At 70.4% G+C, this 113,279-nt stretch carries 92 protein-coding genes, 1 tRNA gene and 1 pseudogene; 50 read left to right on the top strand and 44 right to left on the bottom strand.

Features of this window, described 5'->3' with window-relative positions; all coding sequences use genetic code 11:
* The first annotated feature begins 2 nt into the window (after positions 1 to 2).
* Positions 3 to 578 carry a hypothetical protein gene (locus KAK07_RS02100; RefSeq protein ID WP_210852129.1) on the top strand — a complete coding sequence of 192 codons (576 nt, stop codon included), beginning with the start codon at positions 3 to 5 and terminating at the stop codon, positions 576 to 578.
* Here KAK07_RS02100 and KAK07_RS02105 read toward each other — a convergent pair.
* From KAK07_RS02105 to KAK07_RS02140, 8 genes are all read right to left on the bottom strand, one after another.
* Positions 559 to 1,866, bottom strand: a complete 1,308-nt coding sequence (locus KAK07_RS02105) for a CsgG/HfaB family protein (RefSeq protein WP_210852130.1) — start codon at positions 1,864 to 1,866, stop codon at positions 559 to 561. The genes KAK07_RS02100 and KAK07_RS02105 overlap by 20 nt on opposite strands.
* 112 nt (positions 1,867 to 1,978) lie before the next feature.
* Positions 1,979 to 2,626 (bottom strand): urease accessory protein UreG, encoded by a 648-nt coding sequence (ureG, locus tag KAK07_RS02110; RefSeq protein ID WP_210852131.1) that lies wholly within the window; start codon positions 2,624 to 2,626, stop codon positions 1,979 to 1,981.
* Positions 2,627 to 2,639: 13 nt separating this feature from the next.
* Positions 2,640 to 3,350, bottom strand: a complete 711-nt coding sequence (locus tag KAK07_RS02115; protein WP_210852132.1) for an urease accessory protein UreF — start codon at positions 3,348 to 3,350, stop codon at positions 2,640 to 2,642.
* Positions 3,350 to 3,901 (bottom strand): urease accessory protein UreE, encoded by a 552-nt coding sequence (gene ureE, locus KAK07_RS02120; RefSeq protein ID WP_310738480.1) that lies wholly within the window; start codon positions 3,899 to 3,901, stop codon positions 3,350 to 3,352. Before ureE ends, KAK07_RS02115 begins: the two co-directional genes overlap by 1 nt.
* Positions 3,898 to 4,374: a GNAT family N-acetyltransferase gene (locus KAK07_RS02125; RefSeq protein ID WP_210852133.1), complete on the bottom strand. Its 477-nt coding sequence runs from the start codon at positions 4,372 to 4,374 to the stop codon at positions 3,898 to 3,900. The genes ureE and KAK07_RS02125 overlap by 4 nt, the downstream gene beginning before the upstream one ends.
* A 7-nt stretch (positions 4,375 to 4,381) precedes the next feature.
* Entirely contained in the window at positions 4,382 to 6,121 is a 1,740-nt protein-coding gene (gene ureC / locus KAK07_RS02130) for an urease subunit alpha (RefSeq protein ID WP_210852134.1), read from the bottom strand.
* Complete coding sequence (locus KAK07_RS02135) at positions 6,121 to 6,426, bottom strand: urease subunit beta (protein WP_210852135.1); 306 nt, start codon at positions 6,424 to 6,426, stop codon at positions 6,121 to 6,123. The genes ureC and KAK07_RS02135 overlap by 1 nt, the downstream gene beginning before the upstream one ends.
* 31 nt (positions 6,427 to 6,457) lie before the next feature.
* Positions 6,458 to 6,760, bottom strand: a complete 303-nt coding sequence (locus KAK07_RS02140) for an urease subunit gamma (protein WP_210852136.1) — start codon at positions 6,758 to 6,760, stop codon at positions 6,458 to 6,460.
* 105 nt (positions 6,761 to 6,865) lie between these two features.
* On the opposite strand from KAK07_RS02140, the gene KAK07_RS02145 reads away from it, so the two are divergent.
* Positions 6,866 to 10,249: an ATP-binding protein gene (locus tag KAK07_RS02145; RefSeq protein ID WP_210852137.1), complete on the top strand. Its 3,384-nt coding sequence runs from the start codon at positions 6,866 to 6,868 to the stop codon at positions 10,247 to 10,249.
* Entirely contained in the window at positions 10,233 to 11,204 is a 972-nt protein-coding gene (locus KAK07_RS02150; protein WP_210852138.1) for a response regulator transcription factor, read from the top strand. The genes KAK07_RS02145 and KAK07_RS02150 overlap by 17 nt, the downstream gene beginning before the upstream one ends.
* A 63-nt stretch (positions 11,205 to 11,267) precedes the next feature.
* Here the strand turns inward: KAK07_RS02150 and KAK07_RS02155 are convergent, their stop codons facing one another.
* Positions 11,268 to 11,837: a metal-independent carbonic anhydrase family protein gene (locus tag KAK07_RS02155; protein WP_210858748.1), complete on the bottom strand. Its 570-nt coding sequence runs from the start codon at positions 11,835 to 11,837 to the stop codon at positions 11,268 to 11,270.
* A 178-nt stretch (positions 11,838 to 12,015) separates the two neighbouring features.
* On the opposite strand from KAK07_RS02155, the gene KAK07_RS02160 reads away from it, so the two are divergent.
* The 3 genes from KAK07_RS02160 (at position 12,016) to KAK07_RS02170 (ending at position 17,880) form a co-directional block, all read left to right on the top strand.
* On the top strand, positions 12,016 to 13,641 hold the full coding sequence (locus KAK07_RS02160) for a sensor histidine kinase (RefSeq protein WP_210852140.1): 1,626 nt from the start codon (positions 12,016 to 12,018) through the stop codon (positions 13,639 to 13,641).
* Positions 13,638 to 14,354 (top strand): response regulator transcription factor, encoded by a 717-nt coding sequence (locus KAK07_RS02165; RefSeq protein ID WP_210852141.1) that lies wholly within the window; start codon positions 13,638 to 13,640, stop codon positions 14,352 to 14,354. The genes KAK07_RS02160 and KAK07_RS02165 overlap by 4 nt, the downstream gene beginning before the upstream one ends.
* A gap of 274 nt (positions 14,355 to 14,628) precedes the next feature.
* Complete coding sequence (locus tag KAK07_RS02170) at positions 14,629 to 17,880, top strand: ATP-binding protein (RefSeq protein ID WP_210852142.1); 3,252 nt, start codon at positions 14,629 to 14,631, stop codon at positions 17,878 to 17,880.
* Positions 17,881 to 17,899: 19 nt separating this feature from the next.
* Here KAK07_RS02170 and KAK07_RS02175 read toward each other — a convergent pair whose 3' ends face one another.
* Genes KAK07_RS02175 through KAK07_RS02190 form a run of 4 tightly spaced genes read right to left on the bottom strand, consistent with a single transcriptional unit; the run spans position 17,900 to position 22,109 of the window.
* The gene (locus KAK07_RS02175; protein WP_310738481.1) at positions 17,900 to 20,077 is read right to left on the bottom strand and encodes a M3 family metallopeptidase; all 2,178 of its coding nucleotides are present in this window, start codon (positions 20,075 to 20,077) and stop codon (positions 17,900 to 17,902) included.
* Positions 20,074 to 20,760 (bottom strand): SDR family oxidoreductase, encoded by a 687-nt coding sequence (locus KAK07_RS02180; RefSeq protein WP_210852143.1) that lies wholly within the window; start codon positions 20,758 to 20,760, stop codon positions 20,074 to 20,076. The genes KAK07_RS02175 and KAK07_RS02180 overlap by 4 nt, the downstream gene beginning before the upstream one ends.
* Before the next feature lie 7 nt (positions 20,761 to 20,767).
* A complete protein-coding gene (locus KAK07_RS02185; RefSeq protein ID WP_210852144.1) occupies positions 20,768 to 21,112 on the bottom strand; it encodes a hypothetical protein in 345 nt (114 codons plus the stop codon).
* 16 nt (positions 21,113 to 21,128) lie between these two features.
* Entirely contained in the window at positions 21,129 to 22,109 is a 981-nt protein-coding gene (locus KAK07_RS02190) for a MerR family transcriptional regulator (protein ID WP_210852145.1), read from the bottom strand.
* 97 nt (positions 22,110 to 22,206) lie between these two features.
* On the opposite strand from KAK07_RS02190, the gene KAK07_RS02195 reads away from it, so the two are divergent.
* The 5 genes from KAK07_RS02195 to KAK07_RS02215 are packed head-to-tail and all read left to right on the top strand — an operon-like array spanning position 22,207 to position 27,417.
* Complete coding sequence (locus tag KAK07_RS02195) at positions 22,207 to 22,380, top strand: DUF2256 domain-containing protein (RefSeq protein ID WP_210852146.1); 174 nt, start codon at positions 22,207 to 22,209, stop codon at positions 22,378 to 22,380.
* Positions 22,377 to 23,939 carry a cryptochrome/photolyase family protein gene (locus KAK07_RS02200; RefSeq protein WP_210852147.1) on the top strand — a complete coding sequence of 521 codons (1,563 nt, stop codon included), beginning with the start codon at positions 22,377 to 22,379 and terminating at the stop codon, positions 23,937 to 23,939. Before KAK07_RS02195 ends, KAK07_RS02200 begins: the two co-directional genes overlap by 4 nt.
* Positions 23,936 to 25,126, top strand: coding sequence for an FAD-binding domain-containing protein (locus KAK07_RS02205; protein WP_210852148.1), 1,191 nt, complete (start codon positions 23,936 to 23,938; stop codon positions 25,124 to 25,126). Before KAK07_RS02200 ends, KAK07_RS02205 begins: the two co-directional genes overlap by 4 nt.
* Positions 25,123 to 26,730, top strand: a complete 1,608-nt coding sequence (locus tag KAK07_RS02210) for a cryptochrome/deoxyribodipyrimidine photo-lyase family protein (RefSeq protein ID WP_210852149.1) — start codon at positions 25,123 to 25,125, stop codon at positions 26,728 to 26,730. The genes KAK07_RS02205 and KAK07_RS02210 overlap by 4 nt, the downstream gene beginning before the upstream one ends.
* A gap of 33 nt (positions 26,731 to 26,763) precedes the next feature.
* Positions 26,764 to 27,417, top strand: a complete 654-nt coding sequence (locus KAK07_RS02215; RefSeq protein WP_210852150.1) for a trimeric intracellular cation channel family protein — start codon at positions 26,764 to 26,766, stop codon at positions 27,415 to 27,417.
* Positions 27,418 to 27,454: 37 nt separating this feature from the next.
* Here KAK07_RS02215 and KAK07_RS02220 read toward each other — a convergent pair whose 3' ends face one another.
* The 5 genes from KAK07_RS02220 to KAK07_RS02240 form a co-directional block, all read right to left on the bottom strand.
* On the bottom strand, positions 27,455 to 28,186 hold the full coding sequence (locus tag KAK07_RS02220; RefSeq protein ID WP_210852151.1) for an alpha/beta fold hydrolase: 732 nt from the start codon (positions 28,184 to 28,186) through the stop codon (positions 27,455 to 27,457).
* 101 nt (positions 28,187 to 28,287) lie between these two features.
* Positions 28,288 to 29,244 carry a helix-turn-helix domain-containing protein gene (locus KAK07_RS02225; RefSeq protein WP_210852152.1) on the bottom strand — a complete coding sequence of 319 codons (957 nt, stop codon included), beginning with the start codon at positions 29,242 to 29,244 and terminating at the stop codon, positions 28,288 to 28,290.
* A gap of 61 nt (positions 29,245 to 29,305) precedes the next feature.
* Positions 29,306 to 31,489 (bottom strand): GH92 family glycosyl hydrolase, encoded by a 2,184-nt coding sequence (locus tag KAK07_RS02230; RefSeq protein WP_210858750.1) that lies wholly within the window; start codon positions 31,487 to 31,489, stop codon positions 29,306 to 29,308.
* Entirely contained in the window at positions 31,486 to 32,292 is an 807-nt protein-coding gene (locus tag KAK07_RS02235; RefSeq protein ID WP_210852154.1) for a phytanoyl-CoA dioxygenase family protein, read from the bottom strand. The genes KAK07_RS02230 and KAK07_RS02235 overlap by 4 nt, the downstream gene beginning before the upstream one ends.
* A gap of 12 nt (positions 32,293 to 32,304) precedes the next feature.
* The gene (locus tag KAK07_RS02240; RefSeq protein ID WP_210852155.1) at positions 32,305 to 33,993 is read right to left on the bottom strand and encodes an alpha-amylase family glycosyl hydrolase; all 1,689 of its coding nucleotides are present in this window, start codon (positions 33,991 to 33,993) and stop codon (positions 32,305 to 32,307) included.
* Between the two features lie 94 nt (positions 33,994 to 34,087).
* Here KAK07_RS02240 and KAK07_RS02245 point away from each other — a divergent pair, with 94 nt between their 5' ends.
* Positions 34,088 to 34,942: a helix-turn-helix domain-containing protein gene (locus KAK07_RS02245; protein ID WP_210852156.1), complete on the top strand. Its 855-nt coding sequence runs from the start codon at positions 34,088 to 34,090 to the stop codon at positions 34,940 to 34,942.
* A gap of 31 nt (positions 34,943 to 34,973) precedes the next feature.
* On the opposite strand, the gene KAK07_RS02250 is transcribed toward KAK07_RS02245, so the two are convergent.
* The gene (locus KAK07_RS02250) at positions 34,974 to 35,540 is read right to left on the bottom strand and encodes an Lcl C-terminal domain-containing protein (RefSeq protein WP_210852157.1); all 567 of its coding nucleotides are present in this window, start codon (positions 35,538 to 35,540) and stop codon (positions 34,974 to 34,976) included.
* Positions 35,541 to 35,638: 98 nt separating this feature from the next.
* Here KAK07_RS02250 and urtA point away from each other — a divergent pair, with 98 nt between their 5' ends.
* From urtA to urtE, 5 genes are all read left to right on the top strand, one after another.
* Positions 35,639 to 36,904, top strand: coding sequence for an urea ABC transporter substrate-binding protein (gene urtA / locus KAK07_RS02255; protein WP_210852158.1), 1,266 nt, complete (start codon positions 35,639 to 35,641; stop codon positions 36,902 to 36,904).
* 188 nt (positions 36,905 to 37,092) lie between these two features.
* Positions 37,093 to 38,625: an urea ABC transporter permease subunit UrtB gene (urtB, locus tag KAK07_RS02260; RefSeq protein ID WP_247660933.1), complete on the top strand. Its 1,533-nt coding sequence runs from the start codon at positions 37,093 to 37,095 to the stop codon at positions 38,623 to 38,625.
* 1 nt (position 38,626) lies between these two features.
* Positions 38,627 to 39,754: an urea ABC transporter permease subunit UrtC gene (urtC, locus tag KAK07_RS02265; RefSeq protein WP_210852160.1), complete on the top strand. Its 1,128-nt coding sequence runs from the start codon at positions 38,627 to 38,629 to the stop codon at positions 39,752 to 39,754.
* On the top strand, positions 39,751 to 40,632 hold the full coding sequence (urtD, locus tag KAK07_RS02270; protein ID WP_210852161.1) for an urea ABC transporter ATP-binding protein UrtD: 882 nt from the start codon (positions 39,751 to 39,753) through the stop codon (positions 40,630 to 40,632). The genes urtC and urtD overlap by 4 nt, the downstream gene beginning before the upstream one ends.
* A gap of 1 nt (position 40,633) precedes the next feature.
* The gene (urtE, locus tag KAK07_RS02275; protein ID WP_210852272.1) at positions 40,634 to 41,326 is read left to right on the top strand and encodes an urea ABC transporter ATP-binding subunit UrtE; all 693 of its coding nucleotides are present in this window, start codon (positions 40,634 to 40,636) and stop codon (positions 41,324 to 41,326) included.
* Between the two features lie 18 nt (positions 41,327 to 41,344).
* Here urtE and KAK07_RS02280 read toward each other — a convergent pair whose 3' ends face one another.
* Both KAK07_RS02280 and KAK07_RS02285 read right to left on the bottom strand, forming a co-directional pair.
* The gene (locus KAK07_RS02280; protein ID WP_210858752.1) at positions 41,345 to 41,581 is read right to left on the bottom strand and encodes a hypothetical protein; all 237 of its coding nucleotides are present in this window, start codon (positions 41,579 to 41,581) and stop codon (positions 41,345 to 41,347) included.
* A gap of 83 nt (positions 41,582 to 41,664) precedes the next feature.
* Positions 41,665 to 43,035: a tetratricopeptide repeat protein gene (locus KAK07_RS02285; protein WP_210858754.1), complete on the bottom strand. Its 1,371-nt coding sequence runs from the start codon at positions 43,033 to 43,035 to the stop codon at positions 41,665 to 41,667.
* A gap of 157 nt (positions 43,036 to 43,192) precedes the next feature.
* Here KAK07_RS02285 and KAK07_RS02290 point away from each other — a divergent pair, with 157 nt between their 5' ends.
* The 3 genes from KAK07_RS02290 to KAK07_RS02300 are packed head-to-tail and all read left to right on the top strand — an operon-like array spanning position 43,193 to position 46,204.
* Entirely contained in the window at positions 43,193 to 44,182 is a 990-nt protein-coding gene (locus KAK07_RS02290) for a YncE family protein (protein WP_210858756.1), read from the top strand.
* Between the two features lie 38 nt (positions 44,183 to 44,220).
* On the top strand, positions 44,221 to 45,492 hold the full coding sequence (locus tag KAK07_RS02295; RefSeq protein ID WP_210858758.1) for a TIGR03862 family flavoprotein: 1,272 nt from the start codon (positions 44,221 to 44,223) through the stop codon (positions 45,490 to 45,492).
* A 37-nt stretch (positions 45,493 to 45,529) separates the two neighbouring features.
* Positions 45,530 to 46,204: a glutathione S-transferase family protein gene (locus KAK07_RS02300; protein WP_210858760.1), complete on the top strand. Its 675-nt coding sequence runs from the start codon at positions 45,530 to 45,532 to the stop codon at positions 46,202 to 46,204.
* Between the two features lie 15 nt (positions 46,205 to 46,219).
* Here the strand turns inward: KAK07_RS02300 and KAK07_RS25885 are convergent.
* The 6 genes and pseudogenes from KAK07_RS25885 to KAK07_RS02330 all read right to left on the bottom strand — a co-directional run.
* Positions 46,220 to 46,714: pseudogene (locus KAK07_RS25885) on the bottom strand (methyl-accepting chemotaxis protein); the annotation flags it as partial.
* A 1,568-nt stretch (positions 46,715 to 48,282) separates the two neighbouring features.
* Complete coding sequence (locus KAK07_RS02310; protein WP_210852167.1) at positions 48,283 to 49,113, bottom strand: urease accessory protein UreD; 831 nt, start codon at positions 49,111 to 49,113, stop codon at positions 48,283 to 48,285.
* Between the two features lie 28 nt (positions 49,114 to 49,141).
* Positions 49,142 to 50,917: a DUF1631 family protein gene (locus KAK07_RS02315; RefSeq protein WP_210858762.1), complete on the bottom strand. Its 1,776-nt coding sequence runs from the start codon at positions 50,915 to 50,917 to the stop codon at positions 49,142 to 49,144.
* Between the two features lie 22 nt (positions 50,918 to 50,939).
* Positions 50,940 to 51,707 carry an ABC transporter permease gene (locus KAK07_RS02320; RefSeq protein WP_210852169.1) on the bottom strand — a complete coding sequence of 256 codons (768 nt, stop codon included), beginning with the start codon at positions 51,705 to 51,707 and terminating at the stop codon, positions 50,940 to 50,942.
* A complete protein-coding gene (locus KAK07_RS02325; RefSeq protein WP_210858763.1) occupies positions 51,704 to 52,513 on the bottom strand; it encodes an ABC transporter ATP-binding protein in 810 nt (269 codons plus the stop codon). Before KAK07_RS02325 ends, KAK07_RS02320 begins: the two co-directional genes overlap by 4 nt.
* A gap of 4 nt (positions 52,514 to 52,517) precedes the next feature.
* A complete protein-coding gene (locus KAK07_RS02330; protein WP_210852171.1) occupies positions 52,518 to 53,552 on the bottom strand; it encodes an ABC transporter substrate-binding protein in 1,035 nt (344 codons plus the stop codon).
* 195 nt (positions 53,553 to 53,747) lie between these two features.
* On the opposite strand from KAK07_RS02330, the gene xdhA reads away from it, so the two are divergent.
* The 4 genes from xdhA to apbC all read left to right on the top strand — a co-directional run bounded on the left by xdhA (position 53,748) and on the right by apbC (position 59,189).
* Positions 53,748 to 55,226 (top strand): xanthine dehydrogenase small subunit, encoded by a 1,479-nt coding sequence (xdhA, locus tag KAK07_RS02335; RefSeq protein ID WP_210852172.1) that lies wholly within the window; start codon positions 53,748 to 53,750, stop codon positions 55,224 to 55,226.
* Positions 55,223 to 57,577 carry a xanthine dehydrogenase molybdopterin binding subunit gene (gene xdhB / locus KAK07_RS02340; RefSeq protein WP_210858764.1) on the top strand — a complete coding sequence of 785 codons (2,355 nt, stop codon included), beginning with the start codon at positions 55,223 to 55,225 and terminating at the stop codon, positions 57,575 to 57,577. The genes xdhA and xdhB overlap by 4 nt, the downstream gene beginning before the upstream one ends.
* A 109-nt stretch (positions 57,578 to 57,686) precedes the next feature.
* Positions 57,687 to 58,001, top strand: coding sequence for a WYL domain-containing protein (locus tag KAK07_RS02345; protein WP_210852174.1), 315 nt, complete (start codon positions 57,687 to 57,689; stop codon positions 57,999 to 58,001).
* 96 nt (positions 58,002 to 58,097) lie between these two features.
* Positions 58,098 to 59,189 (top strand): iron-sulfur cluster carrier protein ApbC, encoded by a 1,092-nt coding sequence (gene apbC / locus KAK07_RS02350; RefSeq protein ID WP_210852175.1) that lies wholly within the window; start codon positions 58,098 to 58,100, stop codon positions 59,187 to 59,189.
* A gap of 19 nt (positions 59,190 to 59,208) precedes the next feature.
* Here the strand turns inward: apbC and KAK07_RS02355 are convergent, their stop codons facing one another.
* Together KAK07_RS02355 and KAK07_RS02360 are read right to left on the bottom strand one after the other, a co-directional pair.
* The gene (locus KAK07_RS02355) at positions 59,209 to 59,733 is read right to left on the bottom strand and encodes an Mpo1 family 2-hydroxy fatty acid dioxygenase (RefSeq protein WP_210852176.1); all 525 of its coding nucleotides are present in this window, start codon (positions 59,731 to 59,733) and stop codon (positions 59,209 to 59,211) included.
* A gap of 72 nt (positions 59,734 to 59,805) precedes the next feature.
* Entirely contained in the window at positions 59,806 to 60,843 is a 1,038-nt protein-coding gene (locus KAK07_RS02360; protein WP_210858765.1) for a 2-dehydropantoate 2-reductase, read from the bottom strand.
* Positions 60,844 to 60,882: 39 nt separating this feature from the next.
* Between KAK07_RS02360 and KAK07_RS02365 the strand changes: the two genes are divergently transcribed.
* From KAK07_RS02365 to KAK07_RS02380, 4 genes are all read left to right on the top strand, one after another.
* Positions 60,883 to 61,416, top strand: coding sequence for a deoxycytidylate deaminase (locus KAK07_RS02365; RefSeq protein WP_310738483.1), 534 nt, complete (start codon positions 60,883 to 60,885; stop codon positions 61,414 to 61,416).
* Between the two features lie 108 nt (positions 61,417 to 61,524).
* Positions 61,525 to 61,839, top strand: coding sequence for a hypothetical protein (locus KAK07_RS02370; RefSeq protein ID WP_210852179.1), 315 nt, complete (start codon positions 61,525 to 61,527; stop codon positions 61,837 to 61,839).
* 112 nt (positions 61,840 to 61,951) lie between these two features.
* A complete protein-coding gene (gene ypfJ, locus KAK07_RS02375) occupies positions 61,952 to 62,845 on the top strand; it encodes a KPN_02809 family neutral zinc metallopeptidase (RefSeq protein ID WP_210858766.1) in 894 nt (297 codons plus the stop codon).
* Between the two features lie 37 nt (positions 62,846 to 62,882).
* A complete protein-coding gene (locus tag KAK07_RS02380; protein ID WP_210858768.1) occupies positions 62,883 to 63,293 on the top strand; it encodes a DUF1801 domain-containing protein in 411 nt (136 codons plus the stop codon).
* A gap of 34 nt (positions 63,294 to 63,327) precedes the next feature.
* Here the strand turns inward: KAK07_RS02380 and KAK07_RS02385 are convergent, their stop codons facing one another.
* From KAK07_RS02385 to KAK07_RS02400, 4 genes are all read right to left on the bottom strand, one after another.
* Entirely contained in the window at positions 63,328 to 63,615 is a 288-nt protein-coding gene (locus tag KAK07_RS02385) for a hypothetical protein (protein WP_210858770.1), read from the bottom strand.
* 89 nt (positions 63,616 to 63,704) lie between these two features.
* Entirely contained in the window at positions 63,705 to 64,859 is a 1,155-nt protein-coding gene (locus tag KAK07_RS02390; protein ID WP_210858772.1) for an alpha-hydroxy acid oxidase, read from the bottom strand.
* 79 nt (positions 64,860 to 64,938) lie between these two features.
* Positions 64,939 to 65,841 carry a LysR family transcriptional regulator gene (locus KAK07_RS02395; protein WP_210852184.1) on the bottom strand — a complete coding sequence of 301 codons (903 nt, stop codon included), beginning with the start codon at positions 65,839 to 65,841 and terminating at the stop codon, positions 64,939 to 64,941.
* 9 nt (positions 65,842 to 65,850) lie between these two features.
* Positions 65,851 to 66,360, bottom strand: coding sequence for a hemerythrin domain-containing protein (locus KAK07_RS02400; protein WP_210858775.1), 510 nt, complete (start codon positions 66,358 to 66,360; stop codon positions 65,851 to 65,853).
* A gap of 95 nt (positions 66,361 to 66,455) precedes the next feature.
* On the opposite strand from KAK07_RS02400, the gene KAK07_RS02405 reads away from it, so the two are divergent.
* Positions 66,456 to 66,863, top strand: coding sequence for a YbaN family protein (locus tag KAK07_RS02405; RefSeq protein WP_210852186.1), 408 nt, complete (start codon positions 66,456 to 66,458; stop codon positions 66,861 to 66,863).
* A 6-nt stretch (positions 66,864 to 66,869) separates the two neighbouring features.
* A complete protein-coding gene (locus tag KAK07_RS02410) occupies positions 66,870 to 69,593 on the top strand; it encodes a serine/threonine-protein kinase (protein WP_210858777.1) in 2,724 nt (907 codons plus the stop codon).
* A 103-nt stretch (positions 69,594 to 69,696) separates the two neighbouring features.
* Here KAK07_RS02410 and dinB read toward each other — a convergent pair whose 3' ends face one another.
* Complete coding sequence (dinB, locus tag KAK07_RS02415; protein WP_210858781.1) at positions 69,697 to 70,866, bottom strand: DNA polymerase IV; 1,170 nt, start codon at positions 70,864 to 70,866, stop codon at positions 69,697 to 69,699.
* Between the two features lie 56 nt (positions 70,867 to 70,922).
* Entirely contained in the window at positions 70,923 to 72,191 is a 1,269-nt protein-coding gene (locus KAK07_RS02420; protein ID WP_210858782.1) for a glycosyltransferase, read from the bottom strand.
* A gap of 266 nt (positions 72,192 to 72,457) precedes the next feature.
* Between KAK07_RS02420 and KAK07_RS02425 the strand changes: the two genes are divergently transcribed.
* The 3 genes from KAK07_RS02425 (at position 72,458) to KAK07_RS02435 (ending at position 75,882) form a co-directional block, all read left to right on the top strand.
* The gene (locus tag KAK07_RS02425) at positions 72,458 to 73,696 is read left to right on the top strand and encodes a DUF5666 domain-containing protein (RefSeq protein ID WP_210858783.1); all 1,239 of its coding nucleotides are present in this window, start codon (positions 72,458 to 72,460) and stop codon (positions 73,694 to 73,696) included.
* Positions 73,697 to 73,798: 102 nt separating this feature from the next.
* Entirely contained in the window at positions 73,799 to 74,683 is an 885-nt protein-coding gene (locus tag KAK07_RS02430) for a DUF6502 family protein (protein ID WP_210852191.1), read from the top strand.
* A gap of 23 nt (positions 74,684 to 74,706) precedes the next feature.
* Positions 74,707 to 75,882 (top strand): DUF5666 domain-containing protein, encoded by a 1,176-nt coding sequence (locus tag KAK07_RS02435; protein WP_210858784.1) that lies wholly within the window; start codon positions 74,707 to 74,709, stop codon positions 75,880 to 75,882.
* Positions 75,883 to 75,930: 48 nt separating this feature from the next.
* Here KAK07_RS02435 and argH read toward each other — a convergent pair whose 3' ends face one another.
* Complete coding sequence (argH, locus tag KAK07_RS02440; RefSeq protein WP_210858785.1) at positions 75,931 to 77,361, bottom strand: argininosuccinate lyase; 1,431 nt, start codon at positions 77,359 to 77,361, stop codon at positions 75,931 to 75,933.
* A 58-nt stretch (positions 77,362 to 77,419) separates the two neighbouring features.
* Here argH and KAK07_RS02445 point away from each other — a divergent pair, with 58 nt between their 5' ends.
* The 3 genes from KAK07_RS02445 to KAK07_RS02455 are packed head-to-tail and all read left to right on the top strand — an operon-like array spanning position 77,420 to position 80,494.
* Complete coding sequence (locus KAK07_RS02445) at positions 77,420 to 78,484, top strand: sensor histidine kinase (RefSeq protein WP_310738484.1); 1,065 nt, start codon at positions 77,420 to 77,422, stop codon at positions 78,482 to 78,484.
* A gap of 1 nt (position 78,485) precedes the next feature.
* Positions 78,486 to 79,256 carry a LytR/AlgR family response regulator transcription factor gene (locus tag KAK07_RS02450; protein WP_210852194.1) on the top strand — a complete coding sequence of 257 codons (771 nt, stop codon included), beginning with the start codon at positions 78,486 to 78,488 and terminating at the stop codon, positions 79,254 to 79,256.
* Positions 79,253 to 80,494, top strand: a complete 1,242-nt coding sequence (locus KAK07_RS02455) for a hypothetical protein (protein WP_210858788.1) — start codon at positions 79,253 to 79,255, stop codon at positions 80,492 to 80,494. The genes KAK07_RS02450 and KAK07_RS02455 overlap by 4 nt, the downstream gene beginning before the upstream one ends.
* A gap of 42 nt (positions 80,495 to 80,536) precedes the next feature.
* On the opposite strand, the gene ppc is transcribed toward KAK07_RS02455, so the two are convergent.
* On the bottom strand, positions 80,537 to 83,383 hold the full coding sequence (gene ppc, locus KAK07_RS02460) for a phosphoenolpyruvate carboxylase (protein WP_210858790.1): 2,847 nt from the start codon (positions 83,381 to 83,383) through the stop codon (positions 80,537 to 80,539).
* Between the two features lie 79 nt (positions 83,384 to 83,462).
* Here ppc and hemC point away from each other — a divergent pair, with 79 nt between their 5' ends.
* From hemC to KAK07_RS02485, 5 genes are all read left to right on the top strand, one after another.
* The gene (gene hemC, locus KAK07_RS02465; protein ID WP_210858792.1) at positions 83,463 to 84,413 is read left to right on the top strand and encodes a hydroxymethylbilane synthase; all 951 of its coding nucleotides are present in this window, start codon (positions 83,463 to 83,465) and stop codon (positions 84,411 to 84,413) included.
* The gene (locus tag KAK07_RS02470; protein WP_210858796.1) at positions 84,410 to 85,216 is read left to right on the top strand and encodes a uroporphyrinogen-III synthase; all 807 of its coding nucleotides are present in this window, start codon (positions 84,410 to 84,412) and stop codon (positions 85,214 to 85,216) included. The genes hemC and KAK07_RS02470 overlap by 4 nt, the downstream gene beginning before the upstream one ends.
* 106 nt (positions 85,217 to 85,322) lie before the next feature.
* On the top strand, positions 85,323 to 86,363 hold the full coding sequence (locus KAK07_RS02475) for a uroporphyrinogen-III C-methyltransferase (RefSeq protein ID WP_310740687.1): 1,041 nt from the start codon (positions 85,323 to 85,325) through the stop codon (positions 86,361 to 86,363).
* Positions 86,363 to 87,610 (top strand): heme biosynthesis HemY N-terminal domain-containing protein, encoded by a 1,248-nt coding sequence (locus KAK07_RS02480; RefSeq protein ID WP_210858798.1) that lies wholly within the window; start codon positions 86,363 to 86,365, stop codon positions 87,608 to 87,610. The genes KAK07_RS02475 and KAK07_RS02480 overlap by 1 nt, the downstream gene beginning before the upstream one ends.
* Before the next feature lie 107 nt (positions 87,611 to 87,717).
* Positions 87,718 to 87,794, top strand: a tRNA-Arg gene (locus KAK07_RS02485).
* 40 nt (positions 87,795 to 87,834) lie between these two features.
* On the opposite strand, the gene KAK07_RS02490 is transcribed toward KAK07_RS02485, so the two are convergent.
* The 5 genes from KAK07_RS02490 to KAK07_RS02510 form a co-directional block, all read right to left on the bottom strand.
* Positions 87,835 to 88,905, bottom strand: coding sequence for a tyrosine-type recombinase/integrase (locus tag KAK07_RS02490; protein ID WP_210858799.1), 1,071 nt, complete (start codon positions 88,903 to 88,905; stop codon positions 87,835 to 87,837).
* Positions 88,902 to 89,303 carry a hypothetical protein gene (locus KAK07_RS02495; protein WP_210858800.1) on the bottom strand — a complete coding sequence of 134 codons (402 nt, stop codon included), beginning with the start codon at positions 89,301 to 89,303 and terminating at the stop codon, positions 88,902 to 88,904. The genes KAK07_RS02490 and KAK07_RS02495 overlap by 4 nt, the downstream gene beginning before the upstream one ends.
* Positions 89,300 to 90,442, bottom strand: a complete 1,143-nt coding sequence (locus KAK07_RS02500) for a hypothetical protein (protein ID WP_210858802.1) — start codon at positions 90,440 to 90,442, stop codon at positions 89,300 to 89,302. The genes KAK07_RS02495 and KAK07_RS02500 overlap by 4 nt, the downstream gene beginning before the upstream one ends.
* Positions 90,443 to 90,444: 2 nt before the next feature.
* The gene (locus KAK07_RS02505) at positions 90,445 to 91,311 is read right to left on the bottom strand and encodes a phage integrase N-terminal domain-containing protein (protein WP_210858804.1); all 867 of its coding nucleotides are present in this window, start codon (positions 91,309 to 91,311) and stop codon (positions 90,445 to 90,447) included.
* 643 nt (positions 91,312 to 91,954) lie between these two features.
* The gene (locus KAK07_RS02510) at positions 91,955 to 92,152 is read right to left on the bottom strand and encodes a hypothetical protein (protein ID WP_210858807.1); all 198 of its coding nucleotides are present in this window, start codon (positions 92,150 to 92,152) and stop codon (positions 91,955 to 91,957) included.
* Between the two features lie 552 nt (positions 92,153 to 92,704).
* Here KAK07_RS02510 and KAK07_RS02515 point away from each other — a divergent pair.
* From KAK07_RS02515 to KAK07_RS25890, 7 genes are all read left to right on the top strand, one after another.
* Entirely contained in the window at positions 92,705 to 94,258 is a 1,554-nt protein-coding gene (locus KAK07_RS02515) for a class I SAM-dependent DNA methyltransferase (protein WP_210858809.1), read from the top strand.
* Complete coding sequence (locus KAK07_RS02520; RefSeq protein ID WP_210858811.1) at positions 94,248 to 95,567, top strand: restriction endonuclease subunit S; 1,320 nt, start codon at positions 94,248 to 94,250, stop codon at positions 95,565 to 95,567. The genes KAK07_RS02515 and KAK07_RS02520 overlap by 11 nt, the downstream gene beginning before the upstream one ends.
* Entirely contained in the window at positions 95,567 to 97,603 is a 2,037-nt protein-coding gene (locus KAK07_RS02525) for an RNA/DNA-binding domain-containing protein (RefSeq protein WP_210858819.1), read from the top strand. The genes KAK07_RS02520 and KAK07_RS02525 overlap by 1 nt, the downstream gene beginning before the upstream one ends.
* Before the next feature lie 325 nt (positions 97,604 to 97,928).
* A complete protein-coding gene (locus KAK07_RS02530) occupies positions 97,929 to 99,110 on the top strand; it encodes a Fic family protein (protein WP_210858821.1) in 1,182 nt (393 codons plus the stop codon).
* Positions 99,107 to 102,307, top strand: coding sequence for a type I restriction endonuclease subunit R (locus KAK07_RS02535; RefSeq protein WP_210858823.1), 3,201 nt, complete (start codon positions 99,107 to 99,109; stop codon positions 102,305 to 102,307). The genes KAK07_RS02530 and KAK07_RS02535 overlap by 4 nt, the downstream gene beginning before the upstream one ends.
* 649 nt (positions 102,308 to 102,956) lie before the next feature.
* Positions 102,957 to 105,662 (top strand): response regulator, encoded by a 2,706-nt coding sequence (locus tag KAK07_RS02540; protein WP_210858825.1) that lies wholly within the window; start codon positions 102,957 to 102,959, stop codon positions 105,660 to 105,662.
* Positions 105,663 to 105,677: 15 nt separating this feature from the next.
* Positions 105,678 to 105,884, top strand: a complete 207-nt coding sequence (locus KAK07_RS25890; RefSeq protein WP_210858827.1) for an Hpt domain-containing protein — start codon at positions 105,678 to 105,680, stop codon at positions 105,882 to 105,884.
* Positions 105,885 to 106,217: 333 nt separating this feature from the next.
* Here KAK07_RS25890 and KAK07_RS02550 read toward each other — a convergent pair whose 3' ends face one another.
* Both KAK07_RS02550 and KAK07_RS02555 read right to left on the bottom strand, forming a co-directional pair.
* Positions 106,218 to 107,840: a methyl-accepting chemotaxis protein gene (locus KAK07_RS02550; RefSeq protein ID WP_210858829.1), complete on the bottom strand. Its 1,623-nt coding sequence runs from the start codon at positions 107,838 to 107,840 to the stop codon at positions 106,218 to 106,220.
* A gap of 437 nt (positions 107,841 to 108,277) precedes the next feature.
* Positions 108,278 to 109,837 carry a methyl-accepting chemotaxis protein gene (locus KAK07_RS02555; RefSeq protein WP_210858831.1) on the bottom strand — a complete coding sequence of 520 codons (1,560 nt, stop codon included), beginning with the start codon at positions 109,835 to 109,837 and terminating at the stop codon, positions 108,278 to 108,280.
* 562 nt (positions 109,838 to 110,399) lie between these two features.
* Between KAK07_RS02555 and KAK07_RS02560 the strand changes: the two genes are divergently transcribed.
* Both KAK07_RS02560 and KAK07_RS02565 read left to right on the top strand, forming a co-directional pair.
* Positions 110,400 to 112,946, top strand: a complete 2,547-nt coding sequence (locus KAK07_RS02560; protein WP_210858833.1) for a sensor domain-containing diguanylate cyclase — start codon at positions 110,400 to 110,402, stop codon at positions 112,944 to 112,946.
* A 19-nt stretch (positions 112,947 to 112,965) separates the two neighbouring features.
* The gene (locus KAK07_RS02565; protein WP_210858835.1) at positions 112,966 to 113,229 is read left to right on the top strand and encodes a hypothetical protein; all 264 of its coding nucleotides are present in this window, start codon (positions 112,966 to 112,968) and stop codon (positions 113,227 to 113,229) included.
* The last annotated feature ends 50 nt before the right edge of the window (positions 113,230 to 113,279 follow it).

The following is a 113,279-nucleotide window of genomic DNA, read 5'->3' on the forward strand; positions in this document are numbered from 1 at the left end:
GCATGTCCGACCCGATGCGCCACCCAACGCCCCGTGCCATGGACGCCTTCGGCCACGCGCTGATGGTGTTGCAGGCGCGCACGGGGCGGCGCCTGTGGCAGAGCCCCCTGGCGCGTCGGCTGATGAGCGACTACTTCGCTGGTCTGCCCGAGATCGCGGTGCCGGCTGAAGTGGCCGCCTGGGCCACGCGCGAGGCGCTGCGCCAGTCGATCGGCGCCGAGCCGCATCCGCTGACGGTGCTGCGCGGCACGCGCCGGCTGCACTTCATGCTGCACCTGGAGTCCGACACGCCGGACCAGTGGCTGCTGGTGCTGCGCGACGAGGCCGACGATGCGCGGCTGTCCTCCCTGCTGGTGGCCTTCGCCCCGATCGACGTGCGCTCGGCCGAACTGCTGCTGTGGCTGGCCGACGGCGAGCCGGCGCCGGCGATCGCCGAGCGCCTGGGCCTGGACAGCGCGGAGTGGACGCAGGCGCTGCTGCGCCTGTGCGCCTACCTGGGGGTGGACCAGCCGGGCGAGGCCGCGCGCCTGGCGCGCGAGGCCATCGCCGGCAACGCGGTCACTGTCGCTGACCGCTGAACTGGCCGCCCTGCGGCCGACCCGCGTAGTTCCACTGTCCGGTGACCGTGCCGCGGCCCGGGCTGAACACGCCGGTGAACACCGCCGAGCCGGCCTGGCCGCTGGTGCTCATCGTGGCGCGGCCGCTGCCATCGACGCGGCCGCTGACGCTGAACGCGCCGGTGGTGCTGGACTGGCCGCTGCCGCTGATCTGGCCACCCGGTGCCACCTGGACCAGGAAGGTGCCGTTTTCGGCACCGCCGAAGACGCCGCTGTAGGTGCCGGCGAACGCCGCCGTGCCGGCATTGCCGCCACCCGGCGTCAGCGGCAGTGGCGCCGGGGCGGGCGCCGGGACGGCCGCCGCGCCGCTGCCCGGGCCCACCAGCGTGCGCTGCACCCAGCCGCTGAAGTTGGCCGAGTCGACATAGATGAAGCCGTTCTTCACCTCGCCGCTGGCGATCAGCTCGTCGGCCTTGGTCAGCGTGGCCACCACCTTGGCCTCGCGCGAGGGTTGGTCGAAGACCTTGACGTTGGCGATCTTGGCCACCAGCAACTGGCCGGCCGCCTGCGGGCCTTCGGCGCGGGTGCTGGCGGCGGCGTTGGCGTCGCCCGCTGCGCTGGAGGTGCGGATCAGCTGCGGGTTGTCGCGGATCTGGCGCACGATGCGGTTGTAGTTGTCCAGGAAGCCTGCGGCCACCATCTTGCCTTCGGGCGTGCTGGTGTAGCCCCCACCGGCCACCGCGCCGGCCCAGCCGCCCAGGCCGAAATCGGTGCGCGTGGCCTTGCCCTCGGCCGAGGCCACCTGGATGCTGGAGCGCACATCGGCGATCAGCAGGCTGGTCATGGCCTCCTTGAACTTCAGGCCGCCGGCAATGGCGCCCACGGTGCCGCCCAGGCGGCCGAGCAGCGCACCGCCGATGCCGCCGGTGGTGGAGGAGCCGATCTGCACCGCCGGCGTCATGACGAAATCGGCGGCCTGCATCTGGCCCTTGCCGACGTTGGACTCGGCGCGCAGGTCGCCGCCGGCAGCCAGCGCGCGTTCCTGCTGCATGTTCTGCATCGCGATGCCGCGCTCGACCACGTCGAAGCAGCCCGACTGCTGCACCATGCCGCGCAGCAGCGCCGCCGGCGAGCCCAGGCCGTAGGGGCTGAGGTAGCCCCATCCCTGCTGCGGTTCGGCCACGGCCAGCACGCCCAGCTTGCGCGAGCACTGTTCGACCTGCGGTGTGTCCTGCGCCTGGCTCAGGCCGGCCAGCAGCAGCGTGCCCAGGGCCAGCAAGCGGGGCAGGGCGGGTATCGACGGGATCATGCGGGTTCTCCTGGCGGCCCGTGGCATGGGCCTGATCCCGGCATTCTGCCGCCGGGCGGGCCCCTGACCGGGGCCGCGCGGTCCCCCAAGAGAGGGGCTTGCCCTCCGCCGTTCAGCCTGCCAGCAGACCCTTGTCCTCGATGAAGCGGATCACCGTGTCCAGGCCCTCGTGGCTCTTGAGGTTGGTCATCACCCAGGGCCGGGTGGGACGCATGCGGGCGGTGTCGGCGCGCATCACATCCAGGTTGGCGCCCACATAGGGCGCCAGGTCGGTCTTGTTGACCACCAGCAGGTCGCTCTTGGTGATGCCGGGGCCGCCCTTGCGCGGGATCTTCTCGCCGCCGGCCACGTCGATCACGTAAATCGTCAGGTCGCTGAGCTCGGGGCTGAAGGTGGCGGCCAGGTTGTCGCCGCCGGACTCGATGAAGACGATGTCGGCGTCGGGGAACTTCGCCAGCATGCGGTCCACCGCCTCGAGGTTGATCGACGCGTCCTCGCGGATCGCCGTGTGCGGGCAGCCGCCGGTCTCGACGCCGACGATGCGTTCGGGCTCGAGCGCGCCGGCCACGGTCAGCAGGCGCTGGTCTTCCTTGGTGTAGATGTCGTTGGTCACCACCACCAGGTCCCAGCGCTCGCGCATGGTCTTGCACAGCATCTCGACCAGCGTGGTCTTGCCCGATCCCACCGGTCCGCCCACGCCCACGCGCAGCGGCGGGAGCTTCTTGGTGCGGCCGGGGATGGTGTGCAGCGGAGTGTTCATCGGCAAGGGTCCTTCAGGAACGGAACAGCCGCGAGTACTGCGACTCGTGCTGCGCGGAAAGAATCGCCAGCATCGGCGACATGGCCTGGCGGGCGCTGTCGGGCAGCGCCAGCGCCTGGTCCACGGCGGCCGGCAAGGCCTCGGCCAGCGCGCCCAGCAGGCGCTGGCCGGCGCTCTGGCCCAGCGGCACCGCCTTCAGCGCGGCCTGCACCAGGTTTTCGGTCCAGCCGAAGCCGAAGGCCAGCAGCGCCTCGCGCTCGGGCGCGGCGGCGTGGTGGGCGGCCAGCGCGAAGGCGATCGGCCAACTCGGCGAGGGCTTCAGCGCGGCCAGCAGCGCCACCTGCGCGTCGCCCGGGTACTGCGCCTTGAGCCATTCGGTCAGCGAGTAGCCCATCTGCTCGCCCATGCGGCGGAACTCGTGCGATTCGCGCGTCAGGCGCACCCAGTCGGCCAGTTCGTGAAGGCGCGCTGGGTCGTCGCGGCGCCAGGCGCGCAGGGCCTGCGCCAGCACCGGCAGCTCGCTGCGCGCCATCACCAACTGCAACTGGTCCAGCAGCCAGGCGCGGGCGCTGGCTTCGTCGCGCACCCAGCCCGCATCGACCGCCGCCTCCAGGCCCTCGCTGTAGCTGAAGCCGCCGACCGGCAGTGCCGGCGAGGCCAGCCACATCAGGCGCAGCAGCGTGGGGGCCGGCAGCGGCGCGGCAGGGCGGCGGACGCGCGGCATCAGTGGCTGTGCGGGTGGCCGTCGTGGTGGTGCTCGCCGTGGGCGTGGCCACCATGGCTGTGGCTGTGGCCCTCGTGGCCGTGACCATGCTCGCCATAGGCGCCGCCCTCGGGCTCGAAGGGCGCGTCGCAGCGTTCCACCGACAGGCCCAGACCGCCCAGCATCTCGGCCAGCACGCTGTCGGGCTCGAACAGCAGCGCATCGGGCGCCAGCGCCAGCGGCACATGCCGGTTGCCCAGGTGGTAGGCGGCGCGCAGCAGGTCGAAGGGCTGGCCGCCTGCGCGCAGGCGCACCCGCATCACCGGCTGCGGCGCGGCCTCGATGCGCAGCAGCGTGCCGTCCTCGGCCACCAGCACATCGCCACCGCGCAGCACCTGGCCGCGCGGCAGCACCACCAGCACGCGCTCGCCCTGCGCGGTCAGCGCATCGAAACGGCTCTTCTGGCGCATGTCCCAGTCCAGGCTCACCAGGCCGGCGCGCGCCAGCAGGGGCGCCGCCAGGCGCGTTCCATGCGGCAGGCGGCGGCTGTAGATCCGGGGCGCGTCGCTCACAGCAGTCGGTGCATGTAGCGGCTGAACGGGTCCAGCGTGTAGTCGTCGAAGGGGCCGCACTCGACGAAACCCTGGGACAGGTACAGCCCATGCGCGGGTTCGAAGAACGGGCCGGTGCCGGTCTCCAGCAGCAGCTGCTGCAGGCCGATGCCGCGCGCGTAAGCCATCAGGTGCATCAGCATCTGGCGGCCCAGGCCGTGGCCACGCAGGTCGGCGCGCGAGCGCATCGACTTGAGCTCGCCACGCGTCATGTCCAGGCGCCTGAGCGCACCGGTGACCACCAGCTCGTCGCCGCCGGGGGTGTCGTACCAGCCGGTGAAGAAGCTGATCTCGGGGCGGCGCAGCTTGGCCATGTCCAGCGCGTGCACGCTCTCGGGCGGCGAGGTGGCGTGCATGTCGGCCAGGTGCTCGTTCATGAACGCCTCGATGCGCGGATCGCTGAGGTCGTCCTGGCGGATGCGGAGCAGGGGCATGGGCGGATCAGAAGAGGAAGTAGCGCTGCGCCATCGGCAGCTCGGTGGCGGGCTCGCAGGTCAGCAACTGGCCGTCGGCGCGCACCGCATAGGTCTGCGGGTCGATCGCCATGCTGGGCAGGTAGGCGTTGTGCACCATATCGGTCTTCTTGACCGTGCGGCAGCCACGCACCGCTGCCAGTGTGCGGCGCAGGCCCAGTGCGGCGGGGCGGCCTGCCGCCATGGCCGCCTGGCTGACGAAGCTGATCGAGCCGCGCGCCAGCGCCGCGCCGAAGGACCCGAACATCGGCCGCATGTGCACTGGCTGCGGCGTGGGGATGCTGGCGTTGGGGTCACCCATCGCCGCCGCCGCGATGAAGCCGCCCTTGAGGATCAGGCTGGGCTTGACGCCGAAGAAGGCCGGGCGCCAGAACACCAGATCGGCCCACTTGCCCACCTCGACCGAACCCACCTCGTGCGCGATGCCATGCGCCAGCGCCGGGTTGATCGTGTACTTGGCCACGTAGCGCTTGAGGCGGCCGTTGTCGTGGCGCGCGCCGTCGGCCAGGCCGGGCTCGGCCAGCGGGCCGCGCTGGACCTTCATCTTGTGCGCGGTCTGCCAGCAGCGGATGATCACCTCACCCACCCGGCCCATGGCCTGGCTGTCGGAGCTGAACATGCTGATCGCGCCCAGGTCGTGCAGGATGTCCTCGGCGGCGATGGTCTCGCGGCGGATGCGGCTCTCGGCGAAGGCCAGGTCCTCGGCGATGCTGGCGTCCAGGTGGTGGCACACCATCAGCATGTCCAGGTGCTCGTCGATGGTGTTGATGGTGAAGGGCCGCGTGGGGTTGGTGGACGAGGGCAGCACATTGGCCTCGCCCACCACGCGCATGATGTCGGGCGCATGGCCGCCGCCGGCGCCTTCGGTGTGGAAGCTGTGGATCGTGCGGCCCTTGAAGGCGGCGATCGTGTCTTCCACGAAGCCGCTCTCGTTGAGCGTGTCGGTGTGGATGGCCACCTGCGTGTCGGTCTCTTCGGCCACGCTCAGGCAGCAGTCGATCGCGGCGGGCGTGGTGCCCCAGTCCTCGTGCAGCTTCAGGCCGATCGCGCCGGCGGCGATCTGCTGGCGCAGGGCCTCGGGGCGGCTGGCGTTGCCCTTGCCCAGGAAGCCCAGGTTCATCGGGAAGGCCTCGGCCGACAGCAGCATGCGCTCGATGTTCTCGGGGCCGGGCGTGCAGGTGGTGGCGAAGGTGCCGGTGGCCGGGCCGGTGCCGCCGCCGATCATCGTGGTCACACCGCTCATCAGCGCTTCTTCGATCTGCTGCGGGCAGATGAAATGGATGTGGGTGTCGATGCCACCGGCGGTGACGATCATGCCCTCGCCGGCGATGATCTCGGTGCCCGGGCCGATGACGATGTCCACCCCGGGCTGCACGTCGGGGTTGCCGGCCTTGCCGATCGCGGCGATGCGGCTGCCCTTGATGCCGATGTCGGCCTTGACGATGCCCCAGTGGTCGAGGATGACGGCATTGGTGATGACGCAGTCCATGGCCTCGCCAGCCCCGGGGCCGTTGATGCGCTGGCCCTGGCCCATGCCGTCGCGCACGGTCTTGCCGCCGCCGAACTTGACCTCTTCGCCGTAGCCGCCGGCGCGCAGCGTCAGGTCCTGCTCCACCTCCAGCACCAGCGCGGTGTCGGCCAGGCGCAGGCGGTCGCCCACGGTGGGGCCGAAGATCTCGGCATAGGCGCGCTTGTCCATCTTTGCCATCACAGCGCTCCCTGCACCAGGCCGCGAAAGCCCCAGACCGCGCGGTCGCCCGCGTAGTCCACCAGTTCCACCGTGCGCTGCTGGCCCGGCTCGAAGCGCACCGCGGTGCCGCTGGCGATGTTCAGCCGCATGCCGTGGGCCGCCGCGCGGTCGAAACGCAGGGCGCCGTTGGTCTCGGCGAAGTGGTAGTGCGAGCCCACCTGGATCGGGCGGTCGCCGGCGTTCTCGACCACCAGCGTCAGCGTGCGGCGGCCGGGGTTGAGGTCGATCTCGCCGGGATCGGTCAGCAGTTCACCTGGAATCATTCGGGGGCTCCGTGGCACCTTTGTGGTGCGTTCAGGCAATGGGTTGGTGCACCGTCACCAGCTTGGTGCCATCGGGGAAGGTGGCCTCGACCTGGATCTCGGGGATCATCTCGGGCACGCCGTCCATCACCTGGCTGCGGCCGAGCACGGTCTTGCCGGCGCTCATCAGCTCGGCCACGGTACGGCCGTCGCGCGCGCCTTCCAGGATGGCGGCGGTGATCAGCGCCACGGCCTCGGGGTAGTTGAGCTTCAGCCCGCGGGCCAGCCGGCGCTCGGCCAGCAGCGCGGCGGTGAAGATCAGCAGCTTGTCCTTCTCGCGGGGGGTGAGGTCCATGGTGTGAGGCAGCAGGGCAACAGGGCCGATTCCAGCAAGGCCGATGCCATCTGTCCAGCACCTGGGCCAGGCTGGTGCGTTTCTTGATGGCATTCGGGGCTTGCCATGGATGCCGCCTCCCCACCCATCACCCCCCGTCCGCAGCAGGTCATCCCGATCCGCCGCGACTACAACGCCTGGGTGGCCAGCGAGACGCTGGAGGACTACGCGCTGCGCTTCACGCCGCGCTCGTTCCGCAAATGGAGCACCTGGCGGGTGGCCAACACCGCCTTCGGTGCCGCCTCCTTCCTGGTGCTCGAAGCGGTGGGCGCCACGCTGCTGGTGCAGCACGGCTTCGTCAACGCCTTCTGGGCCATCCTGGCCACCGGCCTGGCGATCTTCCTGGCCGGCTGGCCGATCAGCGTCTATGCCGCGCGCCATGGCGTGGACATGGACCTGCTGACGCGCGGCGCCGGCTTCGGCTACCTGGGCTCGACGATCACCTCGCTGATCTACGCCAGCTTCACCTTCATTTTTTTCGCCCTCGAGGCGGCGATCATGGCCTACGCGCTGGAGCTGGTGGCCGACATCCCGCCGGCCTGGGGCTATCTGCTCTGCGCACTGGTGGTGATCCCGCTGGTGGCCTATGGCGTGACGGCGCTGTCACGCCTGCAGGTGTGGACGCAGCCGCTGTGGCTGGCGATGCTGGTGCTGCCCTATGTGGCGGTGTTCCAGGCGCATCCCGACTGGTGGCAGGGCCTGCAGGGCTTCGCCGGCCAGTCCGGCAGCGCGGGCTTCGACCTGCTGGCCTTTGGCGCTGCCACCACGGTGGGCATGGCCCTGATCACGCAGATGGGCGAGCAGGTCGACTACCTGCGCTTCATGCCCGAGCCCCGGCCGGGCCAGCGCGTGCGCTGGTGGCTGGCGGTGGCGGCCGGCGGGCCGGGCTGGGTGATCCCGGGCGTGCTGAAGATGCTGGGCGGCGCGCTGCTGGCCTGGCTGGCGCTGCAGCAGATGGTGCCGCCCGACCGCGCGGTCGATCCCAACCAGATGTACCTGCTGGCCTGGGAGCAGGTGCTGGGTCATTACCACTGGGCGGTGGCGGCCACCGCGGTGTTCGTGGTGGTGTCGCAGCTGAAGATCAATGTGACCAACGCCTATGCCGGCTCGCTGGCCTGGTCCAACTTCTTCTCGCGCGCCACCCACAGCCACCCGGGGCGGGTGGTGTGGATGGTGTTCAACCTGCTGATCGCACTGATGCTGATGGAGCTCAGCGTGTTCCAGGCGCTGGAGCGCGTGCTGGGCCTGTTCGCCAACCTGGCGATCAGCTGGCTGATGGCGGTGGTGGCCGACCTGGTCATCAACAAGCCGCTGGGCTGGAGCCCCAAGGGCATCGAGTTCCGCCGCGCGTACCTGCACGACATCAACCCGGTGGGCGTGGGCGCGATGGGCCTGGCCTCGGTGCTGTCGATGGCGGCGCACCTGGGCGCCTTCGGGCCGATGGCGCAGGCCTTCTCGGCGCTGGTGGCGGCGGTCACCGCCTTCTGCGCGGCACCGGTCATCGCCTGGGCGACGCGCGGGCGCTACTACCTGGCGCGCGACCCGGCCGCCGATGGCGGGCGCTACCTGGGCGCCGCGCTGCACCGCTGCCTGGTCTGCGAGCGCGAGTACGAGGCCGACGACATGGCCGGCTGCCCCGCCTACGGTGGATCGATCTGCTCGCTGTGCTGCACGCTCGATGCACGCTGCCAGGACCGCTGCAAGCCCACGCCGCGCATCAGCGACGCGGTCTGGGGCCGCTGGCGCGGTGCCCTGCGCCGCCTGCTGCCGCGCACCTGGGCCGGCCAGGTCGACACCGGGCTGGGCCAGTACCTGCTGATGATGGCCGTGCTGGTGCCGCTGCTGGGCGGCCTGGCGGCGCTGCTGGTGCGCCTGGCGCGCTCCGGGCAGGACGGCTATTGGCAGGTCTTCGCGACCATGCTGCTGCTGGCCGCGGTGGTGGCCTGGTGGCTGGTGCTGGCGCAGCGCAGCCGCGCCGTGGCCCAGGAGGAGACCGAACGCCAGACCGAGGCCCTGGTGCGCGAGATCGACTCGCACCACCAGACCGACCTGGCCCTGCAGGCCGCCAAGCGCCAGGCCGAGGCCGCCAACCAGGCCAAGACGCGCTACATCACCGCGGTGAGCCATGAACTGCGCACGCCGCTCAACAGCATCCTCGGCTACGCCCAGCTGCTGGGCGACGACCCGACCATCCCGGCGCAGCGCCGCCCCGCGGTGGAGGTGATCCGCCGCGGCGGCGAGCACCTGCTGGGCCTGATCGAGGGCACGCTGGACATTGCCCGCATCGAGAGCGGCAAGCTGGCGCTGGACGTGCGCCCGATGCGCCTGCGCGAGGCCATCCGCGAGCTGGCCACGCTGTTCGAGCAGCAGGCGCAGGCCAAGGGCATCGGCTTTGCCGTCATCGGCGTCGATGCCCTGCCGGAGGCCGTGCGCGCCGACGAGCGCCGGCTGCGCCAGATCCTGATCAACCTGCTGGGCAACGCGGTGAAGTTCACCCGCCGCGGACAGGTCACGCTGCGCGCCGCCTACAGCGGCCAGATGGCCCGCTTCGAAGTGGTGGACACCGGCCCCGGCATGGACAGTGCCGAGGTGGCCCGCGTCTTCGAGCCCTTCGAGCGCGGCAGCGCCGCGGGTGGCAGCGCGGCCGGCGGCACCGGCCTGGGCTTGACGATCAGCCGCATGCTGACCGGCCTGATGGGCGGCGAGCTGACCCTGGACAGCACGCCCGGCCAGGGCAGCACCTTCCGCCTGAAGCTCTTCCTGCCCGAGGTGGCCGGCGCCCACAGCGCACCGGCGGGCCGCATCCGCCATGCCGGCTATGCCGGGCCGCGCCGCACGCTGCTGGTGGTCGACAACGAGGAGGCGGACCGCCAGCTGCTGGCCGACCTGCTGCAGCCGCTGGGCTTCACGATCGAGGCGGCCGGCAGCGGCGAAGAAGCGCTCGCCCGCCTGGCCACGCTGAAGCCCGACGCCATCTTCATGGACCTGGCGATGCCCGGCATCGACGGCTGGGAGACCATCCGCCGCCTGCGCGCCCAGGGCCTGAGCCGGGCGCCGCTGGCGGTGGTGTCGGCCAACGCCTTCGACCGGGCGCTGGACCACGACGTGGACCTGCCGCCCGAGGACTTCCTGGTCAAGCCGGTGCGCCTGGACGACCTGCTGGCCTGGCTGGAGCGGCGCCTGCAGCTGCAATGGATCGATGCGCCGCCGCCGGCCGCCGCACCGGCACCCTTGCCCGAGACACCGCCGCCCGCCGCCGCCCTGCAGCGCCTGAACGAACTGGTCGGCCTGGGCTACCTGCGCGGCATCATGCAGGAGCTTGACCGCCTGGAGGCGGCCCATGCCGACAGTGCCGCATTCATCGCCCGGCTGCGCGCGATGGCGCGTGGCTTCCAGCTCGATGCGCTGGCCGACACCCTGAGGAAAGCCCTGGATGAGCCCGCCGCCTGAGTCGCCCCCCGGGTTCCTGCTCGACGCCGGTGATGCCGACGTCGTGCTGGTGGTCGACGACGTGCCCGACAACCTGGCCGTGTTGCATGACGCGCTGGACGAATCCGGCTACACCGTGCTGGTCGCCACCCATGGCGAGGCGGCGCTGGAGCGGGCGCGCCAGGCCCGGCCGCACCTGGTGCTGCTGGACGCGGTGATGCCCGGCATGGACGGCTTCGAGGTGGCCCGCCGCCTGAAGGCCGACCCCGCCACCGCCGCCATCCCGATCGTCTTCATGACCGGCCTGACCGATGCCGAGCATGTGGTGCAGGCCTTCGCGGCCGGCGGCATCGACTACGTGACCAAGCCGCTGCGCCCGCGCGAGGTGCTGGCGCGCATCGCCGCCCATCTGCGCGCTGCCCGCGCCCAGGCCCAGGCGCGCAACGCGCTGGACGCCTTCGGCCATGCCACCCTGGTGCTGCGCCAGCGCGATGGCCGCCGCCTGTGGCAGACCGCGCTGGCGCGGCAGCTGCTGCGCGAGCATTTCCCCGAGGTGCCTGACGAGCAGTTGCCCGCGCCGCTGCTGGCCTGGGTGCAGGAGGTGGCGCCCGAGGCCGCCAGCGCGGCCCCCACCCGCCAGTTGCAGACGCCGCGCGGCCGCCTGACGCTGGCCCTGCACCCGATGGGCGAGGACGACGGTGCGCCCAGCGCCGATGGCGAGTGGCTGCTGGTGCTGCGCGAGGCCAGCGAGGCGGCGCTGATGCTGGCACTGGCCCAGGCCTTTCCGCAACTCACCGCGCGCGAGCGCGAAGTGCTGTACTGGGTGGTGCAGGGCAAGACCAACCGCGACATCGGCGACATCCTCGGCACCAGCCCGCGCACCGTGCACAAGCACCTGGAGCATGTGTTCGAGAAGCTGGGCGTGGAAACACGCACGGCGGCGGCCGGCGTGGTCATGGCCCGGATGGGGCGCTGAGTCACCGTTGCGGCGGACAGGGCCCGCCGCAGCGGTTTCTCAAGGCCCCTGCGGCAGGTCTGTTCAGGTGCCGGCGTATTCCAGCGACGAGTGATGCACCACGATGCGCAGCCGGCCGGTGTCGTCCTTGACGAACTTCCAGGTCTTGTCGACGGTGGTGACCTGGCCCTTCTTGTTGGTGAGGTGCACCTTGCCCATCGTGGTGGCACTGTCGCCGGCGATGAAGATGCCGGCGTTGGCCACCTCGCAGCGGGTCCAGCCCTTCAGCGCAAAACCGCTGTCCTTGGGGAAGGCGGGGTCGCCGCCGACGAAGTAGGCCAGCGCGCCGGCGCGCGTGGTGCGGAAGGTCTGTGGTGCGGTCGTCAGTGTCGGCTTGAACAGCACCGCGCCCATCTGGTAGCCGTAGGCCGAGTCGATGACCTTTTCGGCCAGGGCTTTGGCCGCGGGCTGACCGCCGCTGTCGTTGGCGGCACTGATGCCGGTCAGCGCCTGGCACCAGGCCTGCTGAGCCGCGATGACCTCCGATTCGGCGATCGCCTGGTTGACGACGCTGACGTTGGCGTGTGCCGCGCCGGACAGGGCCAGGGTGGCGATCAGGGCGGTGGGACGGCAGCGGTGAAAGGAAGTGTGCATGCTTGTTTCCTCGATGTGGTGTGCCGCCACAGCGATGGCTGAACTAGGTGGCGACCCCATGGATTGCAGCAAGCCGACTTGAACCCGTCCTGAAGTGCGCATGAGCAGCGTCTGTCTGGCGCATGAACAGCAGATGAACAAGCCGACGCCGGGCCGTGGCGCGGCCACAATCGGCGCCATGTTTCGTCGACGACTCACGCTGGTCCTGGTGCTGTTCGCCTCGGTAGTGGCCCTGGCGGCGGTTCTGGCCGCCGCATCGCTGGTGGTGACCGAGCGGCAGGTGCTGCGGGGGCGGGTGGCCAGCGACATCGCCACGGGCTTCATCCAGCTCTCGGCACAGAAGCAGCGGCTGAGGACCTGGGTGGCCCAGGTGCAGCAGGGCGCCAACGCCGACCTGGGCATGCGCAGCGAACTGCTGGCCGCCATGCAGGGCACCTTGCAGCGCTTGAAGGTGCTGGCCGCCCAGGCCGCCGATCTGGATGCCGGCCAGGACGCCCCTGCCGAGCACCGGCAGCGCCAGGACACGCTGGCGCTGCTGGACCAGAGCGTGGCCGCGCTCGACCGTGCCGTGCGCGATGTCCAGCCGCTGGCCAAAGGCGTCGACGCCGACCAGGCCTGGCGCGAGCTCTCGCGGGTGTTCGACCTGGTGGAGGGCCATGACATCCGGCGGCTGATCGCCGAGAGCATCGTGCGCGAAGCGGCCGCGGTGCAGCGCGAGCGGGTGGCCGCCGACAGCACGCTGGCCTGGGTTCGCTGGCTCTGGCTGGCCTCGGCCGCCATGCTGGCAGCCGGCGCGGTGAGCGCCGCCATCCACTTCGGCCGGGCCTTGCGCCGGCCCCTGGAGCAGCTCAGCGACGGTGCCCGTGCGCTGCAGCAAGGCCAGCTCAGCCACCGCATTCCCGAGTCGGGCGATGACGAGTTCTCCGAGGTGGCACGCAGCGTGAACGCCCTGGCAGCCGAGCTGGAACAGCACCGCGCACGCGAGTCGGCGGACCGCCAGCGCCTGGAGGAGCTGGTGGCCGCGCGCACGCGCGAGCTGGCCGAGGCGCTGGGCTCCCTGCGCCAGGCCGACAGCCAGCGCCGACGGCTCTTCGCCGACATCAGCCATGAGTTGCGCACACCCACCACGGCCATTCGTGGCGAGGCCGAGATCACGCTGCGGGGCGTGGACAAGCCCCCAGCCGAGTACAAGGATGCGCTGGCGCGGATCGTCGTCACGGCCCGCCAGCTGGGCCATGTGATCGACGATCTGCTGGCCATGGCGCGCAGCGACATCGACTCGCTGTCGCTGGTGCGCGAGCCGGTGGACATGGATGAGCTCGCCCATGAGGCGCTGGCGCAGGCGACGGCCCTGGCCCATGTGCATGACGTGGTCTTGGCCGCACCGCCAGCGCGCACGGGCCGGCACCTCGTCTCTGGTGATCCGATGCGGCTGCGCCAGCTGGTGATGGTGCTGCTGGACAACGCGCTGCGGTATGCGCGTCCCGGAGGGGAGGTCTCGCTGGACCTGCGTCATGCTGCTGGTGGCAAGGATGGGTCGGACAGTCTGGTGCTCACCGTGGCGGACCAGGGCATCGGCATTCCCGCGGACGAGCTGCCGCGGGTCTTCGACCGGCACTTTCGCGGCGCCGAGGCGCGGCGTCGCAGTCCGGACGGCAGCGGGCTCGGTCTGAACATCGCGCGGCAGCTGGCGCAGGCCCATGGCGGCCGGCTCGAGTTGCGAAGCACAGAAGGCGTGGGCACGCGCGCGATCGTGACGCTGCCCCTGCTGGACGCCGCCGATCTGGGGGCGGCCGTGGCATGAACATCCTGGTGATCGAGGACGATCCGCGCATCGCCGATTTCCTCTGCCGCGGCTTGCGCGCCGAAGGTCACCGGGTCAGCGCGTTCAACCAGGGCCCGCAGGGCCTGGAGGCGGCCCGGCAGGCGGGCCGGGACACGCAGGCGCCCGACGGCGCACCGACCCTGTTGGTGCTGGACCTGATGCTGCCAGGCATGAGCGGACTGGAGATCTGCCAGACCCTGCGCGCCGAGGGCATCCGGCTGCCCATCTTGATGCTGTCGGCGCTGGGCTCGGTGGAGGACCGGGTGGCCGGCCTGCGACTCGGTGCCGACGACTACCTGCCCAAACCCTTCGATTTCGAGGAGCTGCTGGCGCGACTGGAATCGCTGGCCCGTCGGAGTCGGGATGTGCAGCGTGCGACGGCGAACCAACTGGTCGTCGATGACCTGGTCTTCGACCGCGAGCGGATGCAGGCCAGCCGCGCCGGCCGCCCGCTGGCGCTGACCGCCAAGGAGCTCGCGCTGCTGGAGCTGATGATGAGCGCGCCGGGCCGGCTCCTCAGCCGTGAACGCATCCTGGCCAATGTGTGGGGCAACAGTGAGGACCCGTTGACCAACATCGTCGATGTCTACATCCGCCGGCTGCGCGCCAAGATCGACGCGGGCGCTGCGCGACCGCTGATCCACACCGTCCGTGGACTCGGTTACCGGATGGAGGTGCCCTCGGAGGGTTGAGGCGGGGTCGCTGGGCGCGCTGCGTCGCGGCGCCACGTCCCACTGCGCAGCACGGGCCTCTTCGGAAAGTCCGATCGGTGTGCAAAGGCGCACGGTCGCAGGCGCCGCGTGCGGTGCGGCCTGGGCGCCGGCCGCGCGTCGATCGGTAACATTTCGGTAACAGGTCGCCGGACAATTGGTAACACTCCGAGCGCGGACAGGGTGTGATGTCGTTACCGCGCGTGTGCCCATGACCGCTCCCGCTGACCCTTCTCCGATCCGACTGCGCCTTGGCGTGCAACCCTCGCTGGTGACCGTCGATGGTCAGGAGCTGGCGCTCTCGCGCAAGGATGCCGCCTTGCTGGCGCTGCTGGCGGTGGAAGGCGCCTGTGCCAAGGACCACGTGGCCGCGATGCTGTGGCCCGACGCCGACAGCCGCCGCTCACGCCTGAGCCTGCGCCAGCGGCGCTTTCGCCTCGCCCGTGCGGCCGGCGTGCCGGTGGTGGTGGGCGAGGACACGCTGCGGCTCAACAGCGCGGTGATCTCGCCGCTGCAGGTCGGGGGTGAACCCGGCGACGAGCCACCCGAGACCGAGCTGCTGGGCAGCCAGCCCTTCGACGACTGCCCTGACTTCCTGCGCTGGCTGCAGGGCGCGCGACCCGCCTGGCGCCGCCGCATCACCGCCCGGCTCGAGCAGCACGCCGACCAGCTCGAGGCCGAGGGCCGCCTGGTCGAGGCGCTGGCCCTGGCGCGCCGCCTGGCCGAAGACGAGCCGCTGTCCGACCGCGCGCACCGCCGCCTGATCTGGCTGCTCTACCTGCAGGGCGACCTGGGCCGCGCACTGGGCGAGTACAAGGCCTTCTGCGACCGCCTGGCCGAAGAACTGGGCGAGTTGCCCGACGACGCCACGGGTGAGCTGGTGGCCCGCATCCGCCTGGGCGAGTTCAGCGACGCGGCAGCCCGCACCACGCCCGGCGATCAGCCCTGGCGACCGCCCTTCGTGGGCCGCGACGCCGAGATGGCCGCGCTGCAGCAGGCCTGGGTCGAGCGCCGGCCGATGCTGGTCGAGGGGATGCCGGGCATTGGCAAGACGCGGCTGATCGGCGAGGCGCTGCGCGCCCAGCCAGCGCTGTGCTGCCTGCATGTGCCGGTGTTCGCCGGCGAGCGCCACCGGCCCCACGCGGTGCTGGCCCGGCTGCTGACCAACCTGTGGCTCGGGCCGCAGGCCCTGCGGCCCGACGGGCACCGCGCGCTGCCCGACTGGGCCCGCCGCGAACTGGCCGCGCTGCTGCCCGAGCTGCATGCGCAGGCGCCCGCCGAGGTCCGCCCGCTGGGCCTGCAGCGCGCGCTGGAATGTGCGCTGGCCCAGGCCGGCCCCGACCTGGTGGTGATCGATGACCTGCAGGAGGCGGATCAGGCCACGCTGGATCTGCTGCCGGCGCTGAGCCGTCCCGGCCTGCCGCCGTGGTGGCTGGTCTGCCGCCAGGGGGAGCGACCGGCCGAGATCGAGACCTGGCTGCAGTCATCGCCGGCGCCGCAGGTGATCGAACTGCTGCCGCTGGACCAGGCTGCCGTGGGCCAGCTGCTCGCGCATGCTTCGCCCGGGACGACCCGCGCAAGCTCGGCCGAGTCCATCCTGCGCTCCTCCGGGGGCGTGACCTTCCTGGTGGTGGAACTGATCAAGGCGATGTCCGAGGGCCGCGCGCCCGAGGACGACGGCACCCCGCAGGGCGCCGCCCACTTCATCCGCTCGCGCGAGGCCTCGCTGGAACCCACCGCGCGGCAGATGGCGCACACAGCCGCCGTGCTGCGCGCGCCCCTCACGGCCGCCGCGGCCGCCGCCATCTGGGACACGGACGTCGCGCCCTGGCAGAGCGCGCTGCGGCAGCTGGAGGCCGTCCACTGGGTGGATGCCCAGGCCCGCATGCACGATCTGGTGGCCAGCGCCCTGTACGACGCCCTGCCACTGGCCGAGCGGCGGGCGCTGCATGCGCGCCTGGCGGCCTGGATGGAGCGCGAGGGCCGACCGCCCGCCGATGCCGCGCAGCACCACGAGGCCGCCGGTCAGAACGCGCAGGCGGCGCCGCTGTTCGAACGCGCCGCCGCCGAGGCTGCGCGCGCCTGCCGCGTGGCCGAGCAGGCCCGCTTCCAGCGCAGCGCGGCCGAGGCCTGGCTGGCCTGCGGCCGCCACGACGAGTCCTTCCGGGCCTTGCGGGCCAGCGTGGATCCGCTGCTGATGGGGCTGGGCGCCGAGGTGGCCCAGCCTGTCGCTGACTTGATGCTGGCCCAGGCCCGTGGCCCGCTGCAGCATGTGCAGGCCCACATCGCGCTGGCCGAACTGGACAACCACCGCGGCCGCTATCTGGAGGCCGAGGCGCGGGTCGTCCAGGTCATGCCGATCGCGCAGTCGCTGCAGGACGCCAACGCCTGCATCCAGCTCGGGGCCCACCGCGCCTATGCGCTGGTGTCGCTGTCGCGGCTGAGCGAGGCCACCGAGATCCTGGCCCAGCTCGAACCTCTGCTGGACCAGGCCACCGCGCTGACCCGCAAGGAGTATGTGGAAGCGCAGGCCGTGGTGTGCTGGCGCTCGGGCCAACTGAGCCGCTGCGCCGACTACACCCAGACCGCGCTCGACCTGCTGCTGGCCGGCGGCCACTGGGGCAGCGCGCTGGTGCAGGCCAGCAACCTGGCCGGCATCCAGGCCCAGCGCGGCCGCTTCCGCCAGGCCGATGAGATGCTCCAAGGCAGCCTGGCCTGGCGCGAGATGCTCGGGCCGCTGGAGGGCCACACCGTGGCCGGCCTGGACACCGTCCGTGCCTGGGTCGACATCGGTCTGGGTCGGGGTGTCGAGGCCTTGGCCGTCATGCGCCGGGCGCTGGGCTTCTACGCCCGTGCCACCGAGCTGGACCGCATCGCTGCGCACGCCACCGAGACGCTGGCGCGCATCCACCTGAGCCTGGGGCAGGTGCTGGAGGCGCGCGCCGTCCATGCCCCGCTGGCCGCCGTGCAGCAGCCGGTGCAGGGCACGCGCAGCTGGCTGGTGGCGGCGGCCATCGCGTCGGCGTCCGGGGGCGATCCGCAGCCCGCGCTGGACCGGGCCGCATCGTGGGCGGCGCAGGCCAGCGACAACCGGCTGCTGTTGTTGCGCGTGGCGGCCGAGCGCCTGTGCTGTGGCGGCACGCACGCCTCGCCGGCCGATCTGGCGCAGGTCGAGCAGCAGGCCCGCGACTGCGAGCAGGACGCCCTGGCCGCCCGCGTGGCCTGGCACCACGTGGGTGTGCTGCTGACGCGGGGCGAGGCCGCGCCCGCCGCCGAGCTGGCGCTCCGGCTGCTGGATGACCCAGGCTGGGCCGAGGACATCCTGCCCTGCCACTGGCAATGGCTGGGGGCACTGGCGCTGCAGGCTGTGGCTGACCCGCAGGCGGCGGTCTGGCAGCAACAGGCGCAGACGGCGCTGGCGCGCAGCCGCGAAGGCCTGCCGCCGGCGCAGCAGCCCGCCCAGGCCTGGCCGCGCTTCGCGCACCTGGCAGGCACGCCACGGGCGTGAGCGGCGCGGGTGGGGCGTCTCAGCGCGGGTCCAGCACCAGCCCGCGCCGCTCCAGCAGCGGCTCGATGTGCGGCTCGTGGCCCACGAGCTGGCGGAACAGGTCCATCGCGTCCTCGCTGCCGCCGCGCGAGAGCAGCCTGGCGCGCAGTGCGTCGCCGTTCTCGCGCGTCAGGCCGCCACGCGCCATCAGCCAGGCCACGGTGTCGGCGTCGAGCACCTCGCTCCAGACATAGGCGTAGTAGCCGGCCGCATAGCCACCCATGATGTGGCTGAAGTACGGCGTGCGGTAGCGCGGCGGCACCACCGGCACATCCAGTCCTTCCTCCTTCAGCACGCGCGCCTCGAAGGCCATCACGTCGGCGGCCGCGGGCACCTCGCCCGCGCGCAACCGGTGCCAGCGCTGGTCCAGCACTGCCGAAGCCAGGTAGGACGTGGTCATGTAGCCCTGGTTGAAGCGCTTGGCGCGCGACACCTTCGCCAGCAACTCGGCCGGCATCGGCTCGCCGCTCTGGTGGTGCCGGGCGTAGTGGGCCAGCACGCTGGGCCAGTAGGCCCAGACCTCGTTGACCTGCGATGGGTACTCGACGAAGTCACGCGGCACGCGGTCCAGGCCGGGGTAGCGGCTGGTGTTGAACATGCCGTGCAGCGCGTGGCCGAACTCATGGAACAGCGTGTTGACCTCGTCCCAGGTCAGCAAGGTGGGTTCGCCCGCAGGCGGCTTGGGCACGTTGAGGTGGTTGGCCACCACCGGCGAGGTGCCTTCCAGTGCGTTGTACCGCACGTAGGCGTTCATCCAGGCGCCGCCGCGCTTGGTGGGCCGGGCGTAGAGGTCGGCGATGAACAACGCCAGCAGCCGGCCATCGTGGTCGAAGACGTCGTAGACCCACACATCCTCGTGGTAGACCGGCAGGTCGGTGCGGCGCCTGAAACGCAGGCCATAGAGCTGCTCGGCGGCGAAGAACACGCCGCGCTCCAGCACCTGGCGGATCTCGAGGTAGGGCCGCAGCTGGTTCTCGTCAAAGCCATAGCGGGCGGCGCGCAGCTTCTCGGCGTAGTAGGACCAGTCCCAGGCCTGCAGCGCGAAGCCCGGCCGCTGCCGCGCGGCCTGCTCCTGGTCGATCAAGGCCTGCAGCGCGGCGGCCTCCTGGCGCGCAGCGGCCACGGCGGCCGGGGTCAGCCGGCGCAGCAGCGCCTGCACGGCCTGCGGGGTGCGGGCGGTCTCGTCCTCCAGCACCTGCGAGGCGTGGTCGGGGTGTCCCAGCAGTGCCGCGCGCTCCTGGCGCAGGCTCATCACACGGGCCAGCAGCGCGGTGGTGTCGTGGGCATTGCCGCGGCTGCCGCGCGCCACCGAGGCGCGGTGCAGCCGCTCGCGCAGCGCGCGGTCATGCAAGGCCGCTTCGGCAGGCTGGATCGTGGTGTTCAACAGCGTGATCAGGTACCGGCCCGGCAGGCCGCGTTGCCGGGCGGCCTCGGCGGCAGCGGCGATCTCGCCAGGGCTCAGCCCCGCCAGCTCCTCGGCGGTGGCGACGACCAGCGCCGAGTCATTCACCTCGGCCAGCACCGCCTGGTTGAAGCGAGCGCTCAGCGTCGCCAGCTCGGCGTTGAGGGCCCGCATCCGGGCTTTCTGGGTGTCGTCCAGCAGCGCGCCGGCCCGCACCATGTCCAGGCGGACACGTTCGACCAGGCGCCGTGCCTCGGCGTTGGGCGCGGCCTCGTCGCGCCGGGCGTAGACAGCGTCGACGCGGGCAAACAGCCGCGGGTTGAGCTGGACGGCGTCACGGTGCGCCGCCAGGCGCGCGGCGTAGTCGCGTTGCAGCTGCTGGCGCGCCGGGTTGGCATCGACCCCCAGCAGGCTGAACAGCAGCGTGGTGGTGCGCGACAGCAGCCGCCCCGACCGCTCCAGCGCCACCAGCGTGTTGTCGAAGCTCGGCGCCGCGGGGTTGTCGACGATCGCCTGGATCTCGGCCAGTTGCTCGGCCATGCCGCGCTCCAGGGCTGGCGCAAAGTGCTCGTCGCGGATGCGGTCGAAGGGCGGGTACTGAAGCGGCAGCGGGCTGATGCTGAACAGCGGGTTGTCCTGCGCGGCCGCGGCGGTCGGCTGCGCCACGGTGTGTCCTGTCAGGCCCATCAGCGCCGCGGCCAGCAGCGGGCCGAGCAGGGCGCCGGCACGGCCGCGGCGGGGGCTCCCGCCGCTCACCGCGTCACCCATCCGCCGCTGACCGGGAACACCTGGCCCACGAAGCAGGCCGCGGCCTCGCTGCACAGGTAGGCGGCGAAGCGCGCGTCCTCCTCGGCGCTGACCAGGCGGCCCAGGGGCACCTCGCGCCGCAGGCGGTCCTGGAAGCGCGGGTTGGCCTGCACCTCGGGGCCGTAGTAGGTCGGGTTGGCGACGAAGTTCTGGGCGATCGCGTTCATCTGGATGCCCAGCGGGGCCAGCTCCAGCGCCACCGACTGCACGTAGGCCAGCTGGGCGCCGCGCGCGGCGCTGTAGCTGCCGGTGCGCTTCTGGCCGCGCAGCGCGGCGGCGCTGCCCATCAGCAGGATGCGTCCGCGTCCGCGCTGCACCATCTGCGGCAGCACCGCGGCCACCAGCCGGGGCATCGGGTCCACCAGGTGGGCAAAGACGTGGCGCCATTCGGCGTCGTCGATCTCGCCGGCCGGCGTGCTGGGCGCGGGCAGCGACAGGTGCAGCAGCAGCACATCGACCTGCCCGGCCTCGCGCACCAGCGCGGCCGGCAGGGCCGGGTCGTCGGCGAGCGGGCGGGGGTCGGCGATCAGCGTGGCGCCGGCGTCGCGGAAGACCTGGCTCAGCGCCGGGCCCATGAAGTCATCGGACTGCGTCAGCAGCACGCGCAGGCCGTCAAGGCGGGTGGACAGCATGGCGGCGTCAGTGCGGCGGGTGATCGGGCCCGTCGGCCGCGCGGCGGTCCATCGGGTAGGGGTCGGCCACGTAGGCCGGCCCCTTCATCACCATCACGATGAATGCGCCGATGGCCACCGTGAGCACGGCGTTCCAGTGCAGGAACAGCAGCGCCAGCACCCAGAAATCCACCTGGTCGGTGAGGTGGCTGGCTGCGCTGGCGTCCTCACCGACCAGACGCACCAGCAGCGACGGCACCAGCAGCAGCAGCGAGCCGTGGAACAGCACCTTGGGCAGCAGGCGCAGGATGCGGCGCTCCAGACCGGGCGGCGTGCGTCGGCCGCCGGGCAGGCGCTGGAAGGCATCGACCATGGGTGTCACCTCGGGGTCAGGGCAGGGGCAGACCCTCGTGGCGCGCCAGGCGCTCCAGGGCTGATTCGAACAGCGCCCGCGACGCGCCGGCCACCTGCTGCAGGTAGGCATGCAGCCGGGCGTCGGCGGTGTCGCGGTGCGCACAGGACGCACTGTAGGCCTCGAAGCTGGAGAGCTGCATCAGCAGTTCCGCCACGTGGCGGGGGCATTCGCAGGCCAGCGTCGGCGACAGGCCGGCGATGCGGGTCAGGGTGGCGTCGTCGTAGCGCCGCGCGGCCGGCGCGCTGGCGGCGGCGTCGGGCGTGGGCCCGGCGGGTTCGGTGTCATTTGCCGGCAGGCTGGCCAGCAGCGCCGCCAGCCAGCGGCCCAGGGCCGGGTCGTCCGCCGGCTCGCGCAGCGTGGCCACGCCGGCGTCGCTCAGGGCCTGCGTGGCGGCCGCGCTGGCGTAGCGGTAGACCACCGCCAGCCGCCGCGCACCGCGGGCCTGACCCAGGGCCGCCACCTCGGGCGGCAGCGTTAGCGGCAACGTGGGGGCGTGCCACAGCAGCAGGGTGGCATCCTGGCTGGCCTGCAGGGCCTGCTGCAGTGACGGGTAAACGGCCAGCGGCGGCACGCTGGGCATCAGTTGCCGGGCCACTGCCGGGCGCTGCAGGCGCGCGGCCAGCGCCGCACCCACCACCGCCAGGTGTGGCGCCGCGGCGCGGCGGCTGCCACCCGGCGCCGGCTGGGCCAGGCGCTGCAGTTCCGGCGACGGCATCGCCGCGATCGCGCTGATCGCATGGCCCTGGCTGGTCAGCTGGCGCAGCAGCAGCACACGCTGCACATCGGCCGGCGAGTACCGCCGGTGCCCCGACGGCGCCGTGGCGGGCTTCACCGCCTGGTGGCGTTGCTCCCAGATGCGCAGCGTGGCCACCGGCATGCCCGCCAGCCGGGCCACGGCGCCACTGCGCAGGCCGGCAGCGGTGTCGTCAGGGGGCGGGGGACGGCGTGGCGCCATGGGCTGGATGAGATGCGAATGAGTTGGAAAAAGCAACTCATCTGCCGCAAATATACCCTCCCATGCGTCATCTGAGTTGGTTCTGTACCATTTCGACATGCCGTCACCCCGGGCCGCCAGATCGCCATCGTTCAAGGGCAACAAGCAGGCCCTGCCCAGCAAGCCCTGCGCGGCCTGCGGCCGCCCGATGAGCTGGCGCAAGCGCTGGGCGGCCTGCTGGGACGAGGTGCGCTACTGCTCCGAGGCCTGCCGCCGGGCGCGCCGACCATGACCCGTCTGCGCCACCTGGTGCTGGTGCTGGGCGATCAGCTGGATCTGGACGCCGCGGCCTTCGATGGTTTCGACCCAGCCCAGGACGCGGTGTGGATGGCCGAGGTGGCCGAGGAGTCCACCCACGTCTGGTCCAGCCAGCCCCGCATCGCGCTGTTCCTGGCGGCGATGCGCCACTTCGCCCAGGCCGTGCGGTCCGCGGGCCGGCCGCTGCACTACCGGCGGCTGGACGATCCGGACAACCGCGGCACGCTGGCGGCCGAACTGGCGGCCGCCTTGCAGACCCTGTCGCCGGCGCGCGTGCTGATGACCGCGCCGGGCGACTGGCGCGTGTGGCAGGCGCTGAAGGAGGTGGTGGCCGAGGCGGGGCTGGAGTTGGAGCTGCGCGAAGACCGGCACTTCTTCTGCACGGTGCGCGAGTTCGCCGCGCATGCCCGCGGGCGCCGCACGCTGCGCCTGGAGTTCTTCTACCGCGAACTGCGCCGGCGCCACGGCGTGCTGATGCAGGGCCCCGGCGCGGACGCACAGCCGATCGGCGGCCAGTGGAACTTCGACGCCGACAACCGCGCGCCGTTCGGGCCCGCAGGGCCCGGCGCGGTGCCGCCGCGCAGCCGCTTCGAGCCCGACGACATCACCCGCGAGGTGCTGGCCCTGGTGGCCCGCCGCTTTGCCGACCATCCGGGTGCGCTGAACCACTTCGCCTGGCCGGTCACGCGCGCCCAGGCCCTGCAGGCGCTGCAGCAGTTCATCGACCAGCGCCTGCCGCATTTCGGCCGCACGCAGGACGCGATGTGGCCTGGCGAGCCCTGGCTGTACCACTCGCACCTGTCGGCGGCGCTGAACCTGAAGCTGCTGTCGGCGCGCGAGGTGGTGCAGGCCGCCGAAGCGGCCTTCCACGCCGGCCACGTGGGCATTGAGAGCGCCGAGGGCTTCATCCGCCAGATCCTGGGCTGGCGCGAGTACGTGCGCGGCATCTACTGGACGCAGATGCCCGGCTATCTGCAGCGCAACGCGCTGCAGGCCGACCAGGACCTGCCGGCCTGGTACTGGAGCGGCCGCACCGACATGGCCTGCCTGCGCGAGGCGATCACGCAGACCCTGGCGCTCGGCTACGCCCACCACATCCAGCGCCTGATGGTCACCGGCCTGTTCGCGCTGCTGCTGGGCGTGCGGCCGCAGCAGGTGCATGCCTGGTACCTGTCGGTCTACGTGGACGCGGTGGAATGGGTCGAGCTGCCCAACACCCTGGGCATGAGCCAGTACGCCGACGGCGGCCTGATGGCCAGCAAACCCTATGTGGCCACCGGGCGCTACATCGAGCGCATGGGCGGCGGCTGCGCCGGTTGCCGCTACGATCCGGCGCAGCGGGTGGGCGAGCGCGCCTGCCCCTTCACCACGCTGTACTGGGACTTCCTGGAGCGCCACCAGGCGCTGCTGGCGCGCAACCCGCGGATGTCCCTGCAGGTGAAGAACCTGGCGCGGCTGACCGCGGCCGAGCGCGACGCCGTGCGCCAGCGCGCCGACGCGATCCGCGCGGGCCAGGTGGGGGTGCCGGCATGAGCCTGGCCGAGTTCCTACCCACACCCGAAGCCGCCCGCGCCCGGCTGGCCGCGGTCCGCCCCGCCGACTACGCGCGCACGCGCAACGCGCTGGATGGCGCCGTGACCCGGCTGTCGCCCTACATCACCCACGGCCTGCTGAGCCCGCCCGAGGTGCTGGCCGCGCTGGCCGCGCGCCACCGTCTGCACCTGGGACACCGCTTCGTGATGGAGCTGGGCTGGCGCGCCTGGTTCCGGCACCTGTGGCAGACCCGCGGTGATGCGATCCTGCGCTCGCTGCATCCCGGGCCGCTGCCCGACAGCGCCTACAGCGACGTGCTGCCCGCCGACATCCGCCAGGCCCGCAGCGGCGTGCCGGTGATTGACCAGGCGGTGCGCACGCTCTACGCCAGCGGCTACCTGCACAACCATGCCCGGATGTGGCTGGCCAGCTACGTGGTCCACCTGCGCAAGGTGCACTGGCGCGCCGGGGCCGACTGGATGCTGGGCCACCTGCTGGACGGCGACCTGGCCAGCAACCACCTCAGCTGGCAGTGGGTGGCCGGCACCGGCAGCCACAAGCCCTACCTGTTCAACGCCGACAACGTGGCCCGCTACGCACCCGCGACCTGGCACAGCGCCGACAGCGTGCTGGACACCAGCTACGAGGCGCTGGACGCCCTGGCGCGTCGCCCGCATGCGGTGCCGATGCGGCCCTCGCTCGAGGGTCTCGACGAGCCCGCCCTGACCGGCCTGCCGCCCGGCGCCACGCCAGCGCGGGCGCAGGACGTGGCCGGGCGTGATGTCTGGCTGGTGCATCCCTGGGCGCTGGGCGACCCGCCGGCCGATCTGCCGCCGGGCCACCTGTGCCTGGGCTGGTGGCCCGCCGATCACCATGCCGCCTGGCCGTGGAGCGCGGCGCGCTGGGCCTTCGTGGGCACCCGGCTGTCGGCGCTGACCTGCCGGCAGTGGCACGCCAGCACCGGGCAGTTGGCCGCCGCGCTGGCCGGCGCGCGCTCGGTGCAGACGCTGGCCGACCCGCATGCCGACCCCTGGCTGCCGCCGCTGGTGCGGCGCCGCGCCGCGCCGGCGCTGTTCCCCGAGCCCGACCGCCCCTGCGCCTCGTTCTCGGCCTGGTGGTCGCGCAGCACCCGCGGCCTGCGGGACCTGTCCGAGTTGCCCGCGCTGCGCGGCGAGCTCATCGCATGAGCGACGCCGCGCCGCAACTCGTGTGGTTCAAGCGCGATCTGCGCGTCGCCGACCACGCCCCCTTGGCGCAGGCCGCGCAGCACGGCCCGGTGGTGGCGCTGTTCGTCTACGAACCCAGCCTGCTGCATTCCGCCGAGTTCGACGCCTGCCACCTGGACTTCATCAACGACGCCCTGGCGGCATTGCGCGAGGCGCTGGCCCGGCGCGGCTGCCCGCTGCTGATCCGGGTGGGCGAGTGCCCGCAGGTGCTGCAGGACCTGCAGGCGTCACTGGGCTTTCGGGCCCTGTGGAGCCACGAGGAAACCGGGCTGGAGGTGACCTACGCACGCGACCGTCGGGTGGCAGCCTGGTGCCGCGCCCAGGGCATCGCCTGGCACGAGATCCCGCAGTGCGGCGTGGTCCGCCGCCTGCGCAACCGCGACGGCTGGGCCGAGCGCTGGGCACAGCGCATGTCGGCGCCGCTGGTGGCCCCGCCGGTGGCGCTGCGCACCGTGGCGGCGCTGCACAACCTGGGCGAGGTCGCGGCGCAGCACCCGATCCGCAGCGCCGCCGAACTGGGCGTGGCGGGCGCATCCCGCCCCGAGGCCCAGCGCGGCGGCGAGCGGCGCGGGCAGGCGGTGCTGCAGTCCTTCCTGCGTGAGCGCGGTGTCGACTACCGGCGTGGCATGTCCTCGCCCACCACCGGCTTTCAGGCCTGCTCGCGCCTGAGTGCGCACCTGGCCTGGGGGTCGCTGTCGCTGCGCCAGGTGCACCAGGCCTGCGAGCAGCGCCGCGCGGCAATCGATGAGGCGCGCGCCGTGGGCGCGGCGGTGGATCCGCGCTGGCCCGCGTCGCTGCAGTCCTTCAGCAGCCGGCTGCGCTGGCACTGCCACTTCATGCAGAAGCTGGAGGACGAGCCGCGCATCGAGTTCGAGAATTTCTCGCACGCCTTTGACGGCCTGCGCGAACCAGGCGCCCACCCCGAGCGCCTGGCCGCCTGGTGCGCCGGCCGCACCGGCTACCCCTTGATCGACGCCTGCATGCGCGCGCTGCACAGCGGCGGCTGGATCAACTTCCGCATGCGGGCGATGCTGGTGTCCTTCGCGGCGCAGCACCTGTGGCTGCACTGGCGCGATTTCGCACCCTTCCTGGCGCGCCAGTTCATCGACTTCGAGCCGGGCATCCACTACAGCCAGGTGCAGATGCAAAGCGGCACCACCGGCATCAATGCGATCCGCATCTACTCGCCCATCAAGCAGGCGCTGGACCAGGACCCCGAGGGCGTGTTCATCCGCCGCCACGTGCCGGAGCTGGCCGCGGTGCCCACCGGCTTCCTGGCCCAGCCCGAGCGCATGCCGACGGCCTTGCAGCAGCGCCTGGGCGTGCGCATCGGCCACGACTACCCGGCGCCGATCGTCGATCACGCCAGCGCCTACCGCGCCGCGCGCGAGCGCATCGGCGCCTTGCGCAAGACCCCGGCTGCGCGCACCGAGGCCGAGCGCGTGCTGGCGCGGCATGGCAGCCGCCGCAGCGGCCTGCCGGCCACCGAGCGGCGCCCGCCCCGGCGCCCCCGCGACAGCGGCGGGCGGGCGCAGCTGTCCCTGTGGGGGGACGAGCCGACCTAAGATCGCGCCCATCACAGCAGGTGGCGAGGCGCGATGGCAGGCAGTGCTCCGTGGGTCTTGAGTCAGGTCCAGGTGGTGGCCGAGGCGGTGGCCACCGTGGCCTTTGCCTTGTCCGGCGTCATCGAGGGCGCGCGCAAGCGGCTCGATGCGGTGGGCATCTGCGTGGTCGCGGGCCTGGCGGCGTTCGGCGGCGGCACGGTGCGCGACGTGGTGCTCGACCGGCGGCCGCTGTTCTGGGTCGAGCACGCCGGCTGGCTGTGGGCGCTGCTGGCGCTGTGCATCGGCGCGATGGCCTTCATGCGGGCGCGCCACCTGGAACCCACCGAGCGGGCCATGCAGTGGCCCGACGCGCTGGGCCTGGGCCTGTTCACGGCCAGCGGCACGCAGATCGCGCTGGACAGCGGCATGCCCGCGATCGTGGCGGTGCTGCTGGGCATGGTGACGGCGGTGTTCGGCGGCGTGCTGCGCGACGTGGTCTGCAACGAGATCCCGCGCGCCTTCCACGACCACCGGCCATACGCCATCTGCGCGTTCACCGGCGGCTGGGTGCTGGTGGCCACGCAGGCCGCCGGCCTGGACGGCGGCCTGGCGCTGACGCTGACGGCCCTGCTCACCACCGGGCTGCGTGCCGCCGCGCTGGTGCGCGACTGGCGGCTGCCGGCCTGGCAGGCGGGACGGCCCGACTGAACGGCTCTCAGCCTCTGGGTCTGACGGCGCCGGCGGCTCAGTCGCGCCCGGCCTGCTCGATCGCCGCGGCGATGGCCGCCGGGTCGGTGAACCACACCTCGTGGCTGCCGCTGCATTCGATGTAGCGGAACAGCCCCAGCCGCTCGGACAGACGCGGGTGCCAGCCCAGGCTCTGCGGCAGCGCGCTGTCCATGCGGCAGTTCACATAGCTCTTGGGCAGCGGGCAGGCGGCCATCGGCTGGCTCAGCGTGATCGGGTCCTGGAAGGTCTTGTACGGGTGCGGATTCAGCCGATCGAAGGCCTGCTGCGCCAGCGCCAGGTCGGCGTCGTTGATGAAGGCCTCGCGCCAGACCGGGAAGGGCAGCATCACCGCGCCGCCGTGGGCCGCGGCCAGGCTGTCGAACAGTGCGGTGTAGTGCGGCGGCACCAGGTCGTTCAGGCACTCGCCCGGCTGCGGCACGAAGGCGTTGACGTAGACCAGACGGGCGATGCGCTGCGGGCACAGGTCGGCGGTGCGCGAGATCACCATGCCGCCATAGCTGTGGCCGACCAGGCGCACCTGCTGCAGCGCATGCTGCTCCAGAAAGTCCACCAGCGAGCGCGCGGCGTCCTCCAGGCCGGTGCCGCCGCGGTCGTCGCCAGGCCGGTTGCCGGCCAGCGTGGGGCAATGCACGGTGTGGCCGCGGGCGCGCAACTGCTGGGCGGTGGCTTCCAGCTCGGCGCCGGTGTGCCAGGCGCCATGCACGAGGACGTAGGTGTCGGTGCTCATCGGGGTCTCCTGTCGGGGTGATCAGGACCCGCAGTGTGGGCGCCAGTGGCATGGGCCACCGGCCGCTGTGTGCCAGGCCGCTGGCCGCTGCGTGCCAGGTGTCAGCGTGGGCGCAGGGCCGACGGCGTCTGGCCCAGGTGGCGCCGGCACAGCCGCGCGAAGTGCGACGGATCGAGCAGTCCGACGCGGCGCCCGATCTCGGCCACCGCCACCTGCCGCAGCGCCCGGCTGCGCAGCATCTGCTCGGCCTGCGCCATGCGCTCGGCCATCAGCAGCGTGGCGAAGGTCTGGCCGCGCGCCGCCAGCGCGCGGTGCAGGCTGCGCACCGAGCGGCCCAGGTCGGTGGCGATCGTGCTGGCGCTGAGGCCCGGCTCGGCCAGACGCTGGCGCAGTGCCGCCCGCACCTGTTCCAGCGTGTCGTCGGGTGGCGGTGCCGCGCGCGCGCCACCGCAGGCCAGCGCCAGCAGGGCGCCGAGCTGATCGGTCAGCAGTTCCGCCGGCAGTGGCGGCGCGCTGGCCAGGTCCGGCCGCCACGGGCGGGCAAAGGCCGACAGCGCCGCCCCCCAGTCGGCGAGGTCGTCATGGCGGAACGGCCGCGCGGTGTGCGCCTGGGGCTCGTCCACCCAGCGCAGCAGCCAGTCCAGCGGCAGGGCCAGCGACACGGTGCTGGGGCCGTCGGCGAAATCGAAGGCATAGGGCCGGCGGGCATCGACCAGCACGAAGTCACCCGGCCGCATCAGGGCCTCGCGGCCGTCCTGGCGCACGCGCCAGGGCGTCTCCTGGTTGCCCAGCAGGTAGGCCCAGCGGCCGTCGCCACGGGCGATGCCGCGCGGCGTGCGCCAGACCTGCTGTGCCGAAGCGCGCACCCAGTTCACCCCCAACGGGCCCAGCGGCGCGGACAGCAGTTCACCCTGGAAGCCCTGCGGGTTGCCGCTGGCGTCCATCGCCAGAAAGCCTTCGGAGATGGCACCCACCCAGTAGTCCAGGCGCTGCGCGGCGGGCACGGCATCGGTGCTCCAGCGGCGCGGCGCGGGGGCGGGCTCGGGGCGGGTGCTCATGGCCGCAGTGTGCGGCGGCGCCGGCCTGTCCGGGGCTGGGGCTTGCCCGGTGCCGGTCCGCTCAGCGCCGGGGTGAAGCTGCCCTGAAGCTCAGGTTTGACGCGCGCTGCAGCGCCTGGTGCGACACCTGCCGCGCGGGCAAGGCCTGCGCGTCCAGCCAGGGCAGCGGCCCCTGGCCACGGAGGCGCAGCCAGGGGCCAACCGGCCGCCACAGCGCTGCGCCGCGCACCATTGGCTGGCCCAGCACATAGCGGCCGCTGAAGGGCTCGGCGGGGTAGAAGCCCAGCACCGCGAAGACCAGCCAGGCGCTCATCTGGCCGACGTCGTCATTGCCGACCAGGCCCGCCGGGCCGGTGCCGTAGAAGCGCCGCACGATCTGCTCGCGCAGGCGCTGGCCCTTCTCGGGCGCATCGGTCCAGGCATACAGCCAGGTGATGTGGTGGCTGGGTTCGTTGCCGTGCGCGTACTGGCCGATCAGCGCCTCCTGGCCCAGGTGCGGGTCGGGCGCCGGCACCGGCAGGCTGAAGAAGCGGTCCAGCCAGGCTTCGAGGCCGGCGGCGCCGCCCAGGCGGGCGCGAAAGCCCTCGGCGTCGTGCAGTGCCGGCGTGGCGGTGTACTGCCAGGCATTGGCCTCGGTGTAGTCGCCCGGGTTCTTCAGCGGCGAGGTGGCCATCACCGGATCGAAGGGCGTGCGCCAGCGGCCGGCGCTGTCCTTGCCGCGCAGCGTGTGCGTCTGATCGTCGAACAACCGCAGCCAACTGCGTGAGCGGGCGCGGAAACGCTCCGCCAGCGCCGGCTGGCCCAGCCGCTCGGCCACCGCGGCCACGGCGGCATCGCCATAGCCCAGCTCGGCGGTCAGGCTGACCGATTCACCGGTCTGCACATCCAGCGGCAGGTAGCCGAAGCGCTCCAGCGTGGCCCAGCTGCGCTGCGCCCAGGCCGGCGCATCCGGGCGCTCACGGGTGCTGGTCTCGACCATGGCCTGCAGCGCAGCGGCCTCGTCGATCGCGCCCCCCGCCCCGAAGCCCTTGAGCAGCGCGTCGGCGATCACCGGCAGCGCCGGGTTGCCGATCATGCAGTAGGTCTCGCGGCCCCAGCTGGTCCACAGCGGCAGCCAGCCCATCTGCCGATGGTGCGCCAGCAGGGTGTTGACCATGCCCGGCACGCGTTCGGGCACCAGCAGCGTGAACAGCGGGTGGGAGGCGCGGAAGGTGTCCCACAGGCTCAGTGTCGAGTAGTAGACGCCGCCCGGGGCGTCGATCACCTCGCCACGCGGGCCGCGCACCCGGCCGTCGGCATCGGCGATGTCGCTGGGGTGCTGCAGCGCGCGGTAGAGCGCCGAGTAGACCAGGCGCCGGGTGCGTGCATCGGCATCGATGCGCAGGCGGCCCAGCAGCGCATTCCAGGCGCGATCAGCGCTGGCGCGCACGCTGTCGAAGTCCTGGCCGTCGGCCGTGGCCAGGTTGCGCTGCGCGCCGTCCTCGTCCACGGTCGACAGGCCGATGCGCGCCTCCAGCGTGCGGCTCTGGCCCAGGTCGAAGCTCAGCAGCCAGCGTGATGCGTGCTCGCCCGGCCGTGGCGGCAGCTGCTGGCGGTGCTGCACCGGGTGGCTGAAGCGCAGCGCGAACGAGACCTGCCGCTCCACCCAGTTGCGGCGCTGCAGCGTGCCCTGCAGGCCATCGACGCGTGGCGTGACCTGGGCTGAGAGCACCGTGGGACCGTCCACGTAGTGCAGGCCGTGCTGCAGGTCCACCAGCACCTGCACGCGGCCCGGGCGGTCGAAGCGGTAGCGCTGCAGCGCCACCTTGGGCGCGGCGCTCAGCTCCACCGAGACGCCATGGCCCGGCAGCCGCACGCGGTACAGGCCCGGGTGCGCCTGCTCGTTACCTTTGACAGCGCTGAAGTCGGTGGTCTGTTCGGTCCAGGCCTGGCCGGCACGCGGCTGCAGCAGCACGTCCCCCAGTTCGGGAATGCCGGCGCCGCTGTGGTGGGTGTTCGAGAAGCCCAGGATGCGCCGGTCCTGGAACTGGTAGCCGGCGCTGTGGCTCCAGCCGCGGTCGGCGGTGTCGGGCGCCGGGAAGACCATGCCGAAGGGCACGGTGGCGCCGGGGGTCACATGGCCGGTGCCCTGGGTGCCGATGAAGGGGTCGACCCAGCGGGTGAAGGACGGCGCCGCGGCGGCGGGCAGGCCGACCGCACCCAGCAGGCCCAGCATCAGGACCCCACGGCGCAACGCTGCGCTCATGCGCGCTGCCAGACCACCGGGTTCTTGCGCGTGGCGATCGGCTCGCCTTCGCGCGCACCGGGACACCACTGGTCGCGGTCATTGGCCTGGATCGCGTTGAGCGCCGGCACCAGGCGCATGCCGGCGTCCATGTAGATGATGGTCATCACCGAGCGCGGCTGCGCGCTGTGGTTGGGACCGGCCTTGTGGAAGGTCCAGCCCAGGTGGAAGCTCACCTCGCCCAGGTCGAAGCCGCCCGAGACGAAGGCGAAGCCGTGGCGCGCCATGTTGGCGCTGATCCGCGCCTCGCTCTCGTCCGAGATGCCCAGGTCGCGGCCGAAGGCCACCGACTGGCTGCCGGCGTAAAAGCCCAGCGGCCCCATCTCGGGCGGCACCGGCTGCAGCGGGATCCAGGCGGTGATCGTGCGGTCGGAGTCCAGCGGCCAGTAGTACTGGTCGGCATGGGCCGGCGTGAGGCCGCCGCCCGGCTCCTTGTAGAGCGACTGGTCGTGGTACAGACGTACGCCGTCCACCTCCAGCAGCTCGGCGGCCAGGCGGCCCAGGCGCCGACCCATCACGAAGCGGCCGACCAGCGGGCTGCGCTCCCACAGGTTCATCACCTGCAGGAAGGCGCGGTCGTAGGTGCTGCGCTCGGCCAGCGGCCGCTGCTCGGTGTTCAGCGCGATCGTCAGCCGCGTGATCTCGCCGCCATAGGCCTCGAGCGTGTCGGCGCTGAGCACCTGCTTGAGCTTGATGAAGCCGTCGCGGCGGAACTGCGCGACCTGCTCGGCGCCGAGGGCGTAGGGAGTGTCGAGGTCGGTCATGGCAGGGCGGGGTCAGGGGGCAGGGAAGAAGGCCGCCGCGCCGGCGGGCAGGGGACGGGCAGGGTCCAGGGGCAGGGCGCTGCACCACAGTGGCGGCTCGCCCGCGCAGGCGAGCGCCGCAGCCGGCCAGGCGGCGGGCTGGCCGCCCAGGTTGAACAGCGCCAGCACCGCGCCCGGGCCGTCGCCGCGGCGCAGCAGCAGCACCTCCCCCTGGGCCCACAGCACGGTGCAGCGCCCCTGGCGCAGCGCTGGATGGGCGCGGCGCAGGGCGATCAGCGCGCGGGTCTGGTTCAGCATCGAGCGGGGATCGGCCTGCTGGCGGTCCACGGCCAGCGCCGCATGCGCCGGGTCGGCCGGCAGCCAGGGCGCTGCGCTGCTGAAGCCGGCCGCGGGCGCTTCGGCCGACCAGGGCATGGGCGTGCGGCAGCCGTCGCGGCCCGGGATCAGCGGCCAGTTCGCCAGGCCGTAGGGGTCCTGCATCTGCTCGGGGGGCACCTCGCTCTGCGGCAGGCCCAGCTCCTCGCCCTGGTAGACGAAGACCGTGCCACGCAGCGCCATCAGCAGCGCCATCCAGGTCAGCGGACCCGCAGCAGCGGCCGCGATGGTGCCCCGGCCGGCGGTGCCTGCACCGAGACTAAAGCCCGTGGCGCCGTCAGCGCCCCAGCGCGAGGCCACGCGTGGCGCGTCGTGGTTGGAGAAGGCCCAGGACGGCCAGCCGGCGTCCTCGGTCCAGGGCTCGAGTTGGCGCGCCACCCCCGCGGCGTCCGGCCGCGCGCCCAGGAAGGCGAACGAGTAGGCCGTGTGCAGCGCATCGCCGCCGCGGGTGTAGGCCCGCATCGTGGCCAGCGCCGCCGGGCCACCGATCTCGCCCACGGTCATGCGGCCGGGGTAGCGGTCCATCAGCGCGCGCAGCCGGCGCAGGAAGTCCAGCGACTGCGGCTGGTCCATCGTGTAGCGGTGCTGCTGCATCAGCACCGGGCTGTCGCCGCGCTGCCCGGGCGGGGCGGGCGGGTTGTCGCGCAGCAGCGGGTCATGGGCGTAGAGGTTGGCGGTGTCCAGACGGAAGCCGTCCACACCGCGGTCCAGCCAGAAGCGGGCCACGTCCAGCACCGCCTGCTGCACCGCCTCGCAGTGGAAGTTCAGGTCGGGCATCTGCGGCAGGAACTGGTGCAGGTGGTACTGCCGCCGGCGCGGCTCCCAGCGCCAGGCCGGACCGCCCATCCAGCTGAGCCAGTTGTTGGGCGGGCTGCCGTCGGGCCGCGGATCGGCCCAGACGTACCAGTCGGCCTTCGGGTTGTCGCGGCTGGCGCGGCTCTCGATGAACCAGGGGTGCTCGGCCGCGGTGTGGCTCCAGACCTGGTCGATCAGCAGCTTCAGGCCCAGCGCATGGGCCTCGCGGACCAGGGTGTCGACATCCGCCAGCGTGCCGAAGCGCGGGTCGATGTCGCAGTGGTCGGCGACGTCGTATCCGAAGTCGCGCATCGGGCTGGGGAAGACCGGGCAGACCCACAGCCCGTCCACGCCCAGCGAGGCGATGTAGGGCAGGCGTGCGGTCAGGCCCGCCAGATCACCCAGGCCGTCGCAGTTGCTGTCCTGGAAGGAGCGCGGGTAGACCTGGTAGAGCACGGCGCCACGCCACCACGGCGCGGTGGGGGCCGGTGCGGGGGCTGTTTCACCCGTGTCGGGTGTCTGCGTGGACATGGCGCCGCAGTATGGGCGCTGACCCCGATGGGCGCCACGCGCGGATCAACCGACAATGACTGTTTTGTTACCTCCATGACCATAGAGGTGTGTCTTGAGAGTCGTTCAGGAGTCAGTTCCGCAGGCCCAGGCGCTGACCATGCGCGTGCTCGACCTGTCGCTGGCGGCCTTCGATGGCCCGGTCCACATGCACCCGATGCTGGAGCTGACCTGCATCGCGCGTGGCAGCGGCCTGCGCTTCGTTGGTGACACGGTGGAGCCCTTCGCCCCGGGCGATGTGGTGCTGGTCGCGCCGCAGGTGGCGCATGCCTGGTGGTCAAGCGCATCGCGGCGGGTGGCCGGCGCGGCGCAGGCCACGGTGATGCAGTTGCATGACACGCCGGCCTTGCAGGGGCTGCCCGAGTGGGCGGCAGGCCCGGGCGTGCTGCTCAGCGAAGCGGCGGCGGGCTGGGCGCTGCAGGGGCCGCTGGCGGCCGAGGTGGCGGCGGCGCTGCCGGCGCTGTCGAGCACCCAGGGCCTGGCTCAGCTGGGTCAGGCGCTGGCGCTGCTGGCGCGCATCGCCGCCCCCGAGGCCCGGCGCTGGCGCCGCCCGCTGGGGCTGCGCCAGCGCCGGCCCGAGGCGACAGCCGCCGCCGGGGCGCGGCGGGTGGACGCCTTGCTGACCTGGGTGCGCGACCACCTGCAGGAGGACCTCAGCGCCGCGGCGGCTGCGCGCCAGCTGCATGTCACGCCGGCCGCCTTCAGCCGCAGCTTCAAGCGCCTGGTCGGGCGCTCCTTCACCGACTATGTCAACGACCTGCGCATCGCCGAGGCCCGGCTGCTGCTGCGCCGCACGGACCGCCCGATCAGCGAGGTGGCGGCCGCCTGCGGCTTTGCGACGCTGTCGAACTTCAACGCCCAGTTCCGGCGGCGGGTGGGGGTGTCACCGCGCGAGGATCGGCGCGGCTGAGGGCCGGTGCGCGTCGCGCGGCCACGGCGCGTCAGCGCGTGCTGCGGACCAGGCGCACGGCCAGCCGCGAGCCCCTGGGCACGTCATCGCGCGCCTGACCGTCGCCCAGGTGCACCGCCCAGCCGTTGACGAAGCTGCTCTCAGGCGGCGCACTGGCGGTCTGGCCGCGCATCACGCTGCCGTAGTTGTAGGGGTTCACCGCCTCGTGCGACAGGCTGGGCGTGCCACTCCAGTGCCAGTCGGCCGGGGCGTCGGGGAAGAGCTGCGGGTCCAGCCCCTGGCCGTTGCGGCGCACCAGGCGCTGCAGTTCGGGCACCCGCGGCAGGCGCCAGGCACGGCCGCTCTGCTGCGCCAGCGCGCGGGCACGGGCCAGGGCTTCGGTGTGGCGCAGCAGCTCAGGCGTTCCGCCGCAGGCCCGGCCAGTCCAGCGCTGGCCCAGCAGACAGCGCGACCAGGCCAGGTGGGTGGCCGGGTCCAGGATCTCCTGGCCATCCTGGGAGGGCGCCAGCGCCGCGGCCGCGGCCGAGGCGGCCAGCAGCAGGGCGGCCGCCAGCGTGGCTGGCAGACCCAGGCCGGCGAGTGCAGGGGGACAGTGCATGCGCCTCACTCTACGCCAGTGTGCGTATGGTCGGTCCGGGCGGCGGCTTCTAACCTGCGGGCACTGATTCACCCCCAACCCCTCCCAGGAGCACCCGCATGCAATTCACCCGCCGTTCCATCACCGCGCTGGCCGCCGCCGCCTGCGCGCTCGGCTTCACCACGCTGGCCCAGGCGGCCGACACCATCAAGGTGGGCGTGCTGCACTCGCTGTCGGGCACGATGGCGATCTCGGAAACCGTGCTGAAGGACACCGTCCTGATGGCCATCGACGAGATCAACGCCAAGGGCGGCCTGCTGGGCAAGAAGCTCGAGCCGGTGGTGGTGGACCCGGCCTCGAACTGGCCGCTGTTCGCCGAGAAGGCCAAGCAACTGATCGACCAGGACAAGGTGGCCGTGGTCTTCGGCTGCTGGACCTCGGTGTCGCGCAAGTCGGTGCTGCCGGTCTTCGAAGAGAAGAACTCGCTGCTGTTCTACCCCGTGCAGTACGAAGGCGAAGAGCTCAGCAAGAACGTCTTCTACACCGGCGCCGCGCCCAACCAGCAGGCGATTCCCGCGGTGGAATACCTGATGAGCAAGGACGGCGGCTCGGCCAAGCGCTTCGTGCTGCTGGGCACCGACTACGTCTACCCGCGCACCACCAACAAGATCCTGCGCGCCTTCCTGAAGAGCAAGGGCGTCGCCGAGGCCGACATCATGGAGGAGTACACCCCCTTCGGCCACTCCGACTACCAGAGCATCATCGCCAAGATCAAGAAGTTCGCCTCTGAAGGCAAGAAGACGGCGGTGGTCTCGACCATCAACGGCGACTCCAACGTGCCCTTCTACAAGGAACTGGGCAACCAGGGCCTGAAGGCGACCGACGTGCCGGTGGTGGCCTTCTCGGTGGGTGAAGAGGAACTGCGTGGCGTCGACACCAAGCCGCTGGTCGGCCACCTGGCCGCCTGGAACTACTTCATGAGCATCAAGAACCCGACCAACGCCGAGTTCGTCAAGAAGTGGAGCGACTACGCCAAGGCCAAGGGCATCGCCGGCCACAAGGACAAGCCGCTGACCAATGACCCGATGGAAGCCACCTACATCGGCATCAACATGTGGGCCCAGGCCGTGACCAAGGCCAAGTCCACCGACACCGACAAGGTGATCGCGGCGATGGCCGGCCAGACCTTCAAGGCCCCGGGCGGCTTCACCAGCACGATGGACAAGGAAAACCACCACCTGCACAAGCCGGTGTTCATCGGTGAGGTCAAGGCCGACGGCCAGTTCAACGTGGTGTGGAAGACCCCGGGTCCGGTCGTGGCCGATCCGTGGAGCGACTACATCGCCGAGAACAAGGGCAAGAAGAACGTCCCCGAGAAGAAATAACCCCCCCTACCGCAGCACAGCTGCGGCCCCCAGGGCGCGAGTTCTGGGGGCGACGCGAGTGGACCGGCGAAGCCGGATCCACCGCGTCTGCCGGAAGGCGCGGGCGGCTGGCGCCGGCCCGCGTTTTCGTTTGTCGAGGGATGGTGATGATTCGTTGGATTCTTGGCCTTGGGCTGTCGTTGGTGGCGATGTGTGCTTCGGCGCTGACGGCGGAGCAGGCGCGGGCGATCGCGGCGGGCGAGACCGATGCGCGGATCGCGGCGCTGGGCGAGGCGGCCAAGGTGCCGGATGCGGCGCTGGCGGGCTTCGTGCAGGCGCTGCTGGATGACGCGGTCAAGCTGACGCCCAAGGCGGTGCTGGTGATCGATGGCACGGCCGTCAAGGATGCGGTCACCGGTGCGGCGGCCACGTTGCCGGACGACGCCGAGGACGTGGTCAACAACAACCGCATGCGCGGTGCGCTGCAGGCGGTGCAAGCGTCGATGAAGCTGCTGTCGCCCGAGCTGGCGGTGCGCCAGGCGGCGGTGGCCGAGCTGGCCAAGGGCGGCGTGGATGAGTCGCAGCTGCCGCTGCTGGACAAGGCGGTCGACGCCGAACCCGATGCGGCGCTGAAGGCCACGCTGGGCCGCCTGCGCGCCAATGTGCTGGTGTCGTCGGCCGACAAGGACAAGCGACTGGCGGCGGTGAAAGAACTGGCCGCCAGTGCGGAGCCCCAGGTCAAGGCGCTGCTGCAGGAGCGCCTGGGCAGCGAAGCCGACGCCGAGGTCAAGGGCGCGCTGATGAGCGCGATCGGCCAGGTCGAGTCGCGCCTGGTCTGGGGCGAGCGCCTGGGCGTGGTCTTCACCGGCGTCAGCCTGGGCAGCATCCTGCTGCTGGTGGCGCTGGGCCTGGCGATCACCTACGGCCTGATGGGCGTGATCAACATGGCGCACGGCGAGCTGATGATGATCGGCGCCTACGCCACCTACGTGGTGCAGAACCTGTTCCGGGCCTATGCGCCCGGCGCGTTCGATTTCTACCTGTGGCTGGCGGTGCCGGCCTCGTTCCTGGCGGCGGCGCTGGTGGGCGCGGTGCTGGAGCGCACGGTGCTGCGCTGGCTCTACGGTCGGCCGCTGGAGACCCTGCTGGCCACCTGGGGCATCTCGCTGGTGCTGATGCAGGGCGTGCGCTCGCTGTTTGGCGCGCAGAACGTGCCGGTGGAGAACCCGGCCTGGCTGTCGGGCGGCATCGCGGTGCTGCCCAATCTGACGCTGCCCTACAACCGCATCGCCATCATCGGTTTCGCCTTCGCGGTGCTGGCCGGCGTGGCGCTGCTGATCGCCCGCACCCGGCTGGGTCTGTTCGTGCGCGGCGTCACGCAGAACCGCCGCATGGCCGCCTGCGTGGGCATCCACACCGCGCGCATCGACACCTATGCGTTCTCGCTGGGCGCCGGCATCGCCGGGCTGGCGGGCTGCGCGCTCAGCCAGGTGGGCAACGTCGGTCCGGACCTGGGCCAGAGCTATATCGTCGACAGCTTCATGGTGGTGGTGCTGGGCGGCGTGGGCCAGCTGGCCGGCACGGTCTACGCCGCGCTGGGTCTGGGTGTGCTGAACAAGTTCCTGGAAGGCTGGGCCGGTGCGGTGCTGGCCAAGATCATGGTGCTGGTGTTCATCGTGGTGTTCATCCAGAAGCGTCCGCAAGGGCTGTTCGCGATGAAGGGCCGAAGCGCCGAGGCATGAGATGACAACGACGACCCTGACCCTTCCCGCGCCGCGCCGCGGCCTGCTGCTCACCCCCGCCGGCTGGTCCGGCGTGCTGCTGGCCACCCTGGTGGTGACCGCGCTGGTGCCGGTGCTGAACCTGCTGGTGCCGGCGGGCAGCGCGTTCCACCTCAGCGACTTCTATGTGCAGCTGGCCGGCAAGATCATGTGCTATGCGATCTGCGCGCTGGCGATGGACCTGATCTGGGGCTACACCGGCATCCTCAGCCTGGGCCATGGCCTCTTCTTCGCGCTGGGCGGCTACGCGATGGGCATGTACCTGATGCGCCAGATCGGCCGCGACGGCAACTACCAGACCGAACTGCCCGACTTCATGGTCTTCCTGGACTGGAAGGCACTGCCCTGGCACTGGGCCTGGAGCGACAGCTTTGTGCTGCAGATGGGGCTGGTGCTGGTGGTGCCGGGCCTGCTGGCCTTCGTGTTCGGTTTCTTCGCCTTCCGCAGCCGCATCAAGGGCGTGTACTTCAGCATCATCACGCAGGCCATGACCTTCGCGGCGATGCTGCTGTTCTTCCGCAACGAGACCGGCTTCGGCGGCAACAACGGCTTCACTGACTTCAAGCGCATCCTGGACATCCCGATCGCCCAGCCGTCCACCCGCATGGTGCTGTTCGTCATCACCGGCCTGACGCTGATCGGCTTCTACCTGATGGCCCGCGCCATCGTGAACAGCAAGTTCGGCCGGGTGCTGCAGGCGATCCGCGATGCCGAGAGCCGCGTGATGTTCACCGGCTACAACCCGCTGGCCTACAAGCTGGCGATCTGGACCTTGAGTGCCGTGATGTGCGGCGTGGCGGGTGCGCTGTATGTGCCGCAGGTGGGCATCATCAACCCGGGCGAGATGAGCGCGGCGGCCTCGATCGAGATCGCCATCTGGGCCGCGGTGGGCGGTCGCGCCACGCTGATCGGGCCGATCGTCGGCGCCTTCTTCGTCAATGGCGCGAAGAGCTGGTTCACGCAGGTGTTCCCCGAGTTCTGGCTGTATTTCCTGGGCGCGCTGTTCATTGCGGTGACGCTGTTCCTGCCGCAGGGATTGGTCGGCCTGGTGGATCGCCTGAAGGGCGCGAAGAAGGAGGAGCGCGCATGACGCCCGACCTGATGGAAGCTGGCGCCAAGGCGCTGGAGGCGCACCGCGCCAAGGTGGAGGCCGAGGTCACCAGCGGCGACCGCGGCGCCAGCTTCGGCCGCGTGCTGCACGGTGCCGAGCCCGACTTCGCGCACGGCGTGGCGCTGTACCTGGACGACATCACGGTCAGCTTCGACGGCTTCCGGGCGCTCAATGCACTGAGCCTGGCGGTGAACGTGGGCGAGCTGCGCTGCATCATCGGCCCCAACGGCGCCGGCAAGACGACGATGATGGACGTCATCACCGGCAAGACCCGGCCCGATGCCGGCACCGCCAGCTTCGGCTCCAACATCGACCTGCTGCGCCTGCGCGAGAACGAGATCGCGCAGATCGGCATCGGCCGCAAGTTCCAGAAGCCCACGGTCTACGAGCAGCTCAGCGTGTTCGAGAACCTGGAGCTGGCCCTCAAGGCCGACCGCCGCGCGCGTGCCAGCCTGTTCTCGCGCCTGTCGGGCGCGCAGCTCGACCGCATCGGCGAGATCCTGCAGCTGATCCACCTGCTGCCCGATGCCCAGCGCACCGCCGGCCTGCTCAGCCACGGCCAGAAGCAGTGGCTGGAGATCGGCATGCTGCTGATGCAGGACCCCAAGCTGCTGCTGCTGGATGAACCGGTGGCCGGCATGACGGACGAAGAGACCGAGCGCACCGCCGAGCTGTTCCTGAGCCTGGAGGGCCAGCACTCGCTGGTGGTGGTGGAGCACGACATGAAGTTCGTCGACCAGCTGACCGAGGGCCGCAAGACGGTGACCGTGTTGCATGAAGGCAGTGTGCTGGCCGAGGGCCTGCTGTCCGAGGTCCAATCGAACGAGAAGGTGGTGGAGGTGTACCTTGGCCGCTGAGATGCTGAAGGTCGACGGCCTGAACCAGTACTACGGCGGCAGCCACATCCTGCGCGGTGTCTCGTTCGAGGCGCGGCTGGGCGAGGTGACGGTGGTGCTGGGCCGCAACGGCGTGGGCAAGACCACGCTGCTCAAGAGCCTGATGGGCGTGGTGCCGGTGAAGACCGGCACGGTGCAGCTGGGCGGACGCGACCTGACCCGCGCCACGCCCTATGAGCGCGTGCGCGCCGGCATGGGCTATGTGCCGCAGGGCCGTGAGATCTTCGGTCGCCTGACGGTGGAGGACAACCTGCGCATGGGCCTGGCCAGCCGGCCGGCGGGCACCAAGATCCCGGATGAGCTGTTCACGCTGTTCCCGGTGCTCAAGCAGATGATTGCGCGTCGCGGCGGTGACCTGTCGGGCGGCCAGCAGCAGCAGCTGGCGATCGCCCGCGCGCTGGCGCCAGGCCCGAAGCTGCTGATCCTGGACGAGCCCACCGAGGGCATCCAGCCCAGCATCATCAAGGACATCGGCCGCGTGATCCGCATGCTGGCCGACCGCGGCGACATGGCCATCGTGCTGGTCGAGCAGTACTACGACTTCGCCGCCGAGCTGGCCGATCAGTACCTGGTGATGGAGCGCGGCGAGATCATCGCCCGCGGCCGCGGCGAGGACATGGCGGCCAATGGCGTGCGCGAGCTGATGTCGATCTGAGGACCCTGCCGGCCCGCCTCACCAGGGCAGGCCGCTGTCCTTGATGATTTTCTCGGTCTCCTGCTGGTCCAGCTTCAGGGCCAGGTCGCGGCGTTTCTCCAGGGCCTGCCTGGTCAGGAACGGCGCCAGCTTGGCCTTGGCTGCCTTGGCCTTGGCGTCCTCGGGGTTCTTCGACAGGATCTTGTTCAGGCCCTCGAGCTCCTTCAACAGGCGGTCGAGGTCCTTGTTGAAGGCGTCGATGTACTTGTGACCCATGGCTGACTCCGGTGGCTGACGGTCGGGCAGATTCTGGGCGGGCGCTTGGCCGAGGGCATCGGGACGACTCCGCATTGGGCGGCTCAGCGTCCCGGCGCGTCCTGCGGCGCGTCCCCCGGCACGGGCAGTCCCGGCGCGGCGTCGCGCCAGGCCCGGGTCAGCGCGGCCCAGGCCGCCTGGTGGTGCAGGGGACGCCAGAACGGGTCGGTGTCGAGCATCAGCAGGTTGGGGTCGCGCTGGCTGATCGCCCGCTGCAGCGCCTGCAGGGCCAGGCCGGACTCGCCCAGACGGGCGTGGGCCAGCGCCAGCACATAGGGCGACAGATGGGTGCTGTGCAGGGCCTGCAGCGCGGCACTGGCGGCGGCACGTTCGGCCGGCACGCCGATCTGGCCGCAGACCGACCAGCGCAGCGCCTGGTAGCCCGGCTCCTGCGGCGCCGCCGCCAGCGCTTCCTCGGCCCAGGGCCGCGCCGCCTCGGGGTCGCCGTCGCTCAGGGCGATCAGGGCGGCCAGCGCCAGTGCCGGCGCGCTGCGTGGCGCGATGTCCAGCACGGCGGCCAGCTCGGCCCGGGCCTGGTCCGGCCGGCCCTGGGCCAGGCGCAGGTTGACCAGGTGCATGCGGCTGGCCAGGTAGTGCGGATCGAGACGGCGAGCCTCGTGCAGTGCGGCCTCGGCGTCGTCCCACAGGCCGCGGTAGGTCAGGTGACAGCCGAAGGCGCTGTGCACGAAGGCCTGCTGCGGCGCCAGCGCCCGGGCGCGTTCGAAGCCGGCGCGCGCCGGCGCCCAGGCCCAGCCGAACTGGTGGTGCGCGGCGGCACGCAGCGTCTGTGCCAGCGCGTCGGTGGGGTCCAGCAGCAGCGCCTGGTCCAGCGCGCGCTGGCATTCGGCGGCGGCCTCGGTGGGGGGCACCGACCAGCTGGTGGCACTGTTGTACCAGGCCCGCCCCAGGCCGGTCCAGGCGGGCGCCCAGGCGGGTGCGGCCCGCACCGCGGCAGCGAAGCGATCGCGCGCCTGGGCCAGCAGGGGCGCGCTGACCGGCCCGCGCAGGAAGTGCTCGCCGCGCTCGACGAGGTCGCGCGCGGCGCGGCTGACCGTGGGCGGGTGCAGCGGCGCCAGCCAGTGCACCTGGTAGCTGCCAGGCCGCAGCGCCAGCCGCCAGGGGTCGGCCATGCCTTCCTCGGCGTAGTAGCGGGCCAGCCGCGCCCGCAGCCGGCGCATCTCGACGCGCACGATGCTGTCCTCGGCCGGATCGAAGCGGTCGGCTGGCCGGCCCAGCACCTGCACCGCGATCAGGGATTCCTTCAGCGAGGCGGTGTCGCCCGCCGCGCAGCGCTCCACCAGGTGGCGCAGCAAGCGACGGTGCCGCAGTGCCCGGGCGAAGGCGCCGCTGGCCTCGATCCGTGCCAGGGCAGCGGCCTGCTCGGGCGGCACGGCGGGAGAAGAAACGGCGCTCATCGCCGTGGCAGTTTAGGGTCTGTTCACACGACCGCAACCCTTCCGGTCGTGCGAACGGGCCCCAGCCAAGGTGTCACCGCCCTGTCACCCCCGCGGACTCGACCCGCGGTGCCGCGCGGCCGCAGACTGGCCGCACCACCACCTCCAAGGAGCTCGCATGCACCTGCATCGCACGACCATGCTGACGGGCCTGCTGGCGGCCACGCTGGCCAGCCCCGCGGCCCGGGCCCAGTACACGCTGTATGTCGGCAACGACCAGTGCCCCACCAACAACTCGGTGACCCAGTTCACCGGCAAGCCCTGGGCCAGCGGCGCCACAGTGCCCGTGGGCCACTGCCCGGCCGGCATCGCCTTCAGCCCGGATGGCGCCACCGCCTGGGTGATGAACGCCGGCGCCAACACCATCACGCCGATCAACACCGCCACCTTCACCCCCGGCCCGGCCTTCAACGCCGGCGTCACCGCGCCGCTGTTTGCCGCGGCCACGCCCGACGGCCAGTGGCTGGCCACCACCGGCGCGGGCTCCAACCAGCTGGCGCTGATCGCCACCGGCAACACCGCGGTGGTGAAGACCGTGGCGGTGGGGGCCTCGCCCACCGGTCTGGCGGTGTTGCCCGACGGCAGCAAGGCCTACACCGCCAACGCCGGAGACAGCACCGTGTCGGTGGTGTCGCTGGGCGCCACGCCCAAGCTGAAGAAGACGCTGTCGCTGCCCGGCTGCAGCCCGTACGGCATGGCGGCCACGCCGGACGGCAGCGCGGTCTATGTGGCCTGCATCACCGGCCCGCTGTGGCGCATCCGCACCGCCAAGGACAAGGCCGATGCCGCGCCGATCACCCTGCCGCAGAGCAGCGGCGGCGCGCAGGTCGTGATCACCCTGGACGGCAAGACCGCCTTTGTGTCCAACACCAACGGCGCGGTCTACCCGGTGACGCTGAAAACCGGTGCGGTCGGCACGCCGATCGCCATCCCAGGCGCCTATGGCCTGGCGCTGAGCCCCGACGGCAAGGTGCTGGCGGTGGGCAATGGTGACTGCTGCTGGCTGGACACGCCGGTGCACTTCGTCAAGGTCAGCACGCAGACGGTGGAGACCACGCTGGGCACCGGCACGAACTACACCCACCGCTGGATCGCCTTCCGGCCCTGATGACCTGGGGGGCCGCAGGCCCTACACTGCGACCCCCCATGAGCTTCACCACCCCCACTGCCGGTCCCCGCGTGGCCGTTGTCGGCGCCGGCCCCGCCGGCCTGATGGCTGCCGAGGTGCTGGCCGCGGCCGGCGCCCAGGTTGACGTCTATGACGCCAGCGCGGTGCCGGCCCGCAAGTTCCTGCTGGCCGGCAAGGGCGGCCTGAACCTGACCCATTCCGAGGAGCTGCCCGCCTTCACCGGCCGCTACGGCGAACGCGCGCCCGAGGTGGCGCGCTGGCTGGAAGCCTTCGGGCCGCAGGCCCTGCGCGACTGGGCCCAGGGCCTGGGCGTGTCCACCTTCGTGGGCAGCTCGGGCCGGGTGTTCCCCGAGTCGATGAAGGCCGCACCGCTGCTGCGCGCCTGGCTGGCGCGGCTGCGGGCGGCCGGCGTGCGCCTGCACCTGCGCCACCGCTGGCAGGCCGGCGTGCTGCAGCACGGCTCCGAGTTGCGCTTCGAGACCCCCGACGGCCCGCGCCAGGTGCATGCCGACGCCGTGGTGCTGGCGCTGGGCGGCGCCAGCTGGGCCCGCCTGGGCTCGGACGGCGCCTGGGTGCAGCCCCTGGGCGATGCCGGGCTGGCGCTGTCGCCGCTGCAGCCCGCCAACTGCGGCTTCGACGTGGGCTGGAGCGAGCACTTCGCCAGCCGCCACGCCGGCGCACCGCTGAAGTCGGTGCTGCTGGACACGCGCGACAGCCGCGGCCGACAGTTCCGCCGCAAGGGCGAGTGCGTGGTCACGTCCACCGGGCTGGAGGGCAGCCTGGTCTACGCCGCCTCGGCGCTGCTGCGTGACGAGATCGCAGCCCACGGGCGGGCGCTGGTGCTGCTGGACCTGCTGCCGGACCGCCCGGTCGAGGCCTTGCAGGCCGCGCTGGCCCGCGGCCGGGGCGCGCGCAGCCTGGCCAATCACCTGAAGGAACAGGCCGGGCTGTCCGGCGCCAAGGCCGGCCTGTTGCGCGAGGGCCTGAGCGCCGAGGAATGGCAGCTGCAGAGCCGCGACGCCGCCTGGCTGGCGCGCCGCATCAAGGCGCTGCCGCTGCAACTGCACGCGGCCCGGCCGATCGACGAGGCGATCAGCACCGCCGGCGGCGTGCGCCTGGAGGCGCTGGACGAGCACCTGATGTGGCCCGAGCGCCCCGGCGTGTTTTTCGCCGGCGAGATGCTGGACTGGGAGGCGCCGACCGGCGGCTACCTGCTCACCGCCTGCTTCGCCAGCGGCGTGGTGGCGGCCCGCGGCCTGCTGGACTGGTGGGCGGCCAAGACCCCGTGACGCCGCGGGTGCCGGCCGCCCCGTAGCATGCCGGCCCATGATCACCGTCCACCACCTGAACAATTCGCGCTCGCAGCGTGTGCTGTGGCTGCTCGAGGAACTGGCGCTGCCCTACGAGATCCGCCACTACCAGCGCGACCCGCAGACCATGCTGGCGCCACCCTCGCTGAAGGCGGTGCATCCGCTGGGCAAATCGCCGGTGCTCAGCGACGGCGACATCACCGTGGCCGAGAGCGGGGCCATCATCGAGTACCTGCTCGACACCCATGGCCAGGGCCGGCTGCGGCCGGCGCCGGGCACGCCCGAGCAGCGGCGCTTCAGCTACTGGCTGCATTTCGCCGAGGGTTCGGCGATGCCGCCGCTGCTGATGAAGCTGGTGTTCGCCCGGGTGCGCTCGGCGCCGATGCCCTTCTTCGTCAAGCCGGTGGCGCGGGCGATCGCCGACAAGGTGCTGACCAGCTTCGTCGAACCCAATCTGCGCGCCCAGCTCGATTTCATGGAAACCGAGCTGTCGGGACGCGACTGGTTCGCGGGCGACACCTTCAGCGCCGCCGACATCCAGATGAGCTTTCCCGTCGAGGCCGCGGCGCAGCGCGCCGGGCTGGATGCCTCGCGGCCGCGGCTGATGGACTGGCTGCGCCGCATCCATGCGCGGCCGGCCTACCGGCGTGCGCTGGAGCGCGGCGGCCCCTACGACTTCGCGCGCGATTGAGGCTCGCCCAGCGACTCAGGTCCTGAGCTGATCGACCAGGCGGTGCAGCTCGTCTGCGCCGTGACGCAGGGTGTTGGCGGCGCTGCTGGTGGCCTCGGCGCTGTGGGCGTTGTGCGCGGTGGTGTCGCCGATCTGGCGCACCGCCTCGGCCACCTGGCCCACGGCCATCGTCTGCTCGCGGGTTGCGGTGGCCAGCTGGCCCATGGCCTCGCCGACGCCACCCACCTGGTCCAGGATGCGGTCGACGCTGTCGCGCGCCTTGTGGATCTCGGCCACGCCGGCCTCCACCTGTTCGGCGGACCCGGTGATCAGCGAGCGGATCTCGCCCGCGGCACTGGCGCTGCGCTGGGCCAGGGCCCGCACCTCACCCGCCACCACCGCGAAGCCGCGACCGGACTCGCCGGCCCGCGCCGCTTCCACCGCGGCATTCAGGGCCAGGATGTTGGTCTGGAAGGCGATGCCGTCGATCACCTGCACGATCTCGCCGACGCGCCGGCTGGTGGCGGCGATGCCCTCGACCGTCTGCACCGCGCCCTGCATGCGCTGGCGGCCATCGGCGCCGGTGTTGCGGATCTGGTGGAACAGCTGATCGACCTGCTCGACATGGCTGGCATTGCTGCGCGCGGTTTGCGAGACCTGCTCGAGCGTGGCGGCCGACTCCTCGACCGTGGCGGCCTGCTGGCTCGCACGGCTGGCCAGGTCGTGGCTTTGCTGCTCCATCTGCTGGCCGGTCTGCGCCACCTGCTGGGCATGGCTGCGGATGCTGCCCACCACGCCTGCCAATCGGCTGCACATCGCATCGAGCTCCTGGGCCATCATGGCGAACTCGTCACGGCCCGGCACGCCCGCACGCACCGACAGGTCGCCCGCGGCGCCGGCATGCGCCACCCGGCTGACCCGCTGCAGCGCATCCATCACGCTGGCATAGAAGCCGGTCATGGCATAGGCCAGGACCAGCACGCCCAGCAGCGAGCCGCCCAGGGCCAGCCACTGGCGCCGCTGCAGGACGTGCTCACGCTCGCTCAGGATCACGGAGAGCCGGCCGGTGATCTGGCGCGAGAACGCGGTGGTCGCCTCGATCGCCGCCGTTCCGGCCTTGAAGAAGGCTTGCGGGTCGCCCTGCGGCTTGCCGTCGGCGAAGCTGCGGGCAGCGAGATCGGCAAAGGCCAGGTTGGCGGCCATCATCGGGGCGAAGCTGGTCGGCTCGGGATCGCCGGCCCGCAGCAGCGCCGCGACCCGCGTCTTCATGCCCTCCACCTGCTCCTGCAGCATCGCCACGCGACCGCTGACCTGGGCCAGCGCGGTGGTGCTGGCTTCGCCGCTGCTGATCAGGCCGGCGCCCTGCCCGCGCAGCAGCCCGGCTGTTTCGGTCAAGGGCAGCGAGCGTTCGACCACCATGTCCATCAGGAAGAAGCTGGCGGCCTCGGGGTCGAAGAGCAGTTCGGAGGTCTCGCCGATGCGCGATGCCAGCGCACGCATGGCCTTGACCTGGGCGGTGTGGGCCGCAAACACCTGGGCGCGGTCACCGTCGCGCCGCCCTTCACCCAGTGTCGCGACGGCTGTGGCGATCGGACTCCAGGCGTCGGTCAGGCCCCAGGCCTGCAGCGCCGCCTGTTCTTCCTTCATCGCCGCGAGGCCCTTGGCCAGCTCGGCCCGTGTGGCCTGCAGCGCCTGCTCGGCCTGGGCATTGCCGCCCATCGCCAGATTGGTCTGGCCGCGGTGCTTCTGCGTGGCCACGGCCACATCCAGCAGCGCGGCCACGACGCGGGCGCCCTGCGCCTCGTTGCGGGCCACCGCCAGCGCGCGGCCGGTGTCCAGCAGCGTGCGGCCGATCAGGATCATCAGCGGCACGGCGATCAGGGCGACGATCAGCGCCATCTTGGCGGGCAGCCGCAGCTGGCGCATCACGGACACGGCCGGACGCAGCAAGGATCCATCGGCGGCAAGGGACATGGCAGAGCACCTCGGGTGACAGGACACGGCGAATGCGTGTTTATCGCCCGACCCTCCCGGACCCGAAGGGCTGAAAAGCCGCGTCTGGGCCCGCTATTGCGGGTTTTCCCGCGGGTGGGCCGGCGTCACATCGCCCACAGCCGTGGCGGGCATTCGGCCAGCGACCACAGGCGGCGGCGCCAGCCGGCGCGCACGGCGCGCGCCAGCGTGAACAGCGCTTCGGTGCGTGGCGCCAGCGCCCGCAGCACCACCACGCCGTCGTCGGCGGCGCTGACCCCGGCCCGGGCGGCCAGCGGCGAGGCCGCGATGCAGGCGCGCGCGTCCTCGAGCAGCTGTTCGCGCAGCCCATCGCTGAAGCCGTCGCCGGCGGCGCACCAGAGCGTGGCCAGGGCCCGCTGGCCGGCCCAGCCCAGCGGCGAGTCCAGCAGCACCCGGTCGTCGGCACGGATGCGTCCCTGCTCCAGCCAGCGGCCGGCGATCGAGACTGTCTGGTGCAGCTCGCCCCGCTCGAAGCCCAGCTCGGCGGCCGGCAGGCCCAGGGCCAGCAGGTCCCAGCCGATCATCTGCGCCCCGGGCGCCAGCTCGAAATGCAGCGCATTGGCGGCGCGGCAGCCGCTGTAGGCAATCGTCTCCAGCGGCAGCCACTCCAGCCGCGCCCCCGCGGCCAGCCGGGCCTGCAGCGTCTGCGTGGCCTGGGCACCGGCACTGCGGTAGAAGCGGGTGGCGCCGGGCGTGGTGATCAGCGCGTGGGTGCCGGGGCCCAGCGTGGCCTCGATCGCCAGCTGGTCACCGCCGACGATGCCGCCGGGCGGATGCACCAGCACGTGGTGGCAGATGGCGTCGCCCTCGGGGTAGAGGCGCTGCAGCACGCGCAGCGGACCCTCGTGGCGATCCAGGGCGGTGGTGCGCTGGTCCTCGAGCCGGTAGTCGAGCCGCAGGTGGCCGCGCCAGCTCAACGCCCACCCCAGCCAGCGGCCATCAGCCTCATGCCGGCTCCTGCGGCAGGCTCTCGACCGCGTCGCGCAGCCACTCGCCGGCCGGGATGGTGGTGATCAGGCCCTCGCCGCGCATGCGCTCGAGCACCCGGCGGCTGGTGCAGAAGGGCGTGCCCTGGCGGCGGCTGAAGGCGAAGAACTGGCCGTTGTCACTGATCCAGTCCAGCCGCACCGCGGTCCAGCGGCCCTGCAGGCAGGCGCGGCACAGGTCGTCCACCGCCAGCCCGGCCAGCCATTGCTGGGCGTCGCGCCAGGCGGGCGAGTCCGGGCTTTCGTCCATCGCCACCGGCACGGTGGCCAGGTCGGCATGGTGGATCCAGGCCGAGGATTGGATGTCGGGCGAGCCGGCCACCTCCGGCGGCGACTCCGGCCCCGGCGCGCTGGCCGCCGCGCGGCGCGGCCAGGCCTTCAGCGCCACGCGCAGCTCATCGACCTGGCGCTGGATGCGGGCCGGGGCCTCGTCGATCGCGCGCAGGCCGTCGTGGACTTCCAGCAGCAGGCAGTCCAGCTCGGCCGGCGTGGGTGGGCGCGGGCGCTCCAGCGCGGCGGCGTCGACCAGGGTGTCGATCACGGCGGTCCAGCGGCGCGGGCCCGGGCCGTCGACGCCGTCGCGGGCGCTGGTGCGGGTGATCACCCGCACCCAGTCGCCCAGCAGGAACTGGCTGGCCTGCGGCAGCAGCTTGGTGCGCTGCAACTGCTCGACCACCTGGGCCTGGACCAGCGGCAGCAGCTCGGCGTGGCGTTCGGCCTGTTGCAGGTGGGCCACCGGACCCGGGTGGACCGGGTCGGGCAGCGAGGCATTGGCCAGGCGCTCCAGGTGCACGCGTGCCTGTTCGTAGTGGCGCGTCAGCAGCGGCTGCGGAGCGCGCTGCAGCGCGTCCATCAGCGGCTGCAGGCGCTGGTGCAGCGCGATCTTGCCGGGGGCCTGGCCGTCCAGGTCCAGCTGCGACAGCGCCACCAGGCGGTCGGTCAGCAGCCACAGCGGGTGCTGGGGGTCCTGCAGCAGCGCCGGCTCGGCGGCGGCGCTGGCCTGGGCCAGCCGAGACAGCCCCTGCAGCAGCTCGCGCATGCCCGGGCCCAGGCGCGCATGGTCCTGCAGGCGCTCGAACAGCGCCGCCACCTGGCCCGGCGGGATGGGCGCCGCCGGCGCCGGCGCGGCGTGCGCGACACGGGCAGACAGGCCGGCGCGGGCGGCCTGCGCCGCGTCGATGGCCCGGGCGCCGGTGCTCTGCAGCCAGGCGCATTGGCGCTCGTAGGAGCGCGTGGCCTCGCGCACCAGCGCGGGACGCAGCTCCTTGAGCAGGTCCAGTCGCCGCGGCGCCGAGGGTACGGCGGCGTGCAGCGCGCGGTCCAGCGTCTCGGCCAGCGTGGCCGCTTCCAGCAGCACCGGGCTGGGGTAGCCCAGCGCGTCGGTCTCGCGGTACCAGCGCAGTGCCAGCGCGCCCAGCTCGCGCAGCACGAACTCGGCCTCATGGTCGATCGCCTGCACGGCGCCGCGCAGCTGGATGGATTCGTTGACCTCGTCGTCGCACAGCAGCGAGACGCCGCTGAGCGTCTCGACCACCACGCCGCCGATCGCGGTGTCCAGGCCGGCGCGGCGAGGTTCTAGAAGGGCTTCGCGCAGCTGGGCCTGCCAGGCGGGGCGCAGGCCGGGCTGGGTGCGCGCGCTGCCGTCGAACAGCACGCGGTCGACCAGGTCCAGCGCCTCGTCCAGGCAGAACTGGCGCCACGCATGCAGGGCGGGATCGGTGTCGCGCAGGCTCATGGGCGCGATTGTGCCCGGCGGGTCAGTGCGATTGCGAACCGCGGTGCGCCCAGGCCGTGGTGTGTTTCTCGATCCAGCTGAAGAACTCGTACATCGCCATGGCCATGGCGCCCACCACCACCAGACCGGCGAAGGCCAGGCCCATCTGCATCGCGCTGCCAGCGCTGACCAGCAGGTAGCCGATGCCCTCGTTCGAGGCCTGCATCTCGGACACCGTGGTGCCCACGAAGGCCAGCGTGATCGCCACCTTCAGGCTGCCGAAGAAGTAGGGCATGGAGCGGGGCAGACCGACCTTGGTCAGCACGTCCCAGCGGCTGGCGCCCAGCACCCGCAGCACGTCCTCCAGCTCGGGCTCGAGCGTGGCCAGGCCGGTGGCGATGTTCACGGTGATCGGGAAGAAGCTGATCAGGAAGGCGGTCAGGATGGCCGGACCGATGCCGATGCCGAACCACACCACCAGCACCGGCACGAAGGCCGCCTTGGGCAGCGCATTGAAGCCGGTCATCAGCGGGTAGAAGGCGGTGTAGGCCATGCGCGAGCTGCCGATCAGGAAGCCCAGCAGCACGCCCACCACGATGGCGATGGCGAAGCCCGCCATCGTCACCCAGAAGGTGCGCCAGGCGTGGCCGGCGATGACGGCCTTGTACTCGAGCAGCTGCTCCCAGATGCGCGCCGGGCTGGGAAAGATGAACTCGCTGACGTTGAAGGCGCTGCAGATGCCCTGCCAGACCAGCAGGATCAGCACCAGCAGCACCCAGGGCGACCAGGCTTCCAGGCTCTTGCGCGTCATTGGGCGATCTCCACGCCTTGCTTGCGCATCGCGCCGATGTGGCCGCGCAGCTCATGCACGATGTCGGTGAAGGCCGGCGTGTAGGTGATCTCCAGGTCGCGCGGGCGCGGCAGGTCGATCTCGCGGCGCACCACCATGCGGCCGGGGCTCTTGCTCATCACGTAGACGGTGTCGGCCAGGAAGACGCTCTCGCGCAGGTCATGGGTGACCAGGATGACGTTGAACTTCTGCGCCGCCTGCAGGTCGCGCAGCGTGCACCACAGCTCTTCGCGGGTGAAGGCATCCAGCGCGCCGAAGGGCTCGTCGAGCAGCAGCATCTTGGGCTCGTGGATCAGCGCGCGGCAGATGCTGGCGCGCTGCTGCATGCCGCCCGAGAGCTGCCAGGGGAACTTGTCCTCGTAGCCGCCCAGGCCCACGCTTTGCAGCAGGGCGCGGGCCTTGGCCTCGTACTCGGCCTTCTTCTGCTTGAAGCTGCTGCGGTAGGGCTCGACGATCTCCAGCGGCAGCATCACGTTGGCCACCGTGGTGCGCCAGGGCAGCAGGCTGGGGGCCTGGAAGGCCATGCCGGTGATCTTCAGCGGCCCGGTCACTTCCTTGCCACCGATGATCACCGTGCCTTTGCTGGGCCGCTTCAGGCCGGTGGCCAGTTTCATGAAGGTGGACTTGCCGCAGCCCGAAGGCCCGACGATGGCGATGAACTCGCCTTCGTCGACCTGCAGGTGGATGTCCTCGACCGCGTAATGGCCCTGGGCCAGCAGCTCGTCGTTGTAGGCGAGCCAGACCCCGTTGAAGTCGACGAAGGCCATCAGCTCACTTCTTGGCGAAGATGTTGCGCTCGGCGGCGGTGGGCAGGAAGCTGCCGTTCCAGACCGCATCCGGGTTGATGCGGCCCTTGGTCTGGAAGGCATCGGCCACCTGGCTGGCCATCAGGGCCAGGCGCGGCTTGCTGACGTCGCCGAAGCCCTCGGCCTTGGCGTCGGTGGTGGCCACCGAGGAGTCGATGGCCAGCTTCAGGCGGCGTTCCTCGAGGTCGGCGTTGATGATGCCGTCGCGCTCCTTGACCACCGCGATCGCGGCCTTCGGGTTGGCGATCACTTCCTTGGCGCCCTTGGTGAAGGCGCGCAGGAAGGCCTTGACCGCTTCCGGGTTCTTCTTGAGGAATTCCTCGCCGGCGATGATCACGTTGCCGTAGAGCTTGACGCCATGGGCCGGGTACATCATCACGTTGACGTCCTCGGCCTTGATGCCGCGGGCCTCCAGGTTCAGCAGGCTGGTGAAGTAGAAGCCGGTGATCGCGTCCACATCGCCCTTGGCCAGCATGGTCTCGCGCAGCGGCGGGTCCATCGAGACCCACTCGACCTTGCCGATGGCGTTGGCCTTCTGGAAGATCGGGAAGGCGCGGCGGCCGGCGTCGAACACCGGAGCGCCCAACTTCTTGCCGGCCAGGTCGGCAGGGGTCTTGATGCCGCTCTTCTTGAGCGCGAAGACGGCGGCCGGCGTGTTGTTGTAGACCATCATCACCGCCACCGGCTTGTTCGGGGCGGTGGGGTTGTTGGCGTGGAATTCCATCAGCGCCGACAGGTCGGCGAATCCCATGTCGTAAGTGCCCGAGGCGACGCGGTTGACCGCGTTGCCCGAACCGTTGCCGGCGTCCACGGTGACGTTGAGCTTCTCGGCCTTGAACTGGCCCTGGGCCACCGGCAGCAGGAAGAAGGCGCTGGGGCCCTCGAAACGCCAGTCGAGCTGGAACTTGACGGCGGTCTCCTGGGCGGTGGCGGGCAGGGTGGTGCCCAGCAGGCCGGCGGCAGCGGCCAGGGCGAGGATCGAGCGGCGGACGAAGGTCATGGCACAGGGCTCCAGAGGGTCATTCTTGAGGCGGGCGGACGGGGGCGGTCCGCGCGCATTGTCATCCAGCAACCGCTTGCAGGATCCGTGCCCGCGTCACGGATCTCTCGGTATTCTCCCGAGGTGTGTCGGCCAGTGGCCGGGTGGCGGTCCGATAATCGCGGGTTGATCCTTGTCCTTCGCCGGAGCCGCTGCATGACGCAGGCCACCAATACCGTCCGGGTCGTCATCGACGGCCGCATCGTCGAGGCCCAGGGCCTGCGACGCACCACCACCGTGCTCGACTTCCTGCGCGAACACCAGCACCGCAGCGGCACCAAGGAAGGCTGCGCCGAGGGCGACTGCGGCGCCTGCACCGTGCTGGTGGGCACCCTCAATGCCGCTGGCGACGCGGTGGACTACATCGCGGTGAACAGCTGCATGCAACTGCTGCCCACGCTGGACGGCAAGAGCCTGAAGACCGTCGAGAGCCTCAAACGCCCCGACGGCAGCCTGCACCCGGTGCAGCAGGCGCTGGTCAGCTGTCACGGCACGCAGTGCGGCTTCTGCACCCCGGGCTTCGCGATGAGCCTGGCCGGCCTGATGCAGGTGCTGCCCACGCCCAGCCGCCAGCAGGTCAACGACGCGCTGCAGGGCAACCTGTGCCGCTGCACCGGCTACCGGCCCATCGTCGATGCCGCGCTGGAGGCCAGCGCAGCCGGTGCTGCCGCGCTGAAGCTGGACGACAGCGCCGACCTGCCGCTGCTGCGCCAGATCCGCCGAGACGCCGCCCCGACCTACTCGCTCGACGGCGAGCTGCTGGTGCAGCCGGTGGTGCGCACCCGCAAGGGCAGCAGCTTCACCTCGCCGGCCAACCTGGCCGAGCTGGACAAGGCGCTGCAGGACGCGCCGGGCGCCACGCTGCTGGCCGGCTCCACCGAGATCGGCCTGAAGGTCAACAAGCAGTTCCACCGCCCCGAGCACATCGTCTACCTGGGCAACGTGGCCGAGCTGCAGCAGGTGCAGACCAGCGCCGGCGCCTGGCGCGTGGGTGCGAGCGTGTCGCTGGAGCGCGTGCTGGACCTGGTCAGGACCGACTGGCCCGACTTTGCCGAGGTGCTGCGCCGCTTCGGCTCGCCGCCGATCCGCTCCACCGCCACGCTGGCCGGCAACATCGCCAATGGATCGCCGATCGGGGACAGCATGCCCTGCCTGATGGCACTGGGCGCGACGCTGGTGCTGCGCCGTGCCGGCCGCACCCGGCGCGTGGCGATGGACGCGTTCTACACCGGCATGAAGACCAGCGTGCTCCAGGCGGACGAACTGATCGAGGCGGTGGAGATCCCGCGCCGGCAGGCCGGCGAGGTCTTCGTCGCGCACAAGGTCAGCAAGCGCTTCGACCAGGACATCTCCGCGATCTGCGCCGCGGCGCGCTACACGCTGCAGGACGGGCGCCTGAGCGGCCTGCGTCTGGCGGTCAATGGCGTCACGCCCTTCCCGCAGCGGGTGCCGGCGCTGGAGTCCCTGCTGCAAGGGCGCGCGCCCGACAGCATCACCGCGGCCGAGGTGGACGCCGTGGTGGCCACCGCCTTCCCGGCGCGCGACGGTCTGCGCGGCACCTGGGCCTATCGCTCGCTGGTGGCCCGCAACCTGGTCCTCCGATTCATCGGCAACGAAGAGGCAGCCCTGGCATGAACGCTCCTGAATCCCTGAAGTCGCTGCTGCCCGCCGCCACCGGCCCCTTCTCCGGCAAGGAGGTGGCGCATGAATCGGCCGTGCTGCATGTCAGCGGCGAGGCCACCTTCACCGACGACATCCCGGAGCTGCGCGGCACGCTGTACGCCGCGCTGGTCACCTCGCCGGTGGCGCATGGCCAGCTGACGGGCCCGCACAACGGTGTCGACAAGGCGGCGCTGCTGGCCGAGCACGGCGTGGTGGCGGTCTTCACCGCCGAGGACATCCCCGGCGAGAACAACTGCGGCCCGATCGTCCACGATGACCCCTTCCTGTGCCCGGGCGAGCTGAACTACCTGGGCCAGCCGGTGGCGGTGGTGGTGGCGCGCGAGATGGTCTATGCCCGTGAAGCCGCACGCAAGGCCAGGCTGTCCTTCGAAGAGCTGCCCGCCATCCTGACGATCGAGCAGGCGCTGGAAGCTCAGAGCTGGGTGATGCCCAGCAAGACCGTGGTGCGCGGTGACGCCGCCGCCGCGCTGGCGGCGGCGCCGCATCGCCTTTCGGGCAGCACCCGCACCGGCCAGCAGGAACAGTTCTACCTGGAAGGCCAGGTCAGCTATGCGGTCCCGCGCGAGGACGGCCAGCTCACCATCTACACCAGCAGCCAGCACCCCGAGGGCAACCAGAAGGAGGCCGCCGCGGCGCTGAACCTGCAGACCAAGGATGTCGAGGTCATCTGCCGGCGCATGGGCGGCGGCTTCGGTGGCAAGGAGGGCAATGCCAGCATCTTCTCGCAGAGTGCGGCACTGGCCGCCTTCCTGCTGAAGAAGCCGGTCAAGCTGCGCGCCTGCCGAGACGATGACATGCTGATCACCGGCAAGCGCCACGACTTCCGCATCGACTACGACGTCGGCTTCGACGACACCGGCCGGGTGCTGGGGCTGGATCTGATGCTGGCCTCGCGCTGCGGCCCGACGATGGACTACTCGGGCCCGGTCAACGACCGCGCGCTGCTGCACATCGACAACACCTACTACCTGCCCAACGTCCATGTGGTGGGCCACCGTTGCCGCACCCACACCCAGAGCAGCACCGCCTTCCGCGGCTTCGGCGGTCCGCAGGGCATGTTCGCGATCGAGACCGTGATGGACGAGATCGCCCGCCACCTCGGCAAGGACCCGCTCGAGGTGCGCCGCGCCAATCTGTACCACGCCAGCCCCGACCCGGCCACGCTGACCACGCAGTACGGCCAGCTGATCGAGGACTGGGTGGGCGACCAGGTGATCGCCGAGGTCGAGGCCAAGGCCGACTACGTGGCGCGTCGCGCCGAGGTGGCGGCCTTCAATGCGGCGCACAAGACCACCAAGCGCGGCCTGGCCTTGACGCCGCTCAAGTTCGGCATCAGCTTCACGGCCACGCTGCTCAACCAGGCGGGCGCGCTGGTCAACATCTTCAACGACGGCTCGGTCGCGGTGAACCACGGTGGCACCGAAATGGGGCAGGGCCTGAACACCAAGATCGCGCAGCTGGCGGCGGATGAGCTGGGCATCAGCGTCAGCCGGGTGCGCGTCACTGCCACCGACACGCTGAAGGTGCCCAACGCCTCGGCCACCGCGGCGTCCAGCGGCTTCGACCTGAACGGCGCCGCCACCCGCCACGCCTGCGAGCAGCTGCGCGAGCGCCTGGCGCCGGTGGCTGCCGAGGCCCTGGGCTGCACGGCCGAGCAGGTGGTGTTCGGCGGCGACGGCGTGAGCAGCCCGACCGGCCAGTTCCTGGACTTCAAGACCCTGGCCAACAAGGCCTGGGCGGCGCGCGTGGGCCTGAGCCAGACCGGCTTCTACCGCACGCCCGAGATCGGCTACGACCCGATGAAGCTGCAGGGCCGGGCCTTCTACTACTACTGCTACGGCGCGGCGGTCAGCGAGGTCGAACTGGACCTGCTGACCGGTGAATGGCGGCTGCTGCGCGCCGACATGGTCCACGACGTGGGCCGCTCGATCAACCCGGCGATCGACCGCGGCCAGATCGAGGGCGGCTTCGTCCAGGGCATGGGCTGGTTGACGATGGAGGAGTGCCTGTGGGACGCCAGGGGCAAGCTGCTCACCCACGGCCCCAGCACCTACAAGATCCCGGTGGCCTCCGACATCCCCGAGCAGTTCCATGTCCACCTGTTCGATGGCCGCAACATCAAGCCCACGCCCTTCAACATCAAGGCCACCGGTGAGCCGCCGCTGATGCTGGGGCTGAGCGTGTTCTTCGCGCTGAAGGATGCGGTGGGCGCGGTCAGGCCTGGGTCGACGCCGGTGCCGCTGGTCAGTCCGGCCACACCGGAGCGGCTGCTGCTGGCCGCCCAGGCGCTGCGCCGCGCCTGACCCCCACGATCGCAGGCGTTCTGGGCGCGCGGTAACGCTAGGATGTCAGGCTGCCGGAGGGGTCTTTGCCGGCCTCCTCCTGCCGACCTGCCTGCCCGGAGCCGCCCTTGTGAGCCTGCCCCCCGATCCCAGCGACGATCCCGATTCGCCGTCCGGCGTGCCGCCCGGCGCACGGGCGCTGCAGGCGCGCTGGCGCATCCACTACGAGACCCAGGACGGCGGCGTCAGCGTCCGCACGGTGCAGATCTCGCACCTGCTGGAGCGTGGTCCGCGCCAGCAGATCCTGGCGCACTGCGAGACCCGCGGCAAGGACCGCGCCTTCCGCATCGACCGCATCCGCCGCGCCTACGACCTGGACCGGGCCTGCCGGGTGGACGATCCGCTGGCCGACTTGCGCCGCGCCTGCGAGCAGGACGATCACTGAGCGCTCAAGCGGCGCCGGAGGGCCCGGCGCGGGGCAGGGTATCGGCCCTGGGCTAGACTGCGCCGCGTCCCACCCCATCCACGCTCCGAATTCCCCATGGCACTGACCGAATCCGCCCTGCTCGCCGCACTGCAGACCGTCGTTGATCCCAACACCCAGCAGGACCTGGTCAGCACCCGGCAGCTGAAGAACCTGCGCATCGACGGCACCGACGTGTCCTTCGATGTGGAACTGGGCTACCCGGCCGCCACCCAGATCCCGCCGCTGCGCCAGGCCCTGATCGCCGCCGCGCGTTCGGTGCCGGGCGTGGGTAATGTCAGCGCCAATCTGGCGTTCAAGATCACCGCCCACTCGGTGCAGCGCGGCGTGCCGCTGCTGCCGGGCGTCAAAAACATCATCGCCATCGCCTCGGGCAAGGGCGGTGTGGGCAAGAGCACCACCACCGTCAACCTGGCGCTGGCGCTGGCCGCCGAAGGCGCCCGCGTGGGCATCCTGGACGCCGACATCTACGGCCCCAGCCAACCGATGATGATGGGCATCGACGGCCGCCCGGAAAGCGTGGACGGCAAGTCGATGGAGCCGATGATCGGCCACGGCGTGCAGGTGATGTCGATCGGCTTCATCGTCGAGGCCGACCAGGCGATGATCTGGCGCGGCCCGATGGCCACCCAGGCCCTGGACCAGCTGCTGCGCCAGACCAACTGGCAGGATCTGGACTACCTGCTGGTCGACATGCCGCCGGGCACCGGCGACATCCAGCTCACGCTCAGCCAGCGCGTGCCGCTGACCGGTGCGGTGATCGTCACCACGCCGCAGGACATCGCGCTGCTGGACGCCCGCAAGGGTGTCAGCATGTTCGAGAAGGTGGGCGTGCCCATCATCGGCGTGGTCGAGAACATGGCGGTCTACTGCTGCCCCAACTGCGGCCACACCGAGCACATCTTCGGCCAGGGCGGCGGCATGAAGATGGCGCAGGATTTCAAGATGCCCTACCTGGGCGCGCTGCCGCTGAACCTGTCGATCCGCGAACAGGCCGACAGCGGCCGCCCCACCGTGGTGGCCGACCCCGACGGCGAGATCGCCGGCATCTACCGCAGCGTGGCGCGCCAGGTGGCGGTGGCGGTGGCCAAGAAGGCCAAGGACTACTCGTCGAAGTTCCCGACGATCACGGTCTCCAAGGGCACCTGAGGCCCTGGCGGGGTGCCGCTCAGGCCGGCACCGTCAGATCGCGCAGCCGGGTGGGCCCGGCGGCGCGCTCGATCTGCTCGCGCAGCGGCCGGCAGCGGCCCAGCGCGAACAGCGCCTCGGCGGCCACGAACAGCGGGCCGACCAGCAGCCGGGTGAGGTCGTCGATCGCGTCGGCGCGCCGGCCCTCGTAGTAGTGGCCGGCCCATTGCGCCGACCAGCCCATCAGCAGCGCGCCGACACCCACCACCAGCCACGAGCCGGTGGCCGCCAGCGGGGTGGCCAGCGCCAGCAGCAGGGCGTTGAGCAGGGTGGCCGCCACGCCCAGGCCCACCTGGCCGCGCGACAGGTACCAGGGCGTGGTCAGGCACCACAGTGCCCAGGCGGGGGTCCAGCCGCTGTCCCAGCGTGGGCGTCCGAGCAGCACCCCCAGCGCGAACACCACCAGGGGCACCCCCACGGCATGGGTCAGGATGTTGCGCCGGTCGCGGTGCAGGCGGGCGTACTGCACCAGCAGGTCGGTGGCGGGTTGGAAGACGGTGCGCATGGGTGTCTCCTCGGCGGCTCGAGGCACGATGCCTGGATCGTAGCGGTTCGGCAGGGGCTTGTGCAGGTCGATTCAGGATACGGGGGCCTGCAACGCCTGGCGCAGACCGTCGGCGCTGGGCCATTCGCCCGGTGGCGGCCAGACCCCCACCAGTGACAGCATGCGCTCGTTCAGCGGCGTGGGCACGCCGTGCTCGCGGCCCAGGCGGACCACGGCGCCGCACAGGTCGTCGATCTCGGTGCGCCGGCCCTGGGCCAGATCGTCGGCCATGCTAGAGCGCGCCTGCGGGTCGATCCGCAGCATGCGCCGCGCCAGCAGGCGAAACAGCCAGTCGGGGGCCTCCAGCAGGGCCGGCAGGCGATGCGGCGGCAGCGGCGTCATGCGCGCCGGGGTGATGCCGGCGGCGGCCAGCGCGGCCAGGGCCTCGCGCTGCAGCGCCGCCAGGATGCGGCGGTAGCCGCGGTTCATCAGCTCCGCGCGCAGCGGCAGGCCGGAGAGGGCATTGACCGGGTTGTTCAGGTTCAGCAGCAGCTTGCCCCATTGCACCGGCCGCATGTCGGCGTGGCGCGCCAGTGGCAGGCCGGCGTGCGCGAACAGCGGTGCCAGGCGCTGCACGACGGGCGCGTCCTGGGCGGCCAGCCGCCCCGTGGTGCCGCGGTGCAGGTGGCCCGGCTCCAGTTCGGCCACATTGAACGGCACCATGCCGGTCAGCCAGTCCAGGCGCGGCGCCAGCGCGCGGGCCTGGCCGGCCTGGTCGATGCCGTTCTGCAGGCACAGCACCGGCGAGCCCGGCGGCAGGCGCTGGGCCAGCGCGCGGGCGGCATCGGCGGTGCCGCTGCACTTGACGGTGAGCAGCGTCAGGTCGGGCAGCAGGCCCGAAGGCACGCGCTCGTGCAGGTGCAGCGATTCGGCCGGCAACTCCACCGGTGCGGCCTCGATGTCGGTGGCGCGCAGGCCGTGGCTGCGCAGGGCGTCGAGCATGCGGCCGCGGCCGACGCAGTGCACCACCGCGCCGGCGGCCTGCAGCCGCGCGGCGAGGAAGGCGCCCACGCTGCCGCAGCCCATGACCAGCACGGTGGCAGGTGGAACCGGGTTGTCGTCATCGGCCATGGGCCAAGCGTACCCCGGCCATGGGCTATGCTGGCGGCCGTGAATGACGTGAACAAGGCCCTGATCGACTGGCATTCGATGTTCATGGGCGTGGCCCTGCTGGCCTCGGCCCGGTCCAAGGACGGCCGCACGCGCAATGGCGCCTGCATCGCCAGCACCGACCACCGCATCCTGGGCGTGGGTTACAACGGTCTGCCGCGGGGCTGCTCGGACCAGGACCCGGTCTACTGGTCCGACCAGGACGACGACCCCTTCCTGTCCCGGCACAGCTACGTGGTGCACGCCGAGATGAACGCCATCCTCAACTGCGTGACCCTGCCGCTGACCGGCAGCCGGATCTACACCACGCAGTTTCCCTGCCCGCGCTGCACCCAGTCGATCATCCAGGTCGGCATCACCGAGGTGGTCTGGCTGCGCCGCAAGCCACACCAGCAACGCTCGCAGGAAGCCGCGCTGAAGATGCTGGGCGACGCCGGCGTGCGCATCCTCAGCCTGGCCGAGGCCGACCTGCGCGCCGACGCCTGGGTGCAGGCGCTGGACGGCTACCTGCAGGGCGCGGCGCCCCGGGCCTGAGAGCGGGGAGACGGCCGGCCTTGGCCCGGCTTATCCGGCCTTGGCGGCGGCCTGCGGCGGCGCACCATCGGCAGCCATGCGGTCCCTGCCGACCGCCAGGAGCCTGCGATGCAACCCCACGCCCCCACGCACACCCCCACCCGTCCGCCGGTCGCTCCGGTCAGCCTGAGCCGGGCACCGCTGCTGCCGCGTCGTCTGCCGCTGGCGCGCGGCGCGTCGATGGCCGACCTGCTGCGCTTCCAGGCCCTGATGGCCGGCGAGGGCCAGACCGTCCAGGTGGCGCGCATGTGCTACGACCGCCCCTACGCCTTCGACTGCATCGCCAGTGCCCATGCCAGCGCCAGCGATCCGCTGCGCCGCCTGGCCCTGCACCTGTTCCGCGCTTACGAGCAGGACGCCGACCCGCGGCATCTGCACGCCTGAGTGGCGCCCACGCCGCGACCGGGGGTGATCCGCCCTTGGCGCGCCGGCCCGGGCCTGCGCAGAATGCCGGTGGGGGAGGCCGTCGCCTTCGCCACGGCAGGAGGCAGGCACCATGCGCTGGCAAGGACAACGACAGAGCGACAACATCGACGACCGGCGTGAGGCCGGTCCGGCCGGCGGGGCTGGCCCGGGCCTGCGCCTGGGTGGCGGCCGCGGCCTGGGCCTGGGCACGATCGTCGTGGCCCTGCTGGCCAGCTGGCTGCTGGGCATCAACCCGATGACGGTGCTGGGCGTGCTGGGTGGCGGGGCTGAGCTGCCCGCGGCGGCGCCCGCCACCGGCAACGTCGGCCGACCGAAGGCCGGCGACACCGAGGCCGCGTTCGTGGCGGCCGTGCTGGGCAGCACCGAGGATGTCTGGGGCGGCCTGTTCAAGTCGGCCGGCTCGATCTACGAACCGCCGACGCTGGTGCTGTTCCGCGGCAGCACGCCCACCGCCTGCGGCCGCGGCGAGGCGGCGATGGGGCCGTTCTACTGCCCGGGCGATCGGCAGGTCTACATCGATCTGGCCTTCTACGACACGCTGCGCAGCCGCCTGGGCGCGCCGGGCGACTTCGCCCAGGCCTATGTGATCGCCCACGAGGTGGGCCACCATGTGCAGAACCTGATGGGCGTGACCGACAAGGTCGACGCGATGCGCCGGCGCAAGAGCCCGGCCCAGGCCAATGCGATGTCGGTGCGGGTGGAGCTGCAGGCCGACTGCCTGGCCGGCCTGTGGGCGCGCCAGTCGCAGCAGGCCCAGCGCTGGCTGGACCAGGGCGATATCGAGGAGGCGCTGAACGCCGCCAGCCGCATCGGTGACGACGCGCTGCAGCAGCAGGCGCAGGGCCGCGTGGTCCCCGAGACCTTCACCCACGGCAGCAGCCGCCAGCGGGTGAGCTGGTTCCGCAAGGGCCTGGAAGGCGCGCAGCTGCGCGACTGTGATACGTTCGCAGCCAGGGAGCTGTAAGGGGGCGGATCATCGGCCCCCCTATCGGAGGGCCGCGATGCGGCATGCCGGACGGAGCAAGGCCCTGGTGGCCAGTTGGGTCGATTTCCTGCCGCCGCCGCTGCGCGCGCAGGCCGAGTCGCTGCGCCGGCAGGTGCAGCAGGCCGGCCCCGAGCTGACCGAATCCATCCAATGGGGCAAGCTGGTCTTCTCGATGGACGGCCTGGCGGTCCTGGCCCTGATGCCCGCGCGCGGACACCTGAACCTGCAGATGCTGCAGGGCGGCGCCTGGCCCGAGGCGGTGCTGGCCGAGCGGCCGGCGCTGCGCGGCGCGCGCCAGTGGCGGCTCGATCCCTCCGATGTGGTGGATCCGGTGCTGCTGGAGATGGTGGTGTCGGCGGCCCTGGTGCAGGCCCGCGACCGCGCGGCCGAGCGGCCACCTCGGGTGCCGCGCGAGGATCCGGTCTGAGCAGGCCCGTCAGGGGCCCCGCACCCTGCCGGGATCAGGCGGCGGGCGTGTCCACCGGGCCGCGCAGGTGCAGCCAGTCGCAGCGCAGCGTGCCACGGCGGTGCAGCCGGGCGCGCAGCCCCACGTAGCTGCGCGGCACCAGCAGCGCCAGCGCGCAGGCCACCACGCCCCAGGGTTCGTCCAGCAGCAACTCGGCCGGCGCGCCCAGCCAGCCCATCAGCCACACGGTCAACACACCGTCCCAGGTGTGGAACTCGAGGGGACGCGCGTCCTTGTGGTCGAGCAACCAGTGGTGGATCGCGCTCAGCTGCATCAGCGTCATGGGGCACTCCTTGGCGTGCCACCATGCTCGCGTGGCCGCGCTCGGTGCAAGGACCGGAAAAACGGTCGTCCGAGCGGGCAGTTTGATCCTCAGGCGGTGGGGAAGGAACCCGGCAGCAGAATGTCCCTGCCGACATCCGTGATTCGGGTGTGGCCGCAGAAGGCCATCGTCACGTCCAGCTCCTTGTGGATGATCTGCAGCGCCTTGCTGACGCCTTCCTCGCCCATCGCGCCCAGGCCGTAGACCATCGCCCGGCCGATGTAGGTGCCCTTGGCGCCCAGCGCCCAGGCCTTGAGCACATCCTGCCCGGAACGGATGCCGCCGTCCATGTGCACCTCGATCCGCGAGCCGACCGCGTCGACGATGCGCGGCAGCGCATGGATGCTGGATTCGGCGCCGTCGAGCTGGCGCCCGCCGTGGTTGCTGACGACGATCGCGTCGGCGCCGGACTCCACCGCCAGCTTCGCGTCCACCTCGTCCATGATGCCCTTGAGGATCAGCTTGCCGCCCCACTGCTGCTTGACCCACTCGATGTCGGGCCAGGACAGGCGCGGGTCGAACTGCTCGTTGGTCCAGGAGGCCAGCGAGTTCATGTCGGTGACCGCCTTGACATGCCCCACCAGATTGCCGAAGGTGCGGCGTTTCGTGCCGGCCATGCCCAGGCACCAGCGCGGCTTGGTCATCAGGTTGATGATGTTGGCCAGGGTGGGCCGCGGCGGGGCGGTCAGGCCGTTCTTCAGGTCCTTGTGGCGCTGGCCGATGACCTGCAGGTCCAGCGTCAGCACCAGCGCCGAGCAGCCGGCGTCCTTGGCGCGGCCGATCATGCGGGCCATGGCCTCGCGGTCGCGCATCATGTAGAGCTGGAACCAGAAGGGCGCCGTGGTGTGGGCGCGGATGTCCTCGATCGAGCAGATGCTCATCGTCGACAGCGTGAACGGGATGCCGAACTTCTCGGCCGCCTTGGCCGCCAGGATCTCGCCGTCGGCGTGCTGCATGCCGGTCAGGCCCACCGGGGCGATCGCCACCGGCATCTTCACCGCCTGGCCGACCATGGTGGTGGCGGTGCTGCGGTTCTCCATGTTGACGGCCACGCGCTGGCGGAACTTGATCGGCTGGAAATCGCTCTCGTTGGCGCGGTAGGTGCCCTCGGTCCACGAGCCGGAATCGGCGTAGTCGTAGAACATCCGCGGCACCCGCTGCTTGGCCAGCAGGCGCAGGTCTTCAATCGTCGTGATCACCGGCATGTCGTGTGTCTCCTGTGGGCCGGGATGCTAGCGGCAGCGGCCCGGGCAGGCGCCGGAAAAGTTTTCGGGGCGGACCGGATCAGCTGGTCAGCGCCGCGCCCTGGGCCACCGCGTCGGCGGCGGCGCGGCTGACCCAGTCGGCCACCAGCAGCACCGCGGCGTCTTCGTTGCAGCGCGCCAGACGGTAGGCGAAGGCCGAGACGCTGCCCGGGGTCCGGCCGGCGCCCAGCAGCGGCTGCAGGCGACCGGCGCGCAGCCAGGCGCGGGCGATCGACGGCCGCGCCAGCGCCACGCCCTGGCCGCAGGCGGCGGCTTCCAGCGTCATCCCCAGGTCGACCAGTCGCGGGCCGCGGTCGGGCTCGGGCCAGTCCAGGCCCTGGGCGCGGAACCAGGGCAGCCAGGGCTCGGCCGGGGTGCGCAGCATCGGCAGCGTGCGCAGCAGTTCGATCGAGGCGGCACTGTCCGCCAGCAGCGCCGGGCTGACCAGCGGCAGCACCGGGTCGTGCATCAGCAGCTCACCCTCGTCGGTGGCCAGGTAGCGCACCTCCAGGTCGGGGTCGCTCAGCGGGCCCTCGAGGTAGGGCACGGTCAGCGTGATCTCGAGCTCGATGTCGTCGTGGACGCTGGTGAAGTCGGGCAGCGCCGGCACCAGCACCTCGCGCGCGAAGGTGGGTGGCGACGACAGGCGCACCTTCTGCCGCCGCTGCGCGCTGCGCCGGTGCAGCGGCACCGCGGACAGCAGCGTCAGCGCGGCGCGCACCTGCTCGAGGTACTCCTTGCCCACCGCGCTGAGCGACAGCGCCTTCGGGCCGCGCAACAGCAGCGGTGTGCCCAGCAGGTCTTCGAGCGAGGCGATGCGCTTGCCGATGGCGCTGGCGGTGACCGACAGCTCGTCGGCGGCGCGTTCGAAGGTGCCCAGTCGCGCGGCAGCCTCGAAGGCGCGCAGCGCGTCGATCGAGGGCAGGCGCAGGTCGTCGGCCATGCGGGCGGGTCAGGCCGCGGCAGGCTGCTCGGCGGGCGTGGTCGAGCAGCTGCTGCCGCCGCAGCCGGTCTGCGCTTCCTCCGCCACCGGCGGCCGGGCCATCAGGCCGGTGGCCGGGTCGAAGCCGACCTGCTGCAGGTGCGAGGCCAGCGCGGCATCCATGCTCTGGGCGTGCTGGACGAACCACTTGGCCAGCTCGGGCAGCACGCGCGTGAGCGGGCCGAAGTCCTGTTCGTCCTGGGCCAGCCGGGTCACCTCCTGCATCAGCTCCAGCACCTGGGCGTGCTGGTAGCTGTGGCAGTTCTCGGGGGCGAAGCCGGACGCCGCCATCCAGCGGTCTTCCTGGCCGAAGTGGCCCACGGTGTGCTCGACCAGCTGCCGGTAGGCCGCCAGGCCCTCGGCCGGCGAGCGGGCCAGGGCGTCTTCGGCGGCGGCCAGCAGATCGACGAACTCCAGGTGGGTCTGGTCCATCTCGGGGTGGTCGAGGGCGATCTCGGGACTCCAGTGCAGCGAGGCCATGGCAGCGGGTTCAGGCAGTCGGAATGGCGCCGATTGTCGCCCAGGCGCGGTGGCGGCGGTGTGCGCTGGCTCAGGGGCGGCTACCATCGGCGGCGATGTCTGCTCCACCCGTCACCCCCCCGGTCACGACCTCTCGCTGGCCCTGGGCGCGGCCACTGTGGCTGCTGGCGGGCGTGCTGGCCCTGTTGACCGGCATCGTCGGGATCTTCCTGCCGCTGCTGCCCACCACCCCCTTCGTGCTGCTGGCGGCGGCCTGTTTCGCCCGCGGCAGCGCGCGCTGGGAGGCCTGGCTGCTGGGCCACCCGCGCTGGGGCCCGATCGTGCGGGACTGGCGCACCCATCGGGCGGTGCCACTGCGCGCCAAGCAGCTGGCCACCGGCATGATGACCGCCAGCAGCCTGTGGGCGCTGTGGGCCTTGCCCACGCCCTGGTGCTGGGTGCCGGCGGTCTGCTGCAGCGCCGTGGCCGCCTGGATGTGGTCGCTGCCGACCCGGCAGCGCTGAGCACCGATGGCGCCGCGGTCCACCCCCTGGAGCGGCCTGGATGCACCGTCCTGGCAGCGCCTGCGCAGCCTGCTCGACCAGGCCTTGGCCCTGCCGGTGCCGGACCGCACGGCCTGGCTGGCGGCGCTGCCAGCCGACGCCGCCGACCTGCGCGAGCCGCTGCAGCGGCTGCTCACCCTGGGGGACGATGAGGCCGATCGGCTGAACGCGCTGCCGAGCCTGGCTGCGGCCGGCCCGGAACCGCTGGCCAGCGGGGACCTGGTCGGCCCCTACCGGCTGCTGCGGCCCCTGGGGCAGGGCGGCATGGCCGAGGTCTGGCTGGCCGAGCACCTGCAACTGCTGCAGGGGCGGCAGGTGGCCTTGAAGCTGCCCTTCGCCCAGAGCTGGCGCAGTGGCCTGGCCGAGCGCTTTGCGCGCGAGCGGGCGATCCTGGCCACGCTGGCGCACCCCAACATCGCCCGCCTGTATGACGCCGGCGTGGACGACCGGGGGCGGCCCTGGCTGGCGCTGGAGCTGGTGCAGGGCCAGCCGCTGGACCTGCACTGCCAGCAGGCCGGCCTGGATGTGCCGGCGCGCATCGGCCTGATGCTGCAGGTGATGGACGCGGTGGCCTATGCGCATGCCAGCCTGGTGGTGCACCGCGACCTCAAGCCCGGCAACATCCTGGTCAGCGCCGAGGGCCAGGTGCGGCTGCTGGACTTCGGCATCGCGCGGCTGCTGGAGGATGGCGTGGCCGAGGACAGCGAGCTCACCCGCGAGCTGGGTCGCGCGCTCACCGTGCCCTACGCAGCGCCCGAGCAGCTCTCGGGCGGCGCGATCGGCACCGCGGCCGATGTCTACTCGCTGGGCGTGGTGCTGTTCGAGCTGCTGTGCGGCAGCCGCCCCTACCGGCTGGACCGCGGCACGCGGGGTGAGCTGGAGCAGGCGGTGCTGCACGGCGAGCCCCGGCGCGCCAGCGAGGCCGCCGCCACCCCGGCGCTGCGACGTGCCCTGCGCGGCGACCTGGACACCATCCTGGCCACGGCGCTGCAAAAGGATCCCCGGCAGCGCTACGCCAGCGTCGACGCCTTCGCCGACGACCTGCACCGCCACCTGCAGCACCTGCCGCTGCGGGCCCGGCCCGAGCCCTGGTGGGTGCTGCTGCGCAAGGCGGTGTGGCGGCACCGGGTGGCCTCCGCCGCGGTGGCGGCCACCACGCTGGCGGTGCTGGGCGGCGCCGGTGCCGCCTGGTGGCAGGCCGAGGAGGCCCGCGCCCAGCGCGACGCCGCGCTGGCGGCGCGCGAGCGTGCCGACCGCGAGGCCGAGTCCGCCCGCCGCGCCGAGCACCTGGCAGCGGCCCAGGCCGATCTCTCCAGCTTCGTGCTGTCCGATTTCGCCGGCCGCCATGCCGACGAGGAGATGGTCAAGCAGCTCGAAAGCGCGCTGCTGATGGTGCGTGCCCAGTACCGCGACGATCCGGGCCTGCGCGGCGCCTTGCTGCTGGGCGTGGGTGAGCAGTTCCGCTGGATTTCGGAGCAGGGCCGTGCCAACGAGGTGTTCGATGAGGCGGCGCCGCTGCTGCAGCAGCATGGTGACGCCGGTGCGCTGGCGCAGCTGATGTGCATCCGCGCCGCCATGCAGGCCATGGCCGGCCAGTCAGAGGCCGCGCAGGCGCTGCTGAAGCAGGCCCAGGCGCTGAATCCCCAGCAGTCCACGGGCCAGCTCACGGCGCAGGCCGAGTGCCTGCTGGAGGAAGCGCTGATGGCGCGCATCGCCGGTCAGCCCGGCCAGGCGGTGGCGCTGATCGGCCAGGCGCTGGACCTGCAGCAACGCGCCGGCCTGGCCCGGCGCGAGGCGCACTCCGAGGCCCTGAATGCACTGGCCCGGGCCCAGCTGGAGGCCGGCCAGCATGCCGACGCGGTGCACAGCACCCGGCGCAGCATCGCGCTGCTGGACGACATCGGCCGCGCCAACACGCCCGGTCTGCGCAATGCCTGGGGGGTGCTGGCCAGCGCGCTGCGCGAGGGGGGCCAGGCCCGGCAGGCCGAGGCGGCGCACCGCGGCGAGGGCCGCTTCAGCGCCGATGAGGGCAGCCAGCCGCTGCCGGTGCGCATGGAGCTGGCGGTGACCTGGTCGGCCCTGGGCCAATGGCGGCGAGCGGCCCAGGCGCTGGAGCAGCTGGCCGACGAGGCCCTGCGCCAGGAGGCGCCTGGCAATGCGCGCTTCTCGCTGGTGTATGCGGGCCGGGCGCGGCTGGCGCTGGGCGAGGTGGCGGCGGCACGCCGTGACCTGGCGCGCGCCGAGGTGCTGGTGGCCGCCGCCCGCCGGGCCGGCCGTCCGCAGGCGCGCTCGGTGCTGATGCTGGCCATCGATGTGGCGCTGGCCGAGGGCCAGCTGGACCAGGCCCAGGCCCTGCTGGACGAGACCGCAACGCTGCTGCAACGCACCGCCGCGACCACGCCCCATGTGTGGAGTCCCTGGCACCGTTCGCGCGCGGCGCTGGCCTGGCGCCGTGGCGACCTGGACCAGGCGCTGCAGGCCGCCGAGACCGTGCTGGAGCTGGCGCGCGCGCACGCCATCGATGCGCAGGCCAGCGTGGGCATCGCCGAAGGCCTGTGGCTGCGCGCCCAGCTGCGCCAGGCGCGCGGCGACACCCCGGGCGCCCGCGAGGACGCCCGCCTGGCGAGGCAGCACCTGGAGGCCGCGGCCGGCCCGGCGCACCCGCTGATCCCGGTGATCGAGCGGCTGTGAGGGCCTGGCTGGCTCTGGTTCTGGACCCGGTGCAGGGGCGGCCGCGGCGGGGTCGGCCGGGCGGGTGTGGGCGACAGCCCCCAAGGCCCTGGCGATCAGGCGATCAGGCCGCGCCGCTGCGCCCGGGCGCGCCCTTGGGCGGCCGCTCCAGCTTCGCGACCCGCACCCCCAGCAGGCGCAGGCGCCTGGACAGGTCGACCCGCTTCAGGCACAGGCCGGCGGCGTGGCGGATGGCGGCGGCGTCGCAGGTGGGCTCAGGCAAGGTCAGGTCGCGGGTGACGGTGCGGAAGTCGTCGAAGCGCAGCTTGATGCCCACGGTGCGGCCGGTGTAGCCCTTGCGGGCCAGGTCGGCCGCCACCTGTTCGCACAGCTGGGTGAAGATGCGGCTCAGCACGGTGCGGTCGCGCACCGCGTGCAGGTCGCGCTCGAAGGTGGTCTCGCGGCTCATCGACACCGGCTCGCTGTCGGTGACCAGCGGGCGATCATCGCGGCCGTGGGCGGCCTCATGCAGCCAGGCACCGTAGGAGCGCCCGAAGCGGGCGACCAGGTCGGCGCGCGGATGGGCGGCGAGCTGGCCGATGGTCTCGATGCCCATGGCCTGCAGCCGCGCGCCGGCCTTGGGGCCGATGCCGTTGATGCGCCGCACCGGCAGCGGCCAGATGCGGTCGGGCAGTTCGTCGGCCATCAGCAGCGTCAGGCCGTCGGGCTTGTCCAGTTCGGAGGCGATCTTGGACAGCAGCTTGTTGGGCGTCACGCCGATCGAGCAGGTCAGGCCGGTGGCGCGCCGCACGTTGTTCTTGATCTCGCGCGCCAGCGCGCGCACGCCGCCCAGCGGGTCGTGGCCCACCGTCTCCTGGGCACCGGGGACCTGGGTCAGGTCGATGTAGATCTCGTCGATGCCGCGGTCCTCGATCACCGGCGCGAGCTCGGCCACGGCGGCCTTGAAGCGGCGCGAGCAGGCCCGGTAGAGCTCGAAATCGACCGGCAGCAACACGGCCTCGGGGGCGCGCTGGGCCGCCTTCATCATGCCCATCGCCGAGTGCAGGCCGCGCGCCCGGGCCTCGTAGGTGGCGGTGGTGATGACGCCGCGGCCGGTGTAGTCGCCCAGGCGGGCGAAGCGCCACTGGCCGTCGGGGCCGCGCTCGGGCTGGTGGCGCCGGCCACCGCCGATGACCACCGGCTGGCCGCGCAGCTCGGGGTAGCGCAGCAACTCGCAGGACGCATAGAAGGCGTCCATGTCGAGGTGGGCGATCAGGCGGCGCGGCGGCGACATGGTGGAGGCTGTATGGATCTCCAGTGTAGCCAGTGCGCTGGCCGGCGGGTGCGGGGTCAGCGCAGCGCCGCCTCGACGACGTCGGCGGCGGCAGCGGTGGCCTGATCACCCGGCGGCAGGGTGGCCGCGACGGCCCGGCAGTGCGCCCGCAGCGCGCGGTCGGCCAGCATGGCCTGCATCTGGCGGACCAGTCCGGGCAGGCTGGTCGATGGCGGCACGACCCGGGCGACGCCCCGGCGCTGCAGCCGCGCGGCATTGTCGGCATGGTCGAAGGCCCAGGGCACCAGCAGCTGCGGCACGCCGGCGGCCAGCGCCAGCGCGGTGGTGCCAACGCCCGGATGGCTGACCACCAGGTCGGTGTGGGGCAGCACCGCGCGCAACGGCAGGTCCACCGCCTGGCGGCAGTCGCCCGGCCAGGCGACACCGGCCGGCGCCGGGCCCAGCAGCAGCAGTGGCCGGCCCAGGCGTTCGGCCGCCCAGGCCAGGCGTTGCTGCCAGGCGCCGGCCTGCCACATGGCGGTGCCGGCCAGTCCCACGATCGGCCGGCGCTCGGCCAGCCAGTCGACCCAGGCGGGTGGCAGCGGGGTGCCGGCGGCGTGGCCGTCGAACAGCGGAAAGCCGGTGCAGTGCAGGCGCTGTGTCCAGGGCGGCCCGGCCCAGCCGTCGGGGAACATGCCCAGCAGCGGCCCCGGGCTGGACAGGCCGCGGCTGATCAGCTGGCGCGCGGGCTGCGCCGGCAGACCCCAGGCCTGCCGCAGCGCTGACCAGCCGGGGTCCAGCTGGGGGTCCAGCCAGCGGCGCTCTGCCCATCGCCAGGCCGGGGCGCGCCAGGCGGCGGGCCATGCGCGCAGCCAGCCGGCCCCGGGCAGGCGGGGAAAGTCGTGCGGGTTGAACAGCCAGGCGGGCGCGCCATGGGCGGTGATCCAGCGCAACTGCCAGCGCTCGGCGGCCAGCCGGGCACCCAGCGCCAGCGTGCTGCCCAGCAGCAGCGGGCGCGCGCCGGCCTGCACCAGCGGGTCCAGGGCGGCCAGCGTGGCCTGTGCCGCGCTCAGGGCCATCGGCCACAAGCTGTCCAGCGCACGGGCGGGCTGCCACAGCGCGGGGTCGGCCAGCAGGGCCTGCTCCTGCTCGGGGCTGAGCAGCGGCGCCACCGACAGCCCCAGCGCCGACAGCCGTGGCTGCTGCGAGGCCGGGCACAGCATCTGCACGCGCCGGCCCCGGGCCTGCAGTGCCAGGGCCACCGCGGCCAGCGGCAGCACATCGCCGCCGGAACCGACGGCCACCACCACGACCTCGGGCGGCCGGTCGGCGCGGGGCGATGTCATGGGGCGGGACCGCTCATGCGGCGATTGTAGGAACCCCGAGCGCGGGGCGAGGGGGCGGTGCTGCGCCACCAAAGACCCTGTGCTGATATGGGTTTTGGTCAAAAGCTCTTGAAAAGTGCAATCAGCACATTTATTATTCAACCACGCTGATTCACAGCGCCACCACCGGCCCTCGGGCCGGATCCAGGTTCAGGCATCGGGCAGGGATGCAGGAATCACCAATCGGCCAGCGCGCCCCGCAGGTGCTCTGGCATGAGGAGTGACTCATGGTCCGCATCGCAACCCGTTCTTCCGTTCCTGCCGCTTCTCGCCGGCAGTTCCTGGGCCGTCTCAGCGCCCTCACCCTCAGCCTGGGCCTGGCGGCCTGCGGTGGTGGCGGCGGCGGCGGTGGCACCGACGACTCCGGCCACAACGGCGGCTCCAATTCCGCCGTGTCGTTCACCTCGGGCGTGATCAGCGGCTTCGGCTCGATCATCGTCAACGGCGTGCGCTTCGACGACAGCGCCGCCACCGTGCTCGATGACAAGGGCGGCCGCCTCTCCCGCGACGATCTGCACCTGGGCAGCCAGGTCGAGATCGAGGGCGGCTCGATCGACCGCAACAGCGGCCGTGCGACGGCGCTGACCATCCGCATCGGCAGCGAGCTCAAGGGCCGCGTGACAGCGGTCAACCTGGGCGCCCAGAGCATCAGCATGCTGGGGCAGACCGTGCTGGTCACGTCGAACACGGTGTTCGACGACAGCCTGGGCGGCGGCTTCTCGGCGATCAGCGTGGGGCAGCTGCTGGAGGTGCATGCGCGCTTCGATGCCACGCAGGGCGCCTATGTGGCCAGCCGGATCGAGCGCGAAAGCAGCAGCAGCGAGTTCAAGCTGCGCGGCGTGGTGGCCGACCTCGACACCACGGCCATGACCTTCCGCATCGGCAGTGCCGTCATCAACTACGCCTCGGTCACGGCCGTCCCGGCCACTCTGGCCAACGGCGCCTGGATCCGGGTGCGGGTGCAGCCGACCCAGGTGGCCGGCCAATGGGTGGCCACCGCGCTGGAGGATGGCCGCCGCAGCTCGGGCGATGACCGCTCCGAATCCGAAGTGCGGGGCTTCATCACCGCCTGGACCTCGGCCACGCGCTTCAGCGTCGATGGCACGCCGGTGAACGCCGACAGTGCCGAGTTCAAGGACGGCCGCTCGGTCATCGTGCTGGGCGCCTTTGTCGAGGTCGAAGGTGCGCTGCGCGACGGCGTGCTGGTGGCCCGCGAGGTCAAGCTGGAAGACAGCGATGACAGCCACCACAGCGAGGACTTTGAACTGCACGGCCAGATCTCCGGTCTGAACACCGCGGCCAAGCGCTTCACCCTGCGCGGCGTGACCGTCGACTACAGCCAGGTCGCCGAATGGCGCGACCTGAGCGAAGCCTCGCTGGCCGATGGCCTGAGCGTCGAGGTCAAGGGCGGGCTGTCGCCAGACGGCAACACCCTGATGGCCTCGCGCATCTCGCGCGAAGACTGAGCCCGGGGCCTTTTCTCCTCGGTGGGATAGCCCCATGCCGCCCGGGGATCTGTGTGTAAATCGCACATTTCCTCGGGCGAAGCGGTAAGATCGCACTCGTCCATGAGCCAGGAAATCCCCGACGAACTGCCGGCCGACCAGCAGGCCATGCTGGAGGCGGCCAACGCCACGCTGCTGCCGCTGGCCCGGCTGGCGGTCGCCCGCGGCGTGCACTTCGGCGTCATCGAGGAGCGGCTCAAGCAGGCCTTCGTGCAGGCCGCCCGCGAGGCCAATCCCGGCACGCAGCCGCACCGCCAGGTCAGCCGCGTCAGCGCCACCACCGGCATCAACCGGCGCGAGGTCACCCGTCTGATCCACGGCCATCTGCAGCAGGCCCGGCCGCGCCGTCCGGTGGCGGCCGAGATCTACCTGCACTGGCAGATCGACCCCGACTACCGCGACAGCCAGGGCCAGCCGGCCACGCTGCCCCGCCAGGGCGCCAAGCCCAGCTTCGAGACCCTGGCGCGCGAGATCACCTCCGACGTGCACCCGCGCAGCCTGCTCGACGACATGGTGCGCCTGGGCTACTGCCGGCTGGTCGATGACGGCGCGCGGGTGGCCTTCGAGCGCGACGGCGCGGTGCCGGCCAACGACCTGCCGCGCCTGATCCGCGTGCTCGGCGACAACGTCGGTGCGCACTTCATGGCCGCGGTCGAGAACGCGCTGCGTGACGACAAGCCCTTCTTCGAGCGGGCCCTGGTGGCCCACGAGGTGCCGCAGTCGGCCGTGCCCGAGGTCAAGCGCCTGGTGTCCGAACACTGGGCCGAGTTCCGGGGCCGCGTGGTGCCGGCGCTCGAACGCCTGATCGAGGAAGGCGCCGACAGCGACGAGCCGCGGCGACGCCTGCTGCTGGGCATCTACCACCATGACGCGACCGAGACGCCCCCGCCGGCGCCCGCTACCATGCCCTCGGAGCCGCCCGCCGATCCATCGGCCCCGGCGCGCTGAGGCATCGCCCAGAAAGTCCGACCATGAACCTTCTTCATCCCTCCCCGTTGCGCCGCGCGCTGGCCGTGGCGCTGGGCAGCCTGGCGCTGCTGGTGGCCTGCGGCGGCGGTGTCTCCGAACAGGGCACCGGTGCGCCCCCGCAGGTGTATGCCTCCGGGCCGATCAGCGGCTTCGGCTCGGTCATCGTCAATGGCGTGCGCTATGACGACACCGGCGTCACCGCCAAGGACGACAGCGGCGCCAACGTGGACCTGCTGCTGGGCATGGTGGTGCAGATCGACGGTGAAAACCTCGACCGCAGCACCACACCGCTGCCCACTGCCACCGCCAAGGCGATCACCGTGGTCAGCGAACTGCTGGGCCGGGTGGATGCGCGCGACGACGTGGCCGGCACACTGACCATCCTGGGCCAGACCGTGTCCATCCTGCCGACGCCGGCCACCGACCGTGCCGTGGCGGTGGGTGATCTGGTCGAGGTCTACGGCCTGTACGACGTCTCCAACCAGCGCTACACCGCCACCCGCATCCAGCACCGCTCCGGCGTCAGCGCGCTGCGGCTGCATGGCAAGGTGGGCAGCGTGGGCAGCAACAGCTTCACCGTGGGCGGCGCCACGATCCGCTTCACCACCGCGCCCGACGGCCTGGCGGTGGGCGCCGTGATGCGCCTGAAGCTGGCCACCTCGCCGGTGGCTGCCAACACCTGGACGCTGCAGAGCGCGCAAGCCTCCACCACCAGGGTGCCGGCCGACGACACCGAGGTCGAGGTCGAGGGCGTGATCTCCAGCTACACCTCGCTGTCCAGCCTGGTGGTGCAGGGCATCACCGTCGACGCCAGCGGCGCCGCGCTCAGCGGCGGCACCACGCTGGCGGCGGGCGTCACCATCGAGGCCGAGGGCGTGATGCAGGGCGGCGTGTTGCGCGCCACCAAGGTCGAGATCAAGAAGGCCGAGGACGGCGGTGGCGGCGGCGGTACCGAGCCGGTCGAGGTGGAAATCACCAGCGCCATCGCCAGCGTCAACGCGGCCAGCAAGACCCTGGTGCTGAACAAGGGCTCGCAGAAGGTCGACTACTCGGCGGCCACCTTCCGCGGCGGTCTGACGGCGGCCCAACTGGTGGCCGGGCTGCGCATCGAGGTCAAGGGCGTGCTGTCCACCGATGGCACGACGGTGCTGGCCTCGGAGATCAAGGCCGACAACTGATCGCCTGATGCCCCGGCCCGTGTGCCGGGGCCGGCGCGCCGACCGGGCTCAGCCCAGGCGGGCCTGGTGCCGGGCGATCTGGGCGCGCGCCTGCTCGGGCGCGGTGCCGCCCAGCGTGCGGCGCGCGTCCATCGAGCCGCGCAGCGTCAGCACCTCGAACACATCCTCGCCGATGCGGGCATCAAAGCCCTGCAGCGTGGCCAGCGGCAGGTCGGCCAGGTCCAGGCCGGCGCGCAGGCCTTCCTTCACCGCATGGGCCACGACCTCGTGGGCATCGCGGAAGGGCAGGCCCTTCTTGACCAGGTAGTCGGCCAGGTCGGTGGCGGTGGCGTAGCCGCGCAGCGCGGCGGCCTGCATGGCCTCGGCCTTCACGGTGAGTCCACCGCTGCGCGAGCCATCGGCCGCCACCTCGCCGCCCACCATCTCGGCCATGATGCGCAGCGTGTCCTTGACCGTGTCGACGGTGTCGAACAGCGGTTCCTTGTCTTCCTGGTTGTCCTTGTTGTAGGCCAGCGGCTGGCCCTTCATCAGCGTGATCAGGCCCATCAGGTGGCCCACCACGCGGCCGCTCTTGCCGCGCGCCAGCTCGGCCACGTCGGGGTTGCGCTTCTGCGGCATGATCGACGAGCCGGTGCAGTAGCGGTCGCTGAGGTTGATGAAGCCGAAGTTCTGGCTCATCCACAGCACGATTTCTTCCGCCAGGCGCGAGACGTGCACCATCACCAGGCTGGCGAAGGCGGTGAACTCGATCGTGAAGTCGCGGTCGCTGACGGCGTCCAGGCTGTTCTGGCAGACGGCTTCAAAACCCAGCGTGCGCGCCACGCGCTCGCGGTCCAGCGGGTAGCTGGTGCCGGCCAGCGCGGCGGCGCCCAGCGGCAGGCGGTTGACCCGCTTGCGCAGGTCGGCCAGGCGCTCGGCGTCGCGGGCGAACATCTCCACATAGGCCAGCAGATGGTGCGCAAAGCTCACCGGCTGGGCCACCTGCAGGTGGGTGAAGCCGGGCATCACGGTCTCGGTGTTCTGCGCGGCCACCGCCACCAGGGCGCGCTGCATGTCGGCCAGCAGCTCGGCGATCTGGTCGATCTCGCCGCGCAGCCACAGGCGCACGTCGGTGGCCACCTGGTCGTTGCGGCTGCGGCCGGTGTGCAGGCGCTTGCCGGCGTCGCCCACCAGCTGGGTCAGGCGGGCCTCGATGTTGAGGTGCACATCTTCCAGCTCGAGCTTCCATTCGAAGGCGCCGGAGCCGATCTCGGCGCGGATCTGCGCCATGCCGCGCTGGATGTCGGCCAGGTCCTGGGCGCCGATCACGCCCTGGGCGGCCAGCATCTCGGCGTGCGCCAGGCTGCCCTCGATGTCGGCGGCCCACAGGCGCTTGTCGAAGAACACGCTGGAGGTGTAGCGCTTGACCAGCTCGCTCATCGGCTCCGAGAACAGGGCCGACCAGGCCTGGGATTTCTTGTCGAGTTGGTTGCCGCTCATCGTGCCACGGGGGGTTCGGGGAAAACGCGCATTCTACGAACCGGGCGAGAATCCGCGCGTGAGCACCGCCCCCGACACCGGCCAGAGCACGCTGTTCGACGACCTGCGCGACGCGGTCGAGGCCGGTGTCAGCGCCGCCGAGCCGGCCGCGCTGGCGCCGCTGTGCCGGGTGGGCATGGTGCTGCGCGCGCTGCTGGTGGCGATTGCGGTGACGGCGATCGGCCTGGCCTTCAGCCACGCCCGCCTGCTGGACTGGGCGCTGGCCATGGGCACCTGGGCCACCTGGGTGGTGCCGTCAGCGCTGCTGTGGCTGTTGCTGGCCTGCGCGGCCGGCCAGGGGCTGGCGCGGCGCTGGCCGGCCTGGGTGGCGCCGGTGCAGGCGCTGGCCGGCGCGGTGGCCGCGGCGCTGGTGTGGCAGCTGCTGGACCACTGGCGCCTGGCGCCGCGCCCGGCTTCCTGGCTGGCGCCGGCGCTGGCCGGCGGCGCGCTGGCCCTGCTGATGGTGCGCACCGTGCGCTGGCGCGAGCGGGCCCGGCTGCCGGCCACCGCGGCGGCCCAGCTGGCCGACCTGCAGACCCGCATCCGTCCGCACTTCCTGTTCAACACGCTGAACACCGCGATCGCGCTGGTGCAACACGACCCGCGCCGCGCCGAGGAGGTGCTGGAAGACCTGGCCGAGCTGTTCCGTGCCACGCTGGGCACGCTGAACCGGGCCTCCACGCTGGCCGAGGAGGCCGAGCTGGCGCGGCGCTACCTGTCGATCGAGGAGCTGCGCTTCGGCGCCCGGCTGACGGTGCGCTGGGACCTGGACCCCAACGCCGCGTCGGCCCGCCTGCCGACGCTGGCACTGCAGCCGTTGGTCGAGAACGCGGTGCGCCACGGGGTGGAGCCCGCCGCGCGCGGTGGCACGATCGAGGTGCGCAGCCGCCGCCGCCGCGACCGCGTGCTGCTGTCGGTCACCAACACCGTGCCGCTGGAGGCGGCGCCGCGCCCTGGCCACGGCATCGGCCTGGCCAGCGTGCGCGAGCGCCTGCGCCTGCTTCACGACCTGGACGCCGACGTGCACAGCGGCATCATCGAGGATGGCCGCTGGCGCGTGAGCCTGTCGCTGCCGGCCGAGTGACATGAACGATGCCCCACTGTCCGTGCTGATCGTCGATGACGAGCCCCTGGCGCGCATGCGCCTGCGCAGCCTGATGGCCGACGCCACCCAGCCCCGGGTGCAGGTGCTGGCCGAGGCCGGCAGCGCTGCCGAGGCGCTGCATGCGCTGGCGCGTCAGCCGGTGGACCTGGTGATGCTGGACATCCACATGCCCGGCCTGGACGGCCTGGGCCTGGCCGAGCGGCTGCGCGCGCAGCAACCAGCGCCGGCCGTGGTCTTCGTCACCGCCCATGCCGAACATGCGCTGCAGGCCTTCGAGCTGGAAGCCACTGACTACCTGACCAAGCCGGTGCGTCGCGAGCGCCTGGCGCAGGCGCTGCAGCGGGTGGCGGCGCGCCAGGGTCGCGTCGCGGTGCCACCGGTGCCGGTCGACGAGCGGCCCACGCTGGTGGTCAGCGACCGTGGCCGGGTGCTGCGCATCCCGCTGACCGACCTGGTGTATCTGCGCGCCGAGATGAAGTACGTCACCCTGCGGACCCGCTCGCACAGCTATGTGCTGGACGATTCGCTGGGCGAGCTGGAGCAGCGCCTGGGTGAGGCGGTGATCCGCATCCACCGCAGCGTGCTGGTGGCACGCCAGGCGGTGCGGGCGCTGGCCCGCCACCCGCTGGACACGGGCGAGGACGCCGGCGACACCTGGGCGGTGCAGGTCGAGCCCACCGGCGAGTGGCTGCCGGTGTCGCGGCGCCAGTTGTCGGCCGTGCGGGACGCGCTGGCCGGCGGGGCGGCGTGAACCCGCGCCTGATCTGGGCCGCGCTGGTGCTGGTGGCCCTGGCGGCGCTGGTATCCCTGGGCTGGCTGCTCGGCGCCGCCCGACCGGCGGGGCCCCATGCGTCCGACGCGGTGGCGGCAGCCGGCTGGACCTTGGCCGACGGCTCGCTGGCCGCGGTGGCGGATCCGCCGGGCGACGAGGCGGTCGCTGCCGCACTGGGCCCGACCGCCGCGCCGCAGCCCGACGCCGCGCTGGGCCCGGACTGCGGCTTCGCGCCCTGGCTGGAGCGACCCGGCACGCTGCCCACGGACGCCGAGAAGGCCCGCATCCACCGCCAGGTCGCTGCCGGCTGGCTGGCAAGCCTGCAGGCCTCGCCCGACATGGCGCTGCAGGCGGTGGGCCGGTGGCTGGGCTCGACCACCTTCAATGTCCACGAGCCGGCGCTGGCCGATTGCCGCGGCGAAGGCTGCCGGCCGGTGCTGCAGCGGCTGGTGCGGCGCGTCGAGCGCCTCTCCGGCCAGCGCGCGCAGGCCGCGCAGAGCCTGCAGACCCAGGCACTGGCCAGCAGCGATCCGCGGGTGCTGGCGCTGGCCGCCGCCAGCTGCCATTTCCAGGCGCCCACCGAGCTGGGGGATTGCCTGGCGGGACCTGCCGCCCGCTGGGTGGCCCTGGAGCCCGACAACGCGGCGGCCTGGCTGCAGCAGGCGCAGGCCGCGCATCTGCAGGGTGACTGGTCGGGCGAGGCCGATGCGATCCACCACGCCAGCCTGGCGACGCGCTACCAGCCGCCCGGCACCTGGGTCGGCGCGCTGCTGGATCGCCAGCTGCCGGCCGACCTGCAGGGCGAGCCCCGGGTGGTGCTGCAGATCGCCGTGGCCGGTGCGGTGGCCACCCTGTCGAATGTCAGCCCGTCGGTGGTGGATCACTGCCGGCAGACGGCTGTCGAGGATCCCAACCGCGCCCAGACCTGCCTGCGGCTGGCCGAGCTGCTGCTGGCGCAGGCCCCGGACCTGATCACGCTGGCCTATGCCGAGGCGCTGGGCCGGCACGCCGGCTGGTCCGAGGAGCGCCAGAACGCCCAGCGCGCGCAGCGCGAGGCGCTGATGGCGGCCCAGCAGCGCGAGGCCCAGGCGGATCTCGGCCAGGACGGTGGCGACAGCGGGCCCTCCTGCCGCCAACTGCTGCGCGGCGGCGCGATGCTGCAGCGTGTGGCCCGGCTCGGTGAGCTGCGGGCGATGCGCGAGCTGGCGCAGCGCTGACTCAGCGCCGCAGCCCCATGGCGGCCGCACGCAGGCCGCGCGCTAGCCGGTGTTGCGCAGACCCGCCGCGATGCCGTTGATCGACAGGTGGATGCCCCGGCGCACGCGCTCGGCATGCGGGTCGGTGTCGCGCTGCTTGCGGTAGCGCCGCATCAGCTCGACCTGCAGGTGGTTCAGCGGGTCGAGGTAGGGGAAGCGGTGCTCGATCGAGCGCGCCAGCGCCGGGTTGCTCTGCAGGCGCGAGGCTTCGCCGGTGATCAGCGCCAGCGCGTCGGCGGTGCGGTCCCACTCGGCCTTGATCGCGGTGAAGATCTTCTTGCCCAGGCGCTTGTCCTCGACCAGTTCCACGTAGCGCGCGGCGATGCGCAGATCGCTCTTGGCCATCACCATGTCCAGGTTGGACAGCAGGGTGCGGAAGAAGGGCCACTGGCGCACCATCTTCTGCAGCAGCTCCAGGCGCTGGTTCCGGCCGGCGTCATGGCCCAGGTAGGCCTCGACCGCCGAGCCGAAACCGCACCAGCCTGGCAGCGCCACGCGGCACTGGCCCCAGGAGAAGCCCCAGGGGATGGCGCGCAGGTCCTCGATCGCGCGCGTGGCCTTGCGCGAGGCCGGGCGTGAGCCGATGTTGAGCTCGGCAATCTCGCGGATGGGGGTGGCGGCGAAGAAGTAGTCGGTGAAACCGGGGGTCTCGTAGACCAGCGCGCGGTAGGCGGCCATGCTGGCCTGGCTGAGCGCCTCGGCGGCCTCCAGGAAGGCCTTGGGCGCGGCCTTGGTGGGGTGCAGCAGCGTGGCTTCCAGCGTGGCGGCCACCAGGGTCTCCAGGTTGCGCCGGCCGATCTCGGGATGGGCGTACTTGGAGGCGATCACCTCGCCCTGCTCGGTCAGGCGGATCTGGCCGTTGACCGTGCCTGGCGGCTGGGCCAGGATGGCCTGGTAGCTCGGGCCGCCGCCACGGCCCACGGTGCCGCCGCGGCCATGGAACAGGCGCAGCCGGATGCCGTGGTCCTCGGCCATGGCGCTGAACTGCTCGACCAGTGCGATCTCGGCGCGGTAGAGCTCCCAGTTGCTGGTGAAGAAGCCGCCGTCCTTGTTGCTGTCGGAGTAGCCCAGCATCACGTCCTGTTCGCCGCCGCTGCGGCGGATCAGCGCCGCCACGCCAGGCAGCGCATAGAACTCGCGCATGATGTCCGGCGCATGGCGCAGGTCGGCGATGGTCTCGAACAGCGGCGAGACGATCAGGTCGGCCACCGCATCGTCCTCGCCCAGCACGCCACGCAGCAGGCCGGTCTCCTTCTGCAGCAGCAGCACCTCGAGCAGGTCGGAGACGGTCTCGGTGTGGCTGATGATGTAGTGGCGGATCGCCTCGGGGCCGAAGCGGGCGCGGCCTTCGGCGGCGGCCTCGAAGATGGCCAGCTCGCCCTGGGCCAGCGCGGAATACTCGGCGGCGCGCACCCGCAGCGGGCGGGCATCGCCCAGCAGGCGCAGCAGCAGGCTGCGGCGCGCCGCCTCGTCCAGCGCGGCATAGTCGGGCTCGATGCGGGCCAGCTTCAGCAGTTCGGCCACCACCAGCTCGTGCTGGTCGGAGCTTTGCCGCAGGTCCACCGTGGCCAGGTGGAAGCCGAAGACCTGCACCGCCCGGATCAGCGGCGCCAGCCGCGGCGCCACCAGCGCCTGGGCGTGGTGGCTGCGCAGCGAATCCTCGATCACCCGCAGATCGGCCAGGAACTCCTCGGCGCTCGCATAGGGATTCTGCGGCGCCACCGCGTGGCGCAGCGCCTCGGTGCCGGTCAGCTCGTGCAGCGTGGCCGCCAGGCGGGCATACATGCCGATCAGCGCACGGCGGTAGGGCTCGTCCTCGCGGTGCGGGTTGCGGTCGGGCGAGCGCTCTGCCAGCGCCTGCATCGCGGGCGTGACCGGCGACAGGATGTTCGAGATCGACAGCTCGGCGCCCAGTGTATGCACCTCGGTCAGGTAGTGGCGCAGCGCGGTCTCGCCCTGGCGGCGCAGCGCCAGGCGCAGGGTGTCGGCGGTGACGTTGGGGTTGCCGTCGCGGTCGCCACCGATCCAGTGGCCCATGCGGAAGAAGCCGGGCACGGCGTGGCCGGGCAGGGCCTGCTCGATCTCGCGGTACATGCGCGGGATCTGGCGCAGGAAGGTGGCGTGGTAGTAGCTGAGCGCGTTCTCGATCTCGTCCGACACGGTCAGCTTGGCGTAGCGCAGCATGCGGGTCTGCCACAGCTGCGTCACGCGGGCGCGGATCAGGTCTTCGTTCTCCTGGCGCTCGGCCTCGGTGCGCAGGCCGTCGCGGCGCTCGATCAGCTGGGCGATGGCGCGCTCGGCGTCCAGGATGGAGGTGCGCTGCACCTCGGTCGGGTGGGCGGTCAGCACCGGCGAGATGTAGGCCTGCTGCAGGGCCTCGGCGATGTCGGCGGCGCGGTGGTCGGCGCGCGCGAGCTTCTCGAAGCAGTGGGCCAGCGAGCCCTCCTGGTGGGTGCCGGCGGCCTCGTGGACCTCGCGGCGGCGCACATGGTGGCGGTCCTCGGCGATGTTGGCCAGGTGCGAGAAGTAGCTGAAGGCGCGGATCACGCTGACCGTCTGGTCGGCCGAGAGGTTCTTCAGCAGGCGATCGAGCACGCGTCCGGCCGAGGCGTCCTTCTTCAGCCGGAAGGCCACCGAGAGCTGGCGCACCCGCTCGATCAGGTCGAAGGCCGCACGACCTTCCTGCTCGCGGATCACATCGCCCAGGATGCGGCCGAGTAACCGGATATCCTCCATCAGCGGCTTGTTCTTGCTGGCGGCGTCGCCATCCTGGCTGCTCTTTACCTGTGCATTCGGCACGGTCTTGGTGCGCTTGGGGCGGCTGGCGGTGCGAGTTTCTGCACGGGGCATGGTGGACTCCTGGGGACGTAACCAAGTTACCAATCGGCAATCGTAGCAGGAGTGGTGCCAGCGCGGATAATCCGCCGACATGAATTCTTCTCAACCCGACACCGTCGTCATCGCCACCCGCGAGAGCCGCCTGGCGCTGTGGCAGGCCGAACATGTGCGCGACCGCCTGGCAGCCGAGCTGTCGCTCAAGGCTGAACTGCTGGGCATGACCACCCGCGGCGACCAGATCCTCGACCGCAGCCTGTCCAAGGTGGGCGGCAAGGGCCTGTTCGTCAAGGAGCTGGAAACCGCGCTGGAAGACGGCCGCGCCCGGCTGGCGGTGCACTCGCTGAAGGACGTGCCGATGGACCTGCCGGATGGCTTCGTGCTGGCGGCCATCCTCGAGCGCGAGGATCCGCGCGACGCTTTCGTCTCCAGCCGCTACGAGAACGTCGATGCGCTGCCCCAGGGCGCCTGCGTGGGCACCTCCAGCCTGCGCCGTGTGGTGCAGCTCAAGGCGATGCGGCCCGATCTGCGCATCGAGCCGCTGCGTGGGAACCTCGACACCCGGCTGCGCAAGCTGGATGAGGGCGGCTACGACGCCATCGTGCTGGCCGCGGCCGGCCTGAAGCGCCTGGGCCTGGGCGCACGCATCCGCGCCGTCTTCGACGAGCAGCGCATGATCCCGGCCGCCGGCCAGGGCGCGCTGGGCCTGGAGGTGCGCGAGGACGACGCCGCGCTGCGCCAGGCGCTGCAGGCCTTCGTGCACACGCCCACCTGGCTGGCCACCCATGCCGAGCGCGCGGTGTCGCGCGCGCTGGGTGGCAGCTGTTCGGTGCCGCTGGCGGCGCACGCGGTGGTGGCCGACGGCCAGATGCAGCTGGAGGTGGCCCTGGGCAACGCCGCCGATCCCACCCAGCCGCTGCTGCGCGCGCGGCTGAGCGGGCCCGTTGCCGACACCGCGGCCGCCGAGGCCCTGGGTCATGCCGCTGCCGCGCAACTGCGTCAGCAGGGCGGCGACACCTACCTGGCCGCCGGCGCGGCCGGATGACGCCCGCGCCTGCCGCGCCGATGCTGCTGGTCACGCGGCCTGAGCCGCAGGCCAGCGACTGGGTGCGGCGGCTGCAGGCGCTGGGTCTGCAGGCCCGGGCGCTGCCCCTGCTGGCCGTGGGGCCGGCGCCCGATCCGGCGCCGCTGCGCGCCGCCCGGGCTGCGCTGGTGCCAGGGGCGCTGGTGATGTTCGTCAGCCCCAATGCGGTGCTGCAGAGCGCCGCCGCCGGCTTCTTCGACGCCGCCTGGCCGGCGGGCGTGCGTGCCGGGGCCACCGGTCCGGGCACGGTGCAGGCGCTGCGTGGGCAGGGCGTGCCGGCCGAGGCCATCGTCGCGCCGGGCGCCGATGCCACGGCCTTCGATTCCGAACACCTGTGGCAGCAGCTCAGGCATGAGGACTGGCGCGGTCGCCCGGTCTGGATCGTGCGGGGAGAGGGCGGCCGCGACTGGTTCGCCGAGACGGCCCGCGCGGCCGGCGCCCAGGTGCAGTGGGTGCAGGGCTATGCGCGCGGCGCGGCGCGCTGGACCCCTGAGCAGCAGCAGTGGCTGAGCGACGCACTGGCCGCGCCCGAAGCGCATTGCTGGCTGTTCAGCAGCAGCGAAGGGCTGGAGCACCTGGCCGCCGCCGCCCCCGGCGCCGACTGGTCGCGCGCGCGCTGCCTGGTGACGCATCCGCGCATCGCCGCTGCGGCGCAGTCGCTGGGCCTGGGTACGGTGGACCTGATCGGCGTGGGCGTCGAGGCGGTGGCGCAGGTCTGGGGCCAAGGGGCGTCGATACAATCGGCGCCCAATGGCGAGCCCTGATCCCCAGCCCTCCGAGACCCCGGCCGAAGCCCCTGTGGCGGCCCCGGTCCTGCCTGCGTCGCCGGTCGCTGCACCTGCAGCGGCCTCGGCACCCGCATCGGCCCCTGTGACCCGTGCCCAGACCGTGCCCTGGCGTGCGCTGGGGCTGGCGGCCGTGGGTGCCGCCAGCGTGGCCGCCGCGGTGCTGGCCTGGAACACCCAGCAGCGCGTGAAACAGCTCGAACAGGAACTGGTGCGCCGCCAGCAAGGCAGCCAGGACCTGGCCACCGAGGCCCGACTGCTCGCCCGCCAGGCCCAGGAGGCGGGCACCGAGATGCAGGGCAAGCTGGGCGTGCTCGAAGCCCGCGTCGCCGAGACCGCGCTGCAGCGCAGCCAGGTCGAGGAGCTGATGCAGTCGATGTCGCGCTCGCGTGACGAGAACGTGCTGGCCGATGTCGAGGCCTCGCTGCGCGTGGCGCTGCAGCAGTCGGCGATCACCGGCAGCGCCGAGCCGTTGGTGGCCGCGCTGCGCCAGGCCGACGAGCGCCTGGCCCGCTACAACCAGCCGCGCATGGAGCGGGTGCGCCGCGCGGTCGTGCGCGATCTCGACCGCGTGCGCGCCGCCCAGGTGGTGGATGTGCCCGCGCTGGCCGTGCGCCTGGACGAGGCGGTGCGCCAGGTCGACGACCTGCCGCTGCTGAGCACGCCGGAGCGCCGTCCGGCGGCTGCGTCGGCCGCTGCGCCGGCCGCCTCGGCGGCGGCCCGTGCGGCGTCGGCGCCGGCGTTGGAGGGGCTGGCCTGGCGCGAGGTCTGGGACCGCTTCAGCGCTGCGGTCTGGCATGAGGCCCGCTCGCTGCTGCGCGTCACCCGCATCGACCGGCCCGAGGCCTCGCTGATGTCCCCCGAGCAGGGCTTCTTCCTGCGCGAGAACCTCAAGCTGCGCCTGCTCAATGCGCGCCTGTCGCTGCTGTCGCGCCAGTTCGATCTGGCCCAGGCCGACCTGACCCAGGCCCAGCAGATGCTGGAGCGCTATTTCGACCGCAGCTCGCGGCGCGTGCAATCCACCAGCGAGCTGGCCCGCCAGGTGGCCCAGCAGGCCCGCCAGGTCAGCCTGCCGCGGCCCGAGGAAACCCTGGCGGCGCTGGCCGCCGCCGTGGCAGGACGCTGATGCGCTCGCTGATCTGGCTGGTGCTGATCTTCACCGTGGCCGTGGTGTCGGCCACCGTGCTGGGCCGCAACGATGCGCTGGTGTCGGTCTTCTACGACCAGTGGCGCCTGGACCTGTCGCTCAACCTGTTCCTGCTGCTGCTGCTGGGCGCGGTGCTGCTGACCTTTGCCGCACTGCAGGCCGCCAGCGGCCTGCTGAGCCTGCCCGGCCGGGCGCGGGAATGGCGCCTGCTCAAGCGCGAGCGCGCTGCCCATGCCGCACTGCGCGAGGCCTGGCGTGAGCTGCTGGCCGCCCGCTACGCGCGCGCCCAGCGTGCCGCCCAGCGTGCGCTGGAGCTGCAGGCCGACGTGCCCGAGCTGAAGGGCGACGTCGGCTTCTCGGTGCTGGCCCAGATGGCCGCCGCCAGCGGGCAGCACCGCCTGCAGGACCGTCGCGGCCGCGATGAACGCGTGCGCCAGGCCCTGACCATGGCCCGCGACCGCAACCTGCCCGGCGCCGCCGCCGACGGTGTGCAACTGCTGGCCGCGGAATGGGCGCTGGACGACCGCGACGCCACCCGCAGCCTGGCCCTGCTGGGCGAGTTGCCGCCCGGCGTGGCGCGCCGCACCCAGGCGCTGCGTCTGCGCCTGCAGGCGGCGCGGATGAAGCGACAGCCGCTGATGGCGCTGCAGACCGCGCGGCTGCTGGCCAAGCACCAGGGCTTCTCGGCCGAAGCGGCGCGTTCGCTGCTGCGCTCGCTGGCCATCGAGGCCCTGGAAACTGGCTACGACCTGCAGCAGCTGCAGCACGTCTGGCAGGCGCTGGACGCCAGCGAGCGCGCCGACGCCTGGGTGCTCGCCCGCGCCGCCCGCCGCGCCTGCGACCTGGGCCACCCGGAGCAGGGCCGCCAGTGGCTGCAGCCCGCCTGGGACCAGATCGCCCGCCTGGAGCCCGACGCCCGCAAGGAGCTGTCGCTGGCCCTGGTGACCTGCGCCGCCGGCGCTGGCACCGATTGGCTCAACTGCGTGGAAACCGCCCTGGCCCGCCACGGCCACGAAGCCCCGCTGGTGGCCGCCGCCGGCGCCGTCTTCGCAGAGCGCCAGCTCTGGGGCAAGGCCCGCCGCCCGCTGGAGCAGACCGCCGCCGCCGACGAACTGCCCGCCCGCGTTCGCCGCGACGCGCTGCGCCGCCTGGCCCAGCTCGCCAGGGAACAGGACGACGAGGCCACCGCCGCCCGCCACGAGCAGCGCGCCGCCGGACTCGATTGACCGCGAAACGCCAGGCCCGCTTGTGCAGCGCGCCAAAAGCCTGCTATACTGCTAGCTTCTGCAGACAGCGAGCGGCTCTTACCTAGTAGCCATGCACTGCCTGCAATGCGGCTGTAGCTCAGTTGGATAGAGTACTTGGCTACGAACCAAGGGGTCGTGGGTTCGAATCCTGCCAGCCGCGCCAGAATTTGCGTTCTAGATCAACGGGTTAGATGCTTCGGCGTCTAACCCGTTTGTCTTTGGGCTGGGGACTTTTCGGGGACTTTTCCCCCACGCCCCTCGCGTTGTCGCTCCTCATGCTCGCGCCGCAGCGTGGCCAGGCTCTTGTTCCAGCGTCCGCTGTCCTCGCGGATCTTCTCCAGCGCGGCATGCAGCTCCACGATCTGCGCCACGCTGTAGTGCTGGGTCATCGAGCGCGTGCTGTGCCACAGCAGATCGGCCACCGTGCTTTCCGGCACGCCGCACTCCCGCAGCCGCATGCCCACGGTGTGCCGCAGGTCATGCACATGCAGGTCTCCCAGGCCCGCCTCCCTGCGGGCCCGCTGCCAGGCGGTGTTGCTCATCATCTGCACCGGTCGGTAGGGCATCTGCGCCGGCAGCGCCAGGTTCTTCACCCGCTCGCGCCGGTACACGAAGACGTAGTCCTCGTGCATGCCCCGCACCGACTCGATCACCTGCTGCGCCACGCTGTTGCACACCACCACCCGCGGTCGACGCCGGCCTTTCACATGCTCGCGGGGGACCTCGAACAAGGAAATGCCCAGCTCCGGCACCTGGATCTCCCAGGCCCAGCGCAGGTTGCAGACCACGTCGTCACGCACACCGGTGTTCAGCACGAACAAGGCCATGCGCGCCAGGTGCGCTGGCAGGCGGGGCATCAGCTCGCGCTGCTCGCTCCAGGTGATCGGTCGGGGCTCGCGCTGATGGCCTACCAGCGGCAGCATCGTGATGGCCGGCGCATGCGTCAGCCAGGTGTTGCCGTTCTCGTCGCGCCAGTGGCGCGCCGCCAGGTTAAGGATGCGACGCACCACGCCCAGGCTGAGGTTGACCGTCTTGTGCGAGCGGCCCTGGGCCAGCCGGCGCCTGATGAAAGGTGCCAGCGTGCCGTCGTGCACCTGGTGCAGGCCCAGGTGACCGATGTCGGGCATGACCGCGTCCAGCAAATGCGACTCCGTGACGATGGTGGGTTTGCTCTGGTAGGTCAGCAGGTAGTGGGTGGCCGCCTCGTCAAAGCGACGCACCGCCCGCTCACCGTCGACCAGCACGGCACGCAGCCGCTCGGTCTGCCGGATCAACCAGTCCTGCGCTTGCGAATGCGTGCTGAAACGCTCGCGTAGTCGGTGTCCCCGGTACTGCTTGTCGACCTGCCAATAGCCGGCGGCGTCTTGGTAGAGTCCTCTTTGGCCCATGGATGTGCTCCTTTCTCCAGGCTGGGCCACTCATTCCTGGGGCCATTCTGCCTCTGCGAGTCTGCGGGTGTCGACGGGCTGGCCGGGCCACAGCGCTCAGCGGATTCCTGCAGCAGGGCATCGAACAGGGCATCGAGCTGGTGCCTGTCGAAGATCAGGCAGGCGCCCTGGCGCATCGGTGTCAGCCGCGGGCGCCAGTGGGTGTCGAAGGTCTTGCGCTTGACGCCGGCGTACTCGATGGCGGCCAGGTAGCTCAGGCCGCGTGGCAGGGTGGGCCGGCTCATGGCTGCACGGGCACGTCACCGTGCAGGTCGCGCCAGCCCTTCATCACCGCCACCGCCTCCAGCGCCACGGGCATCTGCCGAGCCAACACGGCTTCGCGGGCCAGCCTGGCGCGCGGCGGCCAGGCGGCTGCGGCGGCGCGTTCGGCCCAGGCCAGCAGCTCGGCCTCACCGGCCAGGGCCAGGCGCCGCTGCCACTGTGCGCGTGCTTGGGCTTCGGCCTGTGCGTCCGGCGTATCGCCGGGCTGTGTTGCGGCCGGTGCCTGCTGCTGGCGGTGCTGCGCCTGCCTGCGCAAGGCCATGCGCAGCCCACCGCTGGGCTGGAAGGATCCGCCCTGCACGGCCGCCACCAAGCGACCGAGCCAGGCCACGGTGTCGCCGATCGGGGCCACCTGCCCCAGTGCAGCGCGTTCCATGCGGTCCGAGAACTCGTCTGCCACCCGCTGCTGGTCGTCGGCCGACAACTCGGCCACGCAGTGCTGCAGCGTCGCGCGGTAGGGCTCGGCGGCGGTGGTGAGCGCCAGCGTCTTGGCCTCACCGCTGGTGTCGACAAGCGCATCAAAACCCGCATCGTTCGCTGCGCCAGGAGAGTCGTCTCTCACCACCACCTCCACCTGGGGTGTGGTGGTCTTGAGAGATCTCTTGAAAGACATCTCTGTACAGTGGTCGGCGTCCAGGCCACCCGCCGGTGGGGGGCTGTGCTGCTGATCCACCAAGACACCCATCGTCAGTCGATCGGTGGCGCTGCCACCGGTGGGACGGCTGCTCTTCGCTGCGGCCAGCACCGCCTGCAGCCGTTCATGGTCGATAGCGAAGAAGTTGGTGCGATCGCAGTGCTGCTTGCGGTGTTGCTCCACCAGCAGCACGCCGCATTCGCGCAGCTGGCGGATCACCCGCTTGTGTGGGTCGATCGACAGCCCGATCGGCACGCGCTGCAGCAGGTCGCGCTGGTTCCAATAGACCCAGTAGCGGCCATCGATCAGGCAGTCGGCATGGCGCTGGGGGTCCTGCGCCTTTAGCCCGGCAAAGTAGTGCAGCTGCTGCAGAAATATGGCCGAGGCCGGGTCCAGGTAGCGCGCTACCGACGGCGACACAGCGATCAGCGGCTCGCCAGACAGCAGTGGGGTGTTGAGGCGTTCCATGCTCAGCGCCCCAGGTAGATGGCCACGATCTGCTCGCGCGCATGGCCCAGCTCGAGCGAGATCTCCAGCCGCGCCCGCGCGTCGACCGATCGCTGCTCGCCACTGAGCTCGCGCCGTGTGGGCCCGCCAGCAGCCGGTGCCTTCCAGCCGGTCTTCGCCTCGTAGCGTTCCTGCGCGTACCGGTGCCGCAGCCCATGCACGCCGTTGATGCCGGCCCTTTGGCACTGCGCGCGGAAGCTGGCCAGGTGCTCGCGGTAGGTCAGGCCTTCAGGGATCAGACTGCCCTTTCCGGCCAGGTCCTTGGCCTGCTCCAGCACCTGCCGCTGCGCCTCGTTGACGATCGGCACCTCGCGTGGCCGACCGCCCTTGGTCCAGGAGCCCTGCAGCCTCAAGACGTTGCCGCCATCGGCCAGGTCCGGCCGGATCTTCAAGGACTCTTCACGCCGCAGCCCAAAGGCCGCCTGCAGCGCCAGCGACGCCAGCAAATGGGCCGAGCTCACGCGCTCCAGCTGCGCCTCGGTCAGCGACTTGGCCTTGTCCTCGTTGGTCACATAGCTGCGTCGCTCCACGCCCAGGGTGGCGTTGTCGCGTGCCACCACATTGGCCTTGCCGATCTTCTCCGCCCACCATCGCACCGCGGCCAGGCGGTTCTTGATGGTCGCGGCAGAGATGCCGGACTCGGTCCAATGGCTCACCAGCGCGGCCACATGCTTTTCGCGCAGGTTGTCGGCGTGCAGGTCGCGGTAGCCCAGCGCATCCAGTTGGTGGGCGATCAGGCTCAGCATGCGCTCGCGGTTCGCCTGCGTGGCATGGCTGCCATCGCGGTTGCGTGCCGACAGCTGGCGCAGCTGAAAGTTCAGGTTCTTCATCGCTTGCGTCCTCTCTGAACAGTCGAATTCCGGGGGGCGGTGTGTCTGTTGGGGTCAGTGTTTCTGGTCGTCCTGGCAGGCGTGCCTGACCCGGACCTCTGCCGCAGCAGAGCAAGGACCTCCGGACACCACTCCGGTGGGGTACTGTTGAGACGTGGTGGTCGCCGCCGCAGTACGCACGGCATTGGCGGGCATGCGCCTTGGTGTGCAGCCCTGGTGGGGCCGACCCTTGAGACGCGCATGCCAACCCCTGGAACGCGGGGTCAGCGGCCGTGCGGGCGCACGGCAAGACAGGCCTTGCGCCTGTCAGTTCAGAGATCAGCGAGCGAGCAGCTCTTCGTGGTGGACCAGTCTGCGCGGCATTGCGCCACCGGTCCAACTTGTCACGCAGTGGCGTCACGCAGCAGCCCAGACTGCCGCAGGGCGCGGAGAGGTCCAGCTGGCGCGGGGGTGGCGGCGGCGTCACTGGCAACGCCAGTGACGCCCCGCGAGCTGCGGCAGCCACCCGCGGTGGGCGCTGCCGTGTTCAGAAGGCCGCTTGCATCAGCGGCGACTGCGCCAGTCTGACCAGACCACCCACAGGGGTCCGGCCATCAGCGCCAGGAATGAGACATAGGCTGCGGCAATCAACCGCCAGGTGCTGTCATCCATGCTGCAGCTCCTTGCGAAGTTGCGCAGCCACGTTGCTGGCCACCAGCCACAGCGGCAGGTACCAGATCATCAGCCAGCCGTCCTGGCGTTGCCAGGACAGGGCCACAAAGGCGAGCGCGTACAACAGCGCAACGCGATGGACCACACCAGCAAGAAAGTCGCGCTGGCGCAGATTGAGATGGATTGACATCATCTGCTGATCTCCTAGGGAATGGAGGAGACGCAGCAGAACCCGCAGAGCAGGGGATGCTGGCATCCCCTGGGGGTGTGGAAGAGAAGAAAACCCCAGAACCAACGCCCATCTCGGGCCGTCGGTCCCACCGCTCTTTCGGGGGCCTATCGGTGTTTCGCTGTTCGCCAAGGGCGAAGCTGATTGCGCGCTCAGATGATAGAAAACTCGGCGCAGCAACGCAAGCGATCGGGCAGCGAAGTTCACCGCCAACATGCCGGGTGTTGCCCACCGCGCCGGCCGGCCGGTACGTCGCAGGCGCCGACCGGCCGGCGCCGTGGACAACGGCAGTGGCCCGACTGTTCTGAACTCATGCCCACGCCCGCCAGAGAGGCAGAGGCCCTCGCAGCCCTTCTCGTGCCCTTTCGCGGCCCTGTGCTTCGCGGCGCGGGTGCAACTGTCCAATCGCGGGTGGACACTTCGACAAGGCCACCGCCGCGCGGGCGGCACCGCCGCCCATTGCTAGACTGAGCCGCCTGCATACCGACGCCGGCCGACCAAGAACAAGCCCGAATGATCGACGACCTGAAGAAGACCCTCTGGGCCACCGCCGACAAGCTGCGCGCCAACATGGACGCGGCCGAGTACAAGCACCTGGTGCTGGGCCTGATCTTCCTGAAGTACATCTCCGACACCTTCCAGGCCCGTCGCGCCGAGCTGACGCTGCGCTTTGCCGACCCGGCCGACGAGTACCACCTGGACGGTGCCGCGCCCGAAGACATCGCCGCCGAACTGGAAGACCGCGACTACTACCGCGAGGCCAACGTCTTCTGGGTGCCTGAGGCAGCGCGCTGGGAGGCCATCCGCGCCGCAGCCAAGCAGACCGACATCGGCAAGCGCATTGACGACGCGTTGAGCCTGATCGAGGCCGAGAACCCCAAGCTCAAGGGCATCCTCGACAAGCGCTTCGCCCGCGCGCAATTGCCCGACGGCAAGCTGGGCGAGCTGGTGGACCTGATCTCCACCATCGGCTTCGGCGAGAGCGCGGCCACCGCGCGCGATGTGCTGGGCCAGGTCTACGAATACTTCCTGGGCATGTTCGCCAGCGCGGAGGGCAAGCGCGGCGGCCAGTTCTACACACCGCGCAGCATCGTCAAGACGCTGGTGGCCGTGCTGGCCCCGCACCACGGCAAGGTGTACGACCCCTGCTGCGGCAGCGGCGGCATGTTCGTGCAGAGCGAGGAGTTCATCCTCAGCCATGGTGGCCGGCTGGGCGACGTGGCCATCTTCGGCCAGGAGGCCAACCCCACCACCTGGCGCCTGGCCGCGATGAACCTGGCCATCCGCGGCATCGACTTCAACCTCGGCCGCGAGCCGGCCGACACCTTTACCAAGAACCAGTTCCCCGACCTGCGCGCCGACTTCATCCTGGCCAACCCGCCGTTCAACATCAGCGACTGGTGGCATGCCAGCCTGTCGGGCGATGCGCGCTGGGAGTACGGCGACCCGCCGCAGGGCAACGCCAACTACGCCTGGCTGCAGCACATGCTGTGGCACCTGAAGCCCGGCGGCCGCGCCGGCATCGTGCTGGCCAACGGCAGCATGAGCAGCAGCCAGAACAACGAAGGCCAGATCCGCGCGTCGATGGTCGACGCCGATGTGGTGGAGGTGATGATCGCGCTGCCGGGGCAGCTGTTCTTCAACACGCAGATCCCGGCCTGCCTGTGGTTCCTGGTGAAGGACAAGCGGCAGCGCCGCGGCGAGGTGCTGTTCATCGATGCCCGCAAGCTGGCGACGATGATCAGCCGGGTGCAGTGCGAGTTGAAGGACGAGGTGATTGAGCGCATCGCCGGCACCGTGGCGGCGTGGCGCGGTGATGTGGGCGCAGATGAGTACGCTGACACGCCGGGCTACTGCCGCAGCGTCACGTTGGCCGAGATTGCCGAGCATGGGCATGTGCTGACGCCGGGGCGCTACGTGGGCGCTGAAGCCGTCGAGGACGACAGCGAGGGCTTCGAGGCCAAGATGCAGGCGCTGACCGAGAAGCTTGGAGAGCAGATGGCGAAGGGGGCGGAGCTTGATCAGCTAATCCGGCAGAAGCTCGGAGGTCTGGGATATGAGTTCTGATGAACTTGTCGGGCGGTTTTCGATTGGCGACTTGATTAAGGCAGGAGTCATTTCGGCGCACAAGGATGGCAACTTTGGATCGCTCTACCCAAGGATCGAAGACTTTTCGGACGAAGGTATTCCCCTGCTGACGGCAAAGGTTGTCAATGGTGGCCGAATTGACTTCGGTGCGGCGCAAAAGCTTAAGAGGGAAAAGGCCGCTCGCTTGCCCTACGGATTCATTCAAGCCGGTGATGTTTTGCTCTCTCACAACGCTACTGTTGGCAGAGTTGCAGTCGTGCCTGAGTTCAATGGTCAAGCACTGATTGGTACGTCGCTGACGTATTTCAGGCTAGACCCATCACGACTGCTCCCCCGCTACCTGGCGGGCTTCTTTGAGAGCCGCGATTTCCAGAATCAGTTAGCAGGCGTGATGGGGCTTTCGACAAGGAATCAAGTTCCAATCACGGCGCAGCGTCTTCTGGAAGTCGAGGTTCCTCCGCTGAGGGTTCAACAGCTCATTTCGGAGTTCGTTGGCGCACTCGACGACCGAATCGCCCTCCTGCGCGACACCAACGCCACCCTCGAAGCCATCGCGCAGGCGCTGTTCAAGTCGTGGTTCGTCGACTTCGATCCCGTTCGCGCCAAGAGCCAAGGCCTCGCCCCGGCCGGCATGGACGAAGCCACGGCGGCCCTGTTTCCGGACGGGTTCGACGAGACACGCCGTGGTCCCGCTCCGCGGGGCTGGAGGGAGGCATCGATCTACGAAGTCGCGCAGGTCGTTTATGGCGCGCCGTTCGCATCGAGCCGCTTCAACAGCGACGGCATCGGCCGTCCGCTCGTTCGCATTCGCGATCTGCGTGATGAGGCACCGGGCGTGCACACGGACGAATTGCATCCGAAGGGCTACCTCCTCACACCCGGCGATATCGTGGTTGGCATGGACGGTGAGTTCCGGGCCTACCTCTGGGGTGGCGAGCAGGCTTGGCTGAATCAGCGGGTCTGCGTCTTTCGGCCGAAGGGGGGCGTCCCGGCCGCATTCGTTCGCGCGACCATCGAGCCGCAACTTGCGTACATCGAGGCCACCGAAACCGCGACCACGGTAATTCACCTCGGCAAGGGGGACATTGACCGCTTCGTCGCACTGGTGCCGCCTGGCGACGTGCTCGTCGCTTTCGGAGCGGTCGCCGATCCGCTCTATGCGCGAATCGTTGCCAACAAGCAGGCGTGCCGGTCGCTCGCTGCCATTCGAGACACGCTGCTTCCCCGCCTGATCTCCGGCCAGCTCCGCCTGCCCGAAGCCGAGGCCATTGCGAAGGCTGCCCTTTGATGCTGGACCTGCATACGCTCGACGACTTCTCGTTGCTGCGCGAAACGGTGGACCTAGAGTGCAAGCTCGCTCAGGGTGCATCGGGCGACGGCGAGGTGCCGAAGGACTTCTGGCCCACCTACTCAGCCATGGCCAACACGCAGGGTGGGGTGGTGTTGCTGGGGGTGCGAGAACACCAGGGGCAATTCAGTGCGTTGGGCCTTCGCAACCCGTCCAAGGTTCGGGCGGAACTGTTCAACAACCTCAACAACTCGGCCAAGGTCAGCGCCAACCTCCTGGATGACAGCCACGTGCGCGAGCACCTCGTAGATGGTCGAGTCATCTTGGCTGTACATGTGCCTGCGGCTGGACGAAAGCAGCGGCCGGTGTTTCTGCATGGCCAGCCCCTCACGCAGACCTACCGGCGTCTGAACGACGGCGACCGTTTTGTGGACGAGGAATCGGTCAAGCGCATGCTGGCCGAGCAAGTGGAAGACGAGCGGGATGCTCGCGTCATGGCCGGATTCGGGCTGGATGACTTCGATGCGGAGAGCCTTCGCATCTATCGCCAGATGCTCAAGGACGAGCGCCCAGGGCACCCCTACCTAGAGCAAGGCGACCAGGACTTTCTGACCAGCTTGCGTGCATGGCGGCGGGACCGGCAATCCGGTGCCAGCGGGCCGACGCTGGCGGGTTTGCTGATGTTCGGTACATGGGCCGCCATCCAGGAGGCCTGCCCCCACTACTTCCTCGACTACCAGGAGCGCCCGGAGGCCAAGACCGAGCGCCGGTGGGTGGACCGCCTGGTGCCCGATGGCAGTTGGAGCGGCAACCTGTTTGAGTTCTACCGGCGCGTCTATCGCAAGCTGGTGGCCGACTTGAAGGTGCCTTTCGCCGTCAAGGATGGGCAGCGGCAGGATGACACGCCGGTGCACCAGGCCCTGCGCGAAGCCCTGGTGAACACTCTCGTTCATGCCGACTACACGGGTCGGCTGTCAGTGCTGGTCGTCAAGCGGCCGGACATGTTCGGCTTCCGTAATCCCGGTCGGCTGCGTCTGCCGATCGACCAGGTCATCCGCGGTGGCGAGAGCGACTGCCGCAACCGCATCCTTCACCAGATGTTCCTGCTGATCGGGCTTGGGGAACGGGGCGGGTCGGGCATGCCGAAGATCTACAGCGGCTGGACCAGTCAGCACTGGCGGCAGCCTCTGCTGAGGGAGAAAGACGAACCGGAGCAGACCCTGCTGGAGTTGCACATGCTCGACCTGCTGCCGGAGGCGGTGGTCGCTCAATTGCGCGCCTCCCTGGGGGAGCGGTTCGACGGCGCCAGCGCGCTGGAGCGCATGATCCTGGCGACAGCAGCCATCGAGGGTGTGGTGAACCATCCGCGCATGGCTGCCATCTGCGGAGAGCATCCACACGACCTGAGCTTGGCCTTGGCGCGTCTGGAGCGGGACGGGCTGCTGAAGTCGCAAGGTCAGTACCGTTCCAAGGTCTACCACCTGCCCGGCGCCGCGCCGATTTCACCGGAGCAGGTGTTTACCCTTGAGGCGGGCTCCGTATCTATCGACGTCAGCTCCGGAGGTAGCGATCCCAGCTCCGTACATAGCGGCGCGAGCTCCGGACATAAGGATGGTCGCTCCGGATCTTTGGAGGCTGCTGTGGACGGCACGGTGGGCCTCTCTGACACGAATTCGCGTAGAGACGGGGATGGCTGCCTGGTGTCGCCCCATCTGGACGCGCCGATCGTCGATGACCTCTCGGCATTGTCACGGGGTTTTCGCGACGAACTGGAAGCCCGTGCCAGTTTGCCTCGGCAAAAGAAGCGGCTGAGGGATCCGGTAGCCATGGGGCAGGTCATCCTGGCGGTGTGCCAGGGCCGCTACGTCCGCCTCAACGTCCTGGCCGAACTTTTGAATCGCCATCCAGATTACCTCCGGCGAAACCATCTGGACGAACTCGTCAAGACACAGCGCATTCGGCGGGCCTTCCCAGCCACGCCAACCCATGAGATGCAGTCTTACCGAACAGAAGAGCCGGGTCAGGCTGAACCTTAGGCAGGTAATGGAGCCTACCTAGCAGACCACTTAGCAGTCCTGCCTGGCGCCTACCTTCTTCCTGAAATCTCTTTGAAATCAAAGGCTTGGCGCTTAGCTTGTTAAGCGCACTTGCTAAGTGCCCAGGACGCCTGCAGACCAGTAAGCGAAAAGCCCCGGCGAACCCACCGAGGCTGTAGCGCCAACCAGGAACCCCCGATCCACTTGGCCCGAGAGTGTACAGGTGCTGGCACCGCGGGCTTCCGCAAGTCAGCTTTCGCAGTCTTCCCATAAATTAAAGAACGCTTTACTATGACTGCCGGCTGCTCAAGCCAGCTTTCATACGATGCGCACCACCGGCACCACCATCACCACCACCACGCTGGGCGAGGCGGTGCAGGCCTTCGTGCCCCATGCGCTGCCGCCCACCGATCCGCCACTGGCGCCGGAGAGCTACACCGCCGCCAACCACCGCGCCGAGATGGCCTTGGCCCGCCTGGCGGGCGTGGCCGGCCTGGTGCCCTCGGTCGACTGGCTGCTATACAGTGCCATCCGCAAGGAGGCGCTGCTCACCTCGCAGATCGAGGGCACCCAGGCCACGCTGACCGATTTGTTCGACGACGAGGCTGGCCAGGTGCTGGCCAACACGGCCGATGTCGAGGAGGTGACCAACTACCTGCGCGCCTTCCGGCTGGTGCGCGACAACCTGCGCAGCCAGTCCGGCCTGCCGATCTCGGTGCGGCTGCTGTGCGATGCCCACCGGCTGCTCCTGGACGGCGCACGCGGCGCCGGCAAGCAGCCGGGCGAGCTGCGGCGCTCACAGAACTGGATTGGCGGCTCGCGGCCGGGCCGTGCCACCTTCGTGCCGCCACCGCCTGACCGGGTGCCTGCACTGCTGGCCGACCTGGAGCGCTTCATCCATGACCCGGCGCCTGCGCCGACGCCGCTGCCGCCGCTGGTGCGGGTGGCCATGGTGCATGTGCAGTTCGAGACCATCCACCCCTTCCTGGACGGCAACGGGCGCATCGGCCGGCTGCTGATTGCCGCCATGCTGGAGCAGTGGGGCCTGCTGCCCGAGCCGCTGGTCTACCTGAGCGGCTACCTCAAGCAGCACCAGGCGGAGTACTACCGGCGGCTGTCGGCCGTTCGCAGTACCGACAAGGAAGGGGGTGACTGGGAAGGGTGGGTTGCTTTCTTCCTTGATGGCGTGGAGGCCGCGGCCACCGACGCCGAGCGCGGCATCGTCGCGATGGCCAGCCTGATCAACGCCGACCGCAAACGCCTGTTGGCCGCGCCCCGCGTGGGCGCCGTGGCGCTGCGCCTGTTCGAGCTGCTGCCGCTGATGCCGCGCTTCACCATCGAACAGGTGCGCCAGAAGCTGGACACGACCTTTCCCACCGCCACGGCCGCGGTGAAGCTGCTGCACGACTTGGGGATACTCACTGAGCTGACGGGTCAGAAGAAGAACCGCCTGTTCAGCTACGCTGCTTACGTCGAACTGCTCAGCGAAGGGACCTGGCGCCCATGACGGAGGACCAGCTCGAACAGGAGTGCCTGGCATGGCTGGCCGACGTGGGCTGGCAGCACCGCCATGGGCCGGACATCGCGCCCGATGGCGACACGCCCGAGCGCGACAACTACCGCCAGGTGATTCTGCTGGGGCGCTTGCGCTCCGCGGTGGCCGCGCTGAACCCGACCGTGCCCGCAGCGGCCCGTGAGGACGCCATCAGCCAGGTGCTGGACCTGGGCACGCCGGTGCTGCTGGCCGCCAACCGCCACTTCCACCGGCTGCTGGTGGGCGGCGTGCCGGTGCAATACCAGCAGGACGGTGAGACGCGCGGCGACTTTGTGCGCCTGGTGGATTGGGCCAACCCGCCGCGCAACGAGTGGCTGGCCGTCAACCAGTTTTCGGTGACCGGGCCGCACCACACGCGCCGGCCCGACATCGTGCTCTTCGTCAACGGCCTGCCGCTGGTGCTGATCGAGCTGAAGAACCCGGCGGACCTGAACGCCGACGTGTGGAAGGCTTTCCACCAGATCCAGACCTACAAGGCGCAGATCCCGGACATCTTCCAGACCAACGAGGTGCTGGTGGTGTCCGATGGCAGCGAGGCGCTGCTGGGCTCGCTCTCGGCCGACAGCGAGCGATACATGGCCTGGCGAACGATCGATGGCGTCACCCTCGATCCGCTGGGCAAGTTCCATGAGCTGCAGACACTGGTGCGCGGCGTGCTGGCGCCGGCCTACCTGCTCGACTATCTGCGCTACTTCGTGCTCTTCGAAGACGATGGCCAACTCGTCAAGAAGATCGCCGGCTACCACCAGTTCCATGCGGTGCGGGCTGCCATTGCGCAGGTGGTGATGGCCTCGCGTCCGGGCAGTGACGCGCGGCTGCGCGGCAAGGGCGGCGTGGTCTGGCACACCCAGGGCAGCGGCAAGAGCATCACGATGACCTGCTTCGCTGCGCGCGTGATGCAGGAGCCGGCGATGGAGAACCCGACCATCGTCGTCATCACCGACCGCAACGACCTGGACGGGCAACTCTTCGGTGTCTTCAGCCTGGCGCAGGACCTGCTGCGCGAGCAGCCGGTGCAGGCCAACACGCGGCAGGAGCTGCGCGCACTGCTGGGCAACCGCCCGAGCGGCGGCATCGTGTTCGCCACCATCCAGAAGTTCATGCCGGGCGAAGACGAGGACACGTTCCCGCTGCTCTCCAACCGCCACAACATCGTCGTGATGGCCGACGAGGCGCACCGAACGCAGTACGGCTTTGAGGCGAAGCTGAAGACGCCGAAGTCGGCGCCCAAGGCACCGAGCGCGCTGACCACCGGCGATGGCGAGCCACCCGAGCACCGGGCCGAGTTCGCGCCGAGCGCGAAGTACCAGGTGGGCTATGCGCAGCACCTGCGCGACGCGCTGCCCAACGCCACCTTCGTCGCCTTCACCGGCACGCCGGTGTCGGGCGAGGACCGCGACACGCGCGCGGTGTTCGGCGACTACATCAGCGTCTACGACATGCAGCAGGCCAAGGAAGATGGCGCCACCGTGGCCATCTACTACGAGAGCCGGCTGGCCAAGCTGGGCCTCAAGGCCGACGAGATGGCCACCATCGACGACGAGGTGGACGAACTGGCCGAGGACGAGGAAGAAAGCCAGCAGGCCAGGCTCAAGAGCCGCTGGGCGGCGCTGGAGAAGGTGGTGGGCGCCGCGCCGCGCATCGCCCAGGTAGCGGCCGACCTGGTGGCGCACTTCGAGGAGCGCAACAAGGCCAATCCTTTGGGAACATCCGCCGGCAAGGCCATGGTGGTGGCCATGAGCCGCGAGATCTGCGTGCACCTCTACGACGAGATCACCCGGCTGCGGCCCGACTGGCACAGCCCCGACCCCGAGCAAGGCGCCATCAAGATCGTGATGACCGGCTCAGCCAGCGACAAGGCGCTGCTGCGGCCCCACATCTACAGCGCTCAGGTGAAGAAGCGGCTGGAAAAGCGCTTCAAGAACCCGACCGACCCGCTGCGCCTGGTGATCGTGCGCGACATGTGGCTCACCGGGTTTGATGCACCCTGCGTGCACACGCTCTACGTCGACAAGCCGATGAAGGGCCACAACCTGATGCAGGCCATCGCGCGCGTGAACCGCGTGTTCAAGGACAAGCAGGGCGGCCTGGTGGTGGACTACATCGGCATCGCCAACGAGCTGAAGTCGGCGCTCAAGGAATACACCGCAGCGCAGGGCCGCGGCCGGCCGACGGTGGACGCGCACGAGGCCTACAGCGTGCTGGCCGAGAAGCTGGACGCGCTGCGCGGCATGCTGGCCGGTACAAACGGTCATGGGTTCGACTACAGCGACTTCCTCACCGGCGGCCACAAGACCTTGGCGGGAGCGGCGAACTACGTCTTGGGCCTGAAGGACGGCAAGAAGCGCTTCGCCGACCTGGCGCTGGCGATGAGCAAGGCCTTCACGCTGTGCTGCACGCTGGATGAGGCCAAGGCCGTGCGCGAGGAGGTTGCCTTCTTCCAGGCCGTGAAGGTGATCCTGACCAAGCGCGAGATCAGCGCCAAGAAGAAGTCGGACGAGGAGCGCGAACTGGCGATCCGGCAGATCATCAGCTCGGCCGTGGTGTCCGAGGAAGTGGTCGACATCTTCGACGCCGTGGGCCTGGACAAACCCAACATCGGCATCCTGGACGACGCCTTCCTGGCCGAGGTACGCAACCTGCCCGAGCGCAATCTGGCCGTGGAGTTGCTGGAGCGCCTGCTCGAAGGCGAAATCAAGTCACGCTTTGCCAGCAACGTGGTGCAGAGCCGCAAGTTTTCCGACATGCTGGCCAACGTGGTGCAGCGCTACCAGAACCGATCCATCGAGGCCGCGCAGGTGATGGAAGAGCTGGTGGAGATGGCCAAGAAGTTCCGCGAGGCCGCATGCCGCGGCGAGCAACTGGGCCTGAACGAGGACGAGGTGCGCTTCTACGATGCGCTGGCCAATAACGAATCGGCGGTGCGCGAGCTGACCGACGAGACGCTGAAGAAGATCGCCCACGAACTGGCCGAGAGCCTGCGCAAGAACCTGACCGTCGACTGGTCGGCCCGCGAAAGCGTGCAGGCCAAGCTGCGGCTGATGGTCAAGCGCATTCTGCGCAAGTACAAGTACCCGCCGGACCAGCAGGAGGCGGCGGTGGAGTTAGTGTTGCAGCAGGCGAAGGCGCTGGGGGAGGCGTGGTCCTGATAGGGGCGCGTACGCGGCGGCCGGCCAGTACGCGATAAACGCCGACTGGCTTGGGCCTTGGAAAAACGTGCTGTGCTGAGGTTCGCGCGTGGGGTGCTCACACCGAAAAAGCGGCTACAGATTTTGCGCGTTATCTGTAGCCTATCCCAGCCGATGCAGGTACTGCTCGTTAACATCTTGGGGCCTGGCATTCACGGTGTCTTCGGCGCCCCGACGACCATCGCGCCCCGCTCTCCATCCCCGAGGCCCGCGGCTCATTGGTGCTGCTAGCTTCTTCAACTCTGGTCTTGCCGTAGATGATCTCGATCACCATGGCCCGGACTTCTTAGTTGGCGAAGCACCCGCCGGTGCGACACATGGCCGACCCGCCACTGAAGGGCATGGTTAGCCAAGCTTGCCTTCTTGGTCCTATGCCTTGCCGGCCGTTGATCCCGACCCACGGGCTCCTTGTGCACTGCGCCCTATGCCTGGGTAGGTTCGTTGCGACCAACGCCAAAGAAGTGGGGGGAATTCCGTGGGACATGCTCGATACCAATCTGCGCCAGAGGGTACCCTTCGTCATCTACTCGTCCCAACGCCGAGGTCTAGCCATCGCGCCTCACTACTGCGATGGTTCCTCGTCATGTCCCTGAATTGGTTCACTTGTCTCATGACCCTATCGCCGCCTCTGTTGGCTCTGGCGCTGACGCTAGGCATGTGTGGACTGTTCAACGGTCAGGCGCACGCTGCGGATCGCGTCGTTTCGGTGGGCCTCTATGAGAACGCTCCGAAGATCTACACCGACTCTGACGGACATCCGCGAGGCCTCTTCGTCGAACTGCTGGATGCCGCAGCCGAGGCCGAGGGATGGACGTTGCGCTATGAGCCTTGTGAATGGGCGGATTGCATCCAGCGCGTGTCGCAAGGACGTCTGGACTTGATGCCCGATGTGGCGTTCTCGGATGAGCGAGCTCAGAAGCTCGACTTCAATGCAGTTTCGGTAGCCAGCAGTTGGTCACAGGTCTACACCCATCCCAACTTGCGGATCGCCAAGCTGGCCGATTTGGCGGGCATGCGGGTGGCGCTGCTGCAGGGTGGCATCCAGCAGTCATTTTTCACCCAGTTGATGGCCGGCATGCAACTGGATTTCCAGGCCCTGCCTGTGGCCTCTCTGGACCAGGGCTATGCGTCCGTAGTGTCCGGAGCAGCCGACGCAGTGGTCACCAATAGCTTCTTCGCGGCCAGAAATGGCGGAAAGTACCGCCTCAGGGAGACCCCGATCGTCTTTCTGCCGAGCAACCTCTACGTCGCATCCGCAAAGGGCAGGCATGCTGACTTACTGGCGCGCATAGACGCGCACCTGGAGGCCTGGCGACAGCAGCCAGACTCGGTGTACTTCGAGGCGCTGCACCACGCGATGATGCCGTCGCCGCCAGCCGTGATCCCGCGGTGGGTAACGCTGCTATTGATGGCGTTGGGCACGGTCCTTGTAGCACTGCTAGCCGCCAGTCTTTGGCTTAAGCGGCAGGTCGCCTTGCGGACCCAGGACCTGCGCGCGACTGCCGAGGCACTTGAGGCCGAGCGGACCAACCTCGAAGCTCAAGTCCAAGCGCGTACGGCCGAGTTGCGAATGGCCAAAGAGGGGGCGGAGCGCTCGACTCGCGTCAAGAGTGAATTTCTGGCGAACATGAGCCACGAAATCCGCACACCGATGAATGGCGTGCTTGGGATGCTGTACTTGGCACTCCAGGATGAGTTGTCGGCGGCGGTGCGAGATCGTCTGCTGAAGGCCCAGGGTGCAGCCGAGGCCTTACTCGGTGTCGTCAACGACATTCTGGACAGCTCCCGCATCGAAGCTGGCAGGCTTGAACTGGAGAATGTGGCGTTCGAACTGCCCAGTGTGCTGCGGCGCGTCAGCGATTCGCTGAGCTTCGAGGCCGAGAGCAAGGGGGTGGAGTTCTTCGTTCGGCTGGATCCGAACATACCAACACGATTGGTAGGGGACCCGCTGCGGCTAGGGCAGATTCTGTTGAACCTGTGCGGCAATGCAATCAAGTTCACGGAACGTGGAGAGGTAGAGCTGGCCTTGCGAAGCGTCGACTTAACGGATGTGGACTTGGCCATTGAGGTTCGGGTGCGCGATACAGGCATCGGCATGGACGTACAGACACAAGAGCGTCTGTTCGAGAACTTCAGTCAGGCTGATCAAAGCACGACTCGACGCTATGGAGGCACCGGACTAGGCCTGGCTATCTCGAGAAGCTTGGCCACTCTGATGGGTGGACGGCTATGGGTTGCGGAGTCCAGCCCTGGACTTGGCACCACAATGTGCTTCGCGGTCCGCCTGGGCATCGCTCGAGATGCCGAAGTGTCGCGTGGAACTCGCGACAGGGAGGGTAGCCAGTTGCTCCAGGGTGCGCGGGTCCTTGTTGTCGACGACAACGCGTCCACGCTGCAGATCCTGGCGGAAATGCTTCGCCAGTTCAGCATGCAGGTCCACACAGCTGCCGATGGGCTCGCAGCGCTAAAGGCTCTGCGTGAGGAAGCGGCGCGCCCCTTTGACCTGATGTTGGTCGATTGGCGCATGCCTGTCATGGATGGCCATGAGTTGGTGAGGCAGATGGAGGCCGACAACTCCCTGGTGTATCGGCCAAAGGTACTGATGTTGACCGGCGATGGGGGCGCCGAGTCGCAAGTACTGGCGCGCCAGCTCGGTTTGGACGGGCTCTTGCTCAAGCCGGTGTCCCCGATGGACCTACTCGATGCGGTGATTCAGACGCTGGGTACTCGCAAGCTTGAACAGCCGACGCAACCTGCGACCACCATGGCTGCTGACAAGATTCGTTTGGGACGGATCGCCGGTGCAAGAATTCTTCTAGTCGACGACAACGACACCAACCGTGAGTTCGCGCTGGAGTTGTTGCAGCGGGAGGACGCAGTCGTGACCTGCGCGGTCAACGGCGAGCAGGCTGTCGAGCGCGTGCTGGCGCATTCTTTCGATGCGGTTCTGATGGACCTGCAGATGCCAGTGATGGATGGACTGGAGGCCGCGCGCAGAATCCGCAGCCTAGCCAGTAGCCCCGGCTGTGGGTCACTAGCGCGGCTGCCTATTGTGGCTATGACTGCACTTGCAATGGACGAGGACGCCGAGCGCAGCCGGGCGGCCGGTATGGACGATCACCTAACCAAGCCTATTGACCCCGAGCAGTTGGTCGCCACATTGGCGCGCTTACTTCGTCGACCTTCAGGCGACACTGCCCAGGTGACGCCAGCTTTACTAGAGCCATGCGACGCTCCGATATTGCCGGCCGACCTTGCCGCCATGACCACAGTGGATGTCAGCGAGGGGCTTCGGCGCGTTGGGGGGAGCCCCTAGGTCTACCGCAGGACCTTGCGCCGATTTACGACTGATCACGCGGACGCTATCGGAGCATTGGTGCGCACCCTCAGAGAGGAGAGCGTGGAGGCCGCTGCACGCAGCAGTCACAAACTCAAGGGAGTCCTTGGAAACCTCGCGGCGCATCCGATGTACGAGCGGATCAGCGAGATCGACGACCTTCTGAAATCCAACCAAGCGCCAGATGCACGATGCCTGTAGGAGGTTGGGACTCTGCTCCAGCAGATGGTGGTGGAAATTGACCGATTAGATTCACCAGCGAAGTCCGGGGGGATGCTTGGTCGAAGTCCCAGAGGTCAGCGCAGTAGCACCTCGCGCAGGTGGTGTGGGCTATTGGACATTTCGTCGTTACCGATACCCTATAGATCACATGGTTGTTAGTGGGTACGACAAGGCCGCCTTTGGAACCGGGGGTGGGTACGGTCAAACGCGGGCGGTGCTTCATGACGTCAATAGGGCGCTCGCTGGGACTCAGCGGCCTCGGGAGCGTCTGACGGTATCACCCTCAACCGTTGCGGCACCTCGCGTCCTAGTTCAGTCCCGCTGTTGCTTCGCCGCCTTGCGCAAGCTGACCGCATTGACGCCGGCCAGGGACGTGTCCGCCTGCCTAAGCCGGAAGAGCTGCATGGTGCCAGCCATGGCGTCGGCCTGGTTGGCGACCGAGGCTGTGGACGCTGCCAGTTCCTCAACCATGGCAGCGTTCTTTTGGGTGATGCCGTCCAATTGCGAAACCGCCTCGTTGACCTGGGAGACTCCGCGCTCTTGCTCGACATAGCTGGAGCCGATCTCTCCCAAGGCGTGACCTACTCGCCTGACAGCATCGAGAGCTGCCGACATGCGCGAACGCGCGTCTTCGACATGCAACACACCATCGTTGACTCGTCCAGTCGATTGCGCAATGAGCGCCCGTATCTCCTTAGCTGCATCCCCGACCCGCGCAGCCAAGGCGCGTACCTCGGACGCGACGACCGCAAAGCCCCGACCGGATTCTCCCGCTCGGGCGGCCTCAACGGCGGCATTCAGCGCAAGTATGTTGGTCTGAAAGGCTACCCCCTCAATGACGCTGACAATGTCGCCAACCTGCATTGAGGAGGCGGCGATTTGCTTCATCGACTCCGCTACCTCGTCTACTGTTGCGGCGCACACCTGGGCCAACTCGGCAGACTCCGCAGCCAAACCGGCGCCACGCTGGGCGGATGCGGCACTGACCTTGATTGTGCCGTTGATCTGTTCCATCGTTGCCGCCGTCTGCTCCAGGTTCGCTGCCTGAGATTCGGTGCGTGCGGACAGGTCTTGGTTGGCCGCCGAGAGCTCGGTCAATGAACTTCGTACCTTCTCAAGGTCGTGACGGCTGTCGCCGACGACGGTTCTCAGGTTGACCGCCAACTGCATCAATGCCAGCTGCAGACGCCCCATCGTGCCTCTGGCCTCTCTCCGGGGAGTCACTGAAAGGTCGCAGGCAGCCAAACGCATGGCGTCTTGCACCGCGCAGTCAAGGGTTCGCTTCGTGGCCCGCTGCTGCTGCCAGGATATGGAAGCCATGACAGCTCCGCCGGCCAAGCACTGCACGATGGCGGGCCAGTCAGAAGCCCAGACCAGCAGGCCCGGAACGAGGATGATCGGCACGATAGCGCTGACACCACCGAGGTTGTCGAGCACAGCTTCGATGCCCCGGGCTGACCGGCCTCGCCAGCCTCTTGTGACCACCCGTCCTTGGTGCAGACCGACGGTACAGCGCCCGGCCTTTGTCTCGCGGTTCAGGCGGCTATACAGGGCCTCGGCGGCCACCACTTCGTTACGGTCGGGCTCCGTGCGCACCGACAGAAAGCCGATGATGTCAGCCCCAGACAGCATGGGAGTCACGTTGGCACGGACCCAATAGTGTGCACCGTCCTTGCGCCGGTTCTTGACTAGTCCTGTCCAAGGCAGTCCAGCCTGCACTGTCGTCCAGAGATCTCGGAATGCCTCCTCAGGCATATCAGGGTGGCGCACGACGTTATGAGGCTGCCCGAGCAGTTCGCAAGATGCGAACCCACTCACAGTCACGAATGCTTCGTTGCAGTAGGTGATCCGACCCTGTGGGTCTGTTACAGACACCAAGGTCATCTCGGGCGGAAATGGATATTCCTGGCCTGAGACGGGCAGGTTGGTTCGCATGTACTTCGCTCCAGCTTGCGCTCGGTCTGCCGTTGGGCAGGTACTAGCCAGGCGCAAGGACATTGATGGTGCTATCAGCGGCAGCTTCCTGACGACTGAAAGTAAGGGTAGTTCGCACCGAAGATCAGGGCTAACCCCCGGTGGCTACAGCGAGGCCGTTGCACGGACCACGGTCAAAGGACCCACCAACTCGTGGCCAGCACGTGGAACCATTCCGTTGGTCAGTCTGCCTTGATGGGTGGCGAAACGTTCATCGCCGGTCCGGTGCGGAACACGCGCTGCGGCATCGACTTCATGTCGAGCCCTCTCGCAAAGATGTTGCTCTGGCTTTAGGTTCGGCAGAAGTCTCTACTGGTTGGATGGGCCATGAATGCTACCTGCCGAACGCTCTCGGAACTACGCCGAGTCGCGGTTGGCCCGACTTCGCTTCTCTACTCTCAGCTGAGCCTGAAGAAGCAGACCGCCGAGGCAAGACGGCCAGATTGTGACTTCAGGCTCTCGGCCGCAGCGGATGACTGTTCGGCCAGCGCGGCGTTCTGTTGCGTGGTTTGGTCCAGCGACGTGACTGAGGCCGAGACCTGGGCAATGCCACTGGACTGTTCCTGCGCTGAGTGGCCCATTTCCTGGATCAGATCGGCCACGCGCCGAACCTCGGCCACGATGTTGCCCACCCGCTGACCGGCCTCGGCCACGAGCTTGGTGCCGACGTCAACCCGCTCGGTGCTGGCCGAAATCAGTGCCTTGATCTCCTTGGCCGCGTCCGCGGAGCGCTGTGCCAGCGTGCGTACCTCGCCGGCCACCACTGCGAACCCTCGGCCTTGCTCGCCGGCGCGGGCCGCCTCGACCGCAGCATTGAGGGCCAGAATGTTGGTCTGGAAGGCAATGCCGTCGATCACGCCGATGATCTCGCCGATCTTGGCCGAGCTGCGCGAGATCTCGGACATGGTGTCGATGACCCGGCCCATCACTTCGCTGCCGCTGCTCGCCGCGTCGCTGACCGAGCCGGCCAAACCGGTGGCAGTGTGGGCGGCCTCAGCATTCTGCTGCACGGCGCGGTTCATCTGTTCCATCGCCGAAGCCGTTTGCTGCAGGTTCGAGGCCTGCTGTTCGGTGCGCCGCGAGAGGTCGGCATTGCCGCTGGCGATTTCGGTCGAACCGGTGGCGATCGAGTCGCTGGCCACGCGCACCTCGCGCACCACCTGGCCCATCTGCTGCTGCATGCGGGCCATGGCGGCCAAAACGCTGCGCTCCGAGCGGGCGTCGCGCACGGCGGCGGCGGACAGGTCGCCCTCAGCCATCCGGCCAAGGAACGCACTCAGCTCTTCCGGTTCGGCACCCAGCGTGCGGCGCACATTCTGCCGTAGCAGGTAGCCCATCAGCGCGGCCACACCGGCGGCACCCAGGGCCATGGCGAGCATGATCACACGTTCAACTTCGGTGGCATGCTCTGTGTCGGCCACGAAGCCGCGGGTACGCGTGCCCGTCAGGGTCATGTAGTCATGGATTGCGCTGCCTAGCTGGTTCAGCGTCGGGGTGCAAATCGCGTCGATGCGGGCGATCGCGTCGTCGCGCTGGCCTTCCTGCAGCAACTTGACGATCTCGGTGGCGACCGGCGCATAGCGGGCTTCGACGCTGGCGATGACCGCTACCTTCTCGCGCACCTCCGGCGATACGCCTGGCAGCTGGATCGCCCGCTGCAGTTCGGCCAGTGCTTCGGTCGTGTCCTTCTGGCGGCGCTGGAACTCGTCCACCTGCTGCTGGCGCTGTCCAGGGTCAGACAGTAGCGCCAAGTTGCGCACGGCAATGCCTCGCGCGAGTGCCGACTCCTGCAGGCGATTGGCCACTTCGAGGCGATGGTAGATGCCCTGCGTGAACTGCTCCAGTCGACCGCCCAGGTCGCCCAGGAAGAAAAAGGCGAAGGCGCCCAGCACGATCACACAGACGTTGACGACCAGCAGTATGGCCAGCAACCGAGTACGGAAGGTTGAGAAGTGCATGGGCACCCTTCGTTAAGGCAGGTTGCAAAGCATCATGAGCTTATGGGGTGGGCCTGATACGCGGGAAAACCGGAAGAAAGGTAGCGCATCTTCAGGTTCGCCCGAGCCCACACCTCGTTAAGACGCGTGACTGGGCAGCCAAGGCCGGTCACGCGTCTATAGCGAGAGCCAACGCAGAAGCCGTCGCCGAGGCGCCAACGATCGAAAGTCCTCGGACCATAGGGTGGGGACGTATCAAGAGGTGACCTCGTAGGCGATGTCCGCCTGAATATCCCTGCGTTTCACGGGCAAGCTTTCAGCTGCTTCGCACACGTTGCTGGCGATCCCGGAACCCGCCAGGTCTAACGCCGTGGTGCGGCTCGGGCCGGTTCGGCGTGTGCGTGCCGGAGGTCGACACTCGAAATTGGACAGCCATGCCGGGTCGCGCTGGAAGCACTGTTTTCTCCCGGTTAGCCCTTGCCGGCCCGAGGGTCGGATACACGGGGGAGACGCTAGACTTACGGGCGTAAGTGCAGCGGTTCGCGTGGATGTGGCCTCGCAATGGCTGACGTAGGCGAGAAGGATGCCAGGACAGGACTTCACTTCTGATCTGACGGCCGAGACGCGACGCATTGAGCGTCTTCGGGCGCTGCTGGTGCTCGACACCGAAGCTGAACCCATCTTCGACACCTTGGCGCAGATGGCCTCAGAGGTCTGCCAGACGCCCATCGCCCTGCTGAGCCTGGTGGATTCGGGGAGGCAGTGGTTTAAGGCGAACGTCGGCCTTCCGGGGGTTCGTGAGACGCCGCGCAGTGTGGCCTTTTGTGACCATGCGATCCGTGGCGATCAGCCCATGGAAGTGCCGGATGCCTTGAAGGACTCGCGCTTTGCGGACAATCCGCTTGTCATTGGAGCACCTGGAATACGTTACTACGCGGGCGCGCCGCTTGTGATGAGTTCGGGGGATCGCGTCGGTACGCTGTGTGTGGTCGACCTGGAGGCGCGCAAGCTTACGCAGCAGCAACTCAAGATTTTGGAGCAGCTCGCCCAGCTGACAGTTCAGGCGCTTGAGATGCGTGAGCGCTCCATCCAGCGTTCGCTGGAGCTGCGCTCAGCGCGCGAGCGGGAGGTGGCTGCCAGTGAGCAGCGATTGCGAGCCATCCTGGATGCCCAGAGTGAGCTGGTTTCGCAGGCACTGCCTGATGGTCAGCTGCTGTACGTGAACCCGGCCTATGCGTCGTTCTTTGGCCACACCGTAGGAGAGCTGGCTGGTGCGAACCTGATGGATCAGATTCCAGCGAGCGAGCGAGAGGCGGTCAGGGCTCGCCTGGATGCCTTGCTGGCGGCTGGGGGCTCGCAGCGCTCTGAGAACCAAGTAACCGCCGCCGATGGCCAAGTGCGATGCGTGTCCTGGACCAACACCGTGCAACAAGGCCCCGATGGGCGACTACTGCTGCATTCCACCGGGCGGGATGTGACCGAGCTGAACATGGCGCAGCGGGCCTTGGCTCAAAGCCAGGCGCTGCTGGAGCGCACGGGTCGAGTGGCTGGGGTAGGTGGCTGGGCGATGGATTTGGCGACACAGCGTGTGAGTTGGACCGCTGAAACTCGCCGCATCCACGAAGTGCCTCCAGACTATGAGCCCTCGCTTGAGACCGCGATCGCCTTCTACAGTGAGTCGAGTCGCCCTCTGGTCACGGCGGCTGTCGAGCGCGGGCTGGCTGAGGGTACCCCGTGGGATCTTGAGTTGCAGCTGGTCACGGCGCGTGGGAGGTCGATCTGGGTTCGTGCCGTGGGGGAAGTGGAGTTTGCCGATGGACACCCAGTTCGTATGTTCGGTGCCTTTCAGGACATCACCGAGCGGCGCGCTGCCGAAGCCGCGCGAGCTGAGCTGGCTGCCATCTTTGAGAACACCACTGACTTTGTCATTCAGGCTGACGCCTCGCGTCGCGTCCGATACATGAACCCCGCGGCCCAGGCAGTCATGCTGGGGCGGCCGCTAAGCCAGGATGAAGGGCTGTTTGTGAGGGACATGCTCCCGGAACGGACGCAGCGCAAGTTTACCGATGAGATATTGCCGTACCTGCAGCTGAAGGATGTTTGGGTTGGGCAGTCTGTGGCGCGGCGTTGGGATGGGCGAGAAATCGAGGTCAGCCACATGGTGATCGCACACCGTGATGCGCGGGGCGAAATCGAGCGACTCTCGATCATTTTCCGGGACGTGTCCGAGCTTGCCGCTGCGCAGTACGAGCAGGCGCGCCAGACCCGGACGCTGCGGTCGGTGGCCAATGCCATTCCTTCGACGGTTGCTGTGATTGATGACCAAGGCAGGTATGTCTTTGTCAATCAGGCGTTTGAGAAGAAGGCGGGCATACATTCCAGCGCGATCCTCGGGCGGACTGCCGAAGAGGTACTTGGCAAAGCGGAGTTCGAGCGTCGATGGCCCTGGGTGCAACGGGCTCTGGCCGGCGAGCAAGTCCGCTTTGAGATAGAGGAGGAAGGAGAACTTGGCAAGCGCTTCATGGCGCTGGACTACCTTCCCCTGCGTCGATCCGATGGCGCCCCGGACGGATTTGTTGTGGTTGGTCAGGATGTCACTCAGGCTCGCGAGGAGAAAGAGCGCCTCAAGTTGCTGTCACAGTCCGACCCGCTGACCCGATTGCTCAATCGATCGGGTTTCCAGCAACGTGTCGATGCGCAGCTCGATGCAAACGTGGCAGAGACCTTGTGCGTGATGTACCTGGATCTCGACCGCTTCAAGCCCATCAATGACAACCACGGCCACGCCGCGGGCGATGAGCTGTTGCGCCTGGTGGCATTGCGCCTTGTACGTCTTGTACGGCCGACTGACGCAGTGGCGCGTTTGGGTGGAGATGAGTTTGCCATTGCGATCGTTGGTGAAATCGACGAGCTGCACGCGCAGCGTCTGTCCCGAACAGTTGTAGATACACTGGCGCGGCGGTTCCACCTTGCCGGCGGCGTTGTTGCCTCCATCGGCACCAGCGTCGGTTGTGCCATAGGGCAGGCCACCCGAGGATCTTGGGAGCGCCTGGTGGAGCACGCCGATCAGATGCTCTATGCCGCGAAGGCTTCCGGCCGCGGTAAGACAGTGGTGTCCCGCTTGGATTGAACGGGCATTGAGGACTTGCGTGCCACATGTCTTTACGCCCCCAACTGGCTATAGCTGGTGCGACATCTGGCTGCGCCAGGATATGCACGGCAACTACTACTTCCTGATGGAGCCTATCCGAGCGGCTGCCTTCGCCAATGGCATTGCCGAGGAGGCGCTCGACAGGCAGACCGCGACAGCGATCGCTGCTGGATGGTATCGACACCACTTGCGTCAGGGTGGCCAGCGCGTTGCACTGGCAGATCGATGGCTGTTCGATCTTGAAGGTCGGACGAAGATCTAGCGCCGACCAGGGCGTGGTACGGACTTCACAGTCGGTTGGAAGACGGGTGG

The organism is Ideonella alba (assembly GCF_018069875.1).
Classification (GTDB): Bacteria; Pseudomonadota; Gammaproteobacteria; order Burkholderiales; family Burkholderiaceae_C; genus Ideonella; species Ideonella alba.

What these genes read in the sequence shown, in the direction of transcription:
- KAK07_RS02100 (WP_210852129.1), top strand. Translation starts at nt 3, where the DNA reads ATGTCCGACCCGATGCGCCACCCAACGCCCCGTGCCATGGACGCCTTC.
- KAK07_RS02105 (WP_210852130.1), bottom strand. Translation starts at nt 1,866, where the DNA reads ATGATCCCGTCGATACCCGCCCTGCCCCGCTTGCTGGCCCTGGGCACG.
- ureG (WP_210852131.1), bottom strand. Translation starts at nt 2,626, where the DNA reads ATGAACACTCCGCTGCACACCATCCCCGGCCGCACCAAGAAGCTCCCG.
- KAK07_RS02115 (WP_210852132.1), bottom strand. Translation starts at nt 3,350, where the DNA reads ATGCCGCGCGTCCGCCGCCCTGCCGCGCCGCTGCCGGCCCCCACGCTG.
- KAK07_RS02125 (WP_210852133.1), bottom strand. Translation starts at nt 4,374, where the DNA reads ATGCCCCTGCTCCGCATCCGCCAGGACGACCTCAGCGATCCGCGCATC.
- ureC (WP_210852134.1), bottom strand. Translation starts at nt 6,121, where the DNA reads ATGGCAAAGATGGACAAGCGCGCCTATGCCGAGATCTTCGGCCCCACC.
- KAK07_RS02135 (WP_210852135.1), bottom strand. Translation starts at nt 6,426, where the DNA reads ATGATTCCAGGTGAACTGCTGACCGATCCCGGCGAGATCGACCTCAAC.
- KAK07_RS02140 (WP_210852136.1), bottom strand. Translation starts at nt 6,760, where the DNA reads ATGGACCTCACCCCCCGCGAGAAGGACAAGCTGCTGATCTTCACCGCC.
- KAK07_RS02145 (WP_210852137.1), top strand. Translation starts at nt 6,866, where the DNA reads ATGGATGCCGCCTCCCCACCCATCACCCCCCGTCCGCAGCAGGTCATC.
- KAK07_RS02150 (WP_210852138.1), top strand. Translation starts at nt 10,233, where the DNA reads ATGAGCCCGCCGCCTGAGTCGCCCCCCGGGTTCCTGCTCGACGCCGGT.
- KAK07_RS02155 (WP_210858748.1), bottom strand. Translation starts at nt 11,837, where the DNA reads ATGCACACTTCCTTTCACCGCTGCCGTCCCACCGCCCTGATCGCCACC.
- KAK07_RS02160 (WP_210852140.1), top strand. Translation starts at nt 12,016, where the DNA reads ATGTTTCGTCGACGACTCACGCTGGTCCTGGTGCTGTTCGCCTCGGTA.
- KAK07_RS02165 (WP_210852141.1), top strand. Translation starts at nt 13,638, where the DNA reads ATGAACATCCTGGTGATCGAGGACGATCCGCGCATCGCCGATTTCCTC.
- KAK07_RS02180 (WP_210852143.1), bottom strand. Translation starts at nt 20,760, where the DNA reads ATGCTGTCCACCCGCCTTGACGGCCTGCGCGTGCTGCTGACGCAGTCC.
- KAK07_RS02185 (WP_210852144.1), bottom strand. Translation starts at nt 21,112, where the DNA reads ATGGTCGATGCCTTCCAGCGCCTGCCCGGCGGCCGACGCACGCCGCCC.
- KAK07_RS02190 (WP_210852145.1), bottom strand. Translation starts at nt 22,109, where the DNA reads ATGGCGCCACGCCGTCCCCCGCCCCCTGACGACACCGCTGCCGGCCTG.
- KAK07_RS02195 (WP_210852146.1), top strand. Translation starts at nt 22,207, where the DNA reads ATGCCGTCACCCCGGGCCGCCAGATCGCCATCGTTCAAGGGCAACAAG.
- KAK07_RS02200 (WP_210852147.1), top strand. Translation starts at nt 22,377, where the DNA reads ATGACCCGTCTGCGCCACCTGGTGCTGGTGCTGGGCGATCAGCTGGAT.
- KAK07_RS02205 (WP_210852148.1), top strand. Translation starts at nt 23,936, where the DNA reads ATGAGCCTGGCCGAGTTCCTACCCACACCCGAAGCCGCCCGCGCCCGG.
- KAK07_RS02210 (WP_210852149.1), top strand. Translation starts at nt 25,123, where the DNA reads ATGAGCGACGCCGCGCCGCAACTCGTGTGGTTCAAGCGCGATCTGCGC.
- KAK07_RS02215 (WP_210852150.1), top strand. Translation starts at nt 26,764, where the DNA reads ATGGCAGGCAGTGCTCCGTGGGTCTTGAGTCAGGTCCAGGTGGTGGCC.
- KAK07_RS02220 (WP_210852151.1), bottom strand. Translation starts at nt 28,186, where the DNA reads ATGAGCACCGACACCTACGTCCTCGTGCATGGCGCCTGGCACACCGGC.
- KAK07_RS02225 (WP_210852152.1), bottom strand. Translation starts at nt 29,244, where the DNA reads ATGAGCACCCGCCCCGAGCCCGCCCCCGCGCCGCGCCGCTGGAGCACC.
- KAK07_RS02230 (WP_210858750.1), bottom strand. Translation starts at nt 31,489, where the DNA reads ATGAGCGCAGCGTTGCGCCGTGGGGTCCTGATGCTGGGCCTGCTGGGT.
- KAK07_RS02235 (WP_210852154.1), bottom strand. Translation starts at nt 32,292, where the DNA reads ATGACCGACCTCGACACTCCCTACGCCCTCGGCGCCGAGCAGGTCGCG.
- KAK07_RS02240 (WP_210852155.1), bottom strand. Translation starts at nt 33,993, where the DNA reads ATGTCCACGCAGACACCCGACACGGGTGAAACAGCCCCCGCACCGGCC.
- KAK07_RS02250 (WP_210852157.1), bottom strand. Translation starts at nt 35,540, where the DNA reads ATGCACTGTCCCCCTGCACTCGCCGGCCTGGGTCTGCCAGCCACGCTG.
- urtA (WP_210852158.1), top strand. Translation starts at nt 35,639, where the DNA reads ATGCAATTCACCCGCCGTTCCATCACCGCGCTGGCCGCCGCCGCCTGC.
- urtB (WP_247660933.1), top strand. Translation starts at nt 37,093, where the DNA reads ATGTGTGCTTCGGCGCTGACGGCGGAGCAGGCGCGGGCGATCGCGGCG.
- urtC (WP_210852160.1), top strand. Translation starts at nt 38,627, where the DNA reads ATGACAACGACGACCCTGACCCTTCCCGCGCCGCGCCGCGGCCTGCTG.
- urtD (WP_210852161.1), top strand. Translation starts at nt 39,751, where the DNA reads ATGACGCCCGACCTGATGGAAGCTGGCGCCAAGGCGCTGGAGGCGCAC.
- urtE (WP_210852272.1), top strand. Translation starts at nt 40,634, where the DNA reads ATGCTGAAGGTCGACGGCCTGAACCAGTACTACGGCGGCAGCCACATC.
- KAK07_RS02280 (WP_210858752.1), bottom strand. Translation starts at nt 41,581, where the DNA reads ATGGGTCACAAGTACATCGACGCCTTCAACAAGGACCTCGACCGCCTG.
- KAK07_RS02285 (WP_210858754.1), bottom strand. Translation starts at nt 43,035, where the DNA reads ATGAGCGCCGTTTCTTCTCCCGCCGTGCCGCCCGAGCAGGCCGCTGCC.
- KAK07_RS02290 (WP_210858756.1), top strand. Translation starts at nt 43,193, where the DNA reads ATGCACCTGCATCGCACGACCATGCTGACGGGCCTGCTGGCGGCCACG.
- KAK07_RS02295 (WP_210858758.1), top strand. Translation starts at nt 44,221, where the DNA reads ATGAGCTTCACCACCCCCACTGCCGGTCCCCGCGTGGCCGTTGTCGGC.
- KAK07_RS02300 (WP_210858760.1), top strand. Translation starts at nt 45,530, where the DNA reads ATGATCACCGTCCACCACCTGAACAATTCGCGCTCGCAGCGTGTGCTG.
- KAK07_RS02315 (WP_210858762.1), bottom strand. Translation starts at nt 50,917, where the DNA reads ATGAGCCTGCGCGACACCGATCCCGCCCTGCATGCGTGGCGCCAGTTC.
- KAK07_RS02320 (WP_210852169.1), bottom strand. Translation starts at nt 51,707, where the DNA reads ATGACGCGCAAGAGCCTGGAAGCCTGGTCGCCCTGGGTGCTGCTGGTG.
- KAK07_RS02325 (WP_210858763.1), bottom strand. Translation starts at nt 52,513, where the DNA reads ATGGCCTTCGTCGACTTCAACGGGGTCTGGCTCGCCTACAACGACGAG.
- KAK07_RS02330 (WP_210852171.1), bottom strand. Translation starts at nt 53,552, where the DNA reads ATGACCTTCGTCCGCCGCTCGATCCTCGCCCTGGCCGCTGCCGCCGGC.
- xdhA (WP_210852172.1), top strand. Translation starts at nt 53,748, where the DNA reads ATGACGCAGGCCACCAATACCGTCCGGGTCGTCATCGACGGCCGCATC.
- xdhB (WP_210858764.1), top strand. Translation starts at nt 55,223, where the DNA reads ATGAACGCTCCTGAATCCCTGAAGTCGCTGCTGCCCGCCGCCACCGGC.
- apbC (WP_210852175.1), top strand. Translation starts at nt 58,098, where the DNA reads ATGGCACTGACCGAATCCGCCCTGCTCGCCGCACTGCAGACCGTCGTT.
- KAK07_RS02355 (WP_210852176.1), bottom strand. Translation starts at nt 59,733, where the DNA reads ATGCGCACCGTCTTCCAACCCGCCACCGACCTGCTGGTGCAGTACGCC.
- KAK07_RS02360 (WP_210858765.1), bottom strand. Translation starts at nt 60,843, where the DNA reads ATGGCCGATGACGACAACCCGGTTCCACCTGCCACCGTGCTGGTCATG.
- KAK07_RS02370 (WP_210852179.1), top strand. Translation starts at nt 61,525, where the DNA reads ATGCAACCCCACGCCCCCACGCACACCCCCACCCGTCCGCCGGTCGCT.
- ypfJ (WP_210858766.1), top strand. Translation starts at nt 61,952, where the DNA reads ATGCGCTGGCAAGGACAACGACAGAGCGACAACATCGACGACCGGCGT.
- KAK07_RS02380 (WP_210858768.1), top strand. Translation starts at nt 62,883, where the DNA reads ATGCGGCATGCCGGACGGAGCAAGGCCCTGGTGGCCAGTTGGGTCGAT.
- KAK07_RS02385 (WP_210858770.1), bottom strand. Translation starts at nt 63,615, where the DNA reads ATGACGCTGATGCAGCTGAGCGCGATCCACCACTGGTTGCTCGACCAC.
- KAK07_RS02390 (WP_210858772.1), bottom strand. Translation starts at nt 64,859, where the DNA reads ATGCCGGTGATCACGACGATTGAAGACCTGCGCCTGCTGGCCAAGCAG.
- KAK07_RS02395 (WP_210852184.1), bottom strand. Translation starts at nt 65,841, where the DNA reads ATGGCCGACGACCTGCGCCTGCCCTCGATCGACGCGCTGCGCGCCTTC.
- KAK07_RS02400 (WP_210858775.1), bottom strand. Translation starts at nt 66,360, where the DNA reads ATGGCCTCGCTGCACTGGAGTCCCGAGATCGCCCTCGACCACCCCGAG.
- KAK07_RS02405 (WP_210852186.1), top strand. Translation starts at nt 66,456, where the DNA reads ATGTCTGCTCCACCCGTCACCCCCCCGGTCACGACCTCTCGCTGGCCC.
- KAK07_RS02410 (WP_210858777.1), top strand. Translation starts at nt 66,870, where the DNA reads ATGGCGCCGCGGTCCACCCCCTGGAGCGGCCTGGATGCACCGTCCTGG.
- dinB (WP_210858781.1), bottom strand. Translation starts at nt 70,866, where the DNA reads ATGTCGCCGCCGCGCCGCCTGATCGCCCACCTCGACATGGACGCCTTC.
- KAK07_RS02420 (WP_210858782.1), bottom strand. Translation starts at nt 72,191, where the DNA reads ATGACATCGCCCCGCGCCGACCGGCCGCCCGAGGTCGTGGTGGTGGCC.
- KAK07_RS02425 (WP_210858783.1), top strand. Translation starts at nt 72,458, where the DNA reads ATGGTCCGCATCGCAACCCGTTCTTCCGTTCCTGCCGCTTCTCGCCGG.
- KAK07_RS02430 (WP_210852191.1), top strand. Translation starts at nt 73,799, where the DNA reads ATGAGCCAGGAAATCCCCGACGAACTGCCGGCCGACCAGCAGGCCATG.
- KAK07_RS02435 (WP_210858784.1), top strand. Translation starts at nt 74,707, where the DNA reads ATGAACCTTCTTCATCCCTCCCCGTTGCGCCGCGCGCTGGCCGTGGCG.
- argH (WP_210858785.1), bottom strand. Translation starts at nt 77,361, where the DNA reads ATGAGCGGCAACCAACTCGACAAGAAATCCCAGGCCTGGTCGGCCCTG.
- KAK07_RS02450 (WP_210852194.1), top strand. Translation starts at nt 78,486, where the DNA reads ATGAACGATGCCCCACTGTCCGTGCTGATCGTCGATGACGAGCCCCTG.
- ppc (WP_210858790.1), bottom strand. Translation starts at nt 83,383, where the DNA reads ATGCCCCGTGCAGAAACTCGCACCGCCAGCCGCCCCAAGCGCACCAAG.
- hemC (WP_210858792.1), top strand. Translation starts at nt 83,463, where the DNA reads ATGAATTCTTCTCAACCCGACACCGTCGTCATCGCCACCCGCGAGAGC.
- KAK07_RS02470 (WP_210858796.1), top strand. Translation starts at nt 84,410, where the DNA reads ATGACGCCCGCGCCTGCCGCGCCGATGCTGCTGGTCACGCGGCCTGAG.
- KAK07_RS02480 (WP_210858798.1), top strand. Translation starts at nt 86,363, where the DNA reads ATGCGCTCGCTGATCTGGCTGGTGCTGATCTTCACCGTGGCCGTGGTG.
- KAK07_RS02495 (WP_210858800.1), bottom strand. Translation starts at nt 89,303, where the DNA reads ATGAGCCGGCCCACCCTGCCACGCGGCCTGAGCTACCTGGCCGCCATC.
- KAK07_RS02500 (WP_210858802.1), bottom strand. Translation starts at nt 90,442, where the DNA reads ATGGAACGCCTCAACACCCCACTGCTGTCTGGCGAGCCGCTGATCGCT.
- KAK07_RS02505 (WP_210858804.1), bottom strand. Translation starts at nt 91,311, where the DNA reads ATGAAGAACCTGAACTTTCAGCTGCGCCAGCTGTCGGCACGCAACCGC.
- KAK07_RS02510 (WP_210858807.1), bottom strand. Translation starts at nt 92,152, where the DNA reads ATGTCAATCCATCTCAATCTGCGCCAGCGCGACTTTCTTGCTGGTGTG.
- KAK07_RS02515 (WP_210858809.1), top strand. Translation starts at nt 92,705, where the DNA reads ATGATCGACGACCTGAAGAAGACCCTCTGGGCCACCGCCGACAAGCTG.
- KAK07_RS02520 (WP_210858811.1), top strand. Translation starts at nt 94,248, where the DNA reads ATGAGTTCTGATGAACTTGTCGGGCGGTTTTCGATTGGCGACTTGATT.
- KAK07_RS02525 (WP_210858819.1), top strand. Translation starts at nt 95,567, where the DNA reads ATGCTGGACCTGCATACGCTCGACGACTTCTCGTTGCTGCGCGAAACG.
- KAK07_RS02530 (WP_210858821.1), top strand. Translation starts at nt 97,929, where the DNA reads ATGCGCACCACCGGCACCACCATCACCACCACCACGCTGGGCGAGGCG.
- KAK07_RS02535 (WP_210858823.1), top strand. Translation starts at nt 99,107, where the DNA reads ATGACGGAGGACCAGCTCGAACAGGAGTGCCTGGCATGGCTGGCCGAC.
- KAK07_RS02540 (WP_210858825.1), top strand. Translation starts at nt 102,957, where the DNA reads ATGACCCTATCGCCGCCTCTGTTGGCTCTGGCGCTGACGCTAGGCATG.
- KAK07_RS02550 (WP_210858829.1), bottom strand. Translation starts at nt 107,840, where the DNA reads ATGCGAACCAACCTGCCCGTCTCAGGCCAGGAATATCCATTTCCGCCC.
- KAK07_RS02555 (WP_210858831.1), bottom strand. Translation starts at nt 109,837, where the DNA reads ATGCACTTCTCAACCTTCCGTACTCGGTTGCTGGCCATACTGCTGGTC.
- KAK07_RS02560 (WP_210858833.1), top strand. Translation starts at nt 110,400, where the DNA reads ATGCCAGGACAGGACTTCACTTCTGATCTGACGGCCGAGACGCGACGC.